Here is a 114,569-nt window from a genome sequence, read left to right as displayed (position 1 = left end):
CGGTTCGGACGCGAAGGACCTGCCCGTCATGCAGGACCTCCGGTCCGCCGGGGCGCGGATCGCAGTTGGCTACGCCGCGGAAAACCTTGGTGACGCACAGACCGTCGTCGCCGGTTCGGCCATCAAGTCCGACAACCCGGAACTGGAGGCTGCCCGGGCCGCCGGCCTGCCGGTGCTGCACCGTTCGGAAGCCCTCGCGGCAACCATGGGCACGGACCGGGTGGTGACCGTGGCCGGCACGCATGGCAAGTCCACCACGACGTCAATGGTGGCCGTCTTGCTCAAGGAAGCGGGCCTCGATCCCTCGTTCGCCATCGGCGCCAACGTACCCGCCCTCGGCGTCAACGCGGCGCACGGCATTTCGGACATCTTCGTTGCCGAAGCCGACGAATCGGACGGCTCCTTCCTGAACTACCGGCCCCTCATAGCCGTGGTCACCAACGTCGAGGCCGACCACCTGGACTACTACGGCACGCCGGAGGCGGTCCATGCCTCCTTCGACAGCTTCGCTGCGCTGCTGCCCGCCAACGGGGTCCTTTTTGCCTGCGCGGACGACGACGGTGCCCGGGCCCTCGCTGAACGGACCCGCGCGGCGGGCAATACCCGGGTGCTGAGCTACGGGACCTCGGTGGACGCCGATATCCGCCTCCACGACGGGGGACCCGGCGATGTCCGCGTCTCTGTCGACGGACAGGAATACGCGCTTGACCTTCAAGTGCCCGGGCGGCACAACGCCTTGAACGCGGCGGCCGCGTTCGCCGTCGCCGTCGAGCTCGGCGTGGCGCCTGAGGCTGCCGCGGCCGCCCTTGGCCGCTTCACCGGAGCCTCGCGGCGATTTGAATTCAAGGGGCAGGGGAGGGGTGTGCGTGTCTACGACGATTACGCCCACCACCCCACGGAGGTCCGGGCGGCCTTGGCTGCGGCCCGCTCGGTGGCAGGCGGCAACAAGGTGCATGTGCTTTTCCAGCCGCACCTGTTTTCGCGCACCCGCGAATTCGCGGAGCAGTTTGCCGAAGCGCTTGGCGAGGCGGACACGGCCCTCGTGCTGGACATCTACCCTGCCCGCGAGGATCCCCTACCCGGAGTCACGAGTACCTTGATCACGGGCCGCCTGAAGAGCGGCAGGCTCGTGGCCGGCGGACAGGACGCACTGGACGCGGTTCTCGCGGCGGCCGGCGACGGTGACATCGTCCTGACGGTCGGAGCCGGCGACGTGACGGCCTACGGGCCCCGGATCGTGGAGTTGTTGGGTGGCTGACACCCGGAAGCCCACTTTCAAGCCGCAGGCCGGCAAGCCCGGCGTCGTCAGTGCTGAACGCAGCCTCGACGATCCCGCGGGAGACCTTTCGGAGGCCGACGGCGTCAAGGACAGCAACGTGCTGGCCTTTCCGGAGCCCAAAGGGCGCAAGCGGCGGCGGACGGTGCTCACGGTGTTGGCCATCGTCGTCGCGCTGGTCGCCGGAATCATCGTTGCGGCGGTCTACTCGCCGGTGTTCGCCGTGCGCACAGTGACTGTCGACGGCACCAAGCTGCTCCAAGCGGGGAGCGTCCAGAAAGCCCTTGAGCCGGTGAAGGGGAAACCCCTTCCGCAAATCAACGACGCCGACATCGCGGCGCTGCTCAAACCCCTCGTCCAGGTGCGGTCCGTCAGCACCGAGGCCCGCCCGCCGTCGGAACTCCTGGTCCACGTCGTGGAGCGGGTGCCTGTGGCGCTGGTCAAGAGCGGCGACAACTATTCACTGGTTGACGTCGATGGCGTCCAGCTTGGATCAACCGCCGATCCCGCATCGGTTGCCTTGCCCCTCATCGACGGGCAGGGAGCCAACCAGAGTCTCTTCAGGGCGATCACGGCTGTCCTTGCGACGCTGCCGGCGGATGTCCTGGCGAAGATGGCCAGCGCGTCGGCGTCCTCGCCGGACGCCGTCGAGCTCAAGCTGACGGACGGCAAGACTGTTGTCTGGGGGAATGCGGACGAGAAGGAGCTGAAGGCCCGCGTCCTCGAGGCGTTGCTCAAGGCTCCCGTCAATCCAAAAGTTCCGGTGAACGTTTACGATGTCAGCACGCCGAGGCATCCGTTTACCAAATAGGCAATTTCACGAAGTAATCTCGCCCGACGCACGGGGCTATTTTTCGGACTTTCACACGACACGCGGAGGCGGTCATTGAATGTCGGATTCATAGCCCATACCGTCACATAAGAGTTACTTGACATAACTATAACCTTCAACTAGAGGGTTAAGGTCCAAGGATTCAAGTTGGACTCGATCTGTTTCGCTATAGGACACAAGCAAGGGGCACGAAACGTGGCAGCACCGCAGAATTACTTGGCCGTCATCAAGGTCGTCGGCATCGGCGGCGGTGGCGTGAATGCAGTTAACCGAATGATCGAAGTCGGCCTCCGCGGCGTCGAGTTCATCGCCATCAACACCGATGCCCAGGCTCTCCTCATGAGCGACGCGGACGTCAAGCTTGACGTCGGCCGCGAGCTCACGCGAGGCCTGGGAGCCGGCGCCAACCCCGACGTCGGACGCCAGGCCGCCGAGGACCACGCCGACGAGATCGAAGAGGTCATCCGCGGAGCAGACATGGTGTTCGTCACCGCAGGCGAAGGTGGCGGAACCGGAACCGGCGGCGCCCCCGTCGTGGCCCGGATCGCCCGCTCGCTCGGTGCCCTGACCATCGGTGTCGTCACCCGGCCCTTCACCTTCGAAGGCCGCCGGCGCGCCGGTTCGGCCGAGGCCGGAATCGACGCCCTGCGCGACGAAGTCGATACCCTCATCGTCATCCCGAACGACCGCCTCCTCTCCATCAGCGACCGTAACGTCTCCGTCCTGGACGCTTTCCGTTCCGCTGACCAAGTACTCCTGTCCGGTGTCCAGGGCATCACGGACCTCATCACCACTCCCGGCCTGATCAACCTTGACTTCGCCGACGTGAAGTCGGTCATGCAGGGTGCGGGCTCCGCGCTGATGGGCATCGGCTCGGCCCGCGGCGAGGACCGCGCCGTCAAGGCGGCAGAGCTCGCCATCGCTTCGCCGCTCCTGGAAGCGTCGATCGACGGTGCGCACGGCGTCCTGCTCTCCATCCAGGGCGGCTCGGACTTGGGTCTGTTCGAAATCAACGAGGCCGCGCGGCTCGTGCAGGAAGTGGCCCACCCCGAGGCCAACATCATCTTCGGTGCCGTCATTGACGACGCCCTGGGCGACGAAGCACGCGTCACGGTCATCGCCGCTGGTTTTGACGACCTCAAGGCCACGTCCCCGTCAATGAACCAGTCCGCTGCCCAGCAGCCGGGCCAGCACCAGGCCCCTGCGGCCCCGGACCGTCCCGCACCTTCAGCTGCTCCGGCCTATTCGGCGCCGCAGCACGTGTCCGCCGGCGTCGGCGCTTCAGGCTTGAGCAACTGGGGCCAGCAGCGCCCGTCGGCCTTGCCGGCCGACTCAGGCTTCGACGTCGACCTTCCGGCCGTCGTCGAGCCGGACCTTTCGGGAAGCCGCACCGACGACCTCGATGTTCCGGACTTCCTGAAGTAGCCAGTCCGTTCCAACCCACCCAGGAGAGTCAGCCAGTAGTGTTTTGGTGGCGAAAAGAAGTGCGACCCGGGATATCGGTCGCCTTCTCCGATGACGATGCGGGCAACCTTGCACTGCACGTGGCGGACAACCCTGACGATGTCATGGCGCGCCGGGCCCGGCTGGAAGCAGCAGCGGGGCTCGGCGAACGCCGTTTCCAATTCATGAACCAGGTCCACGGGAAAGCCGTCGAATTCATCTCCGCGCACGGGGACGGACCGACGGCCGACGCCATGGTGTCCAGGGGGCAGCCGCTCGCTGTCATGGTGGCCGACTGCGTTCCCATCGTCCTGCTGGGCGAAGTGCGCAACGAAGCCGATCCCGTCCTTGCGGTGGTCCACGCCGGGCGGCCCGGTGTTGCGGCGGATATTGTTTCCGCCACCGTGCTGGATATGCGACACCGCGGTGCCGCGACCATCAGCGCCTGGATTGGACCTTCGATCTGCGGCGAATGCTACGAAGTTCCCGCAGAGCTGCGCTCCGAGGTTGCTGCTGCTGTCCCGGAAACCTGGTCGACAACCTCGTGGGGCACGCCGGCGCTGGATCTGCCGGCCGGTGTGCATGCCCAGCTGAAAGCCCTCGGCGTCACTGTCGAGTACTCGGGGGAGTGCACGCTCGAGACCGCGAAGCTTTACTCCTACCGGCGCAGTCAGCAAACCGGCCGCTTCGCGGGTTTGGTGTGGACCCATGGGTGAGGCTTTTCCAACAGCGGAGAGCGGGACGGACGACTCGCGGACCGCTGAACTGCGCGAACGGCTCGCCGCGGTCCGCCAGCGGATTTCGGCGGCAACCGCCGCCGCCGGGCGAAGCGAAGAGCCGCAGCTGATAGTGGTCAGCAAGTTCCATCCCGCAGCGGATGTCGCCCGGTTGGCGGCACTTGGCGTGACGGACGTCGGCGAAAACCGGGACCAGGAAGCATCCGCGAAGTTCACCGAGCTCGCCGGACTCCCGGTGCGTTGGCACTTCATCGGCCAACTGCAAAGCAACAAGGCCAAGTCCGTGGCGAAATACGCGTTTTCCGTGCAGTCGATCGACCGCCCTCAACTCGCCGACGCCTTGGCCAAGGCTGTTGCGCGGCAACAGTCAGAGACGGGCAGGCCGGACCTTGACTGCTACATCCAGGTCAATCTTGAGCACGACGGCGGCGCCCACCGCGGCGGTGCCGCCCCGTCCGACGTCGAACGCCTCGCCGGGTCCATCGCCACGGCTTCCGGGCTGCGCCTGGCCGGCGTGATGGCCGTCGCGCCGCTCGGAGCGCCCCCGGAGGCGGCGTTCGAGAAGCTCGCCGCCATTTCAATGGATCTGCGGAAGCTGCATCCGGACGCTGCGGGGATATCGGCCGGGATGAGCCAGGACCTCGAAGCTGCCGTTCAATTTGGTGCGACACACCTGCGAATTGGTTCGGATATTCTCGGTTCGCGTCCGCGCGTGGGGTAGCGTCAAAGTATTGGAAGCGACGGGCCGGGATTTCAGCTATGTCAAGTCATGGGCGGCCCGCCTACTGCAGACACGATAGGAGTCCAGCATGGCTGGCGCACTGCGCAAGACAATGGTTTATCTTGGGCTCGCCGATGGCGATGAACACTACGAGTCTGAGCAGCACGTGCAGCACACGGACGAGGACCGGTCTGTCGACCACAATCGTGAAGAGCGCCGCGCCCCTGCACCTGTACGTGAAGTAGTTCGTGAAGTCCCCCCTGTCGCCGAAGAGGAATACCGCGCACCCGTGACACCTATCAAGCGTGCGGCATCGAGCCGCGAAGACGCCTCCGGACTGAGGCAGATCACCACCGTCCACCCCCGCTCCTACAACGACGCCAAGATCATCGGCGAAAGTTTCCGGGACGGCATCCCCGTGATCATGAATGTCACCGACATGGGCGAGGGAGATGCCAAGCGCCTCGTCGACTTCTCCGCCGGGCTGGTCTTCGGACTCCATGGCAGCATCGAGCGCGTCACCAGCAAGGTTTTCCTGTTGTCGCCGTCGTACGTCGAAGTTCTTGGCGACGACAAGAAGGTCAGCGAAGCCCAAGCAACGTTCTTCAACCAGAGCTAGCACAGTCATCACGGATGCCAGGCAGAGCGATCTGCCTGGCATCTGTGTTGCAATAGAGGGACTGACCGAGAAAAGTGGCGAACTAGGAGATCTGAGCTAACCCGTGGGCATAGTTTTCGGCCTTTTGTACATTGCATTGCTGCTGTTCCTGGTCACCCTCATCATCAGGCTCGTTTTTGATCTGGTGCAGATGTTTGCGCGCCAGTGGCGCCCCCGTGGCGCTGCGCTGGTGGCCGCGCACGTGGTCTATTCGGTGACCGATCCGCCCCTGAAGCGGATCCGCCGGTTGATCCCGCCGCTGCAGCTTGGTGGGGTATCCCTTGACCTGGCATTTTTGATCGTGTTTATTGTCGTCAGCATCGCGATGGGATTCGTCTACTCGCTGGCGTAGCTCTTCCGCAGTCCATGTGCCGTCGATCTGTTTTCTTCGGCTTGTGGACTGCAAATCCTCCGACCCAACACGATGGTGTTGAATTGGGGGAATCAGATGATATTTAGGTACCGTAGTTTTGAACGGCCGGAAGGCCTACTGACTAACTAGACCAACGAGGTGACCAGATGGCTTTGACGCCAGAAGACGTTGTCAACAAGCGCTTTCAGCCGACCAAGTTCCGCGAAGGCTACGACCAGGACGAGGTCGACGACTTTCTCGACGAAATCGTCGTCGAGCTGAGGCGCTTGAACCAGGAGAACGACGAGCTGCGCAAGAAGCTCGGCGAAGGCGGAAGCCCGGTTCCGGCCAGCGCAGCATCGGCACCCGTGGTCGAGAAGGTGCCCGCTCCGGTGAAGGCTGACAAGGACGCCCAGGCCAAGGCGGAAGCCGAAGCCAAGGCTGCCGAGGCCGAGAAGAAGAAGGAACCGGTACCGGCTGTTGCCGCCGTTCCGGCCGCCTCCGCTCCCTCCGCTGGATCTCCTTCCGCAGAGTCCGCCGCCGGCCTTCTGGCCATGGCGCAGCAGATGCACGACAAGCACGTGTCCGATGGCGAGCAGCAGAAGGAAAAGATCATCGCCGAGGCGCAGATCGAAGCCTCCAGCCTCGTCAACGACGCCCAGGACAAGTCCCGCAAGATCCTCGGTGCCCTCGAGCAGCAGCGCAGCGTTCTCGAACGCAAGGTGGAGCAGCTCCGCGGCTTCGAGCGCGACTACCGCTCCCGCCTGAAGGCCTACATCGAAGGCCAGCTGCGTGACCTGGATGCCCGCGGCTCAGTTGCGGCTCCCGAGGTCGGCGAAGCCGCCGCAGAGGTCTAGCAAGTATTCTGAAAGCCGGTGGCTGGGGATTCCTCGGCCGCCGGCTTTCGCCTGTTAAGGCGCCAGAAGCCACAGTTACCGAATGAAAGTACTATGAGCGACGAACAAACTGACGGCACGGAACAAACGAACGGCATCCCGGAGCCAGTCCGCACTAAGGTCCACACGTGGCGTCCCGCACTGCTTTGGGTCTTTGCAGGCTTCGCCGTGTTCGCGTACGCCTTCGACCAACTGACCAAACTCTGGGTCACCAGCACCATGGTCGAAGGTGAGCGGATCCCCGTCCTTCCTCCGCTCCTGCATTGGTACTACATCCGAAACTCCGGTGCCGCGTTCTCCATCGGTGAAAACGTCACATGGGTGTTCACCATCGTCATGGCGGCCGTTTCAGTGGTGATCCTGTTCCAGGTGCGCCGATTGGGCTCGGCCTGGTGGTCGCTGGCCCTCGGCTTGCTGCTGGGCGGTGCACTCGGCAACCTGACGGACCGGCTGTTCCGCGAACCCTCCTTTGCCATGGGCCACGTGGTGGACTTCATCCAGCTGCCCAACTTCGCCATCTTCAACATCGCCGACTCGGCGGTGGTTTCCGGCGTCGTGATCATTTGCCTGCTGACCATTCGGGGGATCGGGCTCGACGGCTCCCGCCACCATTCCGCCGGTTCCGCGCCCGCCAAGGCAGGCACGCCCGAGGACGAGGTTCCGGGCGATGTCTGAGCACTTCGTGGTCCCCGAAGAACTGGGCGGGAGCAGGGCCGACGCAGGCTTGGCGAAGCTCATGGATATCTCCCGATCCGCGGCTGCCTTGCTGATCGCCGAGGGCAACGTGACCGGCTCCGCGGGCACGGTGGGCAAATCGGCGAAGCTCGTTGCCGGTTCCGTGCTGGAAGTCACCGTTCCCGAACGCCGGGATCCCTTGGAAGTCGTGGAGGAAGTCGTGGAAGGCTTGAATATCCTGTTGGACGATGACGATTTTGTCGTCATCGACAAGCCTGTTGGCGTGGCTGCGCATCCGTCACCGGGGTGGGTGGGCCCCACCGTGGTGGGCGGCCTCGCCGGTGCGGGATACCGGATCTCGACGTCCGGCGCGCCTGAACGCGCCGGCATCGTCCACCGTCTCGACGTCGGAACCTCCGGCGTCATGATTGTCGCAAAGAGCGAACACGCTTACACCGTACTCAAACGGGCCTTCAAGGAACGCACCGTGGACAAGGTGTACCACGCAGTGGTCCAGGGCCTGCCGGACCCGCTTGAGGGCACCATCGACGCACCCATCGGGCGGCACCCCGGGCATGACTGGCGATTCGCGGTCATCGAGGACGGGCGTCCCTCGGTGACGCACTACGAAGTCCTCGAGGCCTATGGCAAGGCGACCCTCGTGGAGATCCACCTCGAGACGGGCAGGACCCACCAGATCCGGGTCCACTTTTCGGCCCTCAGGCACCCCTGCGCGGGCGACCTGACCTATGGAGCGGACCCGCGGCTGGCTGCCAACCTGGGACTTACCCGGCAGTGGCTGCACGCACGGCGGCTTGGCTTCAGCCACCCCCGGACGGGCGAATGGGTGGAAGTCACCAGCGAGTATCCGGCGGACTTGCGGTACGCCCTGGAACTTCTTGAAAGCGGGAACGCGTAGCGGGATCCACGCTTCCAGCGCGCCACTCCAACTGCGGGATCCCTGCCGGTAGACTGTCGTGGTGACTTCCAGCAATGACTCGTTCGTCCATCTGCACACCCACACTGAATACTCCATGCTGGATGGTGCGGCCCGTCTCACCGAGTTGTTCGATGAGACCGAGCGGCTGGGGATGCCTGCGCTGGCCACCACGGACCACGGCTACCTGTTCGGCGCCTTCGATTTCTGGAAGAAGGCCACGGACAAAGGCATCAAGCCGATCATCGGCGTAGAAGCCTACGTCACCCCGGGCACGGCGCGCGGCGACAAGGAGCGCGTCCGTTGGGGCGAGGAGAGCCAGCGCAAGGACGACGTCTCCGGTGGTGGTTCCTACACCCATATGACGTTGTTGAGCTACAACAACGTCGGCATGCGCAATCTGTTCCGGGCATCCTCGATTGCTTCCCTCGACTCGGTGTTCGGTAAATGGCCCCGCCTCGACCGGGAGTTGCTCAACACCTATTCCGAGGGCCTGATCGCCACCACCGGCTGCCCTTCCGGTGAAGTCCAGACCCGCCTTCGGCTGGGGCAATACCGGGAGGCACTGGCTGCGGCTTCCGAATTCCGCGACATCTTCGGTGCGGAAAACTACTTCTGCGAACTGATGGACCACGGCCTGGACATCGAGCGGCGGGTCACAGGCGACCTGCTGCGTCTGGCGAAGGAACTGAAGCTTCCGCTCGTGGCCACCAATGACCTCCACTACACGCACGAGCATGACGCGAAGGCCCATGAGGCTTTGTTGGCGATCCAGTCGGGCTCCACGCTCCTCGAGCCCACCTATGACAACGGCGGCTCGCGATTCGCTTTCTCCGGCAGCGGCTACTACTTGAAGTCGCCGCAGGAGATGCGCGAGTTGTTCCGCGACCATCCTGAGGCCTGCGACAACACCTTGCTGATCGCCGAGCGCTGCGAAGTGTCCTTCAACACGGGCGCGAACTACATGCCGCGGTTCCCATGCCCTCCCGGCGAGGACGAGACCTCCTGGCTCGTCAAGGAAGTAGCCACGGGACTCGATTACCGCTACCCTGACGGCGTCCCGGACAAGGTGCGCAAGCAAGCGGACTATGAGCTTGACGTCATCACGTCCATGGGATTCCCCGGCTACTTCCTCGTGGTGGCCGACTTCATCAACTGGGCCAAGAACAACGGGATCCGGGTGGGTCCGGGCCGTGGTTCCGGTGCGGGCTCCATGGTGGCCTATGCCATGCGCATCACCGACCTCGATCCGCTGGCGCACGGCCTGATCTTCGAGCGCTTCCTCAACCCGGACCGCGTCTCCATGCCCGACTTCGACGTCGACTTCGATGATCGTCGCCGCTCCGAGGTCATCGACTACGTCACCCGGAAGTACGGCGACGAGCGCGTTGCCATGATCGTCACCTACGGCACCATCAAGACCAAGCAGGCACTCAAGGACTCCTCCCGCGTGCTCGGCTACCCGTTCAGCATGGGCGAGCAGCTCACCAAGGCCCTGCCGCCGGCCGTGATGGCCAAGGACATCCCGTTGGCGGACATCCAGAACCCGGAGGCCAAGCGCTATGGGGAGGCGGGAGACTTCCGCCAGCTCATCAGCACGGACCCGGAGGCCGCCAAGGTCTTCGAGACCGCCCTGGGCATCGAGGGGCTGAAGCGGCAGTGGGGCGTGCACGCCGCAGGCGTCATCATGTCCTCGGACCCCATCATCGACGTCATTCCTGTCATGCGCCGCATCCAGGACGGCCAGGTCATCACGCAGTTCGACTACCCGACGTCCGAAGGCCTTGGCCTGATCAAGATGGACTTCCTCGGCCTGAGGAACCTGACGATCATTTCCGACGCCCTGGAAAACATCACGATGAACCGCGGCGTCGACCTGGATCTCGAGCACCTGGCGTTGGACGATCCGGCGTCGTACGAGTTGCTGGCGCGCGGCGACACGCTCGGCGTCTTCCAGCTCGACGGCGGACCCATGCGGTCCCTGCTCAAGCTCATGAAGCCTGACAACTTCGAAGACATCTCCGCCGTGTTGGCGCTGTACCGGCCCGGTCCCATGGGCGCCAACGCGCACACTGACTACGCGCTCCGCAAGAACAAGATCCAAGAGGTCATCCCGATCCATCCGGAGCTCGAGGAACCGCTCTCCGAAATCCTCGGCGGAACGTATGGCCTGATCGTGTACCAGGAGCAGGTCATGGCCGTGGCCCAGAAGCTGGCCGGCTACTCGCTGGGCCAGGCCGATATCCTCCGGCGCGCCATGGGCAAGAAGAAGAAATCCGAACTGGACAAGCAGTTTGCCGGCTTCTCCCAGGGCATGCAGGACAACGGCTACTCCATGGCCGCCGTCAAGACCCTGTGGGACATCCTGCTCCCGTTCTCCGACTACGCCTTCAACAAGGCGCACTCGGCCGCGTACGGGGTCATCTCCTACTGGACCGCGTACCTGAAGGCCCACTACGCTCCCGAATACATGGCGGCCCTGCTCACGTCCGTGGGCGACGACAAGGACAAATCGGCCATCTACCTCAATGAATGCCGGCGCATGGGCATCACGGTCCTGCCGCCGGACGTCAACGAGTCAAGCCTCAACTTCACCCCTGTGGGAACCGACATCCGCTTCGGGATGGGGGCCATCCGCAACGTCGGCGTCAACGTGGTGGAAGCCATGGTTGCCGCCCGGGGGAGCGAGGGCAACTACACCTCCTTCAAGGACTTCCTCATGAAGGTTCCGGCGGTCGTCTGCAACAAGCGCACCATCGAGTCACTCATCAAGGCCGGCGCGTTCGATTCGCTCGGCCATCACCGCCGGGCGCTTGCCATGGTCCACGAAGAAGCGATCGATTCGGTCATCACGCTCAAGCGCAATGAGGCGATCGGCCAGTTCGATCTCTTCGCCGGATTCGAAGACCAGGAGCCGCAGGCCTCCCTGAGTACCGAGATCCCGGACCTGCCGGAATGGGAGAAGAAGGACAAGCTCGCCTTCGAGCGGGACATGCTTGGACTCTATGTCTCGGACCACCCCCTGCAGGGGCTTGAGGGCGTGCTGAGCCAGCATGCCGAGCAGTCGATCACCTCGATCCTGGGAGAAGACGGACCGCACGACGGCGCCATCGTCACCATCGCGGGGATGATCACCTCACTCAGCCGGAGGATCGCCAAGGCAAGCGGCAACGCCTACGCGCGGGCCGAGATCGAAGACCTGGGTGCCTCCATCGAGGTCATGTTCTTCGGCCAGGTCTACGGCCCCATCGCTTCGGTCCTCGCGGAGGACCTGATCGTCGTGGTCAAGGGGCGCTTGCAGCGGCGCGACGACGGTGCGGTCACCCTGAACTGCATGGAGCTTTCGGTTCCGGACCTCAGCGAGGGTACCAATGGCCCGTTGGTCATCACCATGCCCACCTACAAGGCAACCGAGGCCGTCGTCACCGATCTTCGCGATGTCCTGACGACGCACCGGGGAAACTCCGAGGTCAGGCTCCACCTGCAGGGTGACTCCAAGGTCGAGGTCATGGGCCTGCCGGTGCACTTGCGCGTGAATCCCACACCGTCGCTTTTCGGCGATCTCAAGGTACTTCTCGGCCCGACCTGCCTGGACAGTTGAACTTGATCTCCTGCCTTAACTAAATTTCGTAGTCGAGCGGGACCGGCTGGCCGTAGGAGCCCGAGTGGTACAGCAGCGGGGTGTCATCCTCGCCGACCAGCCCGTCGACAACCTCCACCACGACGATCGCGTTGTTTTCGAAGGACAGGCGCATCTGGATCTTGCCGATCAACCAGCCGGCCACGTTCTTCAGGATGGGGACATCGAAGGGGCCTGGTTCCCAGTGGTCGCCTTCAAAGCGTTCCTGGGTGCGGGCGAAGCGGTCTGCAAGGGCCTGGTTCTCGAGGCCGAGCATGTGCAGGCCGATATACGTTGAATTCGCCACTGCCGGCCAGGAGCTGGAACTGCGGGACATGTTGAAGGTGAAGCGTGGCGGCTCGGCGGACAGCGAGGCCACGGACGTCGCGGTGAAGCCGAAAGGCTTGCCGTTGAGGTCGGCAGTGATGATGGCCACGCCGGCGGCATGCCGGCGGAACATTTGTTTGAATGTTCCTTCAAAAGCCGAATTGTCCGAAGCCACTTTGCCGATCTCCTGAGTGATCCATTGGTAATAACGCTGGTGGATTCAGCGTATTCCGCTGCCCGCCGGGGCGCTTGCTTGTTGAGCATCCAGAAACGTTTGTTAATGTTTGTGTCATGACCAAGCCAACATCGAACCTTCTCGACTCCGGTCCCGCGCGGGACACGGATCCGGACACCGGCACGGACACGGGCAGTCGGGACCGCAAATTGTGGCTATGGCTTGTGGTGCCTGCCGCCTCCGGCCTTGGACTTGGCCTCGCGTGGTGGCTGTTGGCTCCGGGCGGCCTGAACGTGGTCTCCGGAAATCCCGCCCTCGCCGATCCGACAGCCTCGGCCGGCCGGCTACCGAGGGACCTGGTCCTGGCCGGGCTGCTGTTGCTTTCCGGCTGCTTCACGGCAGTCCTGCTCGACAGCAAGGTCCGGAAACCGGGGCACGGCATCCGCACGTTCCTGGCTGTCCTGGGTGGCGCAGTGGGGGCACTCGTGGCCTGGCAGGTGGGCCTGCTGGCCGCGCAGTGGTGGGGTCCCGCCTCAAACGGCGGTGACGGCTTCTCATTGCGGGCGGCGTCGGCACTCTTGCTGTGGCCGGGAGCAACCGCCCTCGTGACATTCCTCTTGACTCTTTTCGGCTTGATGGGAAAGCAGCCCGAGGCACTGCCGCTCGCCCCGTAAAATGATCTGGTGACCATTTCTCCGGAGAACCCTGCCGACACCGCCGCCCAGTCCCTGGACTTCCGCCGCATTGACTTGCGCGGACGGTCCCTGACCTTGGCGGAACTGCGGGCCGCGGTGCCCCGGGCGAAGCATCAGACCATGGCGGACGCCGAACAAAAAGTCCTGGACATCATTGCGGCGGTCCGCTCCCGCGGCTTCGAAGCCCTGGGCGAGTTCGCGTTGGCGTTCGACGGCGTGGAACAATCCCACCCCCGCGTACCTGCCCCGGCCCTTGCCGAAGCCCTTGAAAACCTCGACCCGTCCGTCCGGGCGGCCCTGGAGGAATCCATCAGCCGTGCCCGGCGCTTTGCGGACGGCCAGCGGCCGGCGAACGTCGATGTGGAACTGGGGGACGGCGCCGTCGTGAGCCAGAACTGGGTACCGGTGGGGCGCGTGGGACTGTATGTTCCGGGCGGGCTGGCCGTCTACCCGTCCTCGGTGATCATGAACGTTGTTCCGGCGCTGGCTGCCGGCGTCGCCTCGATCGCGTTGGCTTCCCCGCCCCAGAAGGACTTCGGCGGCTTGCCCCACCCCACCATCCTGGCCGCAGCCGCTTTGCTGGGAATTGACGAGGTGTACGCCATCGGAGGTGCGCAGGCGATCGTCTCCTTCGCGTACGGCATCCCCGGGACCGGCGAGGACCAGCCCATCGAGCCCGTGGACGTCGTGACCGGCCCCGGTAACATCTTCGTGGCCACCGCCAAACGCCTTGTGAAGGGCGTCGTGGGGATCGACTCCGAGGCCGGCACCACCGAGATCGCCATCTTGGCCGACGATTCGGCCCGGCCCGCGCTCGTCGCCGCCGACCTCATCAGCCAGGCCGAGCACGACCCCAAGGCGGCGTCCGTCCTGATCACCGATTCGGAGGAACTCGCCTCGGCCGTGCAGCGGGAACTGGCGCTGCAGGCCGGAACCACGAAGCACGGCGAACGGGTCACCACCGCGTTGTCGGGCCCGCAGTCGGGCGTGGTGCTGGTAGACGATCTTGAGCAGGGCATCGCCGTCTGCGATGCGTACGCGGCCGAGCACCTGGAAATCATGACGGCGGACGCGGCCGCGGTGGCCGCACGGATCCGCAACGCCGGGGCGATTTTCGTGGGGGACTACAGCCCGGTCAGCCTCGGGGACTACTGCGCCGGCTCCAACCACGTCTTGCCCACGAGCGGCACCGCAGCCTTCTCTTCCGGCCTGAACGTGACAACATTCCTGCGCGCGGTCCAAGTGATCAACTACGACAAGGCCGCCTTGGAACAGGTCAGCCGGCACATCGTGAGCCTCGCGGATGCCGAGGACCTTCCCGGTCACGGCGACGCTGTCAAGATTCGTTTCGCGGGGGCCTAAACCACTACATGTATGGGTCACAACCACTACATATAGTAATTACAGTGTTGTCATTAGGACTCATGTAGCCGTAAACTGGTGCCGGAAGTCAAACTTCCGGCACCTTTTGCGTTCCCGGCAGACGCCGGGCGGACAGTGTGCCGGAACCGAAGCGGGGAGGCCCAGCGTGTATTGTCCGTTCTGCCGAAACCCCGACTCCCGCGTCGTGGACAGCCGGATGGCCGACGACGGTTCAGCCATCCGCCGCCGGCGCCAGTGCCCCGAGTGCGGACGCCGTTTCACCACCGTGGAGACCACCAGCCTTTCCGTCATCAAACGTTCAGGCGTGGGAGAGCCCTTCAGCCGGATCAAGATCATCAACGGCGTGCGCAAGGCCTGCCAGGGCCGTCCCGTGACTGAGGACGACCTTGCGATGCTCGCCCAGGAAGTCGAGGAAAACATCCGCTCTTCCGGTGCGGCGGAAATCGACGCCCACGAAGTCGGCTTGGCGATCCTTGGACCACTCCAGAAACTGGACGAAGTCGCCTACCTTCGTTTTGCCAGCGTCTATCAGGCCTTCGAATCGCTTGAGGACTTCGAATTAGCCATATCGCTTCTCCGCCACGAGGCAGAAAGCGCCGCGGCGGAGAATGCAGCGAAGAGCGCCAAGGGCAAGAGCTCCGAGAAGAGCCCCATCTAGCTCCGGTGGTGGCAGCGGAGGGGAAGCCGCAGCCACCACCGGCACCACCCCTACTTGGCCAGCTTGTGGTGGAGGGCGACGTCCAGCGCGGCTCCCACGATCCCGGCGTCGTTCTTCAGTTCCGCCGTGACGATGCGGGTCCGCAGATCCAAGTGCGGGAAGTATTCGTCCGAACGCTTCGAAATACCGCCACCGATGATGAAGAGTTCCGGGGAGAACAGGAACTCGACGTGGGAGAGATAGCGCTGCAGGAGCACGCTGTATTCTTCCCAGCTCAAGCCGTCCCGTTCGCGCGCGACGGCGGATGCCTTCGTTTCGGCGTCGTGGCCGTCCACCTCGAGGTGGCCAAGCTCGGCGTTGGGCACCAGGTGCCCGTTGAAGATGAAGGCCGAGCCGATGCCCGTTCCGAGCGTGATGACGAGGACCGTGCCGTCGACGCCTTCGCCTGCGCCGTAGCGGGCTTCGGCGAGTCCGGCTGCATCGGCGTCGTTGATGACCTCGACGGGACGGTCCAGGCGCTTGGTGAGCAGTGAGTCAATGTCTGTGTCGAGCCAGGACTTGTCCACATTCGCGGCGGAGCGGACCACGCCGTGCTGGATGATTCCGGGGAAGGTGACTCCCACGGGCGAACCCTGGGCCGGAGCGTCCTCGCGTGCCGACAATTCCTCGACGATCTGTGCGATCACTTCGGCGACAGCTTCGGGTGTGGCGGGCTGCGGCGTCGGAATGCGGAGACGGTCCCCGAGCAGCTTGCCCTTCTTGAGGTCGACGATGCCGCCCTTGATGCCGGTGCCTCCGACGTCGATGCCGATCAGCGGGCCGTTCTTGTGGATCTTCTCATCCTTCTTGGTCAATGCGTTTCCGTTCATGGCAGGAGGGGTGGGCAGGTCGCAGCACGAACGGCTGCAGGTGACCTTCCGGAGAGCTTAAGGAAGAGTCAGGATTTCGGCGCCGGTCTCGGTGACCAACAGGGTGTGTTCGAATTGCGCGGTCCGCTTGTGGTCGCGGGTGACTACCGTCCAATCATCGGGCCACATGTCCCACTCGATCGTTCCGAGGGTGAGCATTGGTTCAATGGTGAACACCATGCCGGCTTCGATCACGGTGTTGTAGGCCGGGGCGGCGTCGTAGTGCGGGATGATCAGCCCCGTGTGGAAGGCTTCGCCGACGCCGTGTCCCGTGAAGTCGCGGACCACGCCGTAGCCGAAGCGCTTGGCGTAGGACTGGATGGCCCGGCCGATCACGTTGATTTCGCGGCCCGGTGCTACGGCCTTGATGGCCCGGTTGAGCGACTCCCGGGTGCGTTCAACGAGCAGCCGGGACTCCTCGTCCACGTCTCCCACCAGGAAGGTGTAATTGGTGTCGCCGTGGACTCCGTTGATGTAGGCCGTGATGTCGATGTTCAGGATGTCGCCGTCCTGCACGACGGTGCTATCCGGGATGCCGTGGCAGATGACCTCGTTGAGCGAGGAGCACAGGGACTTGGGGAAGCCGCGGTAGCCGAGAGTCGACGGGTAGGCGTGGTGGTCCAGAATGAACTCGTGGCCGATCCGGTCCAGCTGGTCGGTGGTGACGCCGGGCTCGATGTGCTTGCCGACCTCGACGATCGCCTGGGCCGCGATCTTGCTGGCGATGCGGATCTTCTCGATGGTCTCCGCGGATTTGACCTCCGACCCGGTGAACTTCGCGGGTCCGGGCTTGCCGACATACTCCGGGCGCGGGATGGACGCAGGCACGGGCAGCTGCGGGCTGACGGTTCCACGGGTGAGCGTGCCGATGGGTGCGGTCAGAGCGGGAGAAGGCATAGATTGATCATATAAGGGACGCACGAGACGCAAGTAACTAAGTAGCTAAATATCGGCCCGTTCGACGGGCAATCGGCCCGCCGGGGTTACGGCGGGAATTGCAAAGGAGAGACCATGGCGGAGTTCTGGTACAACGTTCAGACGCACCAAATCGAAGAGGACGCGATGTCCGACTGGTCCCAGCTGATCGGTCCCTACAAGACCCGGGAAGAAGCGGAGCACGCCCTCGAAAAGGTCAAGGCCCGCAACGAAGCCTGGGACAAAGACGAAGAGGACTAGCTCCGACGAGGGCCGGCTCTGCTCCTAGAAAGAGTGCTCCGGGCCGGGAAACTGGCCGGACCTGACGTCGTCGGCGTAGGCCTTCGCAGCATCGCTCAGCGTGGTGCGCAGGTCCGCATATTGCTTGACGAACTTGGCCATCTTGCCGCCGCGCAGCCCGGCCATGTCCTGCCACACCAGAACCTGTCCGGTGGTCGCGTTGCCTGCGCCGATGCCGATGGTGGGAACCTCGATAGCGGCGTCGACGGCGGCTGCAGTGTCCGCGGGGACCATCTCCATGAGCACACAGAATGCTCCGGCATTTGCAAGGGCAACGGCGTCTTCGACCAGGCGGGAGGCGTCTTCGCCCCGGCCCTGGACGCGGTAGCCGCCCAACGAGTGTTCGCTCTGGGGAGTGAAGCCGATGTGTGCCATGACGGGAATGCCGGCCTGGACCATGGCCCGCACCGTTCCCGCATAGAACGCGCCGCCTTCGATCTTGACGGCATGTGCCAAGCCTTCCTTCAGGAAGCGGACTCCTGTTGCGACTGCCTGCTCGGGGGACACTTCGTAGCTGCCAAAGGGCAGATCGGCCACTACCAAGGCACGCTTGGCGGACCGTGCCACGGCGCGGCACAGGGGGAGGAGTTCGTCGACGGTCACGGGGAGGCTGGTTTCGTTCCCGAAGACGTTGTTGGAGGCCGAATCGCCGATCAGCAGGACTTCGATGCCGGCCTGGTCGAAAATTTCGGCCGTGTATTGCTCGTAGGCAGTCAACATCGCAAAGCGCTCACCCTTGGCCTTGGCCTGTTGAAGGTGATGGGTGCGGATCCTTGCGGCGGGCTTCGGCGTGGAAGCATCCGCTGAAGCCCCGGAACCTGCAGCGGCAGGTCCCGTTCCGTAAGGCGCAGGAATTTCGACGGGCATGCTGGAATCGGAACTGTTGCTTGGGGCCATGAATAGAGCGTATTCGGTACTGGCCGTCCTAGCCACCGGCGCACGGGGAGCCTCACATTTGTAAACGCTGTGTTACGCGAACCAGGGGTGCAGCCAATCCGGGCCAATGCTTAGTAGAGTGAATGCTGAGTTGTCGTCGGCTTCGAATTCCGAATCCGCGGCATGGACGTTGACCCGGAAATGAGGCCCCATGGACCGCCAGCAAGAGTTCGTTCTGCGAACTATCGAAGAGCGTGATGTGCGCTTCGTACGCTTGTGGTTTACCGACGTCGTCGGTTCCCTGAAATCGGTGGCACTTGCGCCGGCAGAAGTGGAAGGTGCCTTCGAAGAAGGCCTGGGTTTCGATGGCTCGGCGATCGAAGGCCTCGCCAGGGTTTTCGAGTCCGACATGCTGGCGCAGCCCGACCCCTCCACGTTCCAGATCCTGCCGTGGCGCGGTGAAACCGAGCAGACCTCGAGGATGTTCTGCGACATCCTGACCCCCGACGGCGAGCCGTCGGCCGCCGACCCCCGGAACGTGCTCAAGCGAACCCTCGCCAAGGCAGCGGACATGGGCTTCACGTGCTACACGCATCCCGAGATCGAGTTCTACCTCCTCAAGTCCCAGGAACTCGACGCCAACGGCGTCCCCGTTCCCGTTGACGAGGGCGGCTACTTCGACCACGTGCCGGGCGGCGTGGCACAGGACTTCCGGCGCACGGCCGTCACCATGCTTGAATCCGTGGGGATCTCCGTGGAGTTCAGCCACCACGAGGGTGGACCGGGCCAGAACGAGATCGATCTCCGGTACGCGGACGCCCTCCAGACGGCGGACAACATCATGACTTTCCGCACTGTCATCAAGGAAGTGGCCCTGCAGCAGGGCACCTACGCTACGTTCATGCCGAAGCCGTTCACCGACCACCCGGGTTCGGGCATGCACACGCACTTCTCGCTGTTCGAGGGTGACACGAACGCATTCTACGAAGCCGGCGCCGAATTCCAGTTGTCCAAGACCGCACGCCAGTTCATCGCCGGCATCCTGCGCCACGCCCCGGAATTCACCGCCGTCACCAACCAGTTCGTCAATTCGTACAAGCGTCTCTGGGGCGGCGGCGAAGCGCCGAGCTACCTGAGCTGGGGCCACAACAACCGTTCGGCCCTGGTTCGCGTCCCGCTGTACAAGCCGGGCAAGGGCCAGTCCGCACGGATTGAATACCGCGGGATTGACTCCGCCACCAACCCATACCTCGCCTACGCCGTATTGCTCGGGGCAGGACTCAAGGGTATCGAGGGAGGCTACGACCTTCCGGCCGCCGCGGAAGACGACGTCTGGTCGCTCACCTCGGCCGAGCGCAGGGCGATGGGTCACACGCCGCTGCCGGCCAGCCTGCACGATGCCATCCGCGCCATGGAGGATTCGGAACTCGTCGCTGACATCCTCGGCGAACAGGTCTTTGACCACTTCCTGCGCAACAAGCGTGCGGAATGGCAGGACTACCGGCTCCAGGTCACGCCTTACGAGCTCAAGCGCAATCTCGGCATTCTCTAAGCCGTGAGTGTGAGCCTGGCCCGCCGGCTCATCTCGGCCGGCTTCAGCGATCTTGAGAAAGGTGAACGTTTCCTTGCCGCGCGTGAACTCGACGGCATCGACCAGGAAACGATCTTCGCCGGCCTGCACCTGAGCGCGAACCCCGACACCGCGCTTCAGTCGCTCGTCCGATTGATCGAGAAGCATCCCTCGCTCAGGCAGCTCGCGGGGGAGCACCCGGATCGCAGTGAGCCGCTCTACCGCTTGCTGGGGGCATCCGAGGCCTTGGGGGAGTTCCTTATCAGGCATCCGGAGCACTTGGACGTCTTCGATGTCCGCGTCAGCCCGGAACCCTTGTCCGCCGACGCGGGTGAGCTGCGGAGGAAGCTGCTCCGGTCGGTGAAGGCAGACCCCAATTCGCCCAGGCCCGTTGCCGCGACGACGGGAGCCGTCGCCTATACCGCCCTCCGGACGGCTTACCGGCGCGGGCTCACCGAACTGGCGATCAAGGACCTCTGCGCCGCCAGTCCCCAGGACTTCATGCCCGCCGTCGGCGCCGAACTGGCTGATCTCGCCGGTGCGGCGATAGAAGCAGCCTTGGCGGTTGCCAGGGCAGAAGCCGCGGCGACTTTCGATCCCGCCGATATTGCCGGCGTCGGGCTGGCCGTCATCGGGATGGGCAAGTGCGGTGCCCGGGAGCTCAACTACATTTCCGACGTCGACGTCATCTACGTGATCGAGGCGCCGGACCTGGAGGACGCCGATGCCGCGACGATCGGCACTGCCTTGGCCGCCGGGATCTCCCGCGCCATTTCGTCCACGGGATCCGAACCCGGTTTGTGGGAGGTGGACGCGAACCTCCGGCCCGAAGGGAAATCGGGACCCCTCGTCCGGACGTTGCCCTCGCACTTGAGCTACTACGCGAAGTGGGCCGAAAGCTGGGAGTTCCAGGCCCTCCTCAAGGCCCGGACCATCGCAGGGGACCAGGATCTGGGTTCGCGTTACGAGAAAGCCGTCCAGCCGCTCGTGTGGGCTTCGGCCGGGCGGGAAGGTTTCGTGGAATCGGTGCAGGCGATGCGCCGCAGGGTGACGAACAACATTGCGCCGTCGGAAGAACAACGCCAGATCAAATTGGGTCCCGGCGGCCTGCGCGACGTGGAGTTCACGGTCCAGCTCCTGCAACTCGTCCACGGAAAGTCCGACGAAACGCTCCGCTGCCGGGACACGACGTCGGCGATAGCCGCGCTGTCCGCGGGCGGCTATATCGGCCGGGTCGATGCCGCTGCCTTCGACGCCGCCTACCGTTACTTGCGGGTTCTCGAGCACCGCATCCAGTTGTTCCAGATGCGCCGTACCCACCTCATGCCTACGAGCCAAGAGTCCCTGCGTTTCCTTGCGAAGGCGGTCCTGGGTCCCTTTTCCACCGGGCGGCCGCATCCGGATGCCCTGATTGAAACCTGGCAGAAGACAAAACGGTCCGTTCGAGAACTGCACGACCGCATCTTCTACCGGCCGCTCCTCAATACGGCCGCGAAGTTGAGCACCGAAGATGCCCGGCTCACTCCGGAAGCCGCCCAAGGGAGGCTCGCGGCGCTCGGCTATCGCGATCCGCAAGGCGCCATGCGCCACATCGAGGCCCTCACGGCGGGGGTCAGCCGGCGTGCCGCCCTGCAGCGGCAATTGCTTCCCATTTTGCTCGGTTGGCTCGCTGAAGGCGTAGATCCCGACGCCGGATTGCTCGCCTTCCGGCGCGTCAGCGAAGCCCTCGGAACCACCCACTGGTACCTCGGGATGCTCCGGGATTCCCAAGCAGCAGCTGAGCGGCTTTGCCATGTGCTCTCCAACTCACGGTTGATCGCCGATCTCCTAGAGGTATCTCCGGAATCCGTTGCCTGGCTTGGCGCCGACAAGGAACTCCTGCCGCTCAGCTTCGAAGCCCAGTGGCAGGAAATCCAGTCCAAGATGTCGCGCCATGCCGATCCCGCGAACGCGATGCGGCTGATCCGGCTCATCAGGCGCCGTGAAATCCTCCGGATAGCCATCGCGGACAGTGCGGGCCTCCTGGAGCAGGACGCGGTGGGCGCGGCATTGGCCGATGCCGACCGGGCCGCCGTTTTGGGCGCGCTGCATGTCGCCGAGGCCATCGTGGCTTCCGATGGACCCCTCAAGACACAGGTGCTCATTGTTGCCATGGGCAGGCAAGGCGGGCGGGAGATTGGCTACGGCTCGGACGCGGACGTCATGTACGTCCATCGCGCACTTCCCGGTGCGAGTGAATCCGAGGCCCAGCAACAAGCCCTGGCCATTGTGGGGCATATTTCCACCTTGCTCACCCAACCTCTCAAACCAGCCATCCTGGCGGAGCGGGTCCTCACCGTCGACGCCGATCTTCGCCCCGAGGGGAAGAACGGGGCCATGGTCCGGTCCCTGGAGTCATACGCCGAGTATTACCGTCGCTGGTCCCTCATCTGGGAAGCACAAGCGCTGTTGCGGGCGCAACCGATGGCAGGCAACGACGAATTGGCCGCAGAGTTCCTCCGGTTGATCAACCCGATCCGCTACCCGGAATCGCTCGATGAGACGGATGTGCGGGAGATCCGGCGCGTCAAGGCACGGGTTGAGTCCGAACGGCTCCCGAGGGGCGCCGATCCTGCCCGTCACGTCAAGCTCGGCAGGGGCGGACTCAGTGACGTCGAATGGCTTGTGCAGCTGCTGCAGCTCCAACACGCAGGGAAGCAGCCGCAACTCCGGACCACATCCACCCTTCAGGCCCTCGACGCGATCGAGTCGTTGGACTTGATAGCCAAGGGTGACATCGTGTTGCTTCGCAAAGCCTGGCGCCTCGCGAGCCGTATCCGCTCCGCGAATGTGATCTGCACCGGGCGCGCTTCCGATCTCCTCCCGGCCTCCCGAAGGGATCTGGAGGCCGTTGCCAGATGGTGTGGGTACGCTCCCGGGCAGGCCGCGGTGTTCGAAGAAGACTACCTGCGCCTGAGCCGGCGGACCCGGGCCGTGTTTGAGAAGGACTTCTACGGCCAGTAAGCGGTAGCCTGGGCCACGCATGTAGTGCGCGGCGACCGCTAAGCTCGAAGGATGCCGGAAACCGTGTGGCTCATTCCCCTGAAGGACCTCGACGACGACGCCCGCGCAGTCACGCTGGGCGACGTCGCCACCATGGAGCTGGCCGCGGGGCAGGAAGACTTCGTCGGGGACCCGTTCACAATGATGCTCATGGGCCTGGAGGACGAAAGCCGCCTGCCGTATGTGATCGAAGCGGCCGGTGCCGCCGTCGGAGTCTTCACTTTGCAGGCGTGCGCCGCGACCTTGGCCGGATGGCCCGACGACGACTCCGCCTGGCTCTTGCGGGGGTTCCTGATCGACCAGCCGCACCAAGGCAGGGGCCTGGGCGCCCTGTCGGCTGCAGCCGCTGCCCGGGAAGCGCAGAAGCTGACGGCGAGGCTGGGTGGCGGGCAGGCCGGCGTCGTGCTTTCCGTCAACGAACGCAATCCCGCCGCCAAGGCTGCCTACGCCAAGGCCGGTTTTGTCGAATCGGGCAGGTACTTGGGCGGTTCCGCCGGCCCGCAATGGACCATGTACCGGGGTTTCGGCGACTAGGCCGTACCTAGGACTCGACGAGCGTCACGATTGTTTCCGGGCGCACGCCGTCGAATTTCATCGCCTCGGCCGCAGCGTCGGACTCCATCATCCGTTGGAACGTTTCCATGTCCGGGACCTCGACGATCAGTCCGACCCGGTTGGTTTTTGCCGGATCCACGAACGTGCGGACGGTGAAGCCCATGGGCCCGAAGATCTCTTGCCTTTTCGGTGAGCTCAGCCAGTGCTCAACGTCGTCGACCTCATGGAAGATCACCAAGGTTGTCATCGTATGCCTCCGCTTTGAGTAGTTTCGCCAGGAGCCGGAAGGGATGTGGACTCTCTTGAGCATCCTGATCACGCCGAACGTACCACGGTGTCCCCAGCGGCGACAGGCCCGTCGGATGGGCAGAACCGGACCCTCGCTCACCTATGCCGGTGTTTGGCCGGACGCCCGCTCACCTGTGCGGGTGTTTGGCCGGACGCTCGCTCACCTATGCGGGTGTTTGGCCGGACTTTCGCTCACCTATGCCGTCCATCGGTGGTCAACGCTCCTGCAGATATGACTTCAGGGCGGGCAGGTCCCCACTTTTTGTGAGCGCGGGATTGGGGAAACGCCGTTGTTTGTGAGCGAGCGTCGACGCCACGTGCACGCGAAGCTGGTGGCCCTACCGGATTAGAATAATAAGCATGCTTACAGTAAGGTTGCTGAGGTTTGCACAACGATAAAGGCAATCATCAGAATGTTTACGACTGAAACGGAAGGTACATCATGAATGTCATCCTCGGAATCGTCGCGGTCATCGCGATCGTTTTCTTTATCATTGGCGGAACTGTAAAGGCCCTGGGATTCCTTCTGTGGATCGCCCCGATACTGATCGTCTTGGCGATTATCGTCTTCCTCTTCAGGTTGATTAGCGGGCGCCGGCGGGTGTAGGAAAATTTGGGGGTCCGGCCCCGGCGATCCGGGGTCTTTATAGCAAGGACGGCTGTGTCTTAACGGACACAGCCGTTCTTCTTTCAGACCAAAGCAGCTATGGATGTGGATGATCCGACGCCGCCACGGCACCTGTCTCGATGAGGGTGGCGAGCCGTTCCACTTGCTCGGAAAGCCGTTGGACTTCAAGCCGAAGGGGTTCTTCGGCCTTCGCCGTTGCGCTTGCGGCCCCTTGGGAAACCTGCTCCACCAACCATGATGCGACCGATGCTGTGACCACCCCGAGGACCGCGATGCCGCAGACCATGAGGCCGGCCGCCACGCATCGACCCGTGAACGTGACCGGATAGTGGTCTCCGTAGCCAACAGTGGTAATTGTGACCAGCGCCCACCACAGGGCATCTCCGAAGTTACGGATATTTGAACCGTCAGCGTTTTCTTCGACATCGAGAACAGCCAGCGCTCCGCAATAAGTCAAGAGCAGGGCGGCTCCGAGGACGAAGGTGACGATCCGTCCCCTCAACGCTGTCCCGGCTGTCTTTCGGAGCACCCGCAACAAGGTCACCAGCCTGAGTAGGCGCAAGGGGCGCAGGACAGGCAGGGCGAGGATCAAGAGTTCGTGAAGGTTCCTGATGAACCACCGTGCCCTCTGCGGCGCGAGTGCGAGGTTCGCCAGATAGTCCACAACGAACAGTACCCACGTCACCCAGACGATCGCTTCCACTACACCGGAGGCCCGTTCTTGAAGGTTGCCGATGACTTGGACGGAGTAAGCCGCGAGGAAAACGAGGGCTGCGACAATGAGTGGCCATTCCGTATAGCGGCGCCACAGTTGTTGAGTCATGGATGCATCTTAAAGCAAGACGCCGGCGCCACAGGCCGTCTGGCACGCACGCCTTTCCGGGCCGCGACGTCAAGGTGGTCCGGACGCGCCCCGGCACACGAAAAAGCCGGCCCCAGGTGATGAAACCTGAGGCCGGCCTTTTTGTATGCGGATTCCCGCGGACTATGTCCGATGTGGCCGCGTGATCTGGCTAGACGCCGTAGTAGAGCTCAAACTCGTAAGGGTTCGGGCGCAGCGACAGCGGGCGGATCTCGTTCTCGTACTTGTACTCGATCCAGGTGTCGATCAGGTCCTGGGTGAACACGCCACCGGCCTGCAGGAACTCGTTGTCCTCGCGCAGGGCCTCGAGCGCTTCCTCAAGGGAACCCGGAGCCTTGGGGATGTCCTTGGCTTCCTCGGCAGGCAGTTCGTACAGGTCCTTGTCGATCGGAGCCGGGGGCTCGATGCGGTTGCGGATGCCGTCGATACCAGCCATGAGCTGGGCGGAGAACGCCAGGTACGGGTTGGATGCGGCGTCCGGAGCGCGGAACTCGATGCGCTTGGCCTTCGGGTTGGAGCCCGTGATCGGGATGCGGATACCGGCGGAGCGGTTACCCTGCGAGTAGACCATGTTGACCGGAGCTTCGAAGCCCTTGACCAGGCGGCGGTACGAGTTGACCGTCGGGTTGGTGAACGCGAGAACGGCCGAGGAGTGCTTCAGCAGACCGCCGATGTACCAGCGTGCGGTGTCGGAGAGGCCTGCGTAGCCCTTCTCGTCGTAGAACAGCGGATCGCCGTTGCTCCACAGGGACTGGTGGCAGTGCATGCCCGAGCCGTTGTCACCGAAAATCGGCTTCGGCATGAAGGTCACGGACTTGCCGTACTCCCATGCAGTGTTCTTGATGACGTACTTGAACTTCTGCAGGTCGTCGGCAGCGTGCACCAGCGTGGTGAACTTGTAGTTGATCTCGGCCTGGCCGGCGGCGCCGACTTCGTGGTGGGAGCGCTCGACTTCGAGGCCTGCTTCGTCCAGGGCGATGCACATGGCGTCGCGGAGGTCGGCCTGGTGGTCGACCGGCGCAACCGGGAAGTAGCCGCCCTTGAAGGGGGTCTTGTAACCGAGGTTGCCGCCTTCTTCTTCGCGGCTCGTGTTCCACGGGGCTTCAATCGAGTCGACCTTGTAGAAGGAACCCTGCGGGGAGGATTCGAACTGGACGTTGTCGAAGACATAGAACTCGGCTTCGGGAGCAAAGAATGCGGTGTCTGCAATGCCCGTGGAGGCCAGGTACGCTTCGGCCTTTTCGGCAACGCCTCGGGGGTCGCGGTGGTACGGGTCGCCAGTGCGCGGGTTCACGATGGAGAAGTTCAGCGCGAGGGTCTTCTCGATGCGGAAGGCGTCGATGAAGGCTGTCGTGACGTCCGGGATGAGCTGCATATCGGACTCGGCGATGCCCTGGAAACCGCGGATGGAAGATCCGTCAAAGAGCTGGCCGTTGACAAAGAAGTCAGCGTCGACGCTCTTGGCCGGCACATTGAAGTGCTGCTGGACGCCCGGAAGATCGGTGAAGCGGATATCGACGAACTTTACGTCTTCGTCTTTGATGAACTTGAGGACTTCGTCCGCAGTCTTGAACATCTATGCTCCTAACGCATACAGGTAACAGGCCTTTGGGCCGTCTGATCCAGCGCAAACCGAAAGCAGGGAAACAAAAAAGTATCCCCGAAGCGGTGGCTAGCAACTTCTCCAACCATAGGGAAATGGGATTTCCCCGGAGTGTCAGTATTGTTTCGGGCAGGTTACAGAACTGCCTGCCGTGTAAACGCTACTGGTCTACTGCAGTGCCAGTCTATGTCTTTCGCCTGTGTGTCCGTTTCCTTGCGAGCACCGTGAACGTTCCACTACCCGAGGCCCCCGCCGCCGGGCATCCGGTAGTGAAGCCGTAAGCTTGACGTGTGGTTGATCGCAAAGATATTGGTTCATGGCTCACAGGGCCGGACACGTCCGGAATTTCCAAGTACCCGGGAGCGCGGCTCGGCCTGCCCGAGTCCGGGCCCGGCTCCATTGCCCGGGCCGGTCGTCGCATCCTGGCGATCTGCATTGACTGGGTCATTGCCCTGGCGATCAGCAACTTTGCCTTCGGCGGCAACCAATGGGCAACGCTTGCGGTGTTCGCGGTGGAGCAGATCCTCCTCATCGGGACGCTGGGCTACAGCATCGGACACCGGGTGGCCGGGATCCACGTCGTACGGCTCGGAGGATCACAGGCGGGGCCCTTGGCCGCCTTCGTCAGGACGGTCCTCCTGTGCCTGGTGATACCTGCGGTCGTTTTCGACCCCGACCAGCGCGGCCTCCACGACCGGGCCATGAATACCATCCTCATTCGGATGTAACTTTTACGGCGACAGAGAACAGCGCAGACGAAAAAGCCGCCCGCTCCTGGAGACTCCAGGAACGGGCGGCTTTCGTTGTAGTTAGCGTCCGCGTGCTGCCTTGCGGTCAGGGCGTGCCTTGTAGGGGTCGATGCCCTTGGGGATCGGCAGGCGGTTGCCCAGCGAAGAGATCCGCTTGCTGACAGCGCCGACCTCACCCTTGGTGAGCTCGTTCTTGTACTTGTTCATCGTCTTTGCGATCTGGCTGATGGGAACCTGGCCTTCGCCGCGGCCGCTTTCGATCACGTGAATAGTGACGTTCGGCAGAATGCGGGAGAGCTTCTTGCGCTCGGCGTCGACCAGCGGCTTGACGCGGTGCGTAGGTCCTTCGCTGACCAGCACGACGCCGGGACGGCCGATGGCGCGGAAGACGGCGTCCTGGGTGCGCGGGTTGACGGCGACCGGCTGGTCTTCCGTGATCCAGCCGCGGCGCAGGGTCCCCAGCGCCGCACCGGATGCTCCGGGCTGGTTCTCGATCTGCGCGAACGCAGCCCGTTCCGCGCGGCGCGAGAGGATGAAGACAGCTGCCAGCAGGCCCAAGGGGATGCCGATGATCAGGCCCGTGATCCAGTTGTTCAGGAGGAGCCCGACGATAAGGCTGACAGCAACGACGCCGAGGAACGCCAGCAGCATGAGCCACACGACGATGGGGTCGTTCCGGCGGGTCATCTTGAAGACCTCGCCGATCTGCTTCAGCTGGCTCGGCTTCTTGGCCTTGGCTTCCTTGGGCTTGCGGGAAAACAAGCCGCGCTTGGGAGCGTCGGCAGCCGACGTTGAGTTGCTGGAATCAGGGGATTTCGCCATAGTGCCTTAATTCTACGTGATTTATGCCAAAGGACCGGACGCCGGATTTGTCCGGGATCCGGTCCTTTGACCGTGCTTTTGCCGACGTGCTATGCGTGGTGTGCGAGGAGGGTGCGGGCTTCCTGGCGGGTGGTGCCGGAGTCCTGGATGCCTTCGGCGATGTGGGCCAGGTGCGCGGGGATTTCGCGGCCTTTTTTGCGCATCGCGGTGGCCCAGAGCCGTCCGGCGCGGTAGGAGGAGCGGACCAGGGGGCCGGACATGACGCCGAGGAAGCCGATTTCCTCGGCTTCGGTGGCGAGCTCGACGAATTCCTGGGGTTTGACCCAGCGGTCCACGGGCAGGTGCCGTTCGGAGGGTCGCAGGTACTGGGTGATCGTGATCAGGTCACAGCCGGCGGCGTGCAGATCACGCAGGGCTTCGGAGATCTCCTCGCGGGTTTCGCCCATGCCCAGGATCAGGTTGGATTTGGTGACCATGCCGTGGGCCCGGCCCTGGGTGATGACGTCCAGGGAGCGGTCGTAGCGGAACGCGGGGCGGATGCGCTTGAAGATCCGGGGCACGGTTTCGACGTTGTGCGCGAAGACTTCGGGGGCGGAGTCGCAGATCGCGGCGATGTGTTCGGGTTTGCCGGAGAAGTCCGGGATGAGCAGTTCGACGCCGGTGCCGGGGTTCAGTTCGTGGATCTTGCGGACGGTTTCGGCGTAGAGCCAGACGCCTTCGTCTGCCAGGTCATCGCGGGCGACGCCGGTGACGGTGGCGTAGCGCAGGTTCATGGCCTGGACGGAGCGGGCGACCTTGGTGGGTTCGAACATGTCCACGGGGGAGGGTTTGCCGGTGTCGATCTGGCAGAAGTCGCAGCGGCGGGTGCATTCGGAGCCGCCGATCAGGAAGGTCGCTTCCTTGTCTTCCCAGCACTCGAAGATGTTCGGGCAGCCGGCTTCCTCGCAGACGGTGTGCAGGCCTTCTTTTTTCACGAGGTTCTTCAGGCCCACGAATTCCGGGCCCATCTGGACCTTGGCCTTGATCCACTCGGGCTTGCGTTCGACCGGGACGGCTTTGTTGCGCTGTTCAACGCGCAGCAGCTTACGGCCTTCAGGTGCCAGGGTCACTGGAGTGCTCCTTCGGGGCTGGATACGAGTGCTTCTTCGTGCTTGCGGAACTCTTCGATGAAGCGCTCGGCAATGTCGGCCGGATTGATGGTCCTGCCGGTCTCGATGGACATGGTGGTGACGCTTGCATCGGTGATGCCGCACGCGATGATCTGCGCGTAGGGAGCGAGGTCGTTGCTGCAGTTGATCGCGACGCCATGCATGGTGACGCCGTCCAGGACGCGGATGCCGATCGCTGCGATCTTGCGATCCGGGCCCTTGTCATCGGCGAGGACCCAGACTCCCGCCCGGCCTTTGACCCGCGTGGCCTTGATCCCGTAGTCCTCCATGATCGCGATCATGACGGCTTCGAGGCGCTCGACGTAGTCACGGATCCCGGCGCGGTTCTTCAGCTTGAGGATGGGGTAGGCAATGAGCTGGCCGGGTCCGTGCCAGGTCAGTTTTCCGCCACGGTCCACCGGAACGACGGGCGTGCCGTCAAACGGGCGCTCGTGGTCCTCCGTGAGCTTGCCTGCCGTGTAGACCGCGGCATGCTCAAGGAGCAGGACGGTGCTGGGTTTCTCGCCGGCAACAACCTTGTTGTGGAGTTCGCGCTGGATATCCCAGCCCTGCATGTAGTCGACGAAATCCGGGGCAAGACCCAGCTGTGAAAACTCAAGAGTCATGGGGACAAGCTTAGACCCCGCCGGGCGCAGGCCATGATTTTGTGGCCAAGCTCTCAGTCGTACTCGGCTTGCTCGCCGGCGTCCGGCCCCTGGCCTGTGGATAACTTCTGCGGCAATCGGCGATTTCCGGTATTTGTTGAGGCATGGAGACTTTTTCGCCCGGCGGGAGTGGCCAGGACCACGGCAGGGACATGCCTTCGACAGGGACGGAACCTTCCGACCCCGTGATCCCGGGTTTTGTCCCGGTCCGCGAGCTGGGGTCTGGTGGGAGCGCCACGGTGTGGCTCGCAACGGAGCTGCGGTCGGGGAGCAATTTCGCGGTGAAATGCCTTGGCCGGAAACCGGAGGCGTCGGCTCCAGGTGAGGCTACGTCATCCATGCTCCGTGAAGTGCGGCTCCTGTCCCGGCTGGACCACGATCACCTCGTCAAGGTCCACGGCGTCGTTGAGTTGGCAGGATCCTTCGCCGGCGGCGTGGGCGTGGTCATGGATTACGCCCCCGGGGGATCCCTCGGTCAGTTGGTGTCAAGCAGGGGGCGTCTTGGCGTGGGCGAGACGGTGACTATCCTGACGCCCCTCGCGCAGGCCTTGGCCTATCTGCACGGCCAAGGCATCACGCATTCCGATGTTTCGCCCGGAAACGTGCTGTTCACCGCCCAAGGGAAGCCGCTGCTTTCGGACTTGGGCATTTCCCGCGTCGTAGGTGACGCTCAAGGGGTCCCGGACTCGGGCACTCCGGGCTTCGCGGATCCCGATCCGGTTTCCCGGGCCGTGGAACTTCAACCACAGCGCGATACGTACGCCCTCGCCGCCCTTGGCTGGTTTTGCCTCACCGGCTCCGCTCCCGACACGGCGGCCCGGCGGCCGCCCCTGACATTGCTGGTGCCCGCGGTCCCCACCGCATTGGCCCTTGCCATCGAGGCCGGGCTCCATCCCGACGGCCAACATCGGCCTTCGGCGGCCGATTTGGGGGTTGCCGTCTACAGGAGCGCCGCGCCGGAAGCCGTGGACCTTTCCGCCTCGGTACATGCGACGGTTGTCCCTGAACTGATGACCCGGCGTCGTACTCCCGATCCCCGCTCGAGGCGCGCCCGTATCGCGGCGCTTTTTAGCCGCTACCGTTCGCCGGCGGCAGGCCGGGCGCGACGGCGGGCTGTTGCGCCCGTTTCCGTACGACGGCGGGTGGCGTCCCTTGTGCTCGTCCTTGGGATGGCTGTGGGTGCGGGAGCAGTAACAGCACGGTGGGCGGGCACAGCCTGGCGGGCGGGCGACCGAGGACCGGGAGCCGGGCCGCCGGCGTCCGCTTCAGCTCCCGAGGCCGTCCCTGACGGAATTCCCGCGGCGGCGGAACTTCCTGCGGCAGCGCGGGACCAGATCCGATCACCACATCCCGGGGAAGCCATCAGGGGACTGTCGGCGATCCGGGACATGGCGCTACGTTCGGGGAAGTTCGAGCTGCTGGAGCACGTCAATGTGCAGGGCTCGGCGGCTGCCGCTTCGGATGGAAAGCTCAGGGACGGGTTGATCGACGCCGGCGTGGTTCTCGCGGGCTTTTCCACGACCTTGACCAGCGTGAGAATGGAGGGCGCTCCAGACCTGGACCGGGCAACAGTGGCCGTCACTGTGGAAACCTCCGCCTATGAAGAACGGGACGCCTCGGGGAATGTTGTCCGCGCGCGTCCCCCCGGCAAACCACAAGAGCTCAGTGTTGTTCTCCTGCGTGGCGGGGACGCATGGAAGATCACGGAGATCCTGGCCGCGCAGACGTAGGCGGTCACTTGCCGCCGCTTGCCACCCACCGGGCGGCGTCCGCCAGCGCGGGATGCTGCCAGGCAAAGCCCGCGTCCATCAGCCTCGCCGGTTCCATGCGCTGGTTGGCCAGGACAAGTTCCTCGGCCAGATGGCTGCCGAGGGCGAGGCGCAGGACCGGGGCGGGCACCCGGAGGAACGCCGGCCGATGGAGGGCAGCCGCCAGTTGCGCAACGATGGCGTTGACGTCGGCGCTTTCCGGGGCGCACACGTTGACGGGACCTTCGAGGGAGGAACCGAGGAGGTATTCGAAGGCGGAAACCTCATCCACCAGGGAAATCCAGGGCCAGTACTGCCGGCCGTTTCCCAAAGGTCCGCCCAGGCCGATCTTCAACAACGGAAGGAGCGGCCCCAGCGCTCCGCCGTCCGGGCTGAGGACGACCCCCGTGCGCGGCGTCACCACTCGTACGCCGGCAGGCGCCGTGCGGGCTGCAGCTTCCCAATCGACGCACAGGGTGGCCAACATGCCCTTGCCTGGCCCCGTGTCCTCCCGGAGCAGGCCGGGCCGGGACGAGCCGTAGTAACCCGAGGCCGACTGGCTCAGGAACGTTCCGGGCGGAGTTCCCAGACGTGCCATCGCCGCCGTGAGCGTTTTCGTTGTCCGCAGGCGTGAGTCGATGATGTCCCGCACGCGCGCCTTGGTCCAGCGGCGCTCCCCGATACCTGCCCCGGAAAGGTTGACCACTGCGTCCGCGCCGTCGAGCACCGCCTCATCCAGTTGGCCCGCGGCCGGATCCCAATATGCCTCGCCTGGTCCTGCAGGCGCGCGGCGGACCAGCCGGACGACGTCGTGCCCGCTGCCGAGAAGACGCGCGCAGAGCGCGGTTCCGATGAATCCTGAAGCACCCGATATCACGATTCGCATGCCTCATCACATCATGGCAAGCATCACTTCGGCATTACGGCAGGCCTCAAAGGGCTCGCTTCTCCTTTGACTATGATCGAACAATGACCTCCTCCAGCTACTTCCGTTTCCCGCATTTGCATGGTGATTTGATCACTTTCGTGGCCGAAGACGACGTTTGGATCGCGCCCGTGGCCGGAGGCCGCGCGTGGCGGATTTCGGCCCAGCAGCTCCCTGCCCGCAATCCCCGCTTCACCCCGGACGGAAAGCGGCTCGTCTGGACGACGATCGTCGGTGCCGCTCCCGAGGTGGTGACCGCGAACGTCGACGGCGGCGGGTACCGGCAGTTGAGCTACTTTGGTCACAGCACCACCCGCGTCAAGGGATTCACCTCCTCGGGTGACGTCGTGGTCACCTCGGCCTTCGAACAGGCCGAGGGACGGCACACGCATGCCTACGCCTTGCCGCTCGACGGCGGCCCCGCCGTCGAGCTTCCCTTCGGCCCTGTCGAATCGCTGGCGTTCGGCCCGGAAGTGGGGGACGAGCGTCCCGTCGTGCTTTCCAGCGTGCTCTCCCGCGAACCCGCCTGGTGGAAGCGGTACCGTGGCGGCACTGCCGGCAAACTGTGGATCGACGCCGACGGGAACGGCGAGTTCGCCCGCTTGGTGCCCGAGCTCAACGGGAACCTCGCGGACCCGTTGTGGGTAGGCGGACGGATCGCCTTCCTTTCGGACCACGAGGGTTACGGAAACCTCTATTCAGTGCAGCCGGACGGTTCGGACCTGCGCCGGCACACCGATCACGAGGACTTCTACGTCCGGCACGCGGCGAGCGACGGCAAGAGGGTCATCTTCGAATCGGCCGGCGAGTTGTGGATCCTGCCAACGCTCGAGGCCGAGTCCGAGGCGGTACGGCTGGACATCAGCCTGGGTTCGGCATCCCAGATGCGCCGGCCGGCACCCCTCAAAGTTGCCGCCCACTTGGGCGACGTCTTCCCCAACGCGGCCGGTTCGGCCAGCGCTGTGGAATCCCACGGAACCATCCACTGGCTGCGCCACAAAGACGGACCGTCCCGGGTGGTCGAAGCGACTCCCGGCGTGCGGGCAAGGCTTCCCCGGCCTCTCGTAGACGGTCGTATCGCCTATGTAGCGGACCACGACGGCGTCGATTCCCTTTACATCAAGAGGATTGCGCCGCGCTTTTCGCAGCCGGCAGTCGACGCGCCAGTCCAGGACCCCGTACCGACGCCCCCCGAGACTGAAGAAGCCGGGGCCGGACAACTGCCCCGCCCGGTCTCGGCGTCGGTGATCACGGGACAGCCCGCGACGTCCGGAGTTCGGGATCGGGAACCGCACACGGAGCCCGCCGCCGTTTCCGCTGACCCCGCGGCTGCCCCTGATCGCGTCGCACGTGGCGGCGCAGAGGATTCCCGGAGCGATTTCCTGAAGATCGATTTCCTAAAGATCGATTTCCCTAGGGCAGCCCGCCCCAGCGCCCTAGAAGCCAGTCCCGATGGCCGGTGGCTTGCCGTGGGTACTGCGTTCGGGGACGTCTACCTGGCCGACACCGCGAGTGGCACCCTGTCGCTGCTTGTCAGCGTGGGGGATGGAAGCATCGACGGCCTCGCATGGTCGCCGGACTCCCAATGGATTGCATGGTCCGAACCTGTGACGTCCTTCGGCTCGCGGAGCAAGCTGCGCATGGCAAACACCGCCAACCCGCAGGACATCGTGGAGGTCACCGACGGCCGCTTCTGCGACGAATCGCCCGCCTTCACTCCCGACGGCAAGTTCCTGGCGTTCCTGTCGAACCGAAGCTTTGATCCCGTCTACGACGGCCATGCCTTTGATTTGTCCTTCCCCAGCCCTATCAAGCCGTACCTCGTGGCACTCGCTGCAGCCACCCCTTCGCCTTTCGGCCCGGTAGTGGACCTGCTGGACGAAGACGGAGCGGACGCCCTCCGCGACGGGAAGAACGGCGCGACGGATGGCGCGAAAGCCGATACCGGTGATGGTGCCGGGACTGTCACGGTCCGCCTGGACCGGGAGGGGCTGCCGCTGCGCGTCATCGGCGTACCGGTGCCGCAGGGCAACTACTCGGCGCTTTCGGCCTCGAGCGGAGCACTGCTGTGGCTCGACACCCCGCTATCAGGTGTCACCGGCGATGGCCGTGGCACGGTACAGGACAAGGCACCCGCTCCGGCCTTGGTCCGTTTCGACCTTTCGAAGCAGAAGCAGGTGACGCTTGCGTCCGAGGTCGAGCGCTACCGGCTGTCCGGAGACGGCAGGAAACTGGTCTTCGTCAACGACAAGCAGGTCATCGCCGTCCCGTCCGACGCCAAGGCCGAGGAAGAATCGGGAGACCTTGTCAAGGTCGAGCTCAACCGGATCCGGGTGGTCATGGACCCGTTGGCTGTATGGGGACAGGCATTCGACGAGGCATGGCGGCTGCAGCGAGACTTCTTCTGGACCGAAGACATGGCCGGCCAGGACTGGGATTCGGTGCACGGACGGTACCGTCCCGTCGTCGAACGCCTGGGCTCGCACGACGACCTGGTGGACCTGCTGTGGGAACTGCACGGTGAGCTCGGCACGTCACATGCCTACGTGCGTCCGGCAGCGGTGGGCGAACCAGGGAGCAACGGACAGGGCCGGCTCGGTGCCGACCTCAAGCTCACGGAAGACGGTTGGGAGATCACACGCATCCTCGCCGGCGACTCCTCCGACCCCCTGGCCAACTCGCCGCTAACGCGACCGGGCGCCGACGCGAAGGTAGGCGACGTTGTCCTGGCGATCGACGGCGTCGGGCTCTCCGCGGACAGTACTCCGGCCAAACAACTGGTGGGCGCCGCGGGCCGGACCGTTGAACTGACCCTCCTCAACGGAGGCGGGCACGGTGAGGCGGCAGGCCGGCAGCGGCGGATCGCCGTGGTTCCGGTGAAGGACGAGGAACGCCTGCGGTACCAGGAATGGGTGCACGCCAACCGGCGCACGGTGCGCGAGGCGTCCGACGGAAAGTTCGGCTATCTGCATGTCCCGGACATGATGGCCAATGGCTGGGCGCAGCTCCACCGCGACCTGGACACCGAGACCGCGCTGGACGGGTTGATTGTCGACGTGCGGCGCAACCGTGGCGGCCATACCTCGCAGCTCGTGGCCGAACTGATCGGCCGCAAGGTCACCGGCTGGAGCATGCCGCGCGGTGAAAAGCCGCGAACCTACCCCCAGCACGCCCCGCGCGGACCGGTCATCATCCTCGCCGACGAATTCGCCGGCTCCGACGGCGACATCATCACGCAGGTGTCCAAACTCCGCGGCATCGGACCGGTCATCGGCACCCGGACCTGGGGCGGCGTCGTGGGCATCGACAACCGTTTCTCCCTTGCGGACGGCACCGGCGTGACCCAGCCGCGCTACGCCACGTGGTTCTCGGGCGGCATCGGCTGGGGCGTGGAGAACTTCGGTGTCGAGCCTGACATCGAGGTGGTGTTCCCGCCGCACGCTTACGCGGCCGGCACCGATCCCCAACTGGAGTACGGGATCGGCGCACTCAAGGAAATGGTCCAGGAACTACCCACGGACCGGCCACCGCTGCGCGAAGGCTACCGCAAGCTCCGCCCGGCTGCGTTGCCCGCGAGGCCGCAAAAAGGCTAGCTGAAGGCCCGCAAGACGAAGTCCCCGCCCTTCCGGAAGGAAAGGCGGGGACTCGCTTTTTGGACAGGTTTCGGACGGGTTGCCGCTAGGAAGCGAGCGTGGCATCCAGCGTGATCGGAGTTGCCCGGAGTGCCTGGGAGACCGGGCAGTTGAGCTTGGCGTCTTCGGCGAGGCGCTGGAATTCTTCTTCGGAAACGCCGGGGATGCGTGCGCTCAGGGTCAGGTGGATGCCCGTGATGCCTTCGCCGGGCTGGAAGGTGACGTCGGCCTTGGTGTTGACCTCTTCCGGCGTGAAGCCTGCGCCTGCGACGCCGTTGCTGAACGCCATCGAGAAGCATGCCGAGTGTGCGGCGGCAATGAGCTCTTCGGGGCTGGTCTTGCCCTCTGCGGACTCCGCGCGGGCCTTCCAGGTGACGTTGAAGGTCCCGAGCCCGGAGCTGTCCAGCGTGGTGTTGCCGGCGCCTTCGATCAGGTTGCCGTTCCATACGGTGTGTGCGGTGCGTGTTGTAGCCATGTCCACTCCTCAGCGTCGTTGCGAATTGGCATCCGGATGCCGGATGCCGCCGGGATCAATCCTAGGGATTCGACGGCGGCAACGCACCGCTTGTCCGCTCTCAGAGGATTGTGACTGCCGTGGTTCACGCGGCCGCGGTTTAAGCGGCGGCGGCCGCCCGGACGGAAGGTCCGGGCGGCCGCGCATTGTGTTCCAGTCAGCGCTTACCGGGCATTACTGCCAGATCGTGGCGATGGCAATGTTGAGCAATGCCAAGCCGCCGACGCCGTGCGCCAAGCCTGTGGAGACCGGCTCGCCCTTCTTGACCTTGCGCGAGCCGATGACGGCGAGCACGGCCACTGCGAGACCGATGGCGAACTTGATGCCGAGCTTGAAGTAGTTGGGGTCCGCATTGGGAAGCATGGGCAGGATGCCCATCATGGCAACACCGGTGATCAGCTGCACGAAGGCGCCGTCCCGCTGGCGCGGGTGGACGGTCGGCTGCTTCAAGGTGGCGATCCAGTAGCCCACGATCATGGCTGCGCCGACGATGTGCAAGAACAGCAGGACGTTGAAAAGGATAGTCATGGCTCCAGCTTAGCCAGAATCTTCTACGAGCCGTAGCAAAGCCACGGAACAATGTCCGGGCGTGAAAAACGGGAAGGTCCCGGCGGTTTCCCGCCAGGACCTTCCCGTCGTCGTGATGACTGCTATCAGAGGCCCAGGTCGGCTTCGAAGGAACCTTCCTCAAGGCGGGCCTTGAGGGTCTGCAGGAAGCGGCCCGCGTCGGCACCGTCAACCAGGCGGTGATCGTACGTCAGCGACAGGTACATCATGGAGCGGATGGCGATCGAGTCATCGCCGTTCTCGTCGGCAACCACGACCGGGCGCTTGACGATGGCACCGGTGCCCAGGATGCCCACCTGCGGCTGGTTGATGATCGGCGTGTCGAACAGTGCGCCAACGGAACCGATGTTGGTGATGCTGAAGGTACCGCCGGACAGCTCGTCCGGACCGATCTTCCCCTGGCGGGTGCGGCCGGCGACGTCGGCGATCTTGCCGGCCAGGCCGGCAAGGTTCAGGTTGCCGGCGTCGGAAATAACCGGGACCAGGAGGCCCTTGTCGGTGTCAACCGCAATCGCGAGGTGTTCCGCGTTGTGGTAGGTGATTTCCTGCTTGCCCTCGTCGTACGCCGCGTTCAGCTTGGGGTGCTGCTTCAGGGCTTCGGCCACGGCCTTGGCGATGAACGGCAGGAAGGTCAGCTTGACGCCGTTCTGGGCTTCGAAGGAACCCTTGGCCTTGAGGCGGAGCTTGGCGATCTTGGTCATATCGACCTCGTGCACCTGGGTCAGCTGCGTCGAGGTTTCGAGGGACTCGCGCATGCGGCGGGCGATGACCTGGCGGATGCGGGGAGCCTTTTCCACGGTCCCGCGCAGCGAGGAGGCCACGACAGGGGCGCCGGCAGGCTTGGCGGGGGCTGCCTGGGCTGCCGGGGCGGAAATCGATGCTGCCTGCGCGGCCGTTTTCATTGCATCGGCCGCGGCGAGCACGTCCTGCTTCCGGATACGGCCGCCGACGCCGGTGCCCGTCACGGTGGTGATGTCGACACCGTTCTGGTTGGCGAGCTTACGGACGAGGGGGGTGACGTAGCCGGATTCGCTTGAAGACGCTGCCTGCGCGGAAACAGCTGCCGGAGCTGCGGGAGCGGCCGCCGGTGCTGCGGGTGCGGGAGCTGCAGGAGCGGGAGCTGCCGGTGCCGGTACGGACTCAACGACGGGTGCTGCCGCCGCGAGAGCCGGTGCTGCTGCCGCAGCGGGTGCTGCTGCCGGTGCCGGTGCTGCAGGCGCTGCTGCGGCTGGGGCGCTGGAGCCAATGACGGCAAGAACTGAGCCGACCTCGGCCGTGTCGTCCTCGTTGACGCGGATCTCGAGCAACGTGCCTGCAACGGGGGAGGGGATCTCGGTGTCGACCTTGTCGGTGGAGACCTCGAGGAGCGGTTCGTCCACTTCCACGGTGTCGCCGACGGCCTTGAGCCAGCGGGTGACGGTGCCTTCGGTGACGCTTTCGCCCAAGGCGGGGAGGGTCACGTCGTGGCCCGAGGCTTCGCCCGACGGTGCTGCGGGGGCCGCTGCGGGAGCGGGGGCTTCTTCGGCTGCGGGAGCCGGTGCGGCTTCAGGGGCCGGCGCCGGGGCTGCCGGTGCTTCTTCCGCAGGTGCGGCTGCGGGCGCTGCAGCGCCGTTGCTGCCGCTGCCGATCCGAACCAGGGGAGCGCCGACTTCGGCGGTCTCGTCTTCAGCTACGAGGATTTCTTCGATGATGCCGGCAATAGGAGACGGGATTTCGGTGTCTACTTTGTCGGTGGAAACCTCGAGCAGGGGCTCGTCGACTTCCACTCGGTCACCAACCTGCTTGAGCCAGCGAGTGACGGTGCCTTCGGTGACGCTTTCACCAAGGGCGGGCAAGTTAACGGATTCAGACATGTCGTCCCCGTTCTCCTTATTGATCTTTAGTGCGGATGAGTGTTGCCTGCTGGGGTCCTGCGCCCGCAGTTCGTGCGGGCGCAGGACCGGGTGTCTTGCGTAAAGACTTAGCCGTGGAGCGGCTTGCCTGCCAGCGCGAGGTGGACTTCGCCCATGGCCTCGTTCTGCGTCGGGTGGGCGTGGATGAACTGGGCCACGTCTTCAGGGTGTGCTTCCCAGTTGACGATGAGCTGTGCTTCGCCGATCTGTTCGCCCATGCGGGAACCGATCATGTGGATACCGACCACCGGGCCGTCCTTCTGGCGGACGACCTTCACGATGCCACCCGTGCCCAGGATGGAGCTCTTGCCGTTGCCTGCCAGGTTGTATTCCTGGGTCTGGACCTGGTCCTCGCCGAACTTCTCCTTGGCACCCTTTTCGGTGTAGCCAACGGTGGCGATTTCCGGTTCGCAGTAGGTGACCTTCGGGATGTTCACGTCTTCGACGACTACCGGGTTGAGGCCGGCGATCTCTTCGGCGACGAAGATGCCCTGCTGGTACCCGCGGTGCGCCAGCTGGACGCCGGGGACGATGTCGCCGACGGCGTAGACGTTGCCGACGCCGGTGTGCAGGCGTTCGTTGGTGATGACGAAGCCGCGGTCGATGGTGACGCCTGCTTCTTCGTAGCCGAGGTTGGCGGTGACGGGGCCACGGCCCACGGCAACCAGGAGGAGATCGGCTTCGAAGGTCTGCCCGTCAACCAGGGTGACCTTCACGCCGTTGTCGTCCTGCTCGACACCCTGGAAGAAGACGCCGGTGCTGAACTTGATGCCGCGCTTCTTGAACGCGCGCTCGAGGTTCTTGACGATGGCGGTGTCTTCGTTGGGAACGAGGGAGGGGAGGCCTTCAACGATGGTGACGTCGACGCCGAAGGACTTCCACACGGACGCGAATTCGACGCCGATGACGCCGCCGCCGAGGACGATGACGCTCTTGGGGATGTAGTCCATGGTCAGCGCTTCATCGGAGGTGATGACGCGGCCGCCGATTTCCAGGCCGGGCAGGGAACGGGAGTAGGAACCCGTGGCCAGGACGATGTTCTTGCCCTTGTAGGCTGTGCCGTTCACGACGACGGTGTCGGTGCCCTGCAGCTTGCCTTCGCCTTCGATGACCGTGATGCCCTTGGACTTGATGAGTCCCTGGAGGCCCTTGAACTTACCGGCGACGATTCCGTCCTTGTAGGCGTTCACGGCCGTGATGTCGATGCTGTCCAACGTGACGTTGACGCCGTACTTGGCGGAATCGCGTGCGTGGTCGGCCAACTCCGCCGAGTGCAGCAGGGCCTTGGTGGGGATACACCCGTTGTGCAGGCAGGTGCCGCCGAGCTTTCCCTTCTCGACGAGACCAACGGTGAAACCAAGCTGAACGGCACGCAGAGCCGTGGCGTAGCCGCCGCTGCCGCCACCGAGTACCAGGATGTCGAATTCTTGCGCAGTTGCCTGATCGGCCACTAGGACGCTCCCTCGCGTGAGCGATGACACGCGACTACGCGTCATCTGGTCTTGGAACTTGTACTGCCGCGATTATGCCAGCACCGAAAGTTCTCTTGCATTTGTGACTACCGTGGTTCACCTTAGCGAACCACTTATCCATGCTCCACCCTGCCGAGGCTTTTGTGGGGCGCTTGTGGCCAGACTCACGTCGGGCCGTGGGGCCGGTCATGGACCGGCCCCACTTGGGGTCGTGCTTAGGCCGCCAGCACGTCTTCGACGTAGGCGAGCAGCGTCCTGACGGTGCAGCCGGTGCCTTGCTTGGGCGTGTAGCCGTAGGGGCTGCCGTTGTTGAAGGACGGGCCGGCGATGTCGACGTGTGCCCAGGGGATCTGCTTGCCCTCGGCGTCCTTGCCGACGAACTCGCGCAGGAACACGGCCGCGGTCATCATCCCGCCGTGGCGTTCGCCGATGTTGGCGATGTCGGCCACCTGCGACTCGAGGCTGGCCCGCAGTTCTTCCGGCAGCGGCATCGGCCAGACGAGTTCGCCCGCGCGGTCTGCCGCGGACTTGAGGGCGCCCGTGACGGCGTCGGAACCCATGACACCGGCGGTGCGGTTGCCGAGGGCGATCAGCTGGGCGCCCGTCAGGGTCGCGACGTCGATGATGGCGTCGGGCTGTTCGAGGCTGGCCGCGACGATTCCGTCCGCCATGACGAGGCGTCCCTCGGCATCGGTGTTGAGGACCTCCACCGTCTTGCCGCCGTACACGGTGAGGACGTCCGCCGGGCGCTGTGCAGCGCCTGAGGGCATGTTCTCTGCGATGCAGAGCCACGCGGTCACCTTGACGGGCAACCCGAGTCCCGCGACGGCCAGGACAGTGTTAAGTACGACGGCGGCGCCCGCCATGTCGCTCTTCATGTCGCCCATGCCGAGGGCCGGCTTGATGGAAATGCCGCCCGTGTCAAAGGTGATGCCCTTGCCGACAAGCGCGATCTTCTTGGCGGCCTTGGCCGGGGCATACTCGACCTTGACGAGGCGGGGCTGACGGGTCGAACCCTTTCCGACGCCCAGGATTCCGCCGAAGCCGTCCTTTTCGAGGCGCTTTTCGTCCCATACGGTGACCTTGACGGGCAGTCCCTTGGACAGTTCCTTGGCGGCTTCGGCAAAGGACTCCGGGTAGAGGTGGCTCGGGGGCTCATTGACAAGGGTGCGGGTGTTGTTGACCGCGCGTCCCACGAGCAATGCCCGATCGAGCGCCGGCTGGACGTCCTTGCCGTCGAACGCAGTGTGGATCAGGACCTTGCCGACAGGGTCCTTGAGGCCGTCCTTGCTGGATCGGTGCTCCGTGTAGGAGTAGGAACCCAGCACGGCGCCCTCGGCGACTGCCGCGACGTCGGCGAGGGACGCCGTCGGGAGGGCCAGCGTCACGGATGACAGGCCGGCCAGTTGGCGGACTGCGGATCCTGCGGCCCGGCGCAGGGTTTCCTCGGCGAGGAGGGCGTCGTCGGCGACCTTGCCGACACCTGCCAGGACGAGGACGCCCGAACCGGTCTCCGGAAGACCCGGCAGACGGTGTACCTGATCGGATGCTCCCGTGATGCCGAGGAGGCCCAATGAAGCCGCGAGCGTCTCCGCGGCCTTCGCCCCCAGCGGGTTGCCGAGCAGTACCGGCCCGTCTTCCCCCTGCCCGACGGCTATCACGAGTGCGTCGCTGGGCGACTTCTTCAGGTCCTTGGCAATAGTGCCAAGGGTGATGTCTGTAGTCTTCACCACGAGGATTTGTCCTCATCTCTCTCTGCATGGCTTGGCCGGGCTGCATGTTAGGCGCCCGGCCCTGGTACCCGTCGGTTGTCCGCTTGTGACAACGTCGGTGGTTGCTTGGGTCCGCACACGGCGGCACGTCTCGATCGTAGTCTGTCTGCCGCGCCGGAAAGCAATTAAATGAGAGTTGCGGCACATTGGCCGACAGGAATGCGCGGCCGGTCCCCGGCGTTGTACCAATACATGGAGCGTGGCCGGCCGCCGGGGCATCGCCCGCGGTGTGCAGCCGCCTGCTCCTCCACAGAACGTGAAACTGCGAAAGGAACATGCCGTGTTTGAACGGATTTCCGGCTCACTCCTTGACCCCGAGTCGCTCTACGCGAGCAACATCGAGCTCTTCCACAGCCCGGATATCAAGGGCCTCAACATGCTGATGGGCTTCACGGGATTCGCGGATGCCGGCCACGTGGTCCAGCAGATCAACCGGGAGCTGCTGGATACGCTCGACGCCGAAACGGTGGCTGTGTTCGACGCCGACCAGCTCATCGACTACCGCACGCGCCGTCCCCACATCAGCTTCGTCGAAGACCACCTGGAGGACTACAAGGCCCCTCAACTGGCGCTTTACAAGCTGAACGACGGCTTGGGCGAGCCGTTCCTGCTGCTTGCCGGTTTTGAACCGGACCTCCAGTGGGAGCGTTTCGCGCGCGCCGTCGTCGGGATCGTGGAAAAACTGGACGTCAACCTGGTCACCTGGATCCATTCCATTCCCATGCCGGTTCCGCACACCCGCCCGGTAGGCGTCACGGTGCACGGGAACCGTCCGGAACTCATCGAAGGCATTTCCACGTGGAAGCCGACTGTCGAGGTTCCTTCGGCCATTGGCCACATCCTGGAATTGCGTCTGAGCGAGGCCGGGCGGAAAGTGGCCGGGTACGTCATCCACGTGCCGCACTACCTTGCGGATGCCGAGTACCCGCCTGCAGCGGTCGCGGGACTCGAGTACCTGGGAGCTGCCACGTCCCTCATGCTGCCGACGGACCGCCTTCGCGAGGCTGGCAGGGAAGTGAGCAAGCAGATCGCCGAACAAGTGGAAGCATCCGAGGACGTCCAGCAGGTGGTTTCGAAGCTGGAGTCCCGCTATGACGACAAAGCTGAGGGCACGGTCCGCCGTTCCCTGCTCGCCGACGAGAACGACGAACTGCCCAATGCCGAGGACCTGGGAGCCGCTGTTGAGGCGTATCTCGCACGTAAAGATGCGCGCCCATAAAGCAGCTTTAATGCCGGCCCGGGCATAATGGGAGGGTGAACGCACCCCGCGCCTGGCTCATTTGGACGATCGGGGTGCTTGCCTACCTCGTGGCAGTCGCCCAGCGCACATCCTTTGGTGTGTCCGGACTGGAGGCCACCGAACGGTTCCATGCCAGCGCTGCGGCCATTTCCTTCTTCACCGTGCTTCAGCTGCTGGTCTACGCAGGCCTCCAGATACCAGTCGGGCTCCTGGTGGACCGCTTCGGCTCGCGCGCCATGATTGCCAGCGGTGCTGTGCTCATGGGCCTCGGCCAACTCCAGTTGGCTTATGCCGACGCTGTTCCGGCGGGCGTACTTGGCCGGGTCCTCGTCGGCGCGGGCGATGCGATGACCTTCGTCTCCGTGATCCGCCTCGTGCCGATCTGGTTCGCGCCGGCACGGGTTCCGCTCGTCACCCAGCTGACCGGAATGTCGGGCCAGCTCGGCCAGCTCATCAGCGTGGTGCCGTTCGCCCTGGTCCTTCATTCGGCCGGCTGGAATACGGCATTCCTGGCGTTGAGCTCCCTGTCCGCGCTCGCCGTCGTGCTCGTCCTGGCCTTGCTCCGGGATGTTCCGCCGGGCCACCCGCCCCGGGAGAGCGGCCAAGGGCTGCGTGCCACAGGGGTGACCTTGGCCCGTGCGTGGAAACAACCGGGGACACGCTTGGGCCTCTGGTGCCACTTCACTGTCCAATTCAGCGGAAACGTCTTCGCCATGTCCTGGGGTTACCCTTTCCTGGTGTCGGCGCAGGGGCTGAACGCAGCCACCGTGTCCGCGTTGATGGGACTCTTCGTCGTCACGAGCATTCTCGTCGGGCCGTTGTTCGGAACCTTCGTGGCCCGGCACCCGATGCGGCGCTCGGCCATGGTCCTCCTGATCACGGCGGCTATCGCGCTCGCCTGGGCCGCGGTCCTGTTGCTGCCGGGCAAGGCGCCCCTATGGTTGCTCGCCTTGCTGGTGATCGCCCTGGCCATCGGTGGCCCCGGGTCCATGATCGGCTTTGATTTTGCCCGGACCTTCAACCCTTCCCACAGGATCGGCACTGCCACGGGCATCGTCAACGTGGGCGGCTTCGTTGCCGCGCTCCTGACGATCTACTTGGTAGGGGTCATTCTCGACGTTCTCCATACCAGCGGTTTCTCGGGCGGGGAGCTGTACGGCCTGGCGCCCTTCCGCATCGCCTTGAGCGTCCAGTTCCTGTTCCTTCTGGTGGGTACGGTCCTGATCCTCATGAGCCGTCGCAAGGTGCGCCGCCAGATGGCGGCCCAGGGCGTACACGTCCCGCCGCTCCTCGTGTCGTTGGCGAACCAGCGGCGGCGCCGCGTGGAGTTGCGCCGCGAAAGGCTCGCGAAGCAGAAGAGTTCGACGCCGTAGCCTGCTCCGCGGTGTTCCTCCACAGTCATCCGTGGATGCCTTTGTCCACATAGGGCAATTGACGTCTGCCGGCGCCCGCTCTTGACGCCGATGCTGGATTCATGACAGCAGACAACCGTGTGACCATTTCCCGGCCCGAGGACATCCTCGGCTTCATTCCGCACGCTTTGGGGCTCTGGCCGAAGGAGAGCCTCGTGGCCATCACGCTGCGCGGGCAGACACTTGGCGCCACCCTCCGCGTCGACCTTCCGACGGAGAGATCCGAACGGGTGCTTGACGTGTACTCACGGAGGATCGGTGAGTATCTGGAAGCGGACCATGACGCCGACGGCGCGCTGTTGGCAATCTTCAGCGACGAGGGCTGGGACGCGGGCGGCGCCGTCCCACACGGCCTGCCGCTGCTGGTAGCCCTGGAACCCGTCCTGGCCCGCACTGGCTTGGCGTTGCGGGATGCCTGGTTCATTGGTTCCGAGTACTGGCGAAGCGCATTCTGCACCGATCCGGAGTGCTGTCCTCTTCCCGGGCGTCCCGTGGACCAGATCATGGATAGCCGGCTCAACGCGGAAATGGTGTTCAGGGGGAGCAGCGTCAGGGAATCGCCCGGGCTATTGGGCCCTGGGGACCAGCCTGTCCGTGATCCGGAGTTCATGCGCGCGGAAGCCGGCACGCTTGAGGAGCTGCTCCGCCTCTGGCGGAGCAGGAAGGCATTCGAAGAAATGCTGGAGGTGTGGACGGGAGTCCTGGATTCCAGCCGTCCGGAGGAATTCGACGGCGAGGCTGCGGCCTTCCTCCGGGCGAGCCTGCGGGTTCCTGCGTGGCGCGACGCGGTGGTGGTGCTGGCGGCTGCGGGGAAGTCCGTCGCGTGCGGCGGTGCCGAGGCCTTTCACTTCTTTGACCATGACGACGAAGAAGGGGATGGCCTCGTCGTTCCGCAAGGGCTGGGCTTCCCCGCACCAGTGGCCGCCGAGTCCACTGAGGCCACGGATGTCAATGCCCTGCGCTATGGAGACGTGCTGTTGGGCCTGTACCCGGAGACCCCCGATTGGAGCCGGGTGGCGAGCCTGGACCAGGTCCTGGCGATGCTTTCCCGGCACGGTGGCGGGGAGGCGCGCGCCGCAACGCTCACGATCCGGGGGTGGATTCAGTGGTGCCGGGGGAGCGGCTCTTTCGCCGCCGAACTCCTCTCTGAGGCGGACGTCGAGCACCAGGGCTATCGGCTCGCTGAACTGCTCGCCGAGGTGGTGAAGCGGGGAACGGTGTGCGGCTGGGCCAAAAGCAAGTCGTCGGCGTGGCGGAAGTTCGGTGGAGCGGCGGCATGACGCCAAACCCCACGGGACTCCAGGAGCACGCTATTGAGGCAAATCCGCGGGCACGTCATTGTCTGCGCGGTTGCCGGTTTCGACCCCCGGAACTCAAAACCGTGAGACAATGGTTGCCGAGACCCGGTTGGGTCCGTGTTTCAAGTGCCGTAAACGTCCCCTGAACTCTAGGGAACATTAAGGCGCCGTCGGGAGTTTTACCTAAAGACTCTGCGGTCGGCGATGGCACTTGATGTTGATCACGGACTTGACAGGGTCATAGTGGTGTTGCCCCCATGGTGATTCCACAGACCGCCGCTAGAAAGGTTTTCTGTGACCCCGTCTTCCGCCGAGAAGGAACCCGCCGCCCTGGCCGAACTGTCCGCCGAAGAAAAGAAGGCGGCTACAGCTGCGAAGCGTGCGGCAACGCGTGCTGCCAATGCTTCGACTGCAGGTGCAGAGAAGCCGGCACCCAAGAAGCGCGGGCCCAAGCCCGGCGCCAAGGCCGCTGCCGAAGCAGCCAACAAGTCCGCCGGCGCCGACGAGGACTCCGAAGAAGAAGCCGAGGATTTTGACGCCGCCGTTCCCGACGAAGCAGAGCTCACCGAGGAAGTCGAAGAAGGCGAAGAGGGAAAGAAGCCTGCAACGACCGGTTCCGGCTTTGTTTACTCTGATGCCGACGACGACGACGCGCCTGTCCAGCAGGTCATGTCCGCCGGTGCCACGGCCGACCCCGTCAAGGACTATCTGAAGCAGATCGGCAAGGTTGCCCTGCTGAACGCGGAGCAGGAAGTCGACCTTGCGCTCCGCATTGAAGCCGGTCTCTTCGCCGAAGAGAAGATCAATGCCGACGACGGCTCCATGGACCCGAAGCTCAAGCGTGAACTCGAATTCATCATCCACGACGGCAAGAGGGCCAAGAACCACCTCCTCGAAGCCAACCTGCGGCTCGTGGTCTCCCTGGCCAAGCGCTACACCGGCCGCGGCATGCTGTTCCTGGACCTCATCCAGGAAGGCAACCTGGGCTTGATCCGCGCCGTGGAGAAGTTCGACTACACCAAGGGCTTCAAGTTCTCCACGTACGCCACGTGGTGGATCCGCCAGGCCATCACCCGTGCCATGGCTGACCAGGCACGCACCATCCGCATTCCGGTGCACATGGTGGAAGTCATCAACAAGCTTGCGCGCGTTCAGCGCCAGATGCTGCAGGACCTTGGACGCGAACCTACGCCTGAGGAACTTGCCCTCGAGCTGGACATGACTCCCGAGAAGGTCGTCGAAGTCCAGAAGTACGGCCGCGAGCCCATCTCGCTGCACACCCCGCTCGGCGAAGACGGCGACTCCGAATTCGGTGACCTCATCGAGGACTCCGAAGCCGTCGTCCCGGCGGACGCGGTGAGCTTCACCCTCCTGCAGGAACAGCTGCACTCGGTGCTCGACACCTTGTCCGAGCGTGAAGCAGGGGTCGTCGCCATGCGATTCGGCCTTACCGACGGCCAGCCGAAGACTTTAGACGAAATCGGCAAGGTCTACGGAGTCACCCGCGAACGCATCCGTCAGATCGAATCGAAGACGATGTCCAAGCTGCGCCACCCCTCGCGGTCGCAGGTTCTGCGCGACTACCTTGACTAAAGCAACGGACGCCTTGGCCTAAGCGGCACGGCCCGTCAAGAAGTGGACACCCGGATTCCGGGGGTCCACTTCTTGCATTCAGGGGCTGTTCCGTTCGAGCGCTTGGCCGAGGACGCGGGCGCCTTCCGGGAACGCCGAGGGGTTGGGACCGGCGTAGTTGAGCCGGATGAACGGTCCCGCCGGTTCGGCCGGGAACCACTCGTTGCCGACTGCGATCATGACTCCCGCACTCTCGCAGTCACGGGTCAGCCCCTCGAGGTCCGTGCCGTCGGGAAGCCGTGCCCAGAGATTCAGGCCTCCCTTGGGGACGATGCTGAGGTGGGCCTGGGGGGCGTGCTCGCGCAGGCTTGAGACAAGCAGGTCCCGGCGTGACTGGAGCTGATGGCGGAGGCTGCGCAGATGGGTCTGCCAGGCCGGTTGGGTGACGACGTCGAGCGCTGCGGCCTGCAGCAATCCGCTGACATACATCGACTCGGCGGCGCGGTCCGCAAGGATCCGTTCGCGGGCAGGGCCGCGCGCGATGACGGCGGCAACGCGGATAGCGGGTGAAACGCTCTTCGTGAGGGAGCGTAGATAGACCACGTGGCCGGAGTCGTCACGTGCGGCCAGGGGCGCCGGCGTCGACGTGATGCCGAAATCGTGGGCCCAATCGTCCTCGACCAGGAAAGCGCCGTACTGCCGGACGACGTCCAGGACCTCTTCGCCCCGGCGGGGGGACCATTGCGCCCCGGTGGGGTTGGCATAGTTTGGTTGCGCATAGAACAACCGTGCGCCGGTCTCCTCGAAAGCCCGGGCCAATTCTTCGGGGTCCGGCCCCTCGGCTCCGCTGGGCACCGGGACGATGCGGACTCCGGCCTGGGTCGCGGCCAGGATGGCTCCCCAGTAGCTCGGGGATTCCATGAGCAGCGGCTGCCCGTGGCCCACCAAAGCAGTGAAGATGGAGCTGAGGCCGCCCTGGCTTCCCGGCAGCACGATCACGTCGCTCGCTGTCGGCGGGGTGAGTCCTGCCGGGGTTGCGGTGCCGAGTTCGTGCGCGAACCAGGACTGCAACTCCGGAAGCCCCGCGGCGGGTGGCCGGGACAAGGCAGCATCGCCGCGGGCCGCCCGGGCGAGGGCGGCCCGCACGAGCCGCTCCGGCAGGAGTTCCCGGTCCGGGTAACCGGAGTGGAAGGCAATAGTGGCGTTCGAGGTGTCGCGCATCGTGGTGGATGCCGGGCGCGACGGCGCTTGCGGTGCTCGGAGGGCCGCAGTCTGCCAGCCGTAGTCCGAGGGGCGTGCCGTCCGGACAGCACGCACGAAGGTCCCGACGCCGGGCCGGCTCTCGATCAGGCCCTTGGCCGTGAGGGCCTGCAGAGCTTTCTGCACCGTCACAGGGCTGGCCTGATACTCGGCAACCAGTGACCGGGTGGACGGCAGCCGGGATCCCGGCGCGGCCCCGGCAATCCATTCCCGCAGTCGCGCCACAATCCTCGAACTGCTATCGTTGTTCATGAGAGACAATAGTAGCGCTACTACGATTATTCGCCCAGTGATACCGTCCCGTTCGGTAACTGGCCTTTGGTGGGGCCTCCTCGGAGTAGCGGCGTTCTCGTTCACTGTTCCCTTCACCCGAGTGGCGGTCGGTGGCCTGTCGCCCCTGTTCATCGGCTCTGGCCGTGCCGTCGTCGCGGCGATACTCGCGGCATTCGCTCTCGCGCTCACGAGGCAGCGCCTTCCGCGAGGCAAACAATGGGCGCGCCTGGCCGTAGTGGCCGCCGGGATTGTTGTCGGGTTCCCCTTGCTTACCTCGTTCGCACTCACGACGGCGCCGGCCAGCCACGGTGCCGTGGTCATCGCCCTGTTGCCGGCAGCAACGGCAACCGCCGCAGTTCTCCGCGGACGCGAGCATCCGCCTGCCGCCTTCTGGCTGGTCACCATACTGGGGGCTGCTGTGGCCATCGCCTTTGCCCTATCGCAGGCCGGTCACCCAGCCCAGTCCGGTGGGCTCGGGCAGCTCAATGGGGCGGATGTCCTGGTCCTCGGCGCCGTCATTGCCGCGGCCATCGGGTACGCGGAAGGCGGCCTGCTCGCCCGCGAACTCGGCGCATGGCAGACCGTATCCTGGGCGCTCGTCCTGGCACTGCCTTTGATGGCCGTCCTGACAGCGCTCTCCGTGGCCCAACAGCCGCCGTCGGCTTCACCGGTCCAGTGGGCTGCTTTTGGGTACCTCGGCGTCGTCAGTATGTTCTTCGGCTTCTTCGCCTGGTACCGGGGCCTCGCCATCGGGCCCATGGCGAAGGTCAGCCAGGTACAACTCATCCAGCCCGTGCTGAGCATTTGCTGGGCAGGGCTGCTTCTGGGCGAATCCCTGGGCTGGACCACGATTGCAGGCGGCCTGGCCGTCATCGTCTGCGCCGGCATCGCGGTCCGTGTCCGGCTCAATCCGGAAACCCGTGGTTCGGAACCGCTGAACGCCAAAATGACACCACAACTGTCCGCCGCAAAACAGGAAGAATAGAACCCATGTACATTCCCGCGCATTTCGAGGCCGGTCCCGACGTCATCCATGAGCTCCTGACGCGGCCGAACGCGGCGAACCTGGTCACCATGACGACGCAGGGCCTGCTCGCGACCTTCCTGCCGCTCATCTACGATCCCTCGATCGGCGAACACGGAGCGCTCCACGGTCACCTTGCCCGGACCAATCCGCAATGGTCCGAAGCGGGGATCGGGGAAGCACTTGTCATCATCCAGGGCGCGGACGCCTACATATCGCCATCCTGGTACGCCTCCAAGGAGGAGCATGGACGCGTCGTCCCGACGTGGAACTACTCCACTGCGCATGTCTACGGCAAGCTTGCCGTCCACGATGATGCGACGTGGCTCGCGAACCATGTCAGGCAGTTGACCGACCTCAACGAAGCCCGTTCCGAGCGGCCGTGGTCCGTCGACGACGCGCCGGATCGCTACATCTCCGGCCAGCTGCGCGCCATTGTCGGCGTCGAGCTGGTCATCACCCGCATCGAGGCGAAGGCCAAACTGAGCCAGAACCGGTCAGACACGGACATCGACGGGGTGGTGGCCGGGCTTGATGCGCAAGGGCGCACGGAGATCGCGGCCGACGTCACCCGGGCCAGGCAGGAAAGACAACGCCGGGATGCGGGCCGCGCCTAGGCGGGGGAGACCCCGGTTGACGCAGCAGGGCCCCCTCCGTCCGGAGGGGGCCCTGCTGTCTCTGTGAAGTTTTGTCAACCGGGCGGCCTCTTAGGGCCGGCCATTGAGGCTAGTCGGCGAGGACGGGTTCCTTCTCCTGAAGGCGGGCCGTCTCGTCATGCCAGTCCGAAGTCATCGGCCGCAGCGTGGCCTCTACTGCACGTGCGTGGTGGCCGCAGAAGAGCAGCTCACCGCCGGAGGACTCGAGTACAACGCGGACATATGCCTGGGCCCCGCAACGGTCGCACCGGTCGAGTGCATTGAGTGTGCGGTCTGCAACTGCTGTTGTCATGTTCGGCCTCCTTAGTAGTTCTGTGTATCCATATAACCAGCATTCGAAGCAAAACCATGGCAAGGATGGGTCACGTTCGCTGTCCGCGTATCACATGTGCGTAACACCGGGAAGTGGCGTCCAGCACGATTGGGAGTGGCAGCTCTCGTCATGGCTCCGGGCCAGCTAGCCTAGGAGGAGTGTTTTTTTGCCTCTGTTACACCCCCGAAGGAGCGCCCCGCCCGTGGCACCGAGTTCTGAATACAACGCCCGGCACCTTTCAGTTTTGGAAGGCCTGGAGGCGGTCCGCAAGCGTCCGGGCATGTACATCGGCTCCACCGACTCGCGCGGCCTCATGCACTGCTTGTGGGAGATCATCGACAACTCGGTGGATGAAGCGCTTGCGGGCTTCGGGCACGACATCCAGATCATCCTGCACGCGGACAATTCGGTGGAAATCCACGACGACGGCCGCGGCATCCCGGTGGACCTGGAGCCCAAGACCGGCCTCACCGGCGTCGAAGTCGTGTTCACGAAACTGCACGCGGGCGGAAAGTTCGGCGGTGGCTCCTACACGGCGTCCGGCGGCCTGCACGGCGTTGGCGCGTCCGTGGTGAACGCGCTCTCGGCCCGTCTTGACGTGCAGGTGGACCGCGGAAGCAAGACCTACCAGATGTCGTTCCGCCGGGGCGAGCCCGGACGGTTCAAGGACACCGGCTCGAAGCCGAGCCCGACGTCGGTCTTCGAGCCGTTCGTCGAGAACTCGGTGCTCGACGTCGTGGGCAAGGCCAAGCGGGGCGTTACCGGTACCCGCATCCGCTACTGGGCGGACCGGCAGATCTTCACTCCGGACGCGAAGTTCGCCTACGAGGACCTTGCCGCCCGCGCCCGCCAAACGTCCTTCCTGGTCCCGGGACTCAAGCTCACTGTCCGCGACGAGCGCCGGCTCCCCGGCACCCCCGGCGAAAACGGACCGCACCAAGAGGTCTTCCACCACGACGGCGGCATTTCCGAATTCGTCGACTTCCTCGCCGCGGATTCGGGCGTCACGGATATTTGGCGGCTCCATGGAGCGGGCAAGTTCAAGGAGACCGTTCCGGTCCTCGACGAAAACGGGCACAGCAAGATCGCCGAAGTGGAACGCGACTGTGAAGTGGACATCGCCCTGCGCTGGGGGATCGGCTACGAAACCACCATGCGGAGCTTCGTCAACATCATCGCCACGCCCAAGGGCGGCACGCACCAGGCAGGCTTCGAGCAGGCACTCCTGAAGACGTTCCGCAAGGCCGTCGAAACGAACGCGCGCAAGCTCAAAGCGGGCAACGACAAGATCGAGAAGGACGACGTCCTGGCCGGCCTCACCGCGGTGCTGACCGTCCGCTTGGCGGAGCCGCAATTCGAGGGCCAGACCAAGGAAATCCTGGGCACTTCGGCTGTCAGGGCGATTGTTGCCAAGGTGGTCGAGGATGAGATCACGGGGCGCCTGACCTCGGCGAACCGCAACGACAAAGCCCAGTCCGCCCTGCTGCTCGAGAAGATCGTCAGCGAGATGAAGTCCCGCATCTCGGCGCGCGTCCACAAGGAAACGCAGCGCCGGAAGAACGCGCTGGAAACGTCGTCGATGCCCACCAAGCTGGCAGATTGCCGCACGGACGACGTCGGACGCTCCGAGCTCTTCATCGTGGAAGGCGACTCCGCCCTTGGCACCGCCAAGCTGGCGCGTTCTTCGGACTTCCAGGCGCTGTTGCCGATCCGTGGCAAGATCCTGAACGTGCAGAAAGCCTCGGTGGGGGACATGCTCTCCAATGCGGAGTGCGCAGCCCTCATCCAGGTGGTGGGCGCCGGTTCCGGCCGGAGCTTCGACATCGACGCCGCGCGTTACGGCAAGGTGATCCTCATGACCGATGCAGACGTCGACGGCGCGCACATCCGTACGCTGCTGCTCACCTTGTTCTTCCGGTACATGCGTCCGATGATCGACGAAGGCCGCGTCTACGCGGCCGTCCCGCCGCTGCACCGCGTGGAAGTCATCAACGCCGGCCAGAAAGCCAACGAGATGATCTACACGTACTCGGAGGCCGAACTGCACGTCCTGCTGGCCAGGCTCGCCAAGGAAGGCAAACGCTACAAGGAGCCGATCCAGCGCTACAAGGGCCTGGGCGAGATGGACGCCGAACAGCTCGCCGAGACCACCATGGATCCGCGTCACCGCACCCTCCGCAAAGTGGGAATCGAGAACGCGAAGATGGCGGAGGACACCTTTGACCTGCTGATGGGATCGGACGTGGCCCCGCGCAAGGACTTCATCATCGCCGGCGCGGCGGATCTGGACCGGGAACGCATCGACGCCTGATTTCGAGTGGACATGTCCCGTCCCGGCAGCGCGGAGTGGGCATAGTCGGATTATGTCCACTGGCTGCCCCGGCGGGCGGGCATGTCCGGTGCCCTGGATCAGCCGAGCAAACCAGGCACAATCAGCAGGCCGGTCGGCACCGCGAGCAACATTGCCGAAGCCGCAAGCACCAAGGCGCGCTGGGCAGCCGGAAGCGGCGGTTTGGGTGAGAGCAGGCGGCTGACGCGGGACGCCGTCGTGCGCGGTGAGTCGGCGCCGCCGGTGCCGCTCAGCGAGCTGTTTTCGGGGGAGGCGTCCTGCCCGCTTGTTCCGGGAGGCGCGAAGTGCTCCACGGGACGGGCGGAGCCGCTGGCGACGATCGCGATCGCCTTGATGAGCGTTCCCTTGCTCTCGGTGCGCAGGGCCACGTCATCGGCGAGCATTTCGATCAGGGAGTTGACCGCCACCTGGGCGAGCCGCGTCGTCGGGAACCAGGGGAGTGCCTGGCGCCACGCGGCGAAGGCCCACAGAAGAAGGTCGTGGCGTTGCGAGAGATGGGCGTTCTCGTGGATGAGGACGGCCCGGAGCTCGGCCGGCTCGAGGGCGGCCATGAGGCCGTCGGACAGGACGGTGACCGACCGGGCGCCGCCCGGAAGGCAGTAGGCAACCGGGGAGTCGTGGTTGATGACCACGGTACCGGGGCCGTCGTCGGACGGTGAGGCCAGGAGCGCGAGAAGCTCGCGGTGCCTCCGCCGCTGCCGTTCGATCTTGACGTAGGTGAGCAGCAGGGTGAACACGAGATGGGCGCTCAGCAGCGCCGCGGCGGACAAGGCGAACAAGTGCCAGAAACCCAGGGCCGTGGTGGGCTCGTTGTGGAGCACCATGCCGGCCAAGGAGCGCAGGCCTGCAATGAGGTTGTCGCCGATGGGCTCAAGCCCGTAGACGAGCATGGCTCCGATCATGGACAAGCCACCGGCGAGTGCGATGGCCTGCCAGAGGACCATGGCCATGAAGGGTGCGCGCGATGGCCATTCGGCGCGCGACAAGAGGACGGGAACCGGCCAGGCCAACACTAAAGCAAGGACCGCCAGAAAATATGAGGTCCAGAACATGGGTTGTTAGTTTTTGCCGAGCAGCTTGCGCAGCGTGGCGGCTTCACTCTCGCTCACGGAACCGATGAACCGGGCCAGCACGGCTTCGCGGTCCGGGGCGGAGCCGAGGGCCTCATGCATGAGGTCCGCCGTGTGGTCCGCGCGGCTCGAAACAGCCTGGTAGCGGTGCGGGCGGGTGCCGCGTTCGCGCTCGACGAGGCCCTTCTTTTCGAGGCGGGACAAGACCGTCAGCACTGTGGTGACTGCGAGGTCCTTGCCTTGGTGTCCTGCAATGCCGTCCGTGGCGGCAGAATCCTGCGCCAGCAGATCACGAAGTTTGTTGGCTGTCGCAGCCTCCTGGCCCGCCCAAAGGAGGTCCATGACCGCCCGTTCCAGTTCGCCAAGACTTGCCATCAATGCATCCCTACTTTCCGCACTTCCCTCCCCATCTCATGGGCCGGGGAAGTGCGATGATCCAACATTCCACCTTCAATCTACCGCTTTTCAGGCGGCGATTCTACGTGAGGTAGAACATGCGGCGCGCCGTGTCCTTGCGGCACTGTGACGCCGCTGGAAGAGTGGTGAACAGATCGCGGCGAGATTGTTCTACACTGTGTAGAAGAAACAAGTTCTACGCTACGTAGAAATGGACGCCGCTTCGCGGGCAGCCGGATAAAAAGGACAGCAATGGACGCCTTGGAAATCGCACGCTGGCAATTTGGAATCACCACGGTCTACCACTTCATGATGGTGCCGTTGACCATCGGGCTGGGCCTTGTCGTGGCCATCATCCAGACCCTCTGGTATCGCACCGGCAAGGTTGAATACCTCCGGATGACCAAGTTCTGGGGCAAGCTCTTCCTCATCAACTTCATCATGGGCGTGGCCACGGGCATCGTGCAGGAATTCCAATTCGGCATGGCGTGGAGCGAATACAGCCGGTTCGTCGGCGACGTGTTCGGTGCGCCCCTCGCCCTGGAAGCGCTTCTGGCGTTCTTCGTTGAGTCCACCTTCCTGGGACTCTGGATCTTCGGCTGGAAGCAACTCAAGCGCGGCGTCCACCTCGCGTGCCTCTGGATCGCCGTGATCGGCTCGGTCTTCTCGGCCTACTTCATCATCGTGGCCAACTCCTGGATGCAGCACCCCGTCGGCGTCACGATGGTCAACGGGCGTCCCGTCATGACCGACGCGTGGGCGGTCTTCACCAACAACACCGCCATGGTGGCCGTACCCCACACCCTGTTCGGCGCGCTGGCAGTCGCCGGTGCGTTCCTCCTGGGCATCGCCTGGTACCACCTCTGGCGCCGCCGCCACGACGGCATCGACACCGTCGGAGCCGATGGCCGGGCCGTCGCCGGCGAAGCCGACATTCCCGGACGGGACAAGGCCGACTACAAAGTGTGGATCACGTCCTTGCGGATCGGCGCCGTCGTCGCCATGATCTCCTTCGCAGGCACCGCCATCACCGGCGATATGCAAGGCAAACTGATGTTCGAACAACAGCCCATGAAGATGGCCGCGGCCGAGGCCGCGTGCCACGACGGCACCGGGTTCTCCGTGCTGAGCATCGGCAACCTCGGGTCCAAAAACTGCAACGACATCGTGGCCGTGATCGAGGTCCCCGGCGTCCTCTCCTTCCTGGCCAAGGGGGACTTCAACACCGAAGTGAAGGGGGTCAACAGCCTCCTCGACGAGTACAAGGCCAAATACGGCACCCACCTGCCGAACAATCCTTTGTACGGCGACCGGGCAGGCCAGGAAATCCAGTACGTGCCCGTCATGGAAGTGACCTATTGGGGCTTCCGCATGATGATCGGCTTCGGCGGGATCGCCGCCCTTGCCGCTTTGCTTGCCCTGTGGGTCACGCGCAAGGGCATGGTCCCGGAGTCCCGCTGGATCATGCGCCTCGCCGTCTTCGGCATCCTGGCTCCCTTCGGCGCCAACGCCGCCGGCTGGATCTTCACGGAAATGGGCCGGCAGCCGTTCGTCGTCGCGCCCAATCCGGACGCCAGCGGCGTCGACCAAGTGTTCATGTTCACAGCCGCGGCCGTCTCGCCGGGCGTCTCCGCCGCTGAGCTCATCACCTCGCTCGTGGTGTTGGCCTCCATCTACGCGGTCCTGCTCGTGGTGGAAGTCCGGCTGCTGGTCAAATACGCCCGCGGAGGCGTGGTGTCCGCGATGCCGGAGCTCGCTGAGGCTCACGGCCGCGAAAAGAAGGAAAAGAAGGACGACGACGACGGGACTCCGGGCGCCCCGGGCCAGCCCGGCGACAGCGACGACGTCCTGGCATTCGCCTACTAGGAAGCAGAGGGATATTTCGAATGGAACTGTTGCCTACCGTCTGGTTCGTGGCCATCGCCGTGCTGTGGACGGGTTACCTCTTCCTCGAGGGCTTCGACCTCGGCGTCGGCATGCTTATGAAGCTCTTCGCCCGGAACAATACCGACCGCCGGGTGCTGCTGAACACGGTCGGCCCGGTGTGGGACGGGAACGAAGTGTGGCTGCTGACGGCGGCCGGTGCCACCTTCGCGGCCTTCCCGATGTGGTACGCCTCGCTGTTTTCGGCGCTGTACCTGCCGCTGCTGATTGTCCTGGTGGCACTGATCTTCCGGGCTGTGGCTTTCGAGTACCGGGGCAAGGTGGACACTGAGCGTTGGCGGACCGTCTGGGACTGGGCGATTGCCTTGGGCTCGTTCACGGCGGCGTTCGGCATCGGGGCGGCGCTGGCGTTGACCACCACCGGGCTGCCGATCGACTCGAACGGCGACCGCCAGGGCGGCCCCTTTGCCTGGTTCAGCGGATACGCCCTGCTGGGCGGCTTCGCCGTCGTCGCGTTCGCCCTGGTGCACGCGCTGGCGTTCCTGGCGCTGAAGACCGACGGCGACGTGCGCCACCGTGCGCGCCGCTGGTTTGTGCGGCTCGCCCCGATCGCATTGCTGCCGATGCTTGCCTGGATGGTGGCCCTCCAACTGCTCAGCGGCAAGCCGTTGACGTGGATCCTGGTCCTCCTCGGAGTCCTCGCGGCCGCGCTGGCCTGGGTCCTCGCCCGCAAGGGGGCCGAGGGCAAGGCCTTCGGAGCCCTGGGTGCTTTCCTGGTGTGCGCCACCGCTTCCATTTTCGGCGCGGCGTTCCCCGTGGTCATCCCTTCCACCGTGAACCCCGCCTTCAACCTCACGATTTCCAACGCCTCGTCGTCGGCCTACACGCTGGGGCTGATGAGCATCGTGGCCGCCGTCGGCTTGCCCCTCGTCATCGCGTACCAGGCCTGGACCTACTGGGTGTTCCGCCGCCGCGTGAGCGCAGCCCACATTCCCGCAGCGCATGGCTTCCTGCCGGCCATTGCGGCCAAGGTGTTGGTGGGCCATGCGGCTCCGGGCGGACCGGCTGCCAAACACGCACCCGACGACGCCGGCGAGTAACGGATGAAGCCCCAGCTGCCGGCCGGAGCGGCCACCCGATCCGCCTTGTACCTCCTTGGTCTGCTGTCCTCGCTCAAGGCATTGTCGCTGGTACTGATCGCGCAGGCCATCGCGGGGATGTTGTCCGGCCTTGCCGCCGGCGGCATGGGGTGGCGCGAAGGACTCGCCTGGGGTGCCGCCGGCGCTGTCCTGCGCTCGCTGACGGTCTGGGGCCAGGGAGTCGCGGCGCGCCGGGCAGCCCTCGGGGTCAAGGAAGAGTTGAGGTCCCGGCTGCTGGGGCGTGCCCTCGGCACCGGAGCTGCCGGCCGGGTCGGCGACGTGAACGACGGCGGGCTCGCCGTGCTCGCAACCCGCGGACTCGATGCGCTGGACAACTACTACACCCAGTTCCTGCCCGCCTTGGTCAATTGCGCTGCGCTGCCTTTGCTCCTTGGCGCCCGGATACTCTTCGCGGATTGGGTCAGTGCCGTGGTGGTGGTGCTGACCTTGCCGCTCGTCCCGCTGTTCATGGTGTTGATCGGCCGCCATACCGAGGACCGGGTCCATGAAGCCCAATCCACGCTGCGGAGGCTCTCGGGGCACATCCTTGAGTTGGCCAAGGGACTTCCTGTGCTGGTGGGACTGGGCCGCGCAGGCGAACAGCGCGCAGCCCTCGAGGACCTCTCCGAGGAATACCGCTCGCGGACCATGGGAACCCTGCGGACCGCGTTCCTCTCCGCGCTCGCCCTCGAGCTGATAGCCACCATCTCGGTGGCGGTCGTGGCCGTGTTCATCGGAGTGCGGCTGGTAGCGGGAGACATGGGCCTGGAAGCCGGCCTGCTGGCCCTCATCCTCGCCCCCGATTGCTATCTTCCCTTGCGCGAGCTGGGCACGGCCCACCACGCCAGCGACGACGGGCGTGAGGCCTTGGCCGCAACCAACGCCGTGCTGGAGTCGCCGGCGGGCCGTTCGCTCAATGATGATTCCGGTGCTGAAGCGCACGACGCCGGAGCGTCCGCCGGCATCGTGGTCACCGGGCTGACGGTGACGTACACGGGAAGGGCGGGTGCCGCCGTCGGGCCTATCGACTTCGACGCTCCGGCCGGGAGGATCACCGCCCTGGATGGCCGCAGCGGTTCGGGCAAAAGCACCATCCTTGGCGTTCTCGCCGGCACGATCGGCGACGGTCCGCAGGCAACAATCGACGGTTCCGTCACCGGACTGGATGCCCGCTCGGTGGCGTGGGTACCTCAGCATCCCGTCATGGTCGCAGCTACGGTCCTGGGCGAGGTTGTCCTTTACCTGAACGGCGGCGACGCGGACTTCGCGTCACCGGTCCTTACGTCGGACGGCCCCGGGTCCACGCAGGACGCCGACATCGCGAGGGCCATGCGTTGCCTGGAGCAGGCCGCCGCGGAGCACCTCGCGTTCAAACATCCTGCCGAGTTGAGCCCCGGAGAAGTGCGACGCGTGGCCGTGGCTCGCGGCCTGGCGCGCCTCAACGCAGGTGCCACGGTCCTGCTGCTCGACGAACCCACCGCGCACCTCGACGTCGCGTCCGCGGATGCCATCCGATCCGCGATCGCTGGGCTCCGGGGGGCCGCGACGGTCATCCTCGTGGCCCACGACACCGCGACCCGGAAGCTGGCGGACAACGTCATAAGCGTCGACGGCGTGACGGTCGACCGCGGGACTGGGCAGGAGCATGCCGGTCCCGTGGGCCCGGAATCCGCCGTGTCCGTGCCGGCCCCGCTCAAGCGGGATGCGAATGCCGGAACCACACCGGACGGGGGACTTGAACTCCCCACCGCCATCTCCGCGCTCAAGGCCCTGGCGCGCATCCTGGCGCCCGTCCGCTACAAGTTCGCCGGTGCCGTGCTGCTCGCGGCGCTCGCCGCCTTGTTTGCCGTGGCGTTGTCCGGGCTGTCCGGCTGGCTCATTATCCGCGCCAGCGAGCAACCGCCGATCCTGTACTTGCTGGGAGCGATCGTCGGCGTCCGGTTCTTCGGCATAGGCCGGGCCGTGCTGCGCTACTCCGAGCGGCTCGTCGTCCATGACACGGTCTTCGCGGCGATGACGAGGCTCCGGGGCGCGCTCTGGGCGAGCCTCAGCGCCCGGGCCTTGTCCTTGCGGCGGCTCCTGCTGGGCGGAAATGTGCTCGGAGCGGTGGTGGACGACGTCGACACGCTGCGTGACGTGCTGCCGCGCGTTGTCCTTCCACCCCTCTCCGCGATTGTGGTTGCGGTGGGGGCGGTGGTCGCCTCGGCCCTGCTGGTTCCCGCCGCTGTGCCGGCGGTGGTGGCAACCGCCGTGGTTGGCCTTGTGCTGGCTCCTCTTCTTGCCCTGGTGGCGGACCGCAACGCGGCCCGCTCAGAGCAGCAACTGCGCTCATTGGTGCTTCGCGACGTTGCCGCAGCCCTCGACGCCCGTGCCGAGCTCAGCGCCAACGGCGTTGCCGGCACGGTCCTGTCGTCCCTGACTCGAAAGGACAACGCAGCCACTGCGGCGGCGCAGCGTTCGGCATGGGCGGACGGCATCGGCCAGGGACTGACCGTGCTGGCCTGCACCCTGGGGGCGCTGGGGGCAGGCATTCTCGCCGCACCCTCGGTGCAAGACGGAACTGTCGCGCCGGCTGTGCTGGCCGTCGTCGTCCTGGTTCAGCTGGCCCTCGCGGAGCCCTACGGAGCAGTTGTGTCTGCAGTACGGCAGGGGCCGGCGTTGACTGCGGTGCTGCGGCGGATCGCGCAGTCCCGAGCCTTCGACGCCCCGGATGCCGACGGCGGTGTGCTGAGGGTGCCGGAACGGCCAGACCGTGCCGCGGGCCTGCTGCTGGACGGCCTCGAAGCGTCATGGCCCGGCGGAGCCCCCGTGTTCAGCGGGCTTAGCGCCGAAGCGGCCCCCGGGCAGTGGCTCGCGGTCACGGGACCCTCCGGCTCCGGGAAATCCACATTGCTCTCCGTGCTGCTGGGCTTCCTGCCCGCGTCTTCCGGCAGGGCATGCGTCACCGGGAATGCCGCCTGGTGTCCCCAGGAGGCCCACCTTTTCGACTCCACCATCCGCGGCAACCTGCTGCTCGCCCGCCCGGCCGGCCACAAGCCTTCCGAAGCGGACATGCACAAGGCGCTGGGCGCCGTCGGACTCTCACGATTGGTATCCGGACTTCCCCAGGGCCTGGATACCCGCATAGGCCCCTCCGGTTCGTCCCTGAGCGGCGGCGAACGCCAACGGCTCGCCATGGCCCGCACGCTCCTCACCGGCGCGGCTGTCCTCCTCCTGGACGAGCCAACCGCGCATCTCGACGCCGAGGCCGGGCACCTCATGATGGCGGAGCTGCGCGCCGGACTGAAGGATGTCACCGTGGTCCTGGTGACCCACAACCCGGCCGACATCGCCGGGGGAGACGCCCGCCTGGATCTCGGCACGCCGTCGGCACTCCCGGAGCTGGTGCGGGGAAACTAACCCGAAGTTACGTTTGTCCGAGCCGCCCGACGGTGGCATCCACGGACTCGACGATATTCGCCACCAGCTTCCGTGCGTCGTCCTCCCGGATGAGCGGCGTCGATTGGCCTGCCCACAGGGACATCAGGTCAGGGATTCCCTGCGCCGCGGCAGCTGGCCGGAATTTGCCGGTGAGCCAGTTCTGGATCGGGAACGGGGCATGGGCGGCAGGATCGGCGAGCTCCGCGATGATCCGGTTGGGGATGCCGCGCGCCAAGCGGCCGCTGAGGGCGCGGGTCAGGACGGTGTGGGCGGCGTCGGGTCCGCGCATCGCGGCCAGGTGCGCGGGACTGATGGCGGACTGCCGCGTGGCCAAGAAGGCCGAACCGATCTGGACCGCGTCCGCGCCCAGCGCCAAGGCGGCAGCGACCCCGCGGCCGTCGGAGATGCCACCTGCGGCGATGACCGGAACCGAGACGGCATCCACCACTTGCGGCACCAACGCCATGCTCCCGACGAGCGAGTCCTCCGGGGCGCGGAGGAAGGAAACCCGGTGTCCGCCGGCTTCCATGCCCGTGGCGACGATCGCGTCAACGCCGCCGGCATCCAAGGCCACCGCTTCGTCGACCGTGGTTGCAGTACCCGCCACCACGATTCCGTTCCGGTGGGCCTCCTCGATGACGGCCCCGGACGGAACGCCGAACACGAAGCTCAGCACGGCGGGCCGGGCATCGATGGCCGCCTGGATCTGTTCCTGCAGATCGGGCTGGTAGGCATCCGGTTGCGCGGGTGGTTCCACGCCCACCAGCTCGAAATACGGCCGGAGGATGTCCACGTAGGCGGCGAACTGCCGGGCGCCCGCCGTTGGCGGCTCTTCACCCTCGATGGGGAGCCACAGGTTCAGCGCGAACGGTTTCCCGGTGGCTTCCCGGAGTTCGCGGGCCGTGGCGGCAATCCGTTCCGCGTCGTAGCCGTAGAGGCCGTAGGAACCCAGCCCGCCGGCCTCGCTGACGGTGGCCGCGAGTTCCACCGAGGACAGGCCGCCGAACGGACCGAGGACGATGGGCAACTCAATGTTGAGGAGGCGGGTTGCGCGTGTGTCTTTCCACGACATCGCAGCGCCTAGCCGTCCACGTCGTGGAGGTGGTGCACTACGTCGTGCAGGAAGTACTGGGCGAATGTCAGCACGGTGAACGTGGAGCCGTTGCTGCGGACCCCGGTGCGGGGCCACTCATCCTCGTGGACAGCGGCGAAGGAGTTGGCAATCTGGGTGCCCTCGGCGGCCAGCTGCGCAGCCACTTCCGCGGGGTCCGCGTTGGCGTAGTCGCCGTCGATCGCGGCCTTGTCCTGGTCCCAATTGGCGAAGTGGGCGTCGTCCTCCCGCAACATCAGGTTCAGGCGTTGGTCGAACAGGCTGAAGACGTCCCGCACGTGACAGGCATACTCCAACGGCGACCACGTGTGCTCGTTCGGGCGGGTGGACACGTCTTCCCGGCGCAGGACGGCCCGCCACCGCGGCAGCATATTGAGGACTGTCCCCGGGACGGTGGACGGGGTCACAGTGGCGGCATCGAAGCCGCATTCGGGACAGGGCGTGGACAGGACCCAGGTCCAGTCCTTGTCATCGGGAATGATCGGCATGGCAGTAGTCTAAGGGCCCGGATTCCTGATCCGGTCACCCTGCCCGGAGAGAGGCACATCCCCGGTCTGATCAGCCCGATCAGGAGTAAAGTTAGGTGCTGGGGAAGCCTGGAAAGTGAAATTGCCATGCTTAAGGATCTAAACGTCGCCGGTGTGCTCCCTGCCAGCGATATCGCCCGCGCCCGCGACTTCTACCGTGACAAGCTCGGTCTCGAACCGGATAATCCGGAGGCCAACGACAACCTGATGTACAAGTGCGCCAACGGCACAGCCTTCCTGCTCTACGAGACGCCCAACGCCGGGACCGCCAAGAACACCCAACTGGGATTCCAGAGCACGGACCTGGACCAGGACATGGCCGACCTCAGGACGCGCGGAGTCGTTTTCGAAGAATACGACTTCCCGGGCCTGAAGACCGAAAACGGCATAGCCACCTTGCCGGACGGCGAAAGGGGAGCCTGGTTCCTCGACTCGGAAGGAAACATCATCAGCATCGCGACGATGTAGGCGAGCGGGGCCGGAACAAAGCCAGCCGGGACGTAGCAGTCACCGGCGGCTTCCCGTCAATTCTCCCCGGCGTTTCCTTCATCCCACGCCATGCTCGCACCGATGGCGTCCACAGGCTGGGAGAGGGGAACGCCGGAGCCGTCGCGGCGGCCGTGCTCTTGCGGGAGGGACCGGGCAACGCCGGCGCTCGATGCCGCCTTCGCCGGACCATGGCCCGCCCATCCGAGCAGCAGTGTGTCTTCACCCTTGAGGAAGCGGTGGGCCCGTACGCCTCCCGTGGCCCGGCCCTTGGCCGGGTACTCCTCGAACGGGGTGATCTTCGCTGTGCCCGGAGCGGTTCCCGGCAACGCACCGTTGCTGCCGGCAATCGTTACGACGACGGCGGCAGGGTCGGTGGCGCGCACCGTGCCAAAGTGGATGACGTCGTCGCCGTCCCCAAGTTTGATTCCCGCCATGCCGCCCGCGGTGCGGCCCTGCGGCCGGACGGCGGAGGCGCTGAACCGCAGGAGCTGTGCAAGCCGGGTTACGAAGACGAGGTCGACGTCGTCGTCCTGGGCAGGCTCCACGCCCACCACAGCGTCCTTGTCCTTGAGGGCAATGATTTCCCAGTCTTCGCGGTTCAACGGGTAGTCGGGTTGGACGCGCTTCACCACGCCTTGGAGCGTTCCGATGGCCAACACGGCATCCAGCGGCACGAACGCCACCAGCGATTCGCCCTTGAGCAGGGTGATGAAGTCTTTTGCCGCGACGCCCCCGGCAAGATTGGGCAGGCCGGACATGGGCGGCAGCGCCGGCATGTCCATGACCTGTACCCGGAGCATCCGGCCCTGCGAGGTGACCGCGCCGATCTCGCCGCGTGCCGTTGTCTTGACCACCGAGCGGTAGACATCATGTTTGCTCCGCGGGCCTGATTCGGCCAGCGGCTCCTGGTTGGAGGTGCGCGCGATCTGGCCGGAGGCGCTGAGGATTGCCCAGCAAGGGTCGTCGGGGATTTCGAGCGGGAGCGCGGCGGCCTTGCCCTTGCCGGCCGGGACGGCTGCTGCGAGGGCCGCTGCGACGGTGGGGGATACGGCCTCGGATTCGAGGAGGACCGTACGCCGCGGGGTGCCGTATTTCTCGGCCACTTCGGCCAATTCTCCGGACACCAGCTCGCGCAGGAGCACATCGGACGCCAGGATCGCCTCGAGCTCGGCGATCTCGTGGCGCAGTTCTTCCTGTTCTTTCTCGAGTTCGATCCGCGAGTACTTGGTCAGTTGCCGCAGGCGGAGTTCCAGGATGTAGTTGGCCTGGATCTCTGACAGGTCGTAGATGGACATCAGGCGTTCGCGGGCCGCCGATGCCTCGTCGGAGGAGCGGATGATCTGGATGACCTCGTCGATGTCGACGATTGCGATCAACAGGCCCTCCACCAAGTGGAGGCGGTCCTTCTTCTTGCCGAGGCGGAAAGCGGTGCGTCGGCGCACCACGGACAGGCGGTGTCCAACATAGACCTGCAGGAGCTGGAGCAAGCCCAAGGTCTGCGGCTGCCCGTCCACCAAGGTCACGTTGTTGATGCCGAAGGAGTCTTCCATCGGGGTGAACCGGTAGAGCTGCTGCAGCACGGCGTTGGGGTTGAAGCCGTTCTTGATCTCGATCACGAGGCGCAGCCCGTGCTTGCGGTCCGTGAGGTCCATGACATCGCTGATGCCTGTCAGCTTTTTGGCGTTGACGGCATCCTTGATCTTCTCGATGACCTTCTCCGGACCCACCATGTAGGGGAGCTCGGTCACCACGAGGCCGGTGCGGCGCGCCGTCAGCTGCTCGATCTCCACCTTGGCGCGGGTCTTGAACGAACCACGTCCGGTGGCATAGGCATCGCGGATTCCGTCCAGTCCCACGATCCGGCCGCCGGTGGGCAAGTCCGGGCCGGGCACGAACCGCATGACGTCTTCCAGTGTGGCGTCCGGAGTGGCGATGAGGTGCCGGGCGGCCGCGATGACTTCCACGAGGTTGTGGGGAGCCATGTTGGTGGCCATGCCGACGGCGATGCCCGTGGTGCCGTTGACCAGCAAATTGGGGAAGGCCGCGGGCAGGACATCCGGCTGGGTGAGCTGGTTGTCGTAGTTGGGGACGAAGTCCACCACGTCTTCGTCGAGGTGCTCGGTCATCGTCATCGCAGCCGCGGCGAGCCGGGCTTCGGTGTAACGCGGTGCGGCCGGGCCGTCGTCGAGCGAACCGAAGTTGCCGTGCCCGTCAATCAGGGGCAAGCGCAGTGAGAAATCCTGTGCCATGCGCACCATGGCGTCATAGATGGCTGCATCACCGTGGGGGTGCAGCTTTCCCATGACTTCACCCACCACGCGGGCGCTCTTCACGTGCCCGCGGTCGGGGCGCAGGCCCATGTCGCTCATCATGTACAGGATGCGTCGCTGAACGGGCTTGAGGCCGTCGCGCGCATCGGGGAGCGCGCGGGAATAGATCACCGAATACGCGTACTCCAGGAAGGAGCCTTCCATTTCGGAAGTGACGTCGATATCGATGATGTTCTCGGTGAAGTCCCCGTCGAGGGCGGCCGAGGCCGCGTTCGCGCGGGAGGGACTTTGGCTGCGTGCCATGGATTCGGTGGATCCTTAAACGTGTACTGCGGAAGACTTAGCTAGGCTAAGCCTATGGTGGATCAGCCCGGCGCCGGCGTATATCCGGAATATTGGGAGGCCGATGTCGTGCTTCGCGACGGCGGAACGGCCCACTTGAGACCTATCTCACCCGAAGATGCCGATGCGCTCCAGGCCTTCCACACCGCGCAGTCCGAGACGTCCATCTACATGCGGTTCTTCTCCTTCAAGTCGAGGCTCTCCAGCAAGGAACTTCGCCGCTTCACCGAGGTGGACCACAAGGACCGGGTGGCGTTCGTCATCACCATCGGCGGGGAGATCGTCGGCGTCGGCCGCTACGACCGGCTCGATGACCCCACGGAGGCCGAGGTTGCCTTCAATATTTCCGATATCCAGCAGGGCCGGGGCATCGGCTCCATCCTGCTCGAACACCTGGCTGCGGCTGCCAGGGAGAACGGCATCCGCCGTTTCACGGCCGAGGTCCTGCCCGAGAACCGCAAAATGCTCCGCGTGTTCGCGGACGCCGGGTACGAGCTCGTGCGCAAATTCGACGACGGGGTGGTGAGCGTTGACTTCAACATCGACCCCACCGAAAAATCCCTGGCTGTCATGGAATCGCGGGAACACCGCGCCGAGGCCCGCAGCGTGCGCGACTTGCTGGCGCCGTCGTCGATCGCCGTGGTGGGTGCCAGCCGCAGGTGGGGGACCATAGGGCACCAGTTGCTTGAGCACATCATGGAAGGCGGGTTCAAAGGCGCGGTCTACGCCGTCAACCCGGAGGCGTTCGAACTGGCCGGCATGAAGTCCTTCGCCCGGATCGCCGACGTGCCCGGGCCGGTGCAACTCGCCATCATCGCGGTGCCCTACGAGGAAGTGCCGAAAGTCGTGGACGAGTGCGGGGCAGCCGGGGTCAAAGGCCTCGTGGTCGCCACGGCCGGGTACGCGGACGACGGCGAACAGGGGTTGCGGAGGCAGCGGGAGCTGGTGCGCCAGGCCAGGTCCCATGGGATGCGCGTGATCGGCCCCGAATCCTTGGGGATCGTGAACACCAACCCGGACGTTTCGCTCAACGCGTCCATGGCCCCGAGCCTGCCGCGGCGCGGCGGGTTGGGGCTGTTTTCGCAATCCGCGGCCATCGGGGTTTCCGTCTACGCCGCCGCGAGCCGCCGGGGCCTGGGCCTTTCGTCCTTCCTGTCCGCCGGGAACCGCGCCGATATCTCCGGCAACGACGTCATGCAGTTCTGGGAAGACGATCCCGACACCGTCGCCGTCGGGCTCTACTTGGAGTCGATCGGCAATCCCCGCAAATTCTCCCGCCTGGCGCGCCGCTTGTCGCGGACCAAGCCGGTCATCGTTGCCAAATCGGACGTCACCGGGCTGCGCCTTCCGCCGGGGCACGTGGTCAGGACCACGCTCGCGCCCGCGGCAGCCCTGGACGCGATGATGCGGCAAGCCGGGGTCATCGCCGTGGAGACCATCGAACAGCTCATGGACGTGGCGCAGATCGTTTCCAGCCAACCGTTGCCCAAGGGTGCGGCGCTCGCCGTCTACAGCAATTCAGCGGCGTTCGGGAAGGTCGTAGCGGACAACGCGGCGCCGCAGGGACTCGTCGTCGACCGGATCGTCACCGACGTGGACCTGGAGGCGGGGATGTCCGCAGCGCGGGACGGGCTACGGCGCAGCCTCAGGAAGACACTTGCGGACGATGCCGTGCATGCGGTGGTGGCGGCGATGGTCCCGTCCCGCAGCCTCACGATGGACGCGATCGCGGGAGTGCTCGCGGAATGCGCGGCCGAGGCCGGCAAGCCCGTCGTGGCGGCCTTCACGGGGATCCTTGACCCTTCCGTGCAGCTGGACGGCGTGCTCGCGCCGGGCGGAGAGTCCGGGCCGTCCCTTCCTTGCTATTCCAGCGCGGGCAACGCGGTGGCCGCACTGGCGGCAGTGGTCCGGTACGCGAAGTGGCTCGACCGGGACCAGGGCATCTTCGTGGAGCCCGCGGGTTGCGATCGCGAGGGCACCCGCGAACACATCGAACGGCTCCTGTCTTCGGTCCCGGGAGAGCAATTGATACGGCTCGACGACGGCGAAGGCGCGGCTTTGCTGTCCCGCTACGGCATCAACGTGGTGCCGTCGGCGGTGTTCGAGAGCGACGACGAAGCGGTCGCCGCAGCCGAACGGCTCGGCTGGCCCGTGGTGCTCAAGACGACGGATCCCGCCCTCCGGCACCGCCTCGACCTCGGAGGAGTGCGGCTGGACATCGAGGACGCGGACTCGCTGCGCCGCAACATCGCGCAGATGCGCCGCGCCCTGGAGCCCTACGGTTCATCCGCCATCGAGGTGCAGGCCATGGTTTCCGTGGGGCAGGCGTGCACCTTCCGCGCCATCGAGGATCCGCTTCTGGGCCCGGTGGTGTCCTTCGGTTTGGCGGGAGACGCCGTGAACCTCCTGGACGACTGGGCCCACCGCGTGCCGCCGTTGTCCTCCACCGATCTCCACGATTTCATCAGGGCTCCCCGGGCTTCGCTCAAGCTTTTCGGCTACCAGGGGCTGCCTGCGGTGGACGTGGCGGCCCTCGAAGACCTGGGCGCACGGCTGGTCCGGCTCAAGGATGAACACCCCGGGATCGCCCTCGTGGAATTCAATCCCGTCCTGGCCGGGACGCAGGGCGCGAAAATCCTTGGCGCCGAGGTGTGGATCGGGAACGCCGCCCAGCGCACGGACAGCGCCCGTCGCGCGATGCTCAGCTGACCGGACAGTTATGAAGTCCCCAGCCGATCTGTGAAAATGGGGGAATGAGCTCGAAGTCCCCGACGCCTCCGTCCGGTCCGGCTACCACCGGGCACCATGCAGCACACAATCACAGCTCGCAGGGGCAGAGCCTGGACCAGGCACTTCAACGGGCAGGTTTCTACCCTGTCCTTGTTGCCGATGTTGTAGCCGATGCCTTGGACGGGCGTGACTGCCTCGCGCACCTGGTGCATTTGGAAACGCATTTCGACCGGGCCGAGGTCCGGCGGCACATCACGGTCCTGGTCCTCACCGATGACATGCTGGTGATCACCCACGTCGACGACCAGCAGCTCGACGACGCCGGGGAGCAGATCGTCGCCCAGATTTCCACGGAGTCCGTGCCCGTGGCACAAATCCGCTCCGTGGTCCTCAGCTACATGTATGCGCAGCCACAGAACTACACTCCAAGCGACCCCGTCAGGGAGCTCACCCTGTCCATTGCCTGGTCAGGTGGCCAACGCCTGGACGTGGGACCCGCCAGTTGCGGCGATCCCCAGTGCGAAGCCGACCATGGGTACACGGGCACCATCTCGCAGGAGGACATTGTGCTGCGGATCAGCTCCGAGGCCGACGGTCCCAGGGCTGTCCAGGACGCGAAGGTCTTTGCCCGTGCCCTGCGGGCTGTGAACACCGGCGGTCCGGGGCCCTCGGTCCACCCCGGTACGATGTCCGCTCCGCGGCTCCGCTCGGGGGTCTTCGGCAACAGGCTCAGCCGGGGGCACCAGCGCTGATGGCGACGTCGGAACCCATCGCCGAGGACACCGTCTCCGTTTCCAGTGCCGTCCCTGAGCTTCCGGCTTCGCCGCTGTATGGCAGCAAATCGATCGCCGAGGTCTTCACCAGCGCCGCAGCGAGCATGGGCCTGCCCGGATTCGAAAACAAGCTGCAATTGCCTCCGTCGCAACGCGTGTGCGTGGTCCTCGCTGACGGACTGGGGCGCAACCTCTTGAAGCAGAAGGCCGCCCACACTCCGTTTCTGAGGTCAATAGCGAACGCGGGACAGGGAGCGGTCCCTGTGTGGCTTGATGCGGCTTTTCCTTCCACCACGGCATCGTCCTTGGCGAGCCTTGGAACCGGCCGTACGCCGGGCGAACACGGCATGGTGGGCTATGACGTCCTGGACCCCGACCAGGACAAGGTAGTCAACCTGCTCGGCAACTGGGACGCCGGCGTCGACCCGCTGCGCTGGCAGCCGTTCCCCACGATTTTCGAACGCGTGGCGGCCGACGCCGACGTCGTCACCGTGAGCCTGCCCCAATTCGGCGCGTCACCGATGACCCGCGCGGCGCTCCGGGGAAGCCGCTTCGTGGGCGGCAGCTCTCTCCATGCCCGGACGGCAGCGGCGGGGGAGGAGATGGCGGCAGGAACCCGCTCGCTCATGTACTTCTACGTCAACGAGCTGGACAAAGCCGGGCACCGCTACGGCTGCCAGTCCGATCGCTGGGAGCACCAGCTCGAGGAAATAGATTCAACGGTCAAGAGGCTCTCTGCCGCATTGCCCGCGGGGACTACCATCCTGCTCACCGGCGATCACGGGATGGTGGACGTCCCCGAGTCGCAGCGCATCGACTACTCGGCCGATCCTGCCTTGATTGCCGGGGTCCGGCACACCGCAGGCGAGCCACGCATGGTTCACCTGTACTTCGAACCCGGCGCCGGGGAGCTCCAGCGGGAAGCCGTGTTGAATGCCTGGCGCTCCCGATTCGGCGATCGGATCTGGGCCTTCACCCGCGGGCAGGCCCTTGAAGCAGGGCTCTTCGGGGTCCTTCGGCCGGAAGTTTCCGGCCGGATCGGGGATGTCATGATCGCCGCCAGGGATGCCTTGGCGCTCTACGACGTCCGCCGTGTCCGTCCGACTGCCTTGGAAGTGGTGGGGCAGCACGGTTCCCTGACCAAGGCGGAGCGCGAAGTTCCGCTGCTGTGCTTCCAAGCCGGAGGTCCCAAGGGCCGCCGTGGCTGAGCTCATTTTCTTCTCCGGAACCATGGACTGCGGCAAGTCCACCCTTGCTTTGCAGATGGATTACAACCACCGTGCGCGCGGCCGGGGCGGGGTCCGCTTCAGCTGCAACGACCGTGCCGGCGGTTCCGTCATCTCCAGCAGGCTCGGACTCCAGACTGACGCCGTGGAAGTCATCGACACAACGGATTTCTGGGACGAGGTTGTCCGACGCCGGACCACAGGCCTCACGGTGGACTACCTCATCTGCGACGAAGCCCAGTTCTACTCACAGGAGCAAGTGGAACAGCTCGCGCGCGTCGTCGATGAGATGGGCGTAGACGTGTTCGCTTTCGGAATCACGTCCGACTTCCGCACCCGTCTTTTCCCCGGATCCCAGCGTTTCGTGGAGCTCGCGGACAGGGTCCAGGTACTGCAGGTCGAGGCGCTCTGCTGGTGCGGCCGCCGGGCAACCCACAACGCGCGGACCGTGGACGGCATCATGGTGGTCGAAGGCGAGCAGGTCGTGGTGGGCGACGTTGCCATGGAGGCCGGCCGTGCGGAGGCTGCCCCGGAGCAAGCCGAAGCGTCACACCCGGTGGTCGGATACGAGACCCTATGCCGCAGGCACTACATGCGCCGGGTCACGGCACACGGGGCCAACCTCATGGCGAGCCGGGATCAGTTGCTGCCCTTCGAGGTCGACGCTTGCCTTTGGCACGGCGCCGGCTGAAGCTGCTGCGTAGTGGAAGCTTCCTAGTCTCCGCGGGTTCCGAAGAGGATGTCATCCCAGCTCGGAATGCTGGAACGCTTGGGCCGTGACGGCTGGCGCTCGGCCGCCGCCGCATCTGAAGACTCTTCGTCCTTCTGGCCGGAGGGGGTGGGCTTCGGCTCTTCACGTTCCCGTCGGGGAGCTCCGCCGAGCAGTTCGTCCAGACCCGCCCGCGGTGCTGCGGCTTCCTGGGCTTGGGATTCGTCGCGGCCGGTCCGGGCATCATTGTCGGCCCGGGCGTCGTCGTCGTTCCTGCCGCGCAACAGGGTCACGGGGCGCAGCGGACCCGGAACCACCGTGATTTCCCGGGTGTTCGTGCTGACGCCTTCGTGAAGATGGAGGGAGTCGTTTTCATTGTCGTCAGGCTTCGGGGCCAGGCTTAGCCGCGACAGCATGGATGCGCGCGCGTCACGGCGGCTGGGAGCGGGTTCGGCTTTTGCCTGCTCGTCAGTGTCTGCGTCGTCTGACTCCGGGTCAGTTGATTCCTTGTCAGCGGATCCGTCTTCGACGTCGCCGGGCCGCGGATGAGCAGCGGGAACGCCGCTGCTGAGCAGCAGCGCCAAAGCGTCGTCGCTGTCTTCGTCCAGTCCCAGCCGCTGTCCGCGACGGGAGCGCAGCATGTCCAGGAGCCCGTCGGCTTCCTTGGTGGCAGCCGCGGCGGCCGCACGGGCGGCGGTCCCGGCGTCGGCCTCAAAGTCGAAGGGCCGGTCCGAAACGGCCGCGAGCCGCCGCGCCGGTACGGGTCCATCGAGCGGTTCCAGTTCGCTGAGCTGCTGGGCCCAGCGGTTGGCGTTCTGGATGGATTTGCGGGCGGGATGGAACGTCCACATCGCGGGCGGCTCTTCGCCGATGCTCTCCAGGCTGCCCGGCTTGGTTTCGAAGCGCGCGACGACGGTCCACGTGCCGTCGATCCGGCGCCAGGAATCCCATTCAACGGAAGATGAATCGATCCCGTGGGCCCGGAGCCGGTGCGCAACCATGTCGCCCAGGCTTGCGGGTTCGTCGCCGAACGCCCCGCGGTAAGTATCCTGGCCGGGGGCCGGGGCGGCGACTTCGACTTTGCGGGCTTGTTGGGCGATGTACTCGCGCTCGGCAAGGACAGGACCTTCATACCGCTGCACATTGGCGAGCGGGAGCCCTGACAGCTCCGCCACCTCCGCGGCGGTAGCGCCGCTGCGGATGCGTGACTGAATATCACGGGGGGACATTGCGACGGGCGTGATGGAAGCACGTGCGGCCACCTGGGCAGGTGTCCGGCTCGCTGCAACCCGCAACGCCTCATCAATCGGAAGCTGGAACATCTCGCCGCCGGTACCGCTCAACAGAAGATGTCCGCCGTCGTCGTGGACGCCAACCAGCCGTAGATCCCGCATAAAATCCTCCACCATGGCCTATCTGACATTCGAAACTCTGCCACCCGGTAGGGCCTTTTCCTACTAGGACAAAGGGCGCGCCGCGATATTCCGCGATTTTCCGGCATTCGCCTGCTCAAGCGACGGCCAGAGGGGTATGGACATCTTGGCCTGCCGGGAGGACAATCTGCCCGGTATCGGGCACAAAAATGCAGCCTGCCGCGTTACATCCTTAGACCGGAGGAGGTTCCGGCCGACAGGACCCGCAAGCCCTGCGTGAAGCACAAGGGAGAACGAAGAAGGGACCATGGCAACGGACTACGACGCCCCTCGGAAGACGGAAGAAGACACCGAGGACTCGATCGAGGAACTCAAGTCGCACCGCACGGAGAAGCAGTCGTCATCGGCTGTTGACATCGATGAGACTGATCTGGCTGATGCCTACGAGCTCCCCGGGGCGGACTTGTCCGGCGAAGAGCTGCTGGTCCGCGTGCTCCCGCCGCAGGCGGACGAATTCACGTGCTTCAACTGCTTCCTGGTCAAGCACCGCTCCCAGATTGCGCGGGAGAAGGACGGGCACCTGTACTGCAAGGAATGCGAAAGCTAGCTCCGGGAGCCCTGCTTCGACAATGCCGCCACCAGTTCGTCGGGGTGGCGCGTGGAGGTCAGCCAGTACGGAGTACGGTCCGCGGGGTCGGTGATTTCAATACGCACCACGGGATCAATCCAGCCGCGGAGGCACAGGAACGCCAGTCCATGGAGCCGGACGCCCCGCTCCGCGGTGGCTTCGTCCTTGCGGAACGCCGTGACGGCGCCGACAAACTCGCGTTGGATGCTTGCCCGTCCCACTTGCACGGTGTCCCGGTCCACCACGATGGAGGGAGTGGACGTCACCAGCAGGACGGTGGTGATGGCGAAGAGAACCAGCGCCGCGATGATGCCCGCGGTGATGCTGATCGGCGCGAACATGAGGATGCCGGCGGCGGAAAAGCCCACCACGACAATCCAAATCCACGGGGAGGGCCGGAGCTTTTCCGTATACAGGACGCCCGCTTCGCTTGAGGAATGGTGCGGCACGGGTACGGAAGCAGTCGATTCAGGCATACCACCAGCTTATCGGGACTGTGCCCCCGCGAAATAACGCGCCTTTGCCGTGCGCTGCCTTGCGACCGCAATCGTGGCGGTATCCCGCGGACGATAGAATGTGTGACTGTGAGCCACGAGACAGCAGTAGCCAGCCCAGCAGACACCTCCGCCGAATACGGTGCGCCGACCCTTCAGGTCCAACTGAAAATGCTCGACGCCGGTTTGGAAGCGCCGTCCTACGCCCACCCCGGTGACGCCGGCGCGGACTTGCGCGCCCGCGCTGACGTGTCGCTCGCTCCGGGAGAGCGGAAGCTCGTCGCCACAGGCGTCTCCATCGCACTTCCAAACGGCTATGTCGCCCTCATCCACCCCAGGTCAGGGCTGGCAACCAAGCACGGGCTCACCGTAGTGAACGCTCCCGGGACGGTTGATGCCGGCTACCGAGGTGAAATTTCCGTGACGCTTTTGAATACGGACAAAAACCAGGCAATCGAACTCAAGCGCGGCGATAGAATTGCTCAAATGGTGATCCAGCGCGTCGAGTATGCGCAGTTCGTTTCCGTGGAGGAGTTGTCCGACACCTCGCGCGGCACCGGCGGCTTTGGATCCACCGGAGGCTTCGCGCCGGCCGTGAGCTAGCAACAACCTCGACAATCAGCGCCGTTCGGAGCTGATTGCCATGCTGCCCGCGAGTTGACGGGCAGTCTGCGGTTTACTGGGGGTAGACCACTACTAAGGAGACAACCCGATGCTTTTTGGGCGCGGAAAGAAGTCCAAGGCTGAGCAGCCGAAAGACAACGGTACTGAGCAGGCCACAGCCGCGACGTCGCGGCAGGAGGCCGGCACGGAAGCCGGTGGGGCCGCCAAGGGCGACTTCCGTCTGTCCAAGGGGCCATTGGATGCCAGCGAAATTGATAGCCAGGATGGCTACGTGGATCTTGGCGCCCTGCTGATCGAACCTTCCGAGGGTCTTCAATTGCGCCTCGAGGTGGAGGAGGCAACCCAGCGGGTCGTGGCGGTCACGATGGACCTCGATGGATCGAGCCTCCAGCTCCAGGCATTCGCCGCTCCCCGCTCCGAAGGGCTGTGGGACGAGATCCGCGAACAAATCGGCCAGTCGGTGGCCAGCCAGGGAGGCGAAGTCGAGGAGATTGCCGGCACGTTCGGCACTGAACTCGTCGCCAAACTTCCCACGGAATCCGCCGACGGCGGACGCGGCTTCCGTGCGGCCCGATTCATGGGCGTGGACGGACCCCGTTGGTTCCTTCGCGGCGTCATCGGCGGCCACGCGGCCCTGGACCGGGACGCGGCCGAAGGACTCGAGAGTCTCTTCCGCAAGGTTGTGGTCATTCGCGGAGACAACCCCATGCCGCCCCGCGAGCTGCTTCAGCTGAAGCTGCCCAAGGACGCCGTGGCCTCCGGGCAGCACGGTGTGCCTGACGAAACGCCGGAGCTTCAGCGACCAGAACGCGGCCCGGAGATCACCCAGATTGGCTGACAAAGCGGCCCGCGCCGCTGCTGCGGATGGCATCCCGGCGTCAGTGCCCCTCACTGAAATCCCCGCACGGGGCCGGGTCGACTGCACGGGTTTCATCGAGTCGGTGACCTACCAGCCCGCCAACGAACAAAGTCACTTCTCGGCGATCGTCGTCGACCGGATTGCGCACAGGGGCGACACGGGTCCGTTGACCCGCTTGCGCGTCATCTGGCTCGGGCGCCGGAAGGTGCCCGGCATCGAACCCGGGACTGTCCTGCGGCTCGAAGGCATGGTCACCCCGCGGGACGGGATGCCCACGATGTTCAATCCGCGCTATGAAATCCTCTCCCGGCAGGAGCACCAATGACCGTCGCCAACGGATCCGATCCCCAGGAAACGCCAGCGCAGGAAAAGCCCGGCCCGGCAGGGGAGTCCCGGCAGGGCGCCCAGGGGCCTAGCATTGCGGACATCGCCGCGGGCTACGCTGAAAAAGCAGGGTTGCAACGCAACAGCCACGGCCACGTGGACATCCTCAAATCGGCCGGGGGTGTGCAGGGAATCGCCGAGAGCATCGTGCCCGGCCTCGTCTTCCTGATCGCGTTCATGGTCACCCGAGACCTTCCTGCCTCCCTGATTTCCTCCCTCGCGGCGGCAGCGGTCTTCACCGTGGTCCGGCTGGTCCAACGGCGCCCGTTGACCCAGGCGCTTGCCGGGATCGCCGGCGTCGCGATCTCCGCTTGGCTCGCGAACACCACCGGCAAGGCAGAGGATTTCTACGTCCTGGGTTTCTACACGAATATCGCCTACATCGTGGGAATGGTGCTGTCGATCCTGGTCAAGTGGCCGATCGCCGGCCTGCTATTCGGTTTCGTCCGCAATGAAGGCTTCGAATGGCGGAAGAAACCGGAACGCCTGCGGGCCTATTCCATCGGTACGTGGGTGGTCATTGCCGTGCTGGCGCTACGGCTTGTGGTCCAGGTGCCCTTGTATTTCATGGGCGATCCCGGCCTTGCCGCGCTCGCTACGATGCGGCTGATCATGGGTGCCCCGCTCTACATCCTCGGCTTGTGGATTGCCTGGCTCCTGACCCGGCCGGTGCCGGGCCAGAAGCCGAACCGCGATGCTCAGCCGTCGAAACCGTCGTCGTCGGACTGATCCGAGAACTCTTCCTCGACGTCGACTGAACCGTGGTCCGCGGCGGACGGGGCGAGCAAGGCCCTCAGGCCGTCCTCGGCCGCAATGGTCGTGACGAAGAACAGTTCGTCGCCGCCGTCGATCACGTCGTCGCGGCTTGGGGTGATGGGGGCATGATCCCGGAGGATCGCCACCAGGGTGGCGTCTTCGGGCCATTCGATCCCGCCGACGGTGCTGCCGATGATGTGCGAGTCGTGGGGAACGGTGAATTCCACGAGCGAGGACACTCCGGTCTGCAAGGTCAGCAAACGGACAAGGTCGCCGATTTCCACGGCCTCCTCAACGAGCGCCGTCATGAGCTGCGGGGTGTTGACGGCGACGTCGACGCCCCAGGAATCGTTGAACATCCAGTCGTTCTTGGGATTGTTGACCCGGCCCACCGTGCGGCCCACACCGAATTCGGTCTTGGCCAGCAAGGACACCACAAGGTTGACTTTGTCGTCGCCGGTCGCGGACACGACGACGTCGGCCCCTTCCAGCTTCGCTTCCTGCAGCGTGCTCAGTTCGCACGCGTCGCCCACCAGCCAGCGGGCTCCGCGGAGCCCGCTGCGTCCGATGACCTCCGGCTTCAGGTCGATGAGCATGATCTCGTGTTTGTGGGCGAGCAATTCGCGCGCGATCGATGAACCGACGCTGCCTGCGCCGACAATAACGACTTTCACTCAGACTCCTTGGCGGGTGCGCTGGAAAGGATGCGCGCTACCTCGGCGCTGCGGTCCAGATTCAACATGGCGTGCACGGTGTCACCCTCCTGGTACGCCGTTCCGGCCTGGGGCAGGACACCCTCGCCAAAGCGGGTAAGGAAGGCGATGCGGATTCCGGACGCTGCTTCGATGGCAGTCAACGGGTGTCCGATCCAGCCTTCGTCGAGGTCCACTTCGGACAAAACCAGCCGGCCCGATGGCTCGCGGTAGTCGCCGGCCAAATGTTGTTCGGGCAGGATCCGGCGCAGGACCTGGTCCGCGCTCCAGCGCACGGCGGCAACCGTGGGGATGCCAAGGCGCTGATAGATTTCGGCGCGGCCTGGATCGTAGATGCGCGCAACAACATGCGAAACATGGAATGTTTCGCGGGCTACGCGGGTAGCCAGGATGTTGGAATTGTCACCGCTGGAAACAGCGGCGAAAGCGTACGCCTCCTCGCAGCCTGCCTGCTTGAGGGTGTCCCGGTCAAAGCCGACGCCGGTGACCTTCCTGCCGGTGAATCCGCTGCGCAAACGGCGGAAGGCACGGTCGTCCTGGTCGATGATTGCCACCGAATGGCCGGCGTCTTCCAAGGTGTGCGCCAACGTTGCGCCAACTCGTCCGCAACCCATGATCACAAAGTGAGCCACGGTTTCTCCTTCACTCTTATGCATGCCGCTCGGTAAGACTCTACCGGGGCAAGTCGCGGAAGCCAGTCCGCCGTCATGACATCGCGTTCGATTCAGAGTAGCTTTGCGGAGTGCTGACAATTCTCAACGCCGCGAAGCGGGTGTTGGTGGGGCGGCCGTTCCGGAACGACCGCCTGGCCCACACACTGCTTCCCAAGCGCATCGCGCTGCCGATTTTCGCTTCGGACGCCCTGTCCTCCGTGGCGTACGCCCCCGACGAAATCCTGCTGACGCTGGCCCTCGCGGGCGTGAGCGCCGTGGCCATTTCGCCGCTGGTCGGCCTCGCAGTCATGGTGGTCTTGCTCACGGTCGTTGCGTCGTACCGGCAGAACGTCCATGCCTATCCCTCGGGTGGCGGCGACTACGAAATCGCCAACGTCAACCTCGGGAAGTTCGCGGGACTGACCGTCGCCGCGGCATTGTTGGTGGACTACGTCCTCACCGTTGCCGTGTCGATGTCCTCCGCCGCGGCGTACCTGACCACGGCGATTCCCTCGATGCACGGGCAGCAGGCGCTCATCGCCACTGTCGGCGTTGTGGTGCTGGCACTTGTGAACCTGCGCGGCATCAAGGAAGCCGGCAGTGTCTTCGCGGTTCCCACCTACATCTTCATGTTCTCCATCCTGGGCATGACGGCGGTCGGCATCTTCCAGGCGGCCACAGGCCAACTCGGCCAGGCTCCCTCGGCGGCCTTCACGATCGTCCCGCAAGAGGGATTCGACCAGGGGCTCGTTGGCCTTGCGGGGGCGTTCCTGCTCCTGAGGGCCTTCTCCTCCGGCGCCGCGGCCCTGACCGGCGTGGAGGCCATCAGCAACGGTGTGCCGAACTTCAAGAAGCCCAAGAGCAAGAACGCGGCCACCACGCTGTTGCTGCTCGGAGTCATCGCCTCGGCCATGCTCGCGGGCATCATCTACCTCGCCAACGCCACCAAGGTCCACATCGTGCTGGATCCGGCCAAGGAATTCCTGCTCAATGGCCAACCGCTGCCTAGCGACTACATCCAGAACCCTGCGATCAGCCAGATTGCGCAGACCATCTTCGGCGCCGGGTCCCTCCCGTTCTACATTGTTGTCGCCGCCACCGGCGTCATCCTCGTCTTCGCCTCCAACACGGCATTCAACGGATTCCCGGTGCTCGGGTCCATCCTTGCCCAGGACGGCTACCTTCCGCGCCAGCTTCGGACCCGCGGAGACCGCCTGGCCTTCAGCAACGGCGTCCTGGCGCTTGCGGCCGGAGCCTTGGTCCTCATCATTTCCTTCAACGCCGATGTCACCAAGCTGATCCAGCTGTACATCGTCGGCGTCTTCATTTCCTTCACGATGAGCCAGCTGGGCATGGTGCGGCACTGGGGAAGGGAACTCAAGCTTGCGCAGGACAAAGCTGTCCGCCGCAGGATCGTGAAGTCCCGCACGATCAACGGGCTCGGCTTCGCCATGACGGCGCTAGTGCTGACCATCGTGCTGATCACCAAGTTCGAACAGGGCGCCTGGATCGCGCTCCTGGCGATGTTCGTGCTGTTCCTCATCATGTGGAGCATCCGCGCCCACTACGACAATGTGGCCAAGGAACTTGCCGTCGACGAGGACTCGTCGCCCCGCGCGTTGCCCACCCGGGTCCATGCCGTGCTCCTGGTGTCCCATGTCCGCAAACCGGTGCTGCGCGCCCTTGCCTACGCGAGGGCATCTAGGCCCTCCCGGCTGGATGCGATCATCGTCGACATCGACCACGAGGAAACGGCGCACACCGTCGAGGCGTGGGACAAGCTGGACATCCCGGTCCCGTTGACCGTCCTGGCGAGCCCGTACCGGGAAACCGTTACGCCGATCCTGGACTACGTCAAGAACATGCGCCGCGATTCTCCACGCGACCTGATCGTCGTCTACATCCCGGAGTATGTCGTCGGCAAGTGGTGGGAACAGCTCGTCCACAACCAGACCGCCTTGCGCATCAAGGCCCGGCTCCACTTTGAACCCGGCGTCATGGTGGCCAGCGTCCCCTGGCAATTGAAGTCCTCCGAAGAAGCAAAGGCACTGCAGGATACCTGATGACCCACCCCAGCAACACCGAATCCAGCTCGCCCGCGGCCCAGGACGGAGCTGCCACGGAGCTGGTGGTGGACGTCGGGCCCGTCGCCCACGGCGGCCACTTCGTCGCGCGGCACGAAGGCCGCGTCATCTTTGTCCGGCACGGCATCCCGGCCGAGAAGGTCCGGGTCCGGCTGACCGACGCGGGGGAGTCGTCCCGCTTCTGGCGTGCCGACGTCGTCGATGTCCTGGAAGCGTCGGACGACCGGACCCGCCATTTCTGGCCCCTCGCCGACTCACTTGCCGCCTGGGGCAAGGGCGGTCCGCCCGTGGGCGGCGCGGAACTCGGGCACATAACAGTTGAACGGCAGCGCCTCCTCAAGTCCGAAGTCCTCGCCGAGCAGCTGAAGCGGCTCGCCGGCGTCGAACTCAAGGTCGACGTGGAGCCCGCAGCCGCCGGTGACCCGGGCTCGGGCGACGTTACCGGGACCGGCGTTACCGGGCCCGACGGCGGGACCGGACTCGGCTGGCGGACCCGGGCCAGCTTCGCTGTCACCCCCGGTGGCCGGCTCGGGATGCATGCCCACCGCTCCGACGTCGTGATTCCGGTCCGCGAGATGCCCCTGGCACTGCCGGGCATCAACGAGTTGCGGCTTTGGGACATCGACCTGCGGGGGATCTCGCGGGTGGAAGTGGCCGCGCCTGCCAACGGATCGCGTCCGCTCGTGCTGCTTGCCCCGGAAGAAGGCACCGATGCCCGGCGCCTGAACCGGATCCTCGGCCAGATCCCGCTTGACGTGTCCGTGGCCAGCTTCGACCCCGTGGGCGGCGAGGTCCTGCAGTTGCGCGGCAGGACGTGGGTCCAGGAATCGGCTGCCGGCCACGAATACCGCGTCACGGGAGAAGGGTTCTGGCAGATCCACAAGGATGCGCCTGCCACCCTGGTGGGAGCGGTGACGGGATTCCTGCACGATGGCGGGTACCTCCTTCCGGGATCGGCCGTCGCCGATCTTTACGCGGGAGCCGGTTTGTTTACGGCACCCTTGGCCGATGCCGTGGGGATCACGGGTTCGGTGCTCTCTGTCGAGGGATCGCCCGGGACCAGCCGGGATGCCCGCAAGAACCTGCATGGCGAGACCCAGGTGGAAATCGTCCAGGGCCGGGTGGAGCGTGTCCTCCGGCAGCGCCCCCGGAGCTTCGACGCCTTGGTGCTCGACCCGCCCCGCGCCGGTGCAGGCAAGGCCGTGGTCAGCCAGCTCATCGAGTCCGGGCCGCGGGCCATCGCCTATGTGTCGTGTGATCCGGCCTCCTTCGCACGTGATCTGGGGTACTTCCGGAACGGCGGATGGCGCCTCGAATCGCTCCGGGCCTTCGACCTGTATCCGCACACGCATCATCTGGAGACCGTTGCGTTGCTGGTGCCCGCGGCATAGCCACCACTACGATGGTGGAGAAGTCCTACGTCGCGCTTCACTTCTCCACCGGCCGGCAGTTGCTTAGCTTAGGTTTGCCTAACTAGCTAGCGGTCAACCACGCGACAAAGATGAAAGCTGTTGCGAGAGGAGTCCTGCCATGAGCACTGTGGACAGCTTCGGTTCCAAAGGCGTACTGAATGTAGCCGGCACCGATTATGAAATTTTCCGGTTGAACTCCGTTGAGGGCGCAGACAGCCTTCCGTTCAGCCTTAAAGTATTGCTTGAAAACCTCCTGCGGACGGAAGATGGCGCCAATATCACGGCCGACCACGTCCGCGCCCTGGCCGGCTGGGATCCGAATGCCCAGCCAGACACCGAGATCCAGTTCACCCCGGCCCGAGTCATCATGCAGGACTTCACCGGGGTTCCCTGTGTCGTTGACCTTGCCACGATGCGTGAAGCCATCAAGGACCTCGGCGGCGACCCCAAGCGCGTCAACCCGCTGGCTCCGGCCGAGATGGTCATCGACCACTCCGTGCAGATCGACGCCTTCGGCAACTCCGGCGCCCTCGAGCGCAACATGGAGATCGAATACCAGCGCAACGGCGAGCGTTACCAGTTCCTGCGCTGGGGCCAGACGGCTTTCGACGACTTCAAGGTTGTTCCCCCGGGAACCGGCATCGTCCACCAGGTCAACATCGAATACCTGGCACGCACCGTCATGACCCGCGAAGTCGACGGCGTCCTCCGTGCCTACCCCGACACCTGCGTCGGCACCGACTCCCACACCACCATGGTCAACGGCCTGGGCGTGCTGGGCTGGGGAGTAGGCGGCATCGAAGCCGAAGCTGCCATGCTCGGCCAGCCCGTCTCCATGCTGATCCCGCGTGTTGTGGGCTTCAAGCTCACGGGCTCCATCCCCGCCGGCGCCACCGCCACCGACGTCGTCCTGACCATCACCGAGCAGCTGCGCAACCACGGTGTGGTCGGCAAGTTCGTGGAGTTCTACGGCGAAGGCGTTGCGGCCGTGCCGCTGGCCAACCGCGCCACCATCGGCAACATGAGCCCGGAATTCGGTTCCACGGCAGCGATGTTCCCGATCGACGACGTCACGCTCGAGTACTTGCGCCTCACCGGCCGCTCCGATCAGAACGTTGCCTTGGTCGAGGCCTACGCGAAGGAACAGGGCCTCTGGCACGATCCGTCGCACGAGATCAAGTTCTCCGAGTACCTCGAGCTCGACCTGTCCACGGTTGTTCCCTCGATCTCGGGTCCGAAGCGTCCCCAGGACCGGATCATCCTCACGGAGTCCAAGGCCCAGTTCCGCGAGGACCTGCGCAACTACGTGAAGGAAGACCTGGCCGACGGAAGCCTGGACGAAGCGATCGACGAGAGCTTCCCGGCCTCCGATTCGCCGTCGTTCACCGCCACTGCGACGCACCTGGCCGACGTAGCTCCGCACTCGCACGGCCCGAAGTCCAACGGTCGTCCGTCAACCAAGGTGAGCGTCACAACAGCTGACGGCCGCGAATTCGAACTCGACCACGGTGCTGTTTCGATCGCTTCGATCACGTCCTGCACCAACACGTCCAACCCCTCGGTGATGCTGGCTGCCGCGCTGCTGGCCCGCAACGCCGTTGACAAGGGCCTCGCGTCCAAGCCGTGGGTCAAGACGTCGGTCGCTCCCGGCTCCAAGGTTGTCACCGACTACTACGAGAAGTCCGGCCTGACTCCCTACCTGGAGAAGCTCGGCTTCTACATCGTGGGTTACGGCTGCGCAACCTGCATCGGCAACTCCGGGCCGCTCGACGCCGAGATCTCCGAGGCCATCCAGGCCAACGACCTTTCCGTCACCGCTGTCCTCTCCGGCAACCGCAACTTCGAAGGCCGCATCAACCCGGACGTCAAGATGAACTACCTGGCGTCCCCGCCGCTGGTCATCGCCTACGCCCTGGCCGGAACCATGGACTTCGACTTCGACGCCGATCCGCTGGGACAGGACCAGGACGGCAACGATGTCTTCTTGAAGGACATCTGGCCGAACCCCGTCGAGGTCCAGAAGGTCATCGATTCCTCGATCGACAAGGAAATGTTCGCCCGCGGCTACGAAGGCGTCTTCGACGGCGACGACCGCTGGAAGGCACTCGACACCCCGGCAGGCGACACCTTCGCTTGGGACGCCAAGTCCACGTACGTGCGGAAGCCCCCGTACTTCGAAGGCATGAAGGCGCAGCCGGAACCTGTAACGGACATCGCCGGAGCCCGTGTCCTGCTGAAGCTGGGAGACTCCGTCACCACGGACCACATCTCCCCGGCCGGTTCCTTCAAGTCGGACACCCCGGCAGGCCAGTACCTTCTGGCCAACGGCGTGGAGCGCAAGGACTTCAACTCCTACGGTTCACGCCGTGGCAACCACGAGGTCATGATCCGCGGAACGTTCGCGAACATCCGCATCAAGAACCAGCTGCTCGACGGCGTCGAGGGCGGCTTCACCCGCGACTTCACCCAGGCCGACGGCCCGCAGGCCTACGTCTACGACGCTGCACAGAACTACCAGGCAGCCGGCACCCCGCTGGTAGTCCTGGCCGGCAAGGAATACGGCTCCGGCTCGTCCCGTGACTGGGCTGCCAAGGGAACCGCGCTCCTGGGCGTGAAGGCGGTCATCGCCGAAAGCTACGAGCGCATCCACCGCTCCAACCTCATCGGCATGGGCGTCCTCCCGTTGCAGTACCCGGCGGGCGAGACTGCTGCGTCGCTCGGCCTGGTCGGCACGGAAACGTTCGCCGTCGAGGGCGTCACCGAGCTGAACAACGGCACGACGCCGCGGACGCTCAAGGTCACGGCAACAGCGGAGGACGGCAGCACAAAGTCCTTCGACGCCGTGCTGCGCATCGACACCCCGGGCGAAGCGGACTACTACCGCAACGGCGGCATCCTGCAGTACGTCCTGCGCCAAATCTCGGCACACTAGCCGAATTCAGCGCAGGCCCCGCCTGGGCTGAAAGGCAACAGCTACAGCCCCGTCTGGTCATCGACCGGCCGGGGCTGTAGCCTTTCCTGCGGCTTGGTTCCGGTCAAGGCGTTAGAGTTGTATAGCACGTCAATCACCCTAAGGAGGGGCCGTTGGGACTTTTGGAGACAATCCGGAACCCGCAGGACCTGAGCAAGCTCACCAGCCAGCAGTTGGAGCAGCTTGCAGGCGAGATCAGGACTTTCCTCATCACCAACGTCGCCCAAACAGGTGGTCACCTCGGACCGAACCTCGGCGTGGTGGAGCTCACCATGGCCATCCACAAAGTCTTCGATTCCCCGCGCGACAGCATCGTTTTCGACACCGGCCACCAGTCCTACGTCCACAAATTGCTGACCGGCAGGCAGGATTTCAGCACCCTCCGGCAGCAAGGCGGCATGTCCGGCTACCCCGATCGTGCCGAGTCCGAGCACGACATCGTGGAAAGCTCCCACGCGTCCTCGTCCTTGTCCTGGGCGGACGGTATCTCCCGGGCCCGCCAGCTGACCGGCGAGGGCGATCGCTGCGTTGTCGCCGTCGTCGGTGACGGCGCCCTGACGGGCGGCATGGCGTGGGAGGCGATCAACAACATTGCCGCGGACAAGCGACGCCGCGTGGTGATCGTCGTCAACGACAACGGGCGTTCCTATGCCCCCACCGTCGGCGGCCTTGCCGACTACCTCGCTTCCCTGCGCCCCACGATCGATTCCTTCCGGGCAGCTCCCACCTACGAGGTGGTGCTGGACTGGTGGAAGAAAAAGCTCCAAAGCGGCGGCCCGATCGGCCAGTTCACCTACAGGAGCCTGCATGCCATGAAGAAGGGCATCAAGGATTGGTGGGCTCCGCAAGGCATGTTCGAAGACCTCGGCATGAAGTACATCGGCCCGGTTGACGGCCACAACATGCGGGCCCTTGAACACGCGCTCACCACTGCCCGGAACTACGGCGGCCCGGTGATCGTCCATGCGATGACCGAAAAGGGCCACGGCTACGCGCCCGCCCTCGCCAATGAGGCGGACCAGTTCCACGCCGTCGGAATCATCGATCCCGAAACCGGCGAACCCACCGAAGCCGGCGGGGCACGCTCGTGGACCTCGGTGTTCGCCGAGGAAATCGCGGACATTGCCGACGAGCGCGAAGACATCGTCGGCATCACCGGGGCCATGCTGATTCCCGTCGGGCTGCACAAGTTCGCGGAACGGCACCCGGAAAGGGTGATCGACGTCGGCATCGCCGAACAGCACGCCCTCACGTCGGCCGCAGGCATGGCCTTTGGCGGACTGCACCCCGTCGTCGCCGTTTACGCGACGTTCCTGAACCGTGCTTTCGACCAACTCCTCATGGACGTCGCCCTGCACAAAGCGGGGGTGACGGTCGTGTTGGACCGCGCCGGAGTCACCGGCCCGGACGGGGCCAGCCACCACGGCATGTGGGACATGGCGATGGTCCAGATCGTTCCAGGGCTGCATCTCGCGGCTCCCCGGGATGCCAGCCGCCTGCGGGAAGAACTCCGCGAAGCGGTTGCCATCGCCGACGCACCCAGCGTGGTGCGCTTCTCCAAGGGCAACGTAGGAAGCGAGATCGAGGCGATCGAACGGCTTTCCGACGGCGTCGACGTGCTGGCGCGCCGCCCCGAAGGCTCCACGGAGAACGATGTCCTGATTGTCAGCGTCGGCGCGATGTCCGAACTCGCCCTCGACGTCGCGTCCCGGCTCGGATCCCAAGGCATCAGTTCCACCGTGGTGGATCCGCGGTGGCTCCTGCCGGTACGCAAGTCCATCATTGCCCTCGCGGCGCGGCACCGTTTGGTGATCTGCATCGAAGACGGTGTCCGCGCGGGCGGCGTCGGCTCCAGGATCCGGCAGGAGATGCGCGCGGCCGGCGTGGACACGGCCCTCAACGAAGTGGGGCTTCCGGTCGAGTTCCTCGAGCACGGAACCAGGAGCCAGGTTCTCGAGCGGGTGGGGCTCACCGCCCAACAGATAACCCACGACGTCGTCGCGCAGGTTCTGGGGACAAAGGTGCCTTTCGCGCGGCCCTTGCCGGGACAAGAGCATCCCACGACGGGCAGCCTTCCCACGCTGTGAGCGGCGGTTCCGGGCGGTATTCAACAATCAAGCACCCCTTCGGCGGCGCAGGTCCAGTCAACACCTGCCCGGAGTGGTCTAGTAAAGGACGAGCATGAGCGGCATCATCCGCACGTACAAGCGCGACGACGAGGCGGTCCTGCATTTCCGGGAGGCTTGGTATGACGACGAATTCAAGCAGTTCGTCATCAACCACGGGGTCGTAGGACACCAGAGCAGCACTGACGAAACGGACGTCGAGGACGAATCCGCCGTCAAAGGACTCATGACGGCCTTTGCCGCGCAATGCGAAGAAGACGGCTATGCGGAGATTCCCGAGACTGAGCAGTTCTGGGTGGTCGCGCAGATTGCGCTGAAGACGAAGGACGGCACCGACCGCGACCGCTACCTCGAACGCAAGGCCAAGGCCGCGTTGACGAGCGAACTGGCCTGGCGGGGCCTGGGTACCGTGGACCGTTCCGATATCAGCGACTCGAAGCTCAACATTTTCTGCCTGTGCCCGGACGTCAACAAGGCCGTCAACGCCATCAAAGTGTGCATCCGGGGAGAAGACCTGGACTTCACGAAGCTGAGCATCGCGGCGGCACCCCATGCCGAACCCACCGCATTCAAAGTAAAACACTCGCCGAAAACCGGTGCGGGCTTTACCCTCTAAGGACTACTTCCCGCTTCGAAGGGACAAACATGGCGCCCAAGAGCAACTGGCCCGGACACACTCCGCTGCCCAAGGGCTTGTCCGCTCCGGCACGGAGGGCACTAGCCCACGAGGGTCTGGAAACCCTTGAACAACTCGCCGAGTTCGGTGAGGGGCGGGTGGCGGCCCTGCACGGCATGGGTCCCAAGGTCATGGCCCAGTTGCACGACGCGATGGAAGAAGCAGGAATCGCCTTCGGATCCTGAGCGGCGGACCGGCCCCCGTGGGCGTTGTAGGGTGAAACCATGACTGAATATCGCCGTCTTGGAAATTCCGGATTGACCGTCTCAGTAGTTGGTTTGGGGTGCAACAATCTCGGCCGGGCCAATACGGCCACGGAATCGCAGGAAGGCACCAACGCGGTAGTGCATGCCGCCTTGGATGCCGGGGTGACCCTTTTCGATGTTGCGGACGTCTATGGCCGGGAGCCCGGCCTCAGCGAAACCATGCTGGGCACCGCCCTGAAAGGTCGCCGGGACGACGCGATCGTGGCCACGAAATTCGGCATGGACATGCACGGCGCCAACGGCAACGATTTCGGCGGGCGCGGATCGCGCCGCTACATCGTCCAGGCCGCCGAGGCGTCGCTGCGCCGCCTCGGCACCGACTGGATTGATCTCTACCAGTACCACACCCCGGACCTCCTCACCCCGGTTGACGAGACCCTCGCAGCCCTCGACGACCTCGTGACAAGCGGCAAGGTCCGGTACATCGGCCATTCCAACCGTGCGGGTTGGCAGATCGCGGAAGCCGAGTACGTCGCCCGGATGCAGGGCGGTGCGCGGTTCATTTCGACGCAGAACCACTACAACCTGCTGGACCGCCGCGCGGAACTCGAAGTGCTGTCGGCCGCCCAGGCTTTCGGACTCGGCGTCCTGCCGTATTTCCCTTTGGCGAACGGCCTCCTGACGGGCAAGTACGCTCCAGGCAACGCCCCGGAAGGATCCCGCCTCAGCCACACGCGGACCAACATGGTCGACGACGCCGACTGGGTCCAGCTGGGCAGGTTCAGCCAGTTCGCCAAGGAGCGGGACCTGAACGAACTGCAGCTGGCCTTCTCCTGGCTGGCCGCCCAACCCGCGGTCAGCAGCGTTATTGCGGGAGCCACCCGCCCGGCGCAAATCGTCGAAAACGCGAAGGCGGTGCGCTGGGTACCCACAGCCGAAGAACGCGCCGAAATGGATGACATCTTCCCGCGTACGCCCAAGGTTGCCCTCTTCTAAGGAGCGTTCCATGAGCGGGGAGCAGTCAGCAGCTGGAGCCCGACGCGAGCCCGTGAGCTTGCTGGTGGACTGCGACACGGGAATCGACGACGCCCTCGCCCTGGCCTATCTGTGCAGCCAGCCGCAGGTGGAGCTCGTTGCCGTGAGCAGCACTCCGGGCAACGTCGGGGCGGAGCAAGTGGCACGCAACAACCTGTCCCTGCTCGAGCTGTGCGGCCGCCCCGACGTGCCCGTTGCCATCGGCGCCCGGGCGCCGCTGCGGATCCCGCTGACCACGACGCCGGAAACCCACGGGCCCCAAGGCGTCGGCTACGCCGAGTTGCCGGAACCGCGCGGAAAAGTGCACGACGTCGACGCCGTCGAACTCTGGGTCGAAGCGGCCCGGTCACGGCCGGGGGAGCTGACCGCGCTGCTGACGGCGCCCCTCACCAACTTCGCCCTCGCCCTGCGGGCCGAGCCGCGGCTGCCGGAGCTGCTGCGCGGCGTCGTGATCATGGGTGGCAGCTACTACTACCAGGGGAACACGACGCCCACCGCCGAGTGGAACACCCACGTTGATCCGCACGCAGCCGCGGAGGTGTTTGCGGCCTTCTCCGGGATTCCCGAGGAGCGGCTGCCGGTGGTGTGCGCCCTGGAGACCACGGAACGGATCGAAATGACACCCGAACACGTGGCCGCCTTGGCTTCCGAGGCAGGCTGCACGGAGCCGGAACTTGTCCTTCCGGAACAGCCGGAGGGGCGGCGCAGCACCGCGTCCAACGAACTCGTGCGGCACGTCAGCGATATGCTGCGCTTCTACTTCGAGTTCCATCGCCGCTACGACCAAGGCTACGTGGCTCACATCCACGACTACTTCGCAGCATCAGTCGCCGCGGGCACCGCTCGGTACAGCACCCGGACGGCGACAGTGCACATCGAGACAGCAGCCCCCAGGCTCGTCGGAACCACTGTGGCGGACTTCCGCGGACTGTGGGGCGAGCCTCCCAACGCGCGGATCGTCTCGGAAAACCACCCAAGCGAAGCCTTCGCCGAACTGGTGAGCTCATTGGGCGGCCTTGCCCGGAGGCTGTCAGAGACGAGCGGACGGGAACGTCCCTGAAACGAGGTGGAGCATGACGGATCCGTTGGCGGCACCGCCGCGCTGGCGTCACCACCTCAAGCGCGCTTCCAGCGCAGGACGCGACGTGATTGTCGACGCGACGCGCTGGAAACGTGTAGAGCTCAACCTGGTCCATGTCGTGACGGCGGGACTTTCCCTCGGGGTGCCGATCGTCCTGGGGCTCGTCCTTGGCGACATCGGGGCGGGAATGGTTGCCGCGCTCGGCGCGTTGCTCGTCTCCGGAAGCGGCCACGTGGGCGGCCTGAAATACAGATCCCTGGATCTGCTCAACACTTCGCTTGCCGGCGCCTGCGGGGCGGCCGCCGGCATGCTGAGCACCGTCTTTCAGCCGTGGGGTGGCATCCTCATTGTCACGCTCGCTGCCATCGCTACGATCTTTGGCGGTCTGCGGCCGAGCGCAGCCAAGGCGAGCACCCAGGCCATCGTCTTCATGATCATCGGTGCCTCCCTCGCCTCAAGTGCGGTCCCGATCGAAACCCTGCTGTGGTTCTTCGCTGCCGGTGCGCTCGGGGGAAGCTTGTTGACGCTGCTGGTGTTCGGCGTCGAATACCACCTCTTGGGTAAAACCGCCGCGGAGGTGGCCCCGGCGCGGCGTTCCTGGCACAAGGACCTCGGGGCATGGCGACGCCGGATGGCAACCCTGTCCGGGTGGCAGTACACGCTGCGTTTGGCAAGTTGCATGATCGCCGCCCAGGTGGTGGCCATTCTCGTGCGCGGCCCGCACTCCCAGTGGATCCTGCTGACGGTCGTCCTCGTGGTGCAGCGCGACCACCGGGCCGGACTTGCGCGCACCGTCCAGCGAGGCCTGGGTACGGCGCTGGGCGTCCTGGTGGGCGGACTGCTCCTCGGCGCCCTTCCGATCTGGGCAACGGTCGGCATCATCTGCGTCGTCGGGGCAGCCCGGCAATACCTCAAGGCCGCCAACTACACGGCGTATGCCTTGGTCATGACCCCGCTTGTCGCGGTGCTCAGCGGCCTCGGACACCCGCTTTCTTCGTCGCTCCTCGGCGAGCGGCTGATCGACACGACCATTGGCTGCACCATTTCGCTGGTCATCGGCTATGCCGCCTGGCGCGGTGCGCGGCAGGCGGCATAGCCGAAGTCACGACTAGCCGGGAGCTACCCGGCTACCGGCTTCGAAGCGATCCCGGGGGCCAGGAAGCGTTTGCCGTTGACACGCTCGGAGGCGCCAACCCGGTCCAAATACGGCGTGATCCCGCCCAGGAACATCGGCCAGCCAGCTCCGAGGATCACACAGAGGTCAATGTCTTCGGGGCCGGCCACCACGCCTTCGGACAGCATGAGTCCGATTTCCTCGGCCAGGGCGTCCTGGGTGCGACGCAGGACTTCCTCGGCCGTTGACGGGGTGCTGCCGAAGGACATGAGCGCCAACGTCTCCGCCGGGATGGCCGGCTTCCCGTCAGGACCCGGAGCCCAGAGCGACTTCACGCCATTGTCAACCAGCTTCTGCAGGTTCTGGGACACCGCAAAGCGCTCGCCGAAGGCAGCGTGCAGCGATTCCTGGACGTGCTGGGCGACCGGAAGGCCCACCATCGCGCTGAGGGTGAACGGACTCATCGGCAGGCCCATGGGTCGCAGCGCCGAATCGGCCACTTCCGCCGGCGTGCCTTCGTCGAATGCGGCAATGACTTCGCCCATGAGCCGCAGCAGGATCCGGTTGACGACGAAAGCGGCGGCGTCCTTGACCAGCACGGCTGTCTTCTTCAAGCCCTTGGCGAGCTCGAACGCGGTGGCCAGCACGGCGTCGTCGGTCTTCGGAGCACGCACGATCTCCAGGAGCGGCATGACCGCAACGGGGTTGAAGAAGTGGAAACCGACCAGGCGCTCCGGGTACTGCAGATCTTCGGCCATGGCAGTCACTGACAGCGAAGACGTGTTGCTCGCGAGGATGCATTCGGCGGAGACGATGGCCTCCACTTCGGCGAAGACGTGCTTCTTGACGTTGAGTTCTTCGAAGACGGCCTCAATGACGAAGTCGGCGTCGGCGAATGACTCCTTGGAGACGGAGCCGCTGACCAGGGCCTTGGTCCTGTTGGCGGCGTCGGAGCTGATCCGCTTCTTGCCGAGCAGTTTGTCCACCTCCGCGTGGACGTAGGCAACTCCCTTGTCCACGCGCTCCTGGTCGATGTCCGTCAGGACCACAGGCACTTTGAGCTGCCGTGCGAAGAGCAGCGCGAGCTGGCTCGCCATCAGGCCGGCACCGACGACGCCGATCTTCGTCACCGGACGCGCGAGCTTGCGGTCGGGCGCGCCGGCAGGCCGCTTGGACCGTTTCTGCACGAGGTCCAGGAAGGCGTAGACCGTGGAACGGAACTCGTCCGTTTGCATCAATCCTGCGAGCGTCTCGCATTCCAGGGCCGCGGATTCCGCCTTGGCCATGGTCCGGTTGGCCTCGAGGATATCCAGCACCTTGGCTGGAGCCGGTGATGCGTTTGAAGTCTTGGCCTCCACGAAGGCCCGGCCCGCAGCCACGGCGCCGGCCCAGCGTTCGGCAACGGCGGGATCCTCCGGGTCCACGGAGTTGCTCCGCTCCGGGACGAGCTCGCCCGCGATCACTTTCGCGGCCCAGGCGATGGACTGCTCCACGAAATCCGCGGGTTCGAAGATGGCGTCGGCGATGCCCAGCTGGAATGCCTGCGGACCGGTGAGAGTGCGGTTGTTGCTCAGCGGATTCTCGATCATGACCTTGACGGCGTTTTCCGGGCCGATGAGTCGCGGCAGGATGTAGACGCCGCCCCAGCCGGGGACAAGCCCGATGAACGCTTCGGGCAAAGCGAGGGCGCCCGCGCCCGTCGAGACCGTGCGGTAGGTGGACTGGAGGGCGATCTCGAGGCCGCCACCGAGCGCGACGCCGTTGATGAAGGCGAAGCTGGGAACACCCAGATCGGCGAGCGTCGCGTAGACGTCGTGGCCCAGCTGGGCCATCCACAAGCCGTGTTCGCGCTCTTCGAGCTGCTTGACCGCCGAGAGGTCCGCTCCGGCTACCAGGAAGTACGGCTTGCCCGTGACGCCGACGCCGACGATCTCGCCGCGTGCAGCGCGGTCCTTGAGCCTTTCAAGGACCGTCCCGAGCTCGACGAGGGTGTTGGGTCCGAGGGTGGTGGGCTTGGTGTGGTCCAGGCCATTGTCCAGGGTGATCAGGGCGAACGTTCCGGCACCGCCGGGGAGTTCGATGTCCTGCACGTAGGAGTGGGTCACGGTCTCGTCCGGGAACAGTCCGGCCAGTTTCTGGAATTCTGCGGCGCTCATGCTGCGGCTCCCTTGCTCTCAGTGTCGACGGAGGTCTCGGTCTCGCTGTTGTAGCTGTTGTAGCTCTGGTAGTCCGCGTGACGTGGGTTCTCCCAGACTACTGTGGCGCCCATTCCCAAACCGATGCACATGGTGGTGATGCCGTACCGGACAGACGGGTCTTCCTCGAACTGGCGGGCCAGTTGGTTCATGAGCCGCACGCCGGACGACGCGAGGGGATGCCCGACGGCGATCGCCCCGCCATAGCGGTTGACGCGCGGGTCGTCGTCGGCGATTCCGAAGTGGTCCAAGAAGCTCAGCACCTGAACGGCGAAGGCCTCGTTGATCTCGAAGAGGCCGATGTCTTCGATCCCGAGTCCGGCGTTCTTGAGGGCCCTTTCGGTGGCCGGAACCGGTCCGATGCCCATGACTTCGGGCTCGACGCCGGCGAAGGCATAGGAAACCAAGCGCATCTTCACGGACAGGCCGAGCTCCTCGGCGGCTTCGGCGGAGGCGAGGACTGCCGCCGTCGCGCCGTCGTTCAAACCGGCGGCGTTGCCCGCGGTGACCCGGCCATGGGCCCTGAACGGGGTGCGCAGTTCCGCGAGGTCGTCCACCGTAGTGCCGGGGCGCGGCGGCTCGTCGACGGTGTTCACTGTCCACCCCTGTCCGGCTTTCATCGTGGCGACCGGAACCAAGTCGGGCTGGATCTGGCCCTTGCCGTAAGCCGTGGCAAGCTTTGCCTGGGACGCCGCTGCGTACGTGTCCGTCCGCTCTTTGGTGATCGACGGGAAACGGTCGTGGAGGTTCTCGGCGGTGTTGCCCATGTTCAGGGCGGCCGGGTCCACGATCCGCTCGGACATGAACCTGGGGTTGGGATCCGCGCCGGCGCCCATCGGGTGGTTGCCCATGTGCTCCACGCCGCCGGCAATCACGACGTCGTACGCGCCGAAACCGATGCCGCTCGCCGTCGTCGTGACCGCGGTCATCGCACCCGCGCACATGCGGTCGATGGCAAAGCCGGGCACGCTGCGGGGGAGGCCCGCCAGGAGGGCGGCGGTGCGGCCGATGGTCAAGCCTTGGTCGCCGGTTTGCGTCGTGGCGGCGATGGCGACTTCGTCGACGCGATCGGCGGGCAGGCTCGGGTTGCGGCGCATCAGTTCGCGGATGCATTTGACCACGAGGTCGTCGGCCCGGGTGCCCGCATAGATTCCCTTGTCGCCCGCCTTGCCGAACGGCGTCCGGACACCATCCACGAAGACGACGTCGCGGACTGTACGCGGCTTGGCGCTGTTTCCGGTTTGGCTCATTGTGGCTCCTCGTTGAGACATGGATGCCGGACAGCCCTCACGGGGGAAGCCGGTCTCATTCACGGCCATGTTACTCGCCAGTAACTTAGCGCGCAAGGAGACCCCGCTCACATATGAGCGCCTTTCGCCGCACCCTCGCTCACGTATGTGGGCCTTTCGGCGGATCCTCGCTCACATCATTGAGCGAAGGGTGTGCTCGTAGGGCCTGTTTGTGAGCGGGGGTCGCGTTGGAGGGGCTTGTTTGTGAGCGGGGGTCGCGTTGGAGGGGTTTGTTTGTGAGCGGGGGTCGCGTTGGAGGGGTTTGTTTGTGAGCGGGCGTCGGAAGGGGCAGGCGGGACCTTCCGCTACGGGGCGGGGGTGCGTTCCTTGGAAGCCGGGTTCCGCGGCTCTTTGGGCTCCTTGGGTGGCAACGGTTGCGGATTCAGTGACGCCTCGGTGAGGATCGGCGCCGTGATGGCGATTTGCCACTCGCGGGCGCCGAGGGCGCGCAGCTCTTCCGAGACGGACTCCACGGTGATGTCCGACGGCGGCCGCCACAGGACGCGCCTCATGTAATCGGGAGTGAGCAGGTTCTCCACGGGAAGTTTGAGCCCATCGGCCGCCTCCTGAAGCCGGGGCCGGGCAGTGCCCAAGCGCGCCGCGGCGTCCGGGTCGCGGTCTGTCCAGACACGCGGCGGCGGGGGAGCGTTGGTTGGAAGGTGCAGCGGCGGAAGGTCCTCGGTGTTCCGCGCGCCGGCGATGCAGCGCAGCCAGCGTGGTGCTTCGCGCTGTGCTGCCCGCCCGTGGAAGCCTTTGGTGGCGAGGAGTTGCGGAACGGTCGCCGGCATGGCCTTGGCCGCTGCGACCAGGGCTGAATCGGGAATGAGGCGGCTGGGTGCAACATCCCGTTTGCGTGCGAGCTGGTCCCGTTCGTACCAAAGCTCACGTACGGCAGCCAGCTGACGGCGGTCGCGGATCTGGTGCAACCCGGAAGTCTTGCGCCACGGGTCCACCCGCGGGACCGGAAGGCCTGCTCCGAGGATGCCGGCGAATTCCTGTTCGGCGAATTCGAGCTTGCCGTCCGCTTCCAGTAGTTCGATGAGTTCTTCCCGCAGTTCGGCGAGCACCTCGACGTCGAGGGCCGCGTATCGCAGCCACGGTTCGGGGAGGGGGCGGGTGGACCAGTCTGCGGCCGAGTGTTCCTTGGCAAGGCCGAAGCCGAGGAGCTGCTCGATGACGGCTGCAAGGCCGACGCGAGGCAGGCCGGCAAGGCGTGCGGCGAGTTCCGTGTCGAAGAGCTTGTCGGGCCACATGCCGAGCTCGGCCAGGCACGGGAGATCCTGCGTCGCGGCATGCAGGATCCACTCGACGCCGCGCAGCGCCTCGTTGATGATTTTCAAGTCATCGAAGGGTTCGGGGTCGATCAGCCACGTTCCTGCGCCGTCGCGCCTGATCTGCACCAGGAAGGCGCGCTGGCCGTAGCGGAAGCCGGAGGCCCGCTCGGCGTCGACCCCGGCGGGGCCGGATCCTGCGGCGATGGCGGCGGCGCACCGCTCCAGGCCGGACAGGGTGTCGATGACAAGGGGCACGCCCTCGCGCGGGGCATCCAGATCGATGATCTCGGGTATCCGGCCTTCAAAGCCGTCTACCGTGATGTGTGGTGTGGGATCAGCAGCCGGAGCGCCGGCCGTGGTGGGTTCCAGATTTTCAGGGGTCATGGTGCCTTCAGTTTACCGACTCTGTGCCCGGCCGGTCCGGCCGGAGCTTCCAGCGGACCGTCAAAGGCTTCATGTGAGCCTCCGGTTCGGCAAGGGCGTGACGCCGGGAGGCAGGGGAGGAAGCCCCGCGAATGTGCAGACCATGTCGCACCAGGCCTCCAAATGGGCCTGGACATCGGAAGACGCAGGTGTCCATGAGGCGCGGAGTTCGATGTCGATGGTTTCCGGCCTTTCGGCCAATGTGCCGAAACTCTCGGACAGGATGCGCGTGGCCGTTCCGCCCGCGGCCCGATACTGGGCTGAATGGTTCTCCAAGGCGTCAACGAGCCACGTCCAGGCCACGGAACCGAGCATGGCATCGTTGCCCATGTCGGCTTCGAGCTGTGCCCGGATGTAGGTGACGATCCGGAATTGCCCGTCCCACACAGCCGAGCCATCGGGATCGTGGAGCAAGATGAACCGGCCTGTTGCGAGCTCATCGTCTTCGTCATCGGCCGCACCGGGGGAGCCCGGGGTGTTCTCGGTCGAAAATGCCATGGCAGCGAGGCCATGGACAGGGGTCCGGCCGGGACGCGTCGACCGGCTGAAGACTTCTGCTCCCAAGGCCACGGCGAAGGGCGCCAGGCGGGAGGGCGCCGGGATTTCCGCGAGGCGCAGCTCGCTCCGGCACTTTGCTTTTCGTAGCGTTCCCAACGCATGCAAGAAATCCGGGGGAACCTGTGCGAGTGCGTTCACCTTCGCAGATTATGTGTCAGGGGCGGCGAAACCTTGAAGCCACGCCGCCCCGTCCCATGCCCTATGCGGACGCCAGTTCGCGCTTGATTGCGGCAACGAAGGAATCGATGTCCTCTTCCGTGGTGTCGAAGGAGCACATCCAGCGCACCTCGCGGTTCGCTTCGTTCCAGTCGTAGAACTTGAAGGAGGAGCGCAGGCGGTCCGCGACGCCGGCGGGAAGCACCGCGAAGACGCCGTTGGACTCCGTGGCCTGGGTTGGCGCCACACCCTCGATGGAGTCCACGGCCGCACGCAGCCGTGACGCCATGGCATTGGCGTGTTCCGCCGACCTCAGCCACAGCCCGGACTCCAGAAGCGCGATGAACTGGACCGAAATGAAGCGCATCTTGGAGGCCAGCTGCATGTTCATCTTGCGAAGGAACTTCAGTCCGTGGGCGGCCTCCGGATTCAGGGCAACGACTACTTCGCCGAACAGCAGCCCGTTCTTGGTGCCGCCGAAGGACAAAATGTCCACGCCGGCGTCGCGGGTGAAGGCCCGCAACGGCACCCCAAGGTGGGCGGCGGCATTGGCGAGCCGTGCGCCGTCCATGTGCAGTTTCATGCCCTTGGCATGGATGTGGTCGGCGATCGCCCGGATTTCTTCCGGCGTGTAGCACGTGCCGAGCTCCGTGGTCTGCGTGATGGAGACGGCCAGAGGCTGCGCACGGTGCTCGTCGCCCCAGCCCCAGGCTTCGCGGTCGATCAACTCGGGGGTCAGCTTGCCATCCACAGCGGGGACCTGGAGCAGTTTGATGCCGCCGATCCGCTCCGGCGCGCCGTTCTCGTCCATGTTGATGTGGGCGGTCGAGGCGCAGATGACGGCACCCCAGCGCGGCAACAGTGACTGCAGGGACAACACGTTCGCCCCCGTGCCGTTGAAGACGGGGAAGCACTCGATGCCTGCACCGAAGTGCTCCTCCATGACTTCCTGGAGCCGTTCCGTGTATTGGTCCTCCCCGTAAGAGACCTGGTGGCCGCCATTGGCTGCGGCGAGGGCCGCCAGGATTTCAGGGTGGACCCCTGAGTAGTTGTCCGAGGCGAAACCGCGGACGGAGGGATCGTGGAGGCGTCCGCTGGCTTCCGTCTCGAGGGCAGCCGGGAATTCTTCTGTAGTGCTCGTCACTTGTTCATTCACGCTTTCAGTCTATTTGGCCAGGAGGAGGCGCTGTCCGTTCAGTTCCGCTGCCGGCTTGTCGAAGAGCCCGACGGCGGCCGCCGCCAGCTCGTCGACGTCCGTGTACCCGGGGAATTTCCGCTCTGGATGTTCCCTCCGCATTGCGGCGTCCAGGAGCGACTTGACCACGAAGACCACGGCTGCGCTGTGTTGTTCGATGGGTTCGTCCTTGTTCCCGGATTGATCGCGACGGAACCCGTCGGCCATGGCCAGGGTCCAGGCCTCTGCTGCAGCCTTGGCCGCCGCGTAGGTGGCGGCTCCGGCTGTAGGTGCGGCGACCGCCGTCGAACTCACCATGGCAAAACGTCCCATGGGAGAGGAAGCGAGATCCTTGTAGAAAACCCGGGAAACGTTCCTCAGGGTGGTGATGGCGCTTTGCTCGAGCGCGGCCCAGTCTTCGTCCGGTTGGTCTTCGATTCCCTTGGCGCCGCGCCACCCACCTACCAGGTGGATGACGCCGTCGACCCTTTCCGTGCTCTGGTGGATCTCCGAGGCAAGTCCGCGCACGGACTCCAGCCGGGAAAGATCGCACACCAGTGGAGTGACGTCGTTGCCTGCCTCGGCCGCGGCGGCCTGGATGCGGGCCTCGTTGGAGCCGATCGTGAAGACCCGGTGCCCGGCCTGGGCGAAGGCGCGGGCCACGGCGATGCCGGAGGAGTTGCTGCCGCCGGTGACGACGATAGTCAGCGGGTCGCTGGTCATGAGGCTGCGGTCTGCCCGGTGATACCGGTGGTTGATTCGATGATCGGACGCATTTTCTTCTCCAGTGCTTCGTAGAACATGGACAGGGGGAATTCGTCGTCGAGGACCTGGTCGGTGAGGCCGCGGGGCGGCCCGTCGAGCGGCAGTGCCTCTGGTCCCTTCGCCCAGACCGAAGCCGGGTGCGGAGTGACCGTACCGGAAATGAGCTTATACGCTGCGAGCCAGTGGGCGGCCTTGGGGCGGTCGATGGAGCGCCAGTACAGTTCTTCGATCCGGGCACCGAGCTCGATGACGACGTCGGCCGCCTCGTCCCAGTCGATGCTGAGCTTGCTGTCGGTCCAGTGCAGGACGTGGTGCTGGTGCATCCAAGCAAAGAGGAGCTGGCCGCCCAGGCCGTCGTAATTGCGGACCCGGTTGCCGGTGATGGCGAACCGGAAGATGCGGTCGAAGATGACCGCGTACTGCACGAGCTTCGCGTGGCGCCGGGAGTCGGGGGAAGCGTCCTCGTCCTTCTCGATCCGGACGGATTCGCGGAAGGCTGTCAGGTCGCAGCGGAGCTCTTCGAGCGAATAGAGGAAGAACGGCATCCGCTGCTTGATCATGAACGGATCGAAGGGAAGGTCGCCGCGCATGTGGGTGCGGTCGTGGATCAGGTCCCACATGACGAACGTCCGCTGCGTGAGTTCCTGGTCATCCAGGAGCTCGGCGGCATCCGCGGGCAGCTCAAGGGACGTGGTTGCGGCGGCCGCTTTGAGGACACGGCGGAATCGTGCGGCCTCGCGGTCGGCGAAGATGGCGCCCCACGTAAAGGTGGGCGTTTCGCGCACTGCGACGGTCTCGGGAAAGAGCACGGCGGAATTGGTGTCGTAGCCGGGAGTGAAGTCCAGGAAGCGGATCGGGACGAACAGCTTGTTGGAGTAGTCGCCGGCCTCCAATGCGCCGATGAACTCGGGCCAGATCACCTCGATCAGGACGGCTTCCACGAGGCGGCTCGTGCTGCCGTTCTGGGTGTACATGGGGAATACCACGAGGTGCTGGAGCCCGTCTTCGCGGTGCTCCTGCGGCTGGAACGCCAGGAGTGAGTCGAGGAAGTCCGGAACTCCGAAGCCGGCGTCGGCCCAGCGGCCGAAATCTTCCACCAGGAGGTCGAGATAGGCGGCGTCGTGCGGGAACGCGGGAGCCAGGCTCTTGATGGCTTCCATGATCGTTGCGGTGTACGCCCGGGCAGCCTCATGGTGGAGGGAATCCTGGATGGAACCGTCCTGGCTCTGGAAGGTCTGCAGCGCGGTGGCTGCGGCCTTCAGGGAGATCCAGTCCCGGTTGTCCGACGTGATGCGCGGACGGGTGGTGGTAGCGGTGGTGGTCATCTTCGACGGTGCCTTTCCTCAAGAATCATTGTTCTGAGGTGAGCGTAGCAAGCAGTCAGAGTAGCTAATTCAAAAGTGGCATGAGCATAAGAAACTCTTGTGCAAGTGGTTCCGGCAGCCCCCGGAAGATCCAGCCCGGGGCGGGCTGGATGCCGGGGACTGCCGGTAGATTGCCCGGGGCGACTATCCCGGGCTACTATCCGCGGCTACTGCTGTGGCGGGGATTCGACGAGCTTGAGCGAAACGGAGTTGATGCAATACCGCTGGTCAGTCGGCGTGCCGTAGCCTTCACCCTCGAAAACGTGTCCCAAATGCGAATCGCACGTGGCGCAACGGACCTCCACCCGTTCCATTCCCAACGTGCGGTCATGAATGTACCGGACCGTGCCTTCCGCGAGCGGTGCCCAGAAGGACGGCCAGCCGCAATGGGAATCGAATTTCTCGTTGCTGGTGAATAGCTCCGCGCCGCATGCCCGGCACTGGTACACGCCTGCCGTATGGGTGTCCCAGTACTCGCCGGTGTAGGGGCGTTCCGTTCCCGCTTGCCTCAGAACCCTGAACTCCTCCGGAGTGAGCTCTTGGCGCCACTCCGCGTCTGTTTTCTCCACGCATTGCCCGTCCTTCGGGACATCCTGGAGGGGAACCCCGGCCAAGGGATCCGCGGCTTGGAAGTACTTCCTGTTGTCTGCAGTGCTCATGCTCTCTCAACGCTCACGAGTCGCCGATAAATCCCGAACCCGCATAGAGATGCAGCACCGGCAGCCCCAACTGGTCCTGGGCCTTGTTCGCCCAGTCTGTGTGGAAGGTATCGGCAATCGCGTGCGGGCGGGTGACCACAACTGCCTGTGCCGCGTTGAGGGCCTTGACCTTGGACACCAATCCGGCCACCGCACCGCCGTCGACGATTTCACCTGTGACCCCGCTGCCCAGACCATCCAAGGCCGCGAGCGACGCCGACAGTGCCTCGGCGGCCTGGGTCCGCTCGGATTGTGGATCCGGCGCCTCCGCGAGCAGGTCCCGGAAGGCCTTGGCGACTTCGAGCAACGAGAGGTTCTCCAGGAAGTCCACCAACAAGTGCCGTTCCGTGTTCGCCGGCACCAACACCACCAGGGGCGAGTCTCCGCCGTCGATCAGCTTGGCAATATTGACGCGGTCGTCCGGGCCGAGAGGCTCTTCGGTAAGGATCACGATTGGTTCGCTCATGGCTACAGCGTAGACCTGAGCTGCGCCGGGACGCATGGTTTGGCGCGGCAATTCTGTTGTTGCCGTGACGTTGGCTCCCTGAAGGAAACGCCACAGGGGGCGCTGTTCGGAACACTGCCCCGCAACCGGGAGAATGGTCATATGGCATCCATGACCCGAGCTGCTCCGACCGTTGAGAACGGTGCGAAAATGTCCGCCCGCGCCAAATGGGCCGTTGCCGGGATCGTTGCCGGAAGCAGCATCGCCGGTTTGCTCGGCGCAGGGTCTTCCGCGCTCGCCGCCTATTTCGCCCGGCGGGTCATCACCCCTTCGACGCGCGAAGCCGACCAGGAGGTGTTGGCGGTGGTGCGCGGTGACAAAGGGCTTCAGGTCATCCTCGCAGCTACCCCGGACACCACCGTCGACGGCGTGTTCAGCCTCTACTTCGCGGACGGGACCGGGTTCGCGCGGATCGGACGGATCGTGTCCTATTCGCCCGCCGAGCGGACGGTGCAGCGCGAAGTCGAGGAAGTCTACAGCGGGGACCTGGCGACAGCCCGGCGCGCATGGTGGAGCGGTGCCGTCTATGACTCCCCGGCGGCGCTTGGCCTGGATTCGGAAGACATAAAGATCGACGTCGAGGGTGGCCAGGCGCCTGCGTGGCTGGTTCCCTCAGGCGCCGGGAAGCCCTCGAAGGTGTGGGCGATCATGGTCCATGGCCGTGGGGCTACCCGGCTCGAAGGCTTGCGCGCCGTGCGCACCGCGCGCGAACTCGGCCTCGACAGCCTCCTGGTTTCGTACCGGAACGACGGACTGGCGCCGTCGGCCCCCGACGGGCGTTACGGCCTGGGTTCCACGGAATGGCACGACGTCGACGCCGCCATTGACTATGCGCTCGCCCATGGTGCGCACGAAGTGGTCCTCTTCGGTTGGTCGATGGGCGGGGCAATCTGCCTGCAGACGGCCGATCTTTCTCACAACCGCCACGTGATCAGGGCCATGGTCCTGGACGCACCCGTCATCAACTGGGTCAACGTCCTGGCACACCACGCACAGATCAACAGGATTCCCTACGCCGTCGGCCGCTACGGGCAGCTGATATTGGGGCACCCGTTGGGCCGACGCCTCACCGGCCTCGCCGCGCCCGTCGACTTGAAGGCAATGGACTGGGACACCCGCGCCGTCGAACTGCGGACTCCGACGCTCGTAATCCACAGTGTGGATGATGAGTATGTTCCCTACGAACCCTCGGCCAGCCTCGCCGAAAAGAATCCGGACATGGTCACCTTTGAACCCTTCGACGGCGCCCGCCACACGAAGGAGTGGAACGTGGATCCGCAGAAGTGGGAGCGGCTGGTGCGCTCGTGGTTGGCGCCACGGCTCACGCCGCGTGGCGGGCCGGCGTCGGCTTGAGAGCTTTGGTGCCTGCGCTCCCTGCCCTTGCTAGGGGCTGCCGATCGGTGCAGTCCGGGCGCCGGTCAGCCGAATAAGGTCTGCGGGATCCAGCTCAATGTCCAGGCCACGGCGTCCACCCGAGACGAGGATCGTGCCGAAGGCCATCGCCGATTCGTCGAGTACCGTGGGCGATGCTTGGCGTTGGCCCAGCGGTGAAATTCCGCCCAGGACATAGCCGGTGCGCCGCTCGGCCATCTTGGGATCGGCCATGGTGGCCTTCTTCGATCCGAGAGCCGCGGCGATGGCCTTGAGATCCAGCGTGCCACTGACCGGAACGATGCCGACCGCCAGCTTGCCGTCAACGTCCACCATCAAAGTCTTGAAGACCCGCTCGGGATCGATGCCGAGGACATTGGCTGCCTCAAGGCCATAGCTGGGCGTCGAAGGATCGTGCGCATAGGGGTGCAGCGTGAAAGGAACGCCGGCCGCAGCCAGTACGGCTGTGGCCGGCGTTCCCTGTGAAGCCTGTTTCTTGGCCATTCCCGGAGTATCCCGGATCAGGACATCAAGCGGTCTGCCGCGGCGACTTTGCGCTTGATCCGCCCCAGCATGGCCGTCATGCCGCGCATGCGCAGCGGCGTGATGGCCCGGGTGAGGCCCAGCAATTCCGGCATGTCGTCGGGAACAGCCAGGATCTCTGCGGCAGTCAGCCCGTCCAGGCCCTCGTGCAAAACCCCCGCGAAGCCGCGCGTGGTGGGCGCTTCCGGCGGTGCCTTGAAGTACAAACGGTACGCGACGCCGTCGGGGGTCTTTTCCTGCTCAATGGTCAGGAACAGGGGTGACTGGCACTCCACCACTTGCTCCAGGAGCTCGGGGTGGTCCAGCAGCCGTTCCGGCAAGGCCGGGAGCCCGCGCGAGAAATCAAGCAACAGCTGAAGGCGATCGGGCTCGGTCAGTGCCTGGAAGTCATCGACAATTTCCGCCAGTGCGGCGGGCAAAGTATTGGTACTCATCACTTCCAGCTTACGCAGGTCCGGTCCGGTCTGGCTCCTTGTTGCTTCAATATGGTCGCGCCGGGATGGCAAGGCACGGAGGTCCGGACTACTTTCCGGCGAGTGCGGGGACGGAGCCCCGCTCGGCGCCCTTTGCGATCGGGACGCGCACTGCATTGCCCCACTCGGTCCAGGAACCGTCGTAGTTGCGGACCGTTTCAAAGCCAAGCAGGTACTTCAGCGCGAACCAGGTGTGGCTGGAACGCTCGCCGATGCGGCAGTAGGCCACGACGTCGTCGCCTTCCGTGAGGCCGGCTTCCCCAAGATAGAGGTCCTCAAGTTCGGTCCGGTTGCGGTAGGTGCCATCCTCGGCGGCGGCGCGTGCCCACGGGATGGAGGCTGCGGTGGGAATGTGGCCTCCGCGCAGGGCGCCCTCTTCGGGATAGGCCGGCATGTGGGTGCGCTGGCCGGTGTATTCCTCGGGGGAGCGGACGTCGATCAGCGGCTTGCCGAAGTGAGCCAGGACATCGTCCTTGAAGGCGCGGATCGGGTCGTCGTTGCGTTCGATCACAGGGTACTCGCCCGCGGCGGGCTGGGGGACGTCGGTGGTGATGTCGCGGCCTTCGGCGATCCACTTGTCGCGGCCACCGTCCAGGAGCCGGACGTCTTCGTGGCCGAAGAGGGTGAATACCCAGAGGGCGTAAGCGGCCCACCAGTTGGACTTGTCGCCGTAGATCACCACGGTGGAGTCCCGCGAGATTCCCTTGGCGGCGGCCAAGGCTGCGAACGCTTCACCGTCGACGTAGTCCCGCGTGACTTCATCGTTCAGGTCCGTGTGCCAGTCGATCTTGACTGCACCAGGGATGTGGCCGGTCTCGTACAAGAGGACGTCTTCGTCGGATTCGACAACAACCAGCTTGCCGTCGCCGAGCGCACCGCCTTCAAGGGCGGCGGCGAGCCACTCGGTGGACACCAGTCGTTCCGGGTGGGCGTACGCGGCGAACTTCTCGTTCTGTTCAACGGGGTAGGACATTGGTATGGCCTTTCACTGACACTTTCACTGACACCGGGCGGCGCCGGGCGAGTAGGAAGAGCCCGGGCATTAATCCCACAGTATCGAGGGCCGGGGACTAAAGCTCCTCCCCGTTCATATGGTGAAATATGGCCTTCATCACGTGTCCGTCCGGGGCGTGTCATTGCCGGTATTCTTGCTGGGGACTTACGACACGAAGAACGGACCGCATTGGTACAGATCGAACAGCTCGCCGCGCGCACGCCGGCGGTCTCAGCGGATGAGATTCTCAAGGGTTTCTACCCTTCGCCACGGTTCGGAGAGGTGTCCTTCAAGAGCTACCGGCCGGACCCGAACCAGCCCAGCCAAGCCGCGGCGGTCAGGGCCCTGGAAGCGTTCGGGGAGACGGTGGGAGCCGGCGACGGAGACGGCCTTTTCAAACGTCTTTTCAGCAAGAAGGTCAACACCAGGGCGGGCATCTATCTCGACGGCGGATTCGGCGTCGGAAAGACCCACTTGCTGGCTTCCTTGTGGCACTCGGCGCCGGGGCCGAAAGCCTTCGGGACGTTCGTGGAGTACACCAACCTGGTGGGCGCCCTGTCCTTCCGCAAGACCGTGGAGGCATTGAGCAGCTACAAGCTGGTCTGCATTGACGAATTCGAGCTTGACGATCCGGGCGACACGGTATTGATGTCCCGCCTCATGCGCGAACTGTCCGACGCCGGTGTGAAGCTCGCTGCCACGTCCAACACTTTGCCTGGTTCCCTGGGCGACGGCCGCTTTGCCGCCGTCGACTTCCAACGGGAGATCCAGGTCCTCGCGGACCAGTTCGATGTTGTCAGGATCGACGGCGAAGACTTCAGGCACCGCGGACTGCCGGCAGCCCCGGCACCCTTGAAGACCGAAGACCTCAAGCGCCAGATGCACGCCGAGTTCGATGGCCAGACAGTGGCCGTGGATGACTTCCGCGGCCTGATCGACCACCTCGCGGGTGTCCACCCCAGCCGTTACCGCAAGCTGATCGCAGGAATCGACGCGGTTGTCTGGCGCGATGTCGCAACCATTACGGAGCAGGCCGTCGCCCTGCGCTTCGTGGTGCTGGCCGACCGCCTGTACGACAAGGACGTCCCGATCCTTGCCAGCGGCGTCCCCTTCGACAAGCTCTTCACCGAGGAAATGATGACCGGCGGGTACATGAAGAAGTACTTCCGCGCCGTGTCCCGACTGACCGCCCTGGCGCGTGAGGGCCAAAACCACGAGCCGTCCTAAACAGGCCCCGTTTTAGTTCTGGGGGCCAGGGATTCCCTGGTTTTCAGGACCCAACGCACCAGGATTCCGGCGGCGAGTGCCCAGAACGCGGCGCCGATTCCCGCGAAACTGAGGCCCGAGGCTGCAATCAGGAACGTCACGGAGGCTCCGATGCGTTCTTCGGCGATGGCCAGCGCAGAAGCGATGGCGGAGGCCAAGGTGCCCAGCAGGGCCAATCCTGCGACGGCCTCCAGGAGCCCTGGTGGTGCCGCCGCCACGACGGTCACCAGTGCGGCGGAGAACCCTGCCAACACGAGGTAGGCAAGGCCTGACGTGAAGGCCGCGATCCAGCGCCGGCCCCTGTCCTCACCCGCTTCTTCCCCGGCTGCCAGCGTGGCGCTCAGTGCGGCCAGGTTGATCGCATGTCCACCAAAGGGAGCCCCCAGCGCTGTCCCTGCCCCGGTCACCAGCATCGACTGGCGCCATGGGACGGTGTAGCCGAAGGACTTCAGCACGGCCACACCCGGAATGTTCTGGGATGCCATGGTGACAATGAACAAGGGCAAGGCGACGCCGGCCACCGAGCTCAGCGTGAAAGCGGGAGTGGTCCACTGCAACTCGGGCAACAACCGGCTCGTGGGAATGCCCACTCCGTTAGCCACGATGTAGATTCCAATGACGGCCAGCGCCACCAACAATGCGGCAGGGACCGACCAGCGGGGCGCCAGCTTCATCATGACGAGCCAGCAGAGGATCACGGGAGCCACCAGCAGGGGAGCGGTGCCCAAGGCCTTGAACGGGGCAAGGCAGAGGGACAGCAGCACTCCAGCAAGCATCGCCTGGGCGAGGGCCGTGGGAATCTTCGCCATCAGCTTGCCGAGGGCCGGAATGAGCCCCGTCAGGGCGATCAGCACCCCAGCGACAAGGAAGGCCCCGACGGCGGCCGGCCACCCGCCGTCGGGCACTCCGGCTCCGGCCAATAAAGCGGCGCCGGGCGTCGACCACGCAAGCGTGACCGGAAGGCGCGAGTGCCAGGACAGCCAGAGCACTCCGACCCCGAAGGTCAGAGTGAGGGCAAGCAGCCCGCTGGCGGCCTGTTCCTGAGTGGCCCCCACCGCCCTGAGGCCGGCGAGCACCACGGCGAAGGATGAAGTGAAGCCGACCAGCGCGGTCACGATTCCGGCCACGAGCGGACGGGAGAGCTGCCTCGAAGCGGGCGCTGGACGTGTCTGTCCGGTGTGGAGAGGTGACGCTGGCATAGTCCCTCACGTTACCGGAGCCGCGGCCCGTCTGCCGAGGACCCGGAGGTTAAACGCCAAGGGCACCGGCGGCGCCTCGCGGCGGGACCGGTGCCCCGTTGACGTAACTGTATTCGGGAGCTCTGGCCGGTTGAACCGGCTACGGAGCCTCATTGGCGGAGGGAGCTGTCCGGGCCGAGGCCCTTACAGCAAACCGTCGAGGTTGCCCACGAACTTGGAAGCGGCTCTCTGAACCGCGTCGCGTCGTCGATAAAATCGGCGGCCTATTCGATGCCATCCTTGATGGCTTCTTCATTGCCACCAACGAGGTCCTGAACTTTGCCCTTCAGATCGTCAAGTAATCCCACGGGCACCTCCTTTCCATCCCGGAGCCAGTTCGCTCCTCCGTTTTCGATCCTAACCCGAGACCTTGGAGGTGCCAAGGAAAAATTTGACTGGGATGTCAAATGCCTCTTCGAGGGGGTCATAGCTAGGCCTCGTGGACGGAAAGCTCCTGATGGCGGGGACTGTCCGGATTCATGAGGGAATGCTTGCGGCCGTAGCTGAAATAGATCACGAGTCCGATGGCCAGCCACACGACAAAGCGCAGCCAGGTTTCCCAATGCAACTGCGTCATGAGGAAGGCGGATGCAAGCATCCCGAATGCCGGAACCACAGGCATGAACGGCAGCCGGAAGGTACGCGGTGCGTCGGGCTTCTTGTACCGAAAGATGATGACCGAGAGGCAAACAACGACGAACGCGGCCAGGATACCGATGTTGGTCAGGTCGGCAACGGCCTTGATGGGGAACACGCCCGCCAGGAAAGCCGACGCAAGGCCTGCAATCCACGTGACACGCTGCGGGGTGCCGTGACGGTCCGTCTTCGCAAACCAGCCCGGGAGCAGGCCATCACGGCTCATGGAGAACCAAACACGGGTAACGCCGAGGAGGAACGTCAACATCACGGTGAGGATGGACAGGACGGCGAACACCGAGATGATCGTAGCGATGACGGGCAGGCCCACACCGCTGAAAGCAGAGGCGAAACCGGCCGTCGGGTTGATGTCCTTGTAATTCTGCATGCCGGTGAGCACTAGCGTCGCCGCAACGTAAAGGAGCATCGCGATGATCAGCGAGAGCACGATCGCCTTGGGCATGTGCTTCTTGCCGTCCTTGGCTTCCTCCGCCGCAGTGCTCATGGCGTCGTAGCCGAACACGGCGAAGAACACCGTGGCCGAACCGGCCACCACCGGGCCGAAACCGCTGGGCATGAACGGGTTGTAGTTGTTCGTATTGATGTAGAAGATGCCGAGGCCGATGATGAACAGGATCAGGACCACCTTGATGGCCACCGCCACTAGCTCGAAGCGGCCGAAGGCCTTGGTTCCACGGGACAGGATCCACGTGACCAGCAAACAGACCAGGATGGCCGGCAGGTTGATGACGCCGCCATGCCCTTCGTCCGCCGTCGAGGTCATCCACGCCGGCATGTGGACGCCGATCCCGGATAGGAACGCGTCGAAGTATCCGGAAATGCCGATCGCGACGACGGCGACGATTGCGATGTACTCCAGCAGGAGGTCCCACCCGATGAACCATCCGATGACCTCGCCCAGGGCGACGTAGCCGTAGGTGTAGGCAGATCCGGCGCGGGGGATCATCCCGGCGAATTCGGCGTAGGAAAGTGCTGCGGCCGCTGAGGCAAGCCCCGCAACGAGGAACGAAATCAGCACAGCGGGGCCGACGCCCGGCGTGTCCGCGCTTCCGTGCGCCACGAGACCCGCCAGGGAGAAGATCCCGACGCCGATGATGCCGCCGACGCCGATGGCAGTCAGTTGCCAGAGGCCCAGGCTTTTGAAGAGTCCGCTGTGCTTGTTTTCCTCCTCGATGTCGTCAATGGGTTTCTTCCTCATGATCGAACGGACAAGCGTTTGTTGATTCACTGTGTGCTCCTGCCTTGTGGCGTTGGCGAATGAGTGCCCGAAGAAAAGTATGCGATCTGAATCACATTGGATAAAGTGATTTTTGCTGAGTGGTATTGATCAGTTTTGCCGATCCTTCCGACATGCGGGCCCTGTAAGTGGGGGTTATAGGACAAGACGTGTGTATGGGAGGGGCTCGCTTCCCGGGGCCCGGATATCAGCGGACGCGCTGAACTGGAAGTGCTCCTTGACTGGTTGCTGGCACCTCCGGCCAGGCGAGGAATACTTCGTTCGGCACGCCCCAGTCATTCCGTCGGCGCACGTTCCCGCCTCACAACGAGCTCCGGTAAGCGAAGCTGATTCGACGATCTACGGACACCGTCGGATTCTGCTGGATCATTCTCTTCGCCGACGTTGCCGGCCCCGGGATTCCGGGGGCCCGGCTTTTGTCCAGCCGAATGATTGAGCAGAATCCTACATTCGAGCGAAGACGAGCCTGGGACGGCACGGCGAGCCCGGGATTTACGCACGGTTTGGCCTAAAACCGACATGCGGGCCCTGTAAGCGGGGCGTCCACGGCACAAAAAGCAGCTCCGGCGGAGCTGCTTGGATAATGTCGATGCTTTGGTCCAGTGGAACCGGGCCGGGATGAGGGGAGTGGAGCGGACGACGAGATTCGAACTCGCGACATCCACCTTGGCAAGGTGGTGCTCTACCAGCTGAGCTACGTCCGCACATGATGGGTTCCGGCGGGCCGGACCTTCATCAACAAGCAAGTTGCCTTGCCTTGGTGGGCGATACTGGGATCGAACCAGTGACCTCTTCCGTGTCAGGGAAGCGCGCTACCGCTGCGCCAATCGCCCGGATCGGCATAAGCCGGCCGGCCCGTTGCCGGGACCTTAAAATACGAGAGCGGACGACGAGATTCGAACTCGCGACATCCACCTTGGCAAGGTGGTGCTCTACCAGCTGAGCTACGTCCGCACATGATGGGTTCCGGCGGGCCGGACCTTCATCAACAAGCAAGTTGCCTTGCCTTGGTGGGCGATACTGGGATCGAACCAGTGACCTCTTCCGTGTCAGGGAAGCGCGCTACCGCTGCGCCAATCGCCCAAATGCAATCCGGCCTGGACCGGAAACCAAGGTTTTCACCGAGGTGGGTACGGGATTCGAACCCGTGTATACGGCTTTGCAGGCCGCTGCCTCGCCTCTCGGCCAACCCACCGTGTAAGCACGATTCCTGAGGTTCCAAGAACTCAATGCTGTGACAGTGTCCTGCGAGCGGACGACGAGATTCGAACTCGCGACATCCACCTTGGCAAGGTGGTGCTCTACCAGCTGAGCTACGTCCGCATGTCTTCTTAGACGGCCTGTCCGCAGGGGGCATTCCGTCGCTTTCCGACGAGTAAAAACTCTATAGGAGGTTCCGGGAAACTCCAAATCGATCTGCCCGAATCGCAGGCAATGAGCGTTAGTTCCTTGAATTGGCGCGGATTTTGCGAGTTACACGTATGTGATTCACACACATTTTCGCGGTGGTTGCCCCGATTTTTGAATTCCGGCCGGGGTCGGTTAGTCTTCTTGTGCACGGGCGATTGGCGCAGTGGTAGCGCGCTTCGTTCACACCGAAGAGGTCACTGGTTCGAACCCAGTATCGCCCACCAAAGAAACCGCAGGTCAGAGGCACTTTTTAGCCTTCCTGACTTGCACCGTGCAAGATACGTGCATTAGGTCCTGTTTGCGGTAGTTCAGAGAACACCGACCCAGGAGTAATCCGTGAGCACTCTCCAGCCCCCAGAGGATTCCAAAGCCAAGTTCGCCGGCCAGCGCGTCCGGTTCGTGGGCAGTTTCCGCAATGTTTGACGGCCTACAGGCAAGGTCTCGCGAGTCACCGCCACCGGAGTCTGGGTCACTTTCGCGGACGGACACAGGGAGATCCTCCACCCGGAGGACCTACGCGTGATCCATTGAGGGCTAGCACCTGAAGTGAAGGGCCGGTAGTGTCTGGGCTACTTCTATCCACGTGAGGTGCGCGAGGGAGCTCAGCGTGCGGAATTGCCGGACATGCGGTGCACAGACCCGGGGCAGCACGTACTGTTCGCCGCTTTGCGCCATCGGGATCCCCGCGAATGAAACGACGCACAGCGCCTATGGTGCAGCGATTGTCGAACTTTCGGCAGCAGAGAGGCGCGCTTCCCTGCCGATCGAGGATTTCCTTGCCTCAGTGACAATCGAACCATTGGTGTAAACACTTTCGTCGAGACAAAGAAAAAGAGCGGGAACGACATGTTAGACGTTCCCGCTCTCGATGCTTTGCTATTGGCCGATGGCGGCCTTGATTCCGTACACCGCGCCGGCGATATAGGCGCGTTGCTGCCGGGTCGCTGTCAGCTCGCCGGAATCGATCATGTCCAAGACGTCTTCGATCTGTTCGACGGACTTGCCTGCCGCGGATGGCGGTAGAGGCTGGGAAGCGTCTTCCCTGGCGCGACTGGGGTTCATGGTCACATTGTCCCGCATGCACGGGAGCGCACGTAACGGTCGTCACGTGTACAGACTTTGCGGAGAAATCCAATCCGGAGTCACTTCAACAGCGAACGAATCCGTTCGTAAGCCCCCATATAATTGCCTTTGATTTGCAGGTTTCTACGTTGGGGGAATGGTGGGCACGAAACAAAGCGTCGCGCTAGGTTGTTTGGTTCTGTCTCTGGTGTTGACCGCATGCGGCGGAAAGTCTGCGGCGAGTGTCGACTCACCAACAGCTTCGGCGTCCGCTACGCCAGCGCCAATCACTTTGCCCGACTTGTCCGGGAAAACATTTCAGGACGCTTTCGAATTCATCCAGCCAAATGGCCTCTACTACGAGGCCGTGGGGGATGACGGAAAGACCGTCGCCAGTCCTCCCGATAATGCGGTTATTGAGAGCACTGAACCCAAGGCCGGCGTGGAGGTAGGCTCAGGGGCATTGATTAGGTTGCACCTCCACGGGACCGATGCCAGCCTGAAGGCTGCTGCAGCCGCTTCCGCTCGCGCAACTCGATATGACTTTAGCTGCACAATAGCCGGGATCGTCGGCGTCTCGTCGACGACGCCCGCTAAGCACTTCAACACAGTCAAGGCCGTATGGGCCGATCCGGACTTCAAGGGGTTCGAAAGCTGCGATGGACAAATCGGGGGCACCTGGTGGCACGACCACTACACGCTGGAACCCGACGAACAGGCCGTAGTCAACCAGATCGGGGCCGATGGCGGAGACATCAGCGACCCATCGTGGGCATTCAGCGACGTTCTTGAGGCCTGCTTGCTTCCGCCCAAAGCCGACTGGGGCCGGACGGGCGCAGACAGCTATCAACGGAGCACTAAAGCTACTGCCAAATCTGCCGCGGCAATGTGCCCGGACGCGCCATTCGCGGCGCAGTTGCAGCACGTCGGAAGTGGAAATCCTGACACCCAAATGCCCGATGGCACCTATGCCGTTGGTAAGGACATAGCCGCCGGTTCCTATCAAGTTCAGACGACCGTCGGCGTCCACGACTGCTATTGGGAACGAACCACAGCCCAAGGCGGAACGATTGCCAACGACATGATCACCTTTGCCCCATAAGGCCCGGTCGTGACCGTATACGCAGGCGAGGGATTCGTAAGCCAAAGCTGCGGAACCTGGAAGAAGATCGGATGAACGAATGGGTCATTGCGCTGGTCGATTACACGTCCCGCACGTTTCCAGCCCACAACCGGGTCAACTCTTATGCGCGTCGCCCCTGAGGCTTACCGTCGCGGGCTTCAGGAGGGATAAAAGCAGCGCCCGCCGGGTAAGTTTCCCGACGGGCGCGGAATCGCCTCCAGCAGCTATCCCTTGACCTCTGTCGAGGAAGTGCTCGAAACATGGCCGCTGATCAATGCGTAGGCTTCGGCATAGTTACGTGCAACCGTCCCAGTTCCTGCTGCCACCTTCTCCAACAGAGCGGTCTGCGCCTTAATCAGCGCGTCATCGTGCGCCTTGGCCTCAGCAGAGTCGATGTCCAGATACAGCGTCCTAGTAGCCAATTTGGGCTCCCCTTCTTCGTGGTCCCCGCCCGTTGCGGCTCCCCCAATACAAAGATAGATGGCGCGTCCGGCTAAGTCCGCGAGGTCGCAAATTCACACGTCAGAATCGGGCCGGGAGCTAGGTCTGACGAGCGTTCGGATTCAGCTCGCGGTTTTGGCTGTTCTTACTGGCAGATGGCTAGTCTGGCTCCGTCGGATATACCTTGTGGTGCCTGTCGTACCAAAAGGGAGCCAGAGGATGCCACAGCCTACCGTTGCCCTCCAGCTCCGCCCGGCATCCCGGCCTTGATCAGATCCATGACCGACGAATCCGCCAAGGTCGTGACGTCCCCGATCGGCCGGTCCTGTGCGACGTCCTTGAGCAGCCGCCTCATGATCTTCCCGGACCGGGTCTTGGGCAGTTCGGCCACCACCATGATCTGCCGGGGTCGGGCGATTTTGCCGATTTCCCTGGCCACATGCTCACGCAGCTCCTGCACTACTTCCGGGCCGCCGTCGCCCGCCTCGCTGCGGAGGATGACGAAGGCGACGATCGCTTGCCCCGTGGTTTCGTCAGTGGCGCCGACGACGGCGGCTTCCGCGACTTTCGCATGCGACACCAGTGCCGATTCGATTTCCGTCGTCGAGAGCCGGTGCCCGGCCACGTTCATCACATCGTCGACCCGTCCCAGGAGCCAGATATCTCCGTCCTCGTCTTTCTTCGAGCCGTCTCCTGTGAAGTAGAGTCCCGGGAACCGTGACCAGTAGGTCTCCACGTACCGGTCGTCGTCGCCCCAGATGGTGCGCAGCATGGAGGGCCACGGCGCCTTCAACACCAGATAGCCTCCGGAACCGTTGGCAACCGGCGCGCCCGCATCATCCA

General features: G+C 64.9%; 97 protein-coding genes, 7 tRNA genes and 1 pseudogene (2 of these 105 only partly in view). 55 read left to right on the top strand and 50 right to left on the bottom strand.

Annotation, left to right across the window (positions count from 1 at the left end; all coding sequences use genetic code 11):
• From murC to dnaE, 11 genes are all read left to right on the top strand, one after another.
• Positions 1–1,258, top strand: partial view of a UDP-N-acetylmuramate--L-alanine ligase gene (murC, locus tag ACSBOX_RS13050; RefSeq protein ID WP_442542836.1) — the 3' portion only. It extends 116 nt beyond the left edge of the window; 1,258 of the gene's 1,374 nt are visible here — the last part of the coding sequence; its start codon lies off the left edge, out of view; it ends in the stop codon at positions 1,256–1,258.
• Complete coding sequence (locus ACSBOX_RS13045) at positions 1,251–2,087, top strand: cell division protein FtsQ/DivIB (RefSeq protein ID WP_442542835.1); 837 nt, start codon at positions 1,251–1,253, stop codon at positions 2,085–2,087. Before murC ends, ACSBOX_RS13045 begins: the two co-directional genes overlap by 8 nt.
• Positions 2,088–2,303: 216 nt before the next feature.
• Positions 2,304–3,533 (top strand): cell division protein FtsZ, encoded by a 1,230-nt coding sequence (gene ftsZ / locus ACSBOX_RS13040; RefSeq protein WP_241710357.1) that lies wholly within the window; start codon positions 2,304–2,306, stop codon positions 3,531–3,533.
• A 38-nt stretch (positions 3,534–3,571) separates the two neighbouring features.
• Entirely contained in the window at positions 3,572–4,267 is a 696-nt protein-coding gene (locus ACSBOX_RS13035; protein ID WP_442542834.1) for a polyphenol oxidase family protein, read from the top strand.
• Positions 4,260–5,009: a YggS family pyridoxal phosphate-dependent enzyme gene (locus tag ACSBOX_RS13030; RefSeq protein ID WP_442542833.1), complete on the top strand. Its 750-nt coding sequence runs from the start codon at positions 4,260–4,262 to the stop codon at positions 5,007–5,009. Before ACSBOX_RS13035 ends, ACSBOX_RS13030 begins: the two co-directional genes overlap by 8 nt.
• A gap of 88 nt (positions 5,010–5,097) precedes the next feature.
• Entirely contained in the window at positions 5,098–5,628 is a 531-nt protein-coding gene (locus ACSBOX_RS13025) for a cell division protein SepF (RefSeq protein WP_078105563.1), read from the top strand.
• Positions 5,629–5,731: 103 nt separating this feature from the next.
• A complete protein-coding gene (locus ACSBOX_RS13020; RefSeq protein WP_078105562.1) occupies positions 5,732–6,019 on the top strand; it encodes a YggT family protein in 288 nt (95 codons plus the stop codon).
• Positions 6,020–6,186: 167 nt separating this feature from the next.
• A complete protein-coding gene (locus ACSBOX_RS13015; RefSeq protein ID WP_442542832.1) occupies positions 6,187–6,876 on the top strand; it encodes a DivIVA domain-containing protein in 690 nt (229 codons plus the stop codon).
• A 93-nt stretch (positions 6,877–6,969) separates the two neighbouring features.
• A complete protein-coding gene (gene lspA / locus ACSBOX_RS13010) occupies positions 6,970–7,590 on the top strand; it encodes a signal peptidase II (protein WP_442542831.1) in 621 nt (206 codons plus the stop codon).
• Complete coding sequence (locus ACSBOX_RS13005; RefSeq protein WP_442542830.1) at positions 7,583–8,509, top strand: RluA family pseudouridine synthase; 927 nt, start codon at positions 7,583–7,585, stop codon at positions 8,507–8,509. The genes lspA and ACSBOX_RS13005 overlap by 8 nt, the downstream gene beginning before the upstream one ends.
• Positions 8,510–8,570: 61 nt before the next feature.
• Entirely contained in the window at positions 8,571–12,128 is a 3,558-nt protein-coding gene (gene dnaE, locus ACSBOX_RS13000) for a DNA polymerase III subunit alpha (RefSeq protein ID WP_442542829.1), read from the top strand.
• 19 nt (positions 12,129–12,147) lie between these two features.
• On the opposite strand, the gene ACSBOX_RS12995 is transcribed toward dnaE, so the two are convergent.
• Positions 12,148–12,606, bottom strand: a complete 459-nt coding sequence (locus ACSBOX_RS12995) for a flavin reductase family protein (RefSeq protein WP_113990687.1) — start codon at positions 12,604–12,606, stop codon at positions 12,148–12,150.
• A gap of 158 nt (positions 12,607–12,764) precedes the next feature.
• On the opposite strand from ACSBOX_RS12995, the gene ACSBOX_RS12990 reads away from it, so the two are divergent.
• The 3 genes from ACSBOX_RS12990 to nrdR all read left to right on the top strand — a co-directional run bounded on the left by ACSBOX_RS12990 (position 12,765) and on the right by nrdR (position 15,384).
• The gene (locus tag ACSBOX_RS12990) at positions 12,765–13,322 is read left to right on the top strand and encodes a hypothetical protein (protein ID WP_442542828.1); all 558 of its coding nucleotides are present in this window, start codon (positions 12,765–12,767) and stop codon (positions 13,320–13,322) included.
• 9 nt (positions 13,323–13,331) lie between these two features.
• Positions 13,332–14,705, top strand: coding sequence for a histidinol dehydrogenase (gene hisD / locus ACSBOX_RS12985; protein WP_442542827.1), 1,374 nt, complete (start codon positions 13,332–13,334; stop codon positions 14,703–14,705).
• Between the two features lie 166 nt (positions 14,706–14,871).
• The gene (nrdR, locus tag ACSBOX_RS12980) at positions 14,872–15,384 is read left to right on the top strand and encodes a transcriptional regulator NrdR (protein ID WP_442542826.1); all 513 of its coding nucleotides are present in this window, start codon (positions 14,872–14,874) and stop codon (positions 15,382–15,384) included.
• Positions 15,385–15,434: 50 nt separating this feature from the next.
• Here the strand turns inward: nrdR and ppgK are convergent, their stop codons facing one another.
• Together ppgK and map are read right to left on the bottom strand one after the other, a co-directional pair.
• The gene (gene ppgK / locus ACSBOX_RS12975; RefSeq protein WP_078105554.1) at positions 15,435–16,238 is read right to left on the bottom strand and encodes a polyphosphate--glucose phosphotransferase; all 804 of its coding nucleotides are present in this window, start codon (positions 16,236–16,238) and stop codon (positions 15,435–15,437) included.
• Between the two features lie 72 nt (positions 16,239–16,310).
• Entirely contained in the window at positions 16,311–17,189 is an 879-nt protein-coding gene (map, locus tag ACSBOX_RS12970; RefSeq protein WP_442542825.1) for a type I methionyl aminopeptidase, read from the bottom strand.
• Between the two features lie 114 nt (positions 17,190–17,303).
• On the opposite strand from map, the gene ACSBOX_RS12965 reads away from it, so the two are divergent.
• Entirely contained in the window at positions 17,304–17,468 is a 165-nt protein-coding gene (locus ACSBOX_RS12965; RefSeq protein ID WP_113990679.1) for an SPOR domain-containing protein, read from the top strand.
• A gap of 24 nt (positions 17,469–17,492) precedes the next feature.
• On the opposite strand, the gene panB is transcribed toward ACSBOX_RS12965, so the two are convergent.
• Positions 17,493–18,404: a 3-methyl-2-oxobutanoate hydroxymethyltransferase gene (gene panB, locus ACSBOX_RS12960; protein WP_442542824.1), complete on the bottom strand. Its 912-nt coding sequence runs from the start codon at positions 18,402–18,404 to the stop codon at positions 17,493–17,495.
• Positions 18,405–18,594: 190 nt separating this feature from the next.
• Here panB and ACSBOX_RS12955 point away from each other — a divergent pair, with 190 nt between their 5' ends.
• From ACSBOX_RS12955 to ACSBOX_RS12945, 3 genes are read left to right on the top strand one after another with little or no spacing between them, the layout of a single operon-like run.
• On the top strand, positions 18,595–19,935 hold the full coding sequence (locus ACSBOX_RS12955) for a glutamine synthetase family protein (protein WP_442542823.1): 1,341 nt from the start codon (positions 18,595–18,597) through the stop codon (positions 19,933–19,935).
• 9 nt (positions 19,936–19,944) lie between these two features.
• Positions 19,945–22,956, top strand: a complete 3,012-nt coding sequence (locus ACSBOX_RS12950) for a bifunctional [glutamine synthetase] adenylyltransferase/[glutamine synthetase]-adenylyl-L-tyrosine phosphorylase (protein WP_442546026.1) — start codon at positions 19,945–19,947, stop codon at positions 22,954–22,956.
• A 51-nt stretch (positions 22,957–23,007) separates the two neighbouring features.
• Positions 23,008–23,529: a GNAT family N-acetyltransferase gene (locus tag ACSBOX_RS12945; protein WP_442542822.1), complete on the top strand. Its 522-nt coding sequence runs from the start codon at positions 23,008–23,010 to the stop codon at positions 23,527–23,529.
• Positions 23,530–23,536: 7 nt separating this feature from the next.
• Here ACSBOX_RS12945 and ACSBOX_RS12940 read toward each other — a convergent pair whose 3' ends face one another.
• Complete coding sequence (locus ACSBOX_RS12940; RefSeq protein WP_442542821.1) at positions 23,537–23,797, bottom strand: hypothetical protein; 261 nt, start codon at positions 23,795–23,797, stop codon at positions 23,537–23,539.
• A 483-nt stretch (positions 23,798–24,280) separates the two neighbouring features.
• Here ACSBOX_RS12940 and ACSBOX_RS12935 point away from each other — a divergent pair, with 483 nt between their 5' ends.
• Complete coding sequence (locus ACSBOX_RS12935) at positions 24,281–24,445, top strand: DUF2207 domain-containing protein (RefSeq protein WP_139359516.1); 165 nt, start codon at positions 24,281–24,283, stop codon at positions 24,443–24,445.
• Between the two features lie 97 nt (positions 24,446–24,542).
• On the opposite strand, the gene ACSBOX_RS12930 is transcribed toward ACSBOX_RS12935, so the two are convergent.
• Positions 24,543–25,289, bottom strand: coding sequence for a potassium channel family protein (locus tag ACSBOX_RS12930; RefSeq protein WP_442542820.1), 747 nt, complete (start codon positions 25,287–25,289; stop codon positions 24,543–24,545).
• 190 nt (positions 25,290–25,479) lie between these two features.
• Positions 25,480–26,904 (bottom strand): type I glutamate--ammonia ligase, encoded by a 1,425-nt coding sequence (gene glnA / locus ACSBOX_RS12925; protein WP_442542819.1) that lies wholly within the window; start codon positions 26,902–26,904, stop codon positions 25,480–25,482.
• A gap of 317 nt (positions 26,905–27,221) precedes the next feature.
• Here glnA and ACSBOX_RS12920 point away from each other — a divergent pair, with 317 nt between their 5' ends.
• Positions 27,222–27,659, top strand: coding sequence for an RDD family protein (locus ACSBOX_RS12920; RefSeq protein WP_442542818.1), 438 nt, complete (start codon positions 27,222–27,224; stop codon positions 27,657–27,659).
• An 81-nt stretch (positions 27,660–27,740) separates the two neighbouring features.
• Here the strand turns inward: ACSBOX_RS12920 and ACSBOX_RS12915 are convergent, their stop codons facing one another.
• The 3 genes from ACSBOX_RS12915 to lipB all read right to left on the bottom strand — a co-directional run bounded on the left by ACSBOX_RS12915 (position 27,741) and on the right by lipB (position 30,276).
• Positions 27,741–28,502 carry a DUF4191 domain-containing protein gene (locus ACSBOX_RS12915; RefSeq protein ID WP_442542817.1) on the bottom strand — a complete coding sequence of 254 codons (762 nt, stop codon included), beginning with the start codon at positions 28,500–28,502 and terminating at the stop codon, positions 27,741–27,743.
• An 89-nt stretch (positions 28,503–28,591) separates the two neighbouring features.
• The gene (gene lipA / locus ACSBOX_RS12910; protein ID WP_442542816.1) at positions 28,592–29,611 is read right to left on the bottom strand and encodes a lipoyl synthase; all 1,020 of its coding nucleotides are present in this window, start codon (positions 29,609–29,611) and stop codon (positions 28,592–28,594) included.
• Positions 29,608–30,276 (bottom strand): lipoyl(octanoyl) transferase LipB, encoded by a 669-nt coding sequence (gene lipB / locus ACSBOX_RS12905; protein WP_269993404.1) that lies wholly within the window; start codon positions 30,274–30,276, stop codon positions 29,608–29,610. The genes lipA and lipB overlap by 4 nt, the downstream gene beginning before the upstream one ends.
• A 143-nt stretch (positions 30,277–30,419) precedes the next feature.
• On the opposite strand from lipB, the gene ACSBOX_RS12900 reads away from it, so the two are divergent.
• Complete coding sequence (locus ACSBOX_RS12900; protein WP_442542815.1) at positions 30,420–32,045, top strand: serine/threonine-protein kinase; 1,626 nt, start codon at positions 30,420–30,422, stop codon at positions 32,043–32,045.
• Positions 32,046–32,049: 4 nt separating this feature from the next.
• On the opposite strand, the gene ACSBOX_RS12895 is transcribed toward ACSBOX_RS12900, so the two are convergent.
• Positions 32,050–32,949, bottom strand: coding sequence for a TIGR01777 family oxidoreductase (locus ACSBOX_RS12895; protein WP_442542814.1), 900 nt, complete (start codon positions 32,947–32,949; stop codon positions 32,050–32,052).
• Positions 32,950–33,032: 83 nt separating this feature from the next.
• Between ACSBOX_RS12895 and ACSBOX_RS12890 the strand changes: the two genes are divergently transcribed.
• Entirely contained in the window at positions 33,033–36,581 is a 3,549-nt protein-coding gene (locus ACSBOX_RS12890) for a S41 family peptidase (RefSeq protein WP_442542813.1), read from the top strand.
• 85 nt (positions 36,582–36,666) lie between these two features.
• Here the strand turns inward: ACSBOX_RS12890 and ACSBOX_RS12885 are convergent, their stop codons facing one another.
• The 5 genes from ACSBOX_RS12885 to ACSBOX_RS12865 all read right to left on the bottom strand — a co-directional run bounded on the left by ACSBOX_RS12885 (position 36,667) and on the right by ACSBOX_RS12865 (position 42,798).
• Complete coding sequence (locus ACSBOX_RS12885) at positions 36,667–37,095, bottom strand: OsmC family protein (protein ID WP_442542812.1); 429 nt, start codon at positions 37,093–37,095, stop codon at positions 36,667–36,669.
• Between the two features lie 213 nt (positions 37,096–37,308).
• Positions 37,309–37,662 carry a hypothetical protein gene (locus ACSBOX_RS12880; protein ID WP_442542811.1) on the bottom strand — a complete coding sequence of 118 codons (354 nt, stop codon included), beginning with the start codon at positions 37,660–37,662 and terminating at the stop codon, positions 37,309–37,311.
• Positions 37,663–37,787: 125 nt separating this feature from the next.
• On the bottom strand, positions 37,788–39,554 hold the full coding sequence (sucB, locus tag ACSBOX_RS12875; protein ID WP_442542810.1) for a 2-oxoglutarate dehydrogenase, E2 component, dihydrolipoamide succinyltransferase: 1,767 nt from the start codon (positions 39,552–39,554) through the stop codon (positions 37,788–37,790).
• 107 nt (positions 39,555–39,661) lie between these two features.
• Positions 39,662–41,044, bottom strand: a complete 1,383-nt coding sequence (gene lpdA, locus ACSBOX_RS12870; RefSeq protein ID WP_442542809.1) for a dihydrolipoyl dehydrogenase — start codon at positions 41,042–41,044, stop codon at positions 39,662–39,664.
• Between the two features lie 236 nt (positions 41,045–41,280).
• Positions 41,281–42,798: a leucyl aminopeptidase gene (locus tag ACSBOX_RS12865; RefSeq protein ID WP_442542808.1), complete on the bottom strand. Its 1,518-nt coding sequence runs from the start codon at positions 42,796–42,798 to the stop codon at positions 41,281–41,283.
• 319 nt (positions 42,799–43,117) lie between these two features.
• On the opposite strand from ACSBOX_RS12865, the gene ACSBOX_RS12860 reads away from it, so the two are divergent.
• From ACSBOX_RS12860 to ACSBOX_RS12845, 4 genes are all read left to right on the top strand, one after another.
• Entirely contained in the window at positions 43,118–44,056 is a 939-nt protein-coding gene (locus tag ACSBOX_RS12860; RefSeq protein ID WP_442542807.1) for a proteasome assembly chaperone family protein, read from the top strand.
• Between the two features lie 35 nt (positions 44,057–44,091).
• Positions 44,092–45,450 carry an MFS transporter gene (locus ACSBOX_RS12855; RefSeq protein ID WP_442542806.1) on the top strand — a complete coding sequence of 453 codons (1,359 nt, stop codon included), beginning with the start codon at positions 44,092–44,094 and terminating at the stop codon, positions 45,448–45,450.
• A 101-nt stretch (positions 45,451–45,551) separates the two neighbouring features.
• Positions 45,552–46,769 (top strand): DUF4192 domain-containing protein, encoded by a 1,218-nt coding sequence (locus ACSBOX_RS12850; protein ID WP_442542805.1) that lies wholly within the window; start codon positions 45,552–45,554, stop codon positions 46,767–46,769.
• Between the two features lie 312 nt (positions 46,770–47,081).
• Positions 47,082–48,380: an RNA polymerase sigma factor gene (locus tag ACSBOX_RS12845; RefSeq protein WP_442542804.1), complete on the top strand. Its 1,299-nt coding sequence runs from the start codon at positions 47,082–47,084 to the stop codon at positions 48,378–48,380.
• A 78-nt stretch (positions 48,381–48,458) separates the two neighbouring features.
• On the opposite strand, the gene ACSBOX_RS12840 is transcribed toward ACSBOX_RS12845, so the two are convergent.
• The gene (locus ACSBOX_RS12840; protein ID WP_442542803.1) at positions 48,459–49,871 is read right to left on the bottom strand and encodes an aminotransferase-like domain-containing protein; all 1,413 of its coding nucleotides are present in this window, start codon (positions 49,869–49,871) and stop codon (positions 48,459–48,461) included.
• Here ACSBOX_RS12840 and ACSBOX_RS12835 point away from each other — a divergent pair.
• Together ACSBOX_RS12835 and ACSBOX_RS12830 are read left to right on the top strand one after the other, a co-directional pair.
• Positions 49,870–50,877 carry a DMT family transporter gene (locus ACSBOX_RS12835; protein ID WP_442542802.1) on the top strand — a complete coding sequence of 336 codons (1,008 nt, stop codon included), beginning with the start codon at positions 49,870–49,872 and terminating at the stop codon, positions 50,875–50,877. The two genes, ACSBOX_RS12840 and ACSBOX_RS12835, sit on opposite strands and share 2 nt — an antisense overlap.
• 5 nt (positions 50,878–50,882) lie before the next feature.
• On the top strand, positions 50,883–51,533 hold the full coding sequence (locus ACSBOX_RS12830) for an FMN-binding negative transcriptional regulator (RefSeq protein ID WP_442542801.1): 651 nt from the start codon (positions 50,883–50,885) through the stop codon (positions 51,531–51,533).
• A gap of 109 nt (positions 51,534–51,642) precedes the next feature.
• Here ACSBOX_RS12830 and ACSBOX_RS12825 read toward each other — a convergent pair whose 3' ends face one another.
• Positions 51,643–51,864, bottom strand: a complete 222-nt coding sequence (locus tag ACSBOX_RS12825; protein WP_059389114.1) for a DUF7455 domain-containing protein — start codon at positions 51,862–51,864, stop codon at positions 51,643–51,645.
• Between the two features lie 223 nt (positions 51,865–52,087).
• Between ACSBOX_RS12825 and ACSBOX_RS12820 the strand changes: the two genes are divergently transcribed.
• Positions 52,088–54,196 carry a DNA gyrase/topoisomerase IV subunit B gene (locus ACSBOX_RS12820; RefSeq protein WP_078105522.1) on the top strand — a complete coding sequence of 703 codons (2,109 nt, stop codon included), beginning with the start codon at positions 52,088–52,090 and terminating at the stop codon, positions 54,194–54,196.
• A gap of 98 nt (positions 54,197–54,294) precedes the next feature.
• Here ACSBOX_RS12820 and ACSBOX_RS12815 read toward each other — a convergent pair whose 3' ends face one another.
• Both ACSBOX_RS12815 and ACSBOX_RS12810 read right to left on the bottom strand, forming a co-directional pair.
• Positions 54,295–55,287 carry a M56 family metallopeptidase gene (locus ACSBOX_RS12815; RefSeq protein ID WP_241708320.1) on the bottom strand — a complete coding sequence of 331 codons (993 nt, stop codon included), beginning with the start codon at positions 55,285–55,287 and terminating at the stop codon, positions 54,295–54,297.
• A gap of 6 nt (positions 55,288–55,293) precedes the next feature.
• Complete coding sequence (locus ACSBOX_RS12810) at positions 55,294–55,680, bottom strand: BlaI/MecI/CopY family transcriptional regulator (RefSeq protein ID WP_078105520.1); 387 nt, start codon at positions 55,678–55,680, stop codon at positions 55,294–55,296.
• Between the two features lie 273 nt (positions 55,681–55,953).
• Between ACSBOX_RS12810 and ACSBOX_RS12805 the strand changes: the two genes are divergently transcribed.
• The 3 genes from ACSBOX_RS12805 to cydD are packed head-to-tail and all read left to right on the top strand — an operon-like array spanning position 55,954 to position 62,123.
• On the top strand, positions 55,954–57,567 hold the full coding sequence (locus tag ACSBOX_RS12805; RefSeq protein WP_442542800.1) for a cytochrome ubiquinol oxidase subunit I: 1,614 nt from the start codon (positions 55,954–55,956) through the stop codon (positions 57,565–57,567).
• A gap of 20 nt (positions 57,568–57,587) precedes the next feature.
• Positions 57,588–58,685 carry a cytochrome d ubiquinol oxidase subunit II gene (gene cydB / locus ACSBOX_RS12800; RefSeq protein WP_442542799.1) on the top strand — a complete coding sequence of 366 codons (1,098 nt, stop codon included), beginning with the start codon at positions 57,588–57,590 and terminating at the stop codon, positions 58,683–58,685.
• Between the two features lie 3 nt (positions 58,686–58,688).
• Positions 58,689–62,123, top strand: a complete 3,435-nt coding sequence (gene cydD / locus ACSBOX_RS12795) for a thiol reductant ABC exporter subunit CydD (RefSeq protein ID WP_442542798.1) — start codon at positions 58,689–58,691, stop codon at positions 62,121–62,123.
• Positions 62,124–62,130: 7 nt separating this feature from the next.
• Here cydD and ACSBOX_RS12790 read toward each other — a convergent pair whose 3' ends face one another.
• Together ACSBOX_RS12790 and ACSBOX_RS12785 are read right to left on the bottom strand one after the other, a co-directional pair.
• The gene (locus tag ACSBOX_RS12790) at positions 62,131–63,216 is read right to left on the bottom strand and encodes an NAD(P)H-dependent flavin oxidoreductase (protein WP_442542797.1); all 1,086 of its coding nucleotides are present in this window, start codon (positions 63,214–63,216) and stop codon (positions 62,131–62,133) included.
• 8 nt (positions 63,217–63,224) lie between these two features.
• Complete coding sequence (locus ACSBOX_RS12785) at positions 63,225–63,743, bottom strand: DinB family protein (RefSeq protein ID WP_442542796.1); 519 nt, start codon at positions 63,741–63,743, stop codon at positions 63,225–63,227.
• A gap of 126 nt (positions 63,744–63,869) precedes the next feature.
• On the opposite strand from ACSBOX_RS12785, the gene ACSBOX_RS12780 reads away from it, so the two are divergent.
• Positions 63,870–64,250, top strand: coding sequence for a VOC family protein (locus tag ACSBOX_RS12780; RefSeq protein ID WP_442542795.1), 381 nt, complete (start codon positions 63,870–63,872; stop codon positions 64,248–64,250).
• Between the two features lie 56 nt (positions 64,251–64,306).
• Here the strand turns inward: ACSBOX_RS12780 and ACSBOX_RS12775 are convergent, their stop codons facing one another.
• The gene (locus ACSBOX_RS12775; protein ID WP_442542794.1) at positions 64,307–66,844 is read right to left on the bottom strand and encodes a DNA gyrase/topoisomerase IV subunit A; all 2,538 of its coding nucleotides are present in this window, start codon (positions 66,842–66,844) and stop codon (positions 64,307–64,309) included.
• Positions 66,845–66,898: 54 nt separating this feature from the next.
• On the opposite strand from ACSBOX_RS12775, the gene ACSBOX_RS12770 reads away from it, so the two are divergent.
• From ACSBOX_RS12770 to ACSBOX_RS12755, 4 genes are read left to right on the top strand one after another with little or no spacing between them, the layout of a single operon-like run.
• Positions 66,899–69,592 carry a bifunctional acetate--CoA ligase family protein/GNAT family N-acetyltransferase gene (locus ACSBOX_RS12770; RefSeq protein WP_442542793.1) on the top strand — a complete coding sequence of 898 codons (2,694 nt, stop codon included), beginning with the start codon at positions 66,899–66,901 and terminating at the stop codon, positions 69,590–69,592.
• A gap of 44 nt (positions 69,593–69,636) precedes the next feature.
• Complete coding sequence (locus ACSBOX_RS12765; RefSeq protein WP_442542792.1) at positions 69,637–70,365, top strand: DUF5998 family protein; 729 nt, start codon at positions 69,637–69,639, stop codon at positions 70,363–70,365.
• On the top strand, positions 70,365–71,594 hold the full coding sequence (locus ACSBOX_RS12760) for an alkaline phosphatase family protein (protein ID WP_442542791.1): 1,230 nt from the start codon (positions 70,365–70,367) through the stop codon (positions 71,592–71,594). Before ACSBOX_RS12765 ends, ACSBOX_RS12760 begins: the two co-directional genes overlap by 1 nt.
• On the top strand, positions 71,587–72,303 hold the full coding sequence (locus ACSBOX_RS12755; protein ID WP_442542790.1) for a thymidine kinase: 717 nt from the start codon (positions 71,587–71,589) through the stop codon (positions 72,301–72,303). The genes ACSBOX_RS12760 and ACSBOX_RS12755 overlap by 8 nt, the downstream gene beginning before the upstream one ends.
• 23 nt (positions 72,304–72,326) lie before the next feature.
• On the opposite strand, the gene sepH is transcribed toward ACSBOX_RS12755, so the two are convergent.
• Positions 72,327–73,715: a septation protein SepH gene (gene sepH, locus ACSBOX_RS12750; RefSeq protein WP_442542789.1), complete on the bottom strand. Its 1,389-nt coding sequence runs from the start codon at positions 73,713–73,715 to the stop codon at positions 72,327–72,329.
• A gap of 286 nt (positions 73,716–74,001) precedes the next feature.
• On the opposite strand from sepH, the gene ACSBOX_RS12745 reads away from it, so the two are divergent.
• The gene (locus ACSBOX_RS12745) at positions 74,002–74,301 is read left to right on the top strand and encodes a DUF4193 domain-containing protein (RefSeq protein ID WP_078105507.1); all 300 of its coding nucleotides are present in this window, start codon (positions 74,002–74,004) and stop codon (positions 74,299–74,301) included.
• Here ACSBOX_RS12745 and ACSBOX_RS12740 read toward each other — a convergent pair.
• Positions 74,298–74,798: a DUF3093 domain-containing protein gene (locus ACSBOX_RS12740; protein ID WP_442542788.1), complete on the bottom strand. Its 501-nt coding sequence runs from the start codon at positions 74,796–74,798 to the stop codon at positions 74,298–74,300. The genes ACSBOX_RS12745 and ACSBOX_RS12740 overlap by 4 nt on opposite strands.
• A 108-nt stretch (positions 74,799–74,906) precedes the next feature.
• On the opposite strand from ACSBOX_RS12740, the gene dut reads away from it, so the two are divergent.
• The 4 genes from dut (at position 74,907) to ACSBOX_RS12720 (ending at position 77,412) form a co-directional block, all read left to right on the top strand.
• A complete protein-coding gene (gene dut, locus ACSBOX_RS12735) occupies positions 74,907–75,419 on the top strand; it encodes a dUTP diphosphatase (RefSeq protein ID WP_442542787.1) in 513 nt (170 codons plus the stop codon).
• Between the two features lie 109 nt (positions 75,420–75,528).
• Positions 75,529–76,278, top strand: a complete 750-nt coding sequence (locus tag ACSBOX_RS12730) for a DUF3710 domain-containing protein (RefSeq protein ID WP_442542786.1) — start codon at positions 75,529–75,531, stop codon at positions 76,276–76,278.
• Positions 76,271–76,624 (top strand): hypothetical protein, encoded by a 354-nt coding sequence (locus ACSBOX_RS12725; protein WP_442542785.1) that lies wholly within the window; start codon positions 76,271–76,273, stop codon positions 76,622–76,624. Before ACSBOX_RS12730 ends, ACSBOX_RS12725 begins: the two co-directional genes overlap by 8 nt.
• Positions 76,621–77,412, top strand: coding sequence for a DUF3159 domain-containing protein (locus ACSBOX_RS12720; RefSeq protein ID WP_442542784.1), 792 nt, complete (start codon positions 76,621–76,623; stop codon positions 77,410–77,412). The genes ACSBOX_RS12725 and ACSBOX_RS12720 overlap by 4 nt, the downstream gene beginning before the upstream one ends.
• Here the strand turns inward: ACSBOX_RS12720 and ACSBOX_RS12715 are convergent.
• On the bottom strand, positions 77,382–78,113 hold the full coding sequence (locus tag ACSBOX_RS12715) for a potassium channel family protein (protein WP_442542783.1): 732 nt from the start codon (positions 78,111–78,113) through the stop codon (positions 77,382–77,384). The two genes, ACSBOX_RS12720 and ACSBOX_RS12715, sit on opposite strands and share 31 nt — an antisense overlap.
• Complete coding sequence (locus ACSBOX_RS12710; protein ID WP_078105501.1) at positions 78,110–78,784, bottom strand: potassium channel family protein; 675 nt, start codon at positions 78,782–78,784, stop codon at positions 78,110–78,112. The genes ACSBOX_RS12715 and ACSBOX_RS12710 overlap by 4 nt, the downstream gene beginning before the upstream one ends.
• Positions 78,785–78,894: 110 nt before the next feature.
• Here ACSBOX_RS12710 and ACSBOX_RS12705 point away from each other — a divergent pair, with 110 nt between their 5' ends.
• The 9 genes from ACSBOX_RS12705 to ACSBOX_RS12665 all read left to right on the top strand — a co-directional run bounded on the left by ACSBOX_RS12705 (position 78,895) and on the right by ACSBOX_RS12665 (position 91,492).
• Positions 78,895–80,868, top strand: coding sequence for an APC family permease (locus tag ACSBOX_RS12705; RefSeq protein ID WP_442542782.1), 1,974 nt, complete (start codon positions 78,895–78,897; stop codon positions 80,866–80,868).
• On the top strand, positions 80,868–82,280 hold the full coding sequence (locus ACSBOX_RS12700) for a class I SAM-dependent RNA methyltransferase (protein WP_442542781.1): 1,413 nt from the start codon (positions 80,868–80,870) through the stop codon (positions 82,278–82,280). Before ACSBOX_RS12705 ends, ACSBOX_RS12700 begins: the two co-directional genes overlap by 1 nt.
• A gap of 139 nt (positions 82,281–82,419) precedes the next feature.
• Positions 82,420–85,233, top strand: a complete 2,814-nt coding sequence (locus ACSBOX_RS12695) for an aconitate hydratase (RefSeq protein ID WP_442542780.1) — start codon at positions 82,420–82,422, stop codon at positions 85,231–85,233.
• Positions 85,234–85,385: 152 nt separating this feature from the next.
• Positions 85,386–87,359: a 1-deoxy-D-xylulose-5-phosphate synthase gene (gene dxs, locus ACSBOX_RS12690; RefSeq protein WP_442542779.1), complete on the top strand. Its 1,974-nt coding sequence runs from the start codon at positions 85,386–85,388 to the stop codon at positions 87,357–87,359.
• A gap of 94 nt (positions 87,360–87,453) precedes the next feature.
• Positions 87,454–88,014, top strand: a complete 561-nt coding sequence (locus ACSBOX_RS12685; protein WP_442542778.1) for a hypothetical protein — start codon at positions 87,454–87,456, stop codon at positions 88,012–88,014.
• A 29-nt stretch (positions 88,015–88,043) separates the two neighbouring features.
• The gene (locus tag ACSBOX_RS12680) at positions 88,044–88,259 is read left to right on the top strand and encodes a hypothetical protein (protein ID WP_028266791.1); all 216 of its coding nucleotides are present in this window, start codon (positions 88,044–88,046) and stop codon (positions 88,257–88,259) included.
• Positions 88,260–88,298: 39 nt separating this feature from the next.
• Positions 88,299–89,276 (top strand): aldo/keto reductase, encoded by a 978-nt coding sequence (locus ACSBOX_RS12675; protein ID WP_442542777.1) that lies wholly within the window; start codon positions 88,299–88,301, stop codon positions 89,274–89,276.
• Between the two features lie 10 nt (positions 89,277–89,286).
• Positions 89,287–90,375 carry a nucleoside hydrolase gene (locus tag ACSBOX_RS12670; protein WP_442542776.1) on the top strand — a complete coding sequence of 363 codons (1,089 nt, stop codon included), beginning with the start codon at positions 89,287–89,289 and terminating at the stop codon, positions 90,373–90,375.
• Positions 90,376–90,388: 13 nt separating this feature from the next.
• Positions 90,389–91,492 (top strand): FUSC family protein, encoded by a 1,104-nt coding sequence (locus tag ACSBOX_RS12665; RefSeq protein WP_442542775.1) that lies wholly within the window; start codon positions 90,389–90,391, stop codon positions 91,490–91,492.
• Positions 91,493–91,515: 23 nt separating this feature from the next.
• Here the strand turns inward: ACSBOX_RS12665 and ACSBOX_RS12660 are convergent, their stop codons facing one another.
• From ACSBOX_RS12660 to ACSBOX_RS12620, 9 genes are all read right to left on the bottom strand, one after another.
• Positions 91,516–93,666 carry a 3-hydroxyacyl-CoA dehydrogenase NAD-binding domain-containing protein gene (locus ACSBOX_RS12660; RefSeq protein ID WP_442542774.1) on the bottom strand — a complete coding sequence of 717 codons (2,151 nt, stop codon included), beginning with the start codon at positions 93,664–93,666 and terminating at the stop codon, positions 91,516–91,518.
• A complete protein-coding gene (locus tag ACSBOX_RS12655) occupies positions 93,663–94,955 on the bottom strand; it encodes a thiolase family protein (RefSeq protein ID WP_442542773.1) in 1,293 nt (430 codons plus the stop codon). The genes ACSBOX_RS12660 and ACSBOX_RS12655 overlap by 4 nt, the downstream gene beginning before the upstream one ends.
• 344 nt (positions 94,956–95,299) lie before the next feature.
• On the bottom strand, positions 95,300–96,652 hold the full coding sequence (locus tag ACSBOX_RS12650; RefSeq protein ID WP_442542772.1) for an HRDC domain-containing protein: 1,353 nt from the start codon (positions 96,650–96,652) through the stop codon (positions 95,300–95,302).
• Positions 96,653–96,721: 69 nt separating this feature from the next.
• Entirely contained in the window at positions 96,722–97,387 is a 666-nt protein-coding gene (locus ACSBOX_RS12645) for a DUF3000 domain-containing protein (RefSeq protein ID WP_442542771.1), read from the bottom strand.
• A 61-nt stretch (positions 97,388–97,448) separates the two neighbouring features.
• Complete coding sequence (locus ACSBOX_RS12640) at positions 97,449–98,561, bottom strand: threonine aldolase family protein (RefSeq protein ID WP_442542770.1); 1,113 nt, start codon at positions 98,559–98,561, stop codon at positions 97,449–97,451.
• 9 nt (positions 98,562–98,570) lie between these two features.
• The gene (locus ACSBOX_RS12635) at positions 98,571–99,302 is read right to left on the bottom strand and encodes an SDR family oxidoreductase (protein WP_442542769.1); all 732 of its coding nucleotides are present in this window, start codon (positions 99,300–99,302) and stop codon (positions 98,571–98,573) included.
• Positions 99,299–100,669 (bottom strand): DUF6421 family protein, encoded by a 1,371-nt coding sequence (locus tag ACSBOX_RS12630; RefSeq protein ID WP_442542768.1) that lies wholly within the window; start codon positions 100,667–100,669, stop codon positions 99,299–99,301. Before ACSBOX_RS12630 ends, ACSBOX_RS12635 begins: the two co-directional genes overlap by 4 nt.
• A 206-nt stretch (positions 100,670–100,875) precedes the next feature.
• Positions 100,876–101,367 carry a peptide-methionine (R)-S-oxide reductase MsrB gene (gene msrB, locus ACSBOX_RS12625; RefSeq protein ID WP_442542767.1) on the bottom strand — a complete coding sequence of 164 codons (492 nt, stop codon included), beginning with the start codon at positions 101,365–101,367 and terminating at the stop codon, positions 100,876–100,878.
• 13 nt (positions 101,368–101,380) lie between these two features.
• Positions 101,381–101,872: a hypothetical protein gene (locus ACSBOX_RS12620; RefSeq protein WP_442542766.1), complete on the bottom strand. Its 492-nt coding sequence runs from the start codon at positions 101,870–101,872 to the stop codon at positions 101,381–101,383.
• 150 nt (positions 101,873–102,022) lie between these two features.
• On the opposite strand from ACSBOX_RS12620, the gene ACSBOX_RS12615 reads away from it, so the two are divergent.
• The gene (locus ACSBOX_RS12615; RefSeq protein WP_442546025.1) at positions 102,023–103,264 is read left to right on the top strand and encodes an alpha/beta hydrolase family protein; all 1,242 of its coding nucleotides are present in this window, start codon (positions 102,023–102,025) and stop codon (positions 103,262–103,264) included.
• Between the two features lie 30 nt (positions 103,265–103,294).
• On the opposite strand, the gene ybaK is transcribed toward ACSBOX_RS12615, so the two are convergent.
• The 3 genes from ybaK to ACSBOX_RS12600 all read right to left on the bottom strand — a co-directional run bounded on the left by ybaK (position 103,295) and on the right by ACSBOX_RS12600 (position 105,271).
• Positions 103,295–103,786, bottom strand: a complete 492-nt coding sequence (gene ybaK, locus ACSBOX_RS12610) for a Cys-tRNA(Pro) deacylase (protein WP_442542765.1) — start codon at positions 103,784–103,786, stop codon at positions 103,295–103,297.
• A 17-nt stretch (positions 103,787–103,803) separates the two neighbouring features.
• Positions 103,804–104,259: a SufE family protein gene (locus ACSBOX_RS12605; protein ID WP_442542764.1), complete on the bottom strand. Its 456-nt coding sequence runs from the start codon at positions 104,257–104,259 to the stop codon at positions 103,804–103,806.
• 88 nt (positions 104,260–104,347) lie between these two features.
• Positions 104,348–105,271 carry a sulfurtransferase gene (locus tag ACSBOX_RS12600; protein ID WP_442542763.1) on the bottom strand — a complete coding sequence of 308 codons (924 nt, stop codon included), beginning with the start codon at positions 105,269–105,271 and terminating at the stop codon, positions 104,348–104,350.
• A gap of 210 nt (positions 105,272–105,481) precedes the next feature.
• Between ACSBOX_RS12600 and zapE the strand changes: the two genes are divergently transcribed.
• Complete coding sequence (gene zapE / locus ACSBOX_RS12595; RefSeq protein ID WP_442542762.1) at positions 105,482–106,519, top strand: cell division protein ZapE; 1,038 nt, start codon at positions 105,482–105,484, stop codon at positions 106,517–106,519.
• Here the strand turns inward: zapE and ACSBOX_RS12590 are convergent.
• The 9 genes and pseudogenes from ACSBOX_RS12590 to ACSBOX_RS12550 all read right to left on the bottom strand — a co-directional run bounded on the left by ACSBOX_RS12590 (position 106,516) and on the right by ACSBOX_RS12550 (position 111,013).
• The gene (locus ACSBOX_RS12590) at positions 106,516–107,757 is read right to left on the bottom strand and encodes a benzoate/H(+) symporter BenE family transporter (protein ID WP_442542761.1); all 1,242 of its coding nucleotides are present in this window, start codon (positions 107,755–107,757) and stop codon (positions 106,516–106,518) included. The genes zapE and ACSBOX_RS12590 overlap by 4 nt on opposite strands.
• Before the next feature lie 266 nt (positions 107,758–108,023).
• Positions 108,024–108,179 (bottom strand): annotated as a pseudogene (locus tag ACSBOX_RS12585) (antitoxin); the annotation flags it as partial.
• 47 nt (positions 108,180–108,226) lie between these two features.
• Positions 108,227–109,651 carry an amino acid permease gene (locus ACSBOX_RS12580; protein ID WP_442542760.1) on the bottom strand — a complete coding sequence of 475 codons (1,425 nt, stop codon included), beginning with the start codon at positions 109,649–109,651 and terminating at the stop codon, positions 108,227–108,229.
• 667 nt (positions 109,652–110,318) lie between these two features.
• Positions 110,319–110,394, bottom strand: a tRNA-Gly gene (locus ACSBOX_RS12575).
• Positions 110,395–110,448: 54 nt separating this feature from the next.
• A tRNA-Val gene (locus tag ACSBOX_RS12570) sits at positions 110,449–110,523 on the bottom strand.
• A gap of 48 nt (positions 110,524–110,571) precedes the next feature.
• Positions 110,572–110,644 (bottom strand) — tRNA-Gly (locus ACSBOX_RS12565).
• Between the two features lie 54 nt (positions 110,645–110,698).
• A tRNA-Val gene (locus tag ACSBOX_RS12560) sits at positions 110,699–110,773 on the bottom strand.
• 41 nt (positions 110,774–110,814) lie between these two features.
• Positions 110,815–110,885, bottom strand: a tRNA-Cys gene (locus ACSBOX_RS12555).
• Between the two features lie 55 nt (positions 110,886–110,940).
• A tRNA-Gly gene (locus ACSBOX_RS12550) sits at positions 110,941–111,013 on the bottom strand.
• A gap of 236 nt (positions 111,014–111,249) precedes the next feature.
• Between ACSBOX_RS12550 and ACSBOX_RS12545 the strand changes: the two genes are divergently transcribed.
• Positions 111,250–111,324, top strand: a tRNA-Val gene (locus tag ACSBOX_RS12545).
• Between the two features lie 652 nt (positions 111,325–111,976).
• Here ACSBOX_RS12545 and ACSBOX_RS12540 read toward each other — a convergent pair.
• A complete protein-coding gene (locus ACSBOX_RS12540) occupies positions 111,977–112,162 on the bottom strand; it encodes a hypothetical protein (RefSeq protein ID WP_442542759.1) in 186 nt (61 codons plus the stop codon).
• Between the two features lie 157 nt (positions 112,163–112,319).
• On the opposite strand from ACSBOX_RS12540, the gene ACSBOX_RS12535 reads away from it, so the two are divergent.
• Positions 112,320–113,264, top strand: coding sequence for a PASTA domain-containing protein (locus ACSBOX_RS12535; RefSeq protein WP_442542758.1), 945 nt, complete (start codon positions 112,320–112,322; stop codon positions 113,262–113,264).
• 691 nt (positions 113,265–113,955) lie between these two features.
• On the opposite strand, the gene acs is transcribed toward ACSBOX_RS12535, so the two are convergent.
• Positions 113,956–114,569, bottom strand: partial view of an acetate--CoA ligase gene (acs, locus tag ACSBOX_RS12530; RefSeq protein WP_442542757.1) — the end only. It continues 1,366 nt past the right edge of the window; the window shows 614 of its 1,980 coding nt (coding positions 1,367–1,980); its start codon lies beyond the right edge, outside the window; it ends in the stop codon at positions 113,956–113,958.

The sequence above is a fragment of the Arthrobacter sp. KN11-1C genome (genome assembly GCF_052180225.1).
In the GTDB taxonomy this organism is placed as follows: Bacteria; Actinomycetota; Actinomycetes; order Actinomycetales; family Micrococcaceae; genus Arthrobacter.
This window is presented reverse-complemented; position numbering and strand designations above follow the sequence as displayed.

What these genes read in the sequence shown, in the direction of transcription:
- ACSBOX_RS13030 (WP_442542833.1), top strand. Translation starts at nt 4,260, where the DNA reads ATGGGTGAGGCTTTTCCAACAGCGGAGAGCGGGACGGACGACTCGCGG.
- ACSBOX_RS13025 (WP_078105563.1), top strand. Translation starts at nt 5,098, where the DNA reads ATGGCTGGCGCACTGCGCAAGACAATGGTTTATCTTGGGCTCGCCGAT.
- ACSBOX_RS13015 (WP_442542832.1), top strand. Translation starts at nt 6,187, where the DNA reads ATGGCTTTGACGCCAGAAGACGTTGTCAACAAGCGCTTTCAGCCGACC.
- lspA (WP_442542831.1), top strand. Translation starts at nt 6,970, where the DNA reads ATGAGCGACGAACAAACTGACGGCACGGAACAAACGAACGGCATCCCG.
- ACSBOX_RS13005 (WP_442542830.1), top strand. Translation starts at nt 7,583, where the DNA reads ATGTCTGAGCACTTCGTGGTCCCCGAAGAACTGGGCGGGAGCAGGGCC.
- ACSBOX_RS12995 (WP_113990687.1), bottom strand. Translation starts at nt 12,606, where the DNA reads ATGTTCCGCCGGCATGCCGCCGGCGTGGCCATCATCACTGCCGACCTC.
- ACSBOX_RS12990 (WP_442542828.1), top strand. Translation starts at nt 12,765, where the DNA reads ATGACCAAGCCAACATCGAACCTTCTCGACTCCGGTCCCGCGCGGGAC.
- map (WP_442542825.1), bottom strand. Translation starts at nt 17,189, where the DNA reads ATGCCTTCTCCCGCTCTGACCGCACCCATCGGCACGCTCACCCGTGGA.
- ACSBOX_RS12965 (WP_113990679.1), top strand. Translation starts at nt 17,304, where the DNA reads ATGGCGGAGTTCTGGTACAACGTTCAGACGCACCAAATCGAAGAGGAC.
- panB (WP_442542824.1), bottom strand. Translation starts at nt 18,404, where the DNA reads ATGGCCCCAAGCAACAGTTCCGATTCCAGCATGCCCGTCGAAATTCCT.
- ACSBOX_RS12955 (WP_442542823.1), top strand. Translation starts at nt 18,595, where the DNA reads ATGGACCGCCAGCAAGAGTTCGTTCTGCGAACTATCGAAGAGCGTGAT.
- ACSBOX_RS12945 (WP_442542822.1), top strand. Translation starts at nt 23,008, where the DNA reads ATGCCGGAAACCGTGTGGCTCATTCCCCTGAAGGACCTCGACGACGAC.
- ACSBOX_RS12940 (WP_442542821.1), bottom strand. Translation starts at nt 23,797, where the DNA reads ATGACAACCTTGGTGATCTTCCATGAGGTCGACGACGTTGAGCACTGG.
- ACSBOX_RS12935 (WP_139359516.1), top strand. Translation starts at nt 24,281, where the DNA reads ATGAATGTCATCCTCGGAATCGTCGCGGTCATCGCGATCGTTTTCTTT.
- ACSBOX_RS12930 (WP_442542820.1), bottom strand. Translation starts at nt 25,289, where the DNA reads ATGACTCAACAACTGTGGCGCCGCTATACGGAATGGCCACTCATTGTC.
- glnA (WP_442542819.1), bottom strand. Translation starts at nt 26,904, where the DNA reads ATGTTCAAGACTGCGGACGAAGTCCTCAAGTTCATCAAAGACGAAGAC.
- ACSBOX_RS12915 (WP_442542817.1), bottom strand. Translation starts at nt 28,502, where the DNA reads ATGGCGAAATCCCCTGATTCCAGCAACTCAACGTCGGCTGCCGACGCT.
- lipB (WP_269993404.1), bottom strand. Translation starts at nt 30,276, where the DNA reads ATGACTCTTGAGTTTTCACAGCTGGGTCTTGCCCCGGATTTCGTCGAC.
- ACSBOX_RS12900 (WP_442542815.1), top strand. Translation starts at nt 30,420, where the DNA reads ATGGAGACTTTTTCGCCCGGCGGGAGTGGCCAGGACCACGGCAGGGAC.
- ACSBOX_RS12895 (WP_442542814.1), bottom strand. Translation starts at nt 32,949, where the DNA reads ATGCGAATCGTGATATCGGGTGCTTCAGGATTCATCGGAACCGCGCTC.
- ACSBOX_RS12890 (WP_442542813.1), top strand. Translation starts at nt 33,033, where the DNA reads ATGACCTCCTCCAGCTACTTCCGTTTCCCGCATTTGCATGGTGATTTG.
- ACSBOX_RS12885 (WP_442542812.1), bottom strand. Translation starts at nt 37,095, where the DNA reads ATGGCTACAACACGCACCGCACACACCGTATGGAACGGCAACCTGATC.
- ACSBOX_RS12880 (WP_442542811.1), bottom strand. Translation starts at nt 37,662, where the DNA reads ATGACTATCCTTTTCAACGTCCTGCTGTTCTTGCACATCGTCGGCGCA.
- sucB (WP_442542810.1), bottom strand. Translation starts at nt 39,554, where the DNA reads ATGTCTGAATCCGTTAACTTGCCCGCCCTTGGTGAAAGCGTCACCGAA.
- ACSBOX_RS12850 (WP_442542805.1), top strand. Translation starts at nt 45,552, where the DNA reads ATGACAGCAGACAACCGTGTGACCATTTCCCGGCCCGAGGACATCCTC.
- ACSBOX_RS12835 (WP_442542802.1), top strand. Translation starts at nt 49,870, where the DNA reads ATGAGAGACAATAGTAGCGCTACTACGATTATTCGCCCAGTGATACCG.
- ACSBOX_RS12840 (WP_442542803.1), bottom strand. Translation starts at nt 49,871, where the DNA reads ATGAACAACGATAGCAGTTCGAGGATTGTGGCGCGACTGCGGGAATGG.
- ACSBOX_RS12830 (WP_442542801.1), top strand. Translation starts at nt 50,883, where the DNA reads ATGTACATTCCCGCGCATTTCGAGGCCGGTCCCGACGTCATCCATGAG.
- ACSBOX_RS12825 (WP_059389114.1), bottom strand. Translation starts at nt 51,864, where the DNA reads ATGACAACAGCAGTTGCAGACCGCACACTCAATGCACTCGACCGGTGC.
- ACSBOX_RS12815 (WP_241708320.1), bottom strand. Translation starts at nt 55,287, where the DNA reads ATGTTCTGGACCTCATATTTTCTGGCGGTCCTTGCTTTAGTGTTGGCC.
- ACSBOX_RS12810 (WP_078105520.1), bottom strand. Translation starts at nt 55,680, where the DNA reads ATGGCAAGTCTTGGCGAACTGGAACGGGCGGTCATGGACCTCCTTTGG.
- ACSBOX_RS12805 (WP_442542800.1), top strand. Translation starts at nt 55,954, where the DNA reads ATGGACGCCTTGGAAATCGCACGCTGGCAATTTGGAATCACCACGGTC.
- cydB (WP_442542799.1), top strand. Translation starts at nt 57,588, where the DNA reads ATGGAACTGTTGCCTACCGTCTGGTTCGTGGCCATCGCCGTGCTGTGG.
- cydD (WP_442542798.1), top strand. Translation starts at nt 58,689, where the DNA reads ATGAAGCCCCAGCTGCCGGCCGGAGCGGCCACCCGATCCGCCTTGTAC.
- ACSBOX_RS12790 (WP_442542797.1), bottom strand. Translation starts at nt 63,216, where the DNA reads ATGTCGTGGAAAGACACACGCGCAACCCGCCTCCTCAACATTGAGTTG.
- ACSBOX_RS12785 (WP_442542796.1), bottom strand. Translation starts at nt 63,743, where the DNA reads ATGCCGATCATTCCCGATGACAAGGACTGGACCTGGGTCCTGTCCACG.
- ACSBOX_RS12780 (WP_442542795.1), top strand. Translation starts at nt 63,870, where the DNA reads ATGCTTAAGGATCTAAACGTCGCCGGTGTGCTCCCTGCCAGCGATATC.
- ACSBOX_RS12775 (WP_442542794.1), bottom strand. Translation starts at nt 66,844, where the DNA reads ATGGCACGCAGCCAAAGTCCCTCCCGCGCGAACGCGGCCTCGGCCGCC.
- ACSBOX_RS12770 (WP_442542793.1), top strand. Translation starts at nt 66,899, where the DNA reads ATGGTGGATCAGCCCGGCGCCGGCGTATATCCGGAATATTGGGAGGCC.
- ACSBOX_RS12765 (WP_442542792.1), top strand. Translation starts at nt 69,637, where the DNA reads ATGAGCTCGAAGTCCCCGACGCCTCCGTCCGGTCCGGCTACCACCGGG.
- ACSBOX_RS12760 (WP_442542791.1), top strand. Translation starts at nt 70,365, where the DNA reads ATGGCGACGTCGGAACCCATCGCCGAGGACACCGTCTCCGTTTCCAGT.
- sepH (WP_442542789.1), bottom strand. Translation starts at nt 73,715, where the DNA reads ATGCGGGATCTACGGCTGGTTGGCGTCCACGACGACGGCGGACATCTT.
- ACSBOX_RS12745 (WP_078105507.1), top strand. Translation starts at nt 74,002, where the DNA reads ATGGCAACGGACTACGACGCCCCTCGGAAGACGGAAGAAGACACCGAG.
- ACSBOX_RS12740 (WP_442542788.1), bottom strand. Translation starts at nt 74,798, where the DNA reads ATGCCTGAATCGACTGCTTCCGTACCCGTGCCGCACCATTCCTCAAGC.
- ACSBOX_RS12730 (WP_442542786.1), top strand. Translation starts at nt 75,529, where the DNA reads ATGCTTTTTGGGCGCGGAAAGAAGTCCAAGGCTGAGCAGCCGAAAGAC.
- ACSBOX_RS12720 (WP_442542784.1), top strand. Translation starts at nt 76,621, where the DNA reads ATGACCGTCGCCAACGGATCCGATCCCCAGGAAACGCCAGCGCAGGAA.
- ACSBOX_RS12700 (WP_442542781.1), top strand. Translation starts at nt 80,868, where the DNA reads ATGACCCACCCCAGCAACACCGAATCCAGCTCGCCCGCGGCCCAGGAC.
- ACSBOX_RS12695 (WP_442542780.1), top strand. Translation starts at nt 82,420, where the DNA reads ATGAGCACTGTGGACAGCTTCGGTTCCAAAGGCGTACTGAATGTAGCC.
- ACSBOX_RS12685 (WP_442542778.1), top strand. Translation starts at nt 87,454, where the DNA reads ATGAGCGGCATCATCCGCACGTACAAGCGCGACGACGAGGCGGTCCTG.
- ACSBOX_RS12680 (WP_028266791.1), top strand. Translation starts at nt 88,044, where the DNA reads ATGGCGCCCAAGAGCAACTGGCCCGGACACACTCCGCTGCCCAAGGGC.
- ACSBOX_RS12675 (WP_442542777.1), top strand. Translation starts at nt 88,299, where the DNA reads ATGACTGAATATCGCCGTCTTGGAAATTCCGGATTGACCGTCTCAGTA.
- ACSBOX_RS12670 (WP_442542776.1), top strand. Translation starts at nt 89,287, where the DNA reads ATGAGCGGGGAGCAGTCAGCAGCTGGAGCCCGACGCGAGCCCGTGAGC.
- ACSBOX_RS12665 (WP_442542775.1), top strand. Translation starts at nt 90,389, where the DNA reads ATGACGGATCCGTTGGCGGCACCGCCGCGCTGGCGTCACCACCTCAAG.
- ACSBOX_RS12660 (WP_442542774.1), bottom strand. Translation starts at nt 93,666, where the DNA reads ATGAGCGCCGCAGAATTCCAGAAACTGGCCGGACTGTTCCCGGACGAG.
- ACSBOX_RS12655 (WP_442542773.1), bottom strand. Translation starts at nt 94,955, where the DNA reads ATGAGCCAAACCGGAAACAGCGCCAAGCCGCGTACAGTCCGCGACGTC.
- ACSBOX_RS12650 (WP_442542772.1), bottom strand. Translation starts at nt 96,652, where the DNA reads ATGACCCCTGAAAATCTGGAACCCACCACGGCCGGCGCTCCGGCTGCT.
- ACSBOX_RS12635 (WP_442542769.1), bottom strand. Translation starts at nt 99,302, where the DNA reads ATGACCAGCGACCCGCTGACTATCGTCGTCACCGGCGGCAGCAACTCC.
- ACSBOX_RS12630 (WP_442542768.1), bottom strand. Translation starts at nt 100,669, where the DNA reads ATGACCACCACCGCTACCACCACCCGTCCGCGCATCACGTCGGACAAC.
- msrB (WP_442542767.1), bottom strand. Translation starts at nt 101,367, where the DNA reads ATGAGCACTGCAGACAACAGGAAGTACTTCCAAGCCGCGGATCCCTTG.
- ACSBOX_RS12620 (WP_442542766.1), bottom strand. Translation starts at nt 101,872, where the DNA reads ATGAGCGAACCAATCGTGATCCTTACCGAAGAGCCTCTCGGCCCGGAC.
- ACSBOX_RS12615 (WP_442546025.1), top strand. Translation starts at nt 102,023, where the DNA reads ATGACCCGAGCTGCTCCGACCGTTGAGAACGGTGCGAAAATGTCCGCC.
- ybaK (WP_442542765.1), bottom strand. Translation starts at nt 103,786, where the DNA reads ATGGCCAAGAAACAGGCTTCACAGGGAACGCCGGCCACAGCCGTACTG.
- ACSBOX_RS12605 (WP_442542764.1), bottom strand. Translation starts at nt 104,259, where the DNA reads ATGAGTACCAATACTTTGCCCGCCGCACTGGCGGAAATTGTCGATGAC.
- ACSBOX_RS12600 (WP_442542763.1), bottom strand. Translation starts at nt 105,271, where the DNA reads ATGTCCTACCCCGTTGAACAGAACGAGAAGTTCGCCGCGTACGCCCAC.
- ACSBOX_RS12590 (WP_442542761.1), bottom strand. Translation starts at nt 107,757, where the DNA reads ATGCCAGCGTCACCTCTCCACACCGGACAGACACGTCCAGCGCCCGCT.
- ACSBOX_RS12580 (WP_442542760.1), bottom strand. Translation starts at nt 109,651, where the DNA reads ATGAGGAAGAAACCCATTGACGACATCGAGGAGGAAAACAAGCACAGC.
- ACSBOX_RS12540 (WP_442542759.1), bottom strand. Translation starts at nt 112,162, where the DNA reads ATGAACCCCAGTCGCGCCAGGGAAGACGCTTCCCAGCCTCTACCGCCA.
- ACSBOX_RS12535 (WP_442542758.1), top strand. Translation starts at nt 112,320, where the DNA reads ATGGTGGGCACGAAACAAAGCGTCGCGCTAGGTTGTTTGGTTCTGTCT.